Source organism: Indolivaga macrotermitis (assembly GCF_900128985.1).
In the GTDB taxonomy this organism is placed as follows: domain Bacteria; phylum Bacteroidota; class Bacteroidia; order Bacteroidales; family Dysgonomonadaceae; genus Dysgonomonas_A; species Dysgonomonas_A macrotermitis.
Genome location: NZ_FQUC01000006.1, coordinates 1 through 115,343, shown reverse-complemented (window position 1 = coordinate 115,343; position 115,343 = coordinate 1). Strand labels below are relative to the sequence as shown.

92 protein-coding genes, 1 tRNA gene and 1 riboswitch (1 of these 94 running past the window's edge) are annotated in these 115,343 nt (G+C 37.3%); of the genes, 35 read left to right on the top strand and 58 right to left on the bottom strand.

Translation table 11 applies throughout. From position 1 onward, the window contains the following. Window positions 1-306 carry the 5' portion of a peptidase T gene (gene pepT, locus BUC12_RS09805; RefSeq protein WP_062180260.1) on the bottom strand. It extends 927 nt beyond the left edge of the window, so 306 of the gene's 1,233 nt are visible here — the first part of the coding sequence; it begins with the start codon at window positions 304-306; its stop codon lies off the left edge, out of view. 284 nt (window positions 307-590) lie between these two features. Here pepT and BUC12_RS09795 point away from each other — a divergent pair. Continuing rightward, a tRNA-Thr gene (locus BUC12_RS09795) sits at window positions 591-664 on the top strand. Window positions 665-717: 53 nt separating this feature from the next. Here BUC12_RS09795 and BUC12_RS09790 read toward each other — a convergent pair. The 4 genes from BUC12_RS09790 to pyrB all read right to left on the bottom strand — a co-directional run bounded on the left by BUC12_RS09790 (window position 718) and on the right by pyrB (window position 3,813). After that, the gene (locus BUC12_RS09790) at window positions 718-1,251 is read right to left on the bottom strand and encodes a GNAT family N-acetyltransferase (protein WP_062180264.1); all 534 of its coding nucleotides are present in this window, start codon (window positions 1,249-1,251) and stop codon (window positions 718-720) included. A gap of 241 nt (window positions 1,252-1,492) precedes the next feature. After that, window positions 1,493-2,101 (bottom strand): hypothetical protein, encoded by a 609-nt coding sequence (locus BUC12_RS09780; protein ID WP_139262042.1) that lies wholly within the window; start codon window positions 2,099-2,101, stop codon window positions 1,493-1,495. Between the two features lie 310 nt (window positions 2,102-2,411). Further along, entirely contained in the window at window positions 2,412-2,873 is a 462-nt protein-coding gene (gene pyrI, locus BUC12_RS09775; RefSeq protein WP_062180273.1) for an aspartate carbamoyltransferase regulatory subunit, read from the bottom strand. A 22-nt stretch (window positions 2,874-2,895) separates the two neighbouring features. Next, window positions 2,896-3,813, bottom strand: a complete 918-nt coding sequence (gene pyrB, locus BUC12_RS09770) for an aspartate carbamoyltransferase (protein WP_062180276.1) — start codon at window positions 3,811-3,813, stop codon at window positions 2,896-2,898. Between the two features lie 347 nt (window positions 3,814-4,160). Between pyrB and tsaB the strand changes: the two genes are divergently transcribed. The 5 genes from tsaB (at window position 4,161) to BUC12_RS09745 (ending at window position 8,954) form a co-directional block, all read left to right on the top strand. Continuing rightward, a complete protein-coding gene (gene tsaB / locus BUC12_RS09765; RefSeq protein WP_062180279.1) occupies window positions 4,161-4,856 on the top strand; it encodes a tRNA (adenosine(37)-N6)-threonylcarbamoyltransferase complex dimerization subunit type 1 TsaB in 696 nt (231 codons plus the stop codon). A 132-nt stretch (window positions 4,857-4,988) separates the two neighbouring features. Beyond that, the gene (locus BUC12_RS09760) at window positions 4,989-5,183 is read left to right on the top strand and encodes a CDGSH iron-sulfur domain-containing protein (RefSeq protein ID WP_062180284.1); all 195 of its coding nucleotides are present in this window, start codon (window positions 4,989-4,991) and stop codon (window positions 5,181-5,183) included. 198 nt (window positions 5,184-5,381) lie between these two features. Continuing rightward, the gene (locus BUC12_RS09755; RefSeq protein WP_062180288.1) at window positions 5,382-6,632 is read left to right on the top strand and encodes a PLP-dependent transferase; all 1,251 of its coding nucleotides are present in this window, start codon (window positions 5,382-5,384) and stop codon (window positions 6,630-6,632) included. An 86-nt stretch (window positions 6,633-6,718) separates the two neighbouring features. After that, a complete protein-coding gene (locus BUC12_RS09750) occupies window positions 6,719-7,702 on the top strand; it encodes a DUF4349 domain-containing protein (protein ID WP_082141911.1) in 984 nt (327 codons plus the stop codon). A gap of 166 nt (window positions 7,703-7,868) precedes the next feature. Then, the gene (locus BUC12_RS09745; RefSeq protein ID WP_062180295.1) at window positions 7,869-8,954 is read left to right on the top strand and encodes a linear amide C-N hydrolase; all 1,086 of its coding nucleotides are present in this window, start codon (window positions 7,869-7,871) and stop codon (window positions 8,952-8,954) included. 123 nt (window positions 8,955-9,077) lie between these two features. On the opposite strand, the gene BUC12_RS09740 is transcribed toward BUC12_RS09745, so the two are convergent. Beyond that, complete coding sequence (locus tag BUC12_RS09740) at window positions 9,078-9,719, bottom strand: rhomboid family intramembrane serine protease (protein WP_062180298.1); 642 nt, start codon at window positions 9,717-9,719, stop codon at window positions 9,078-9,080. Window positions 9,720-9,922: 203 nt separating this feature from the next. Next, window positions 9,923-10,127: riboswitch (cobalamin riboswitch) on the top strand. A 168-nt stretch (window positions 10,128-10,295) separates the two neighbouring features. Here BUC12_RS09740 and BUC12_RS09735 point away from each other — a divergent pair. From BUC12_RS09735 to BUC12_RS09725, 3 genes are read left to right on the top strand one after another with little or no spacing between them, the layout of a single operon-like run. Then, a complete protein-coding gene (locus BUC12_RS09735; RefSeq protein WP_062180301.1) occupies window positions 10,296-11,078 on the top strand; it encodes a threonine/serine exporter family protein in 783 nt (260 codons plus the stop codon). 3 nt (window positions 11,079-11,081) lie between these two features. Further along, complete coding sequence (locus tag BUC12_RS09730) at window positions 11,082-11,585, top strand: threonine/serine exporter family protein (RefSeq protein ID WP_062180304.1); 504 nt, start codon at window positions 11,082-11,084, stop codon at window positions 11,583-11,585. A gap of 56 nt (window positions 11,586-11,641) precedes the next feature. Then, window positions 11,642-11,857, top strand: a complete 216-nt coding sequence (locus BUC12_RS09725) for a cysteine-rich CWC family protein (protein WP_062180307.1) — start codon at window positions 11,642-11,644, stop codon at window positions 11,855-11,857. Here BUC12_RS09725 and BUC12_RS09720 read toward each other — a convergent pair. From BUC12_RS09720 to BUC12_RS09685, 8 genes are all read right to left on the bottom strand, one after another. Next, window positions 11,854-12,927 (bottom strand): AMP-binding protein, encoded by a 1,074-nt coding sequence (locus tag BUC12_RS09720; RefSeq protein ID WP_062180309.1) that lies wholly within the window; start codon window positions 12,925-12,927, stop codon window positions 11,854-11,856. The two genes, BUC12_RS09725 and BUC12_RS09720, sit on opposite strands and share 4 nt — an antisense overlap. Before the next feature lie 2 nt (window positions 12,928-12,929). After that, window positions 12,930-13,985 (bottom strand): o-succinylbenzoate synthase, encoded by a 1,056-nt coding sequence (locus tag BUC12_RS09715; RefSeq protein WP_062180311.1) that lies wholly within the window; start codon window positions 13,983-13,985, stop codon window positions 12,930-12,932. Window positions 13,986-13,987: 2 nt separating this feature from the next. Next, a complete protein-coding gene (gene menB, locus BUC12_RS09710; protein WP_062180312.1) occupies window positions 13,988-14,812 on the bottom strand; it encodes a 1,4-dihydroxy-2-naphthoyl-CoA synthase in 825 nt (274 codons plus the stop codon). Window positions 14,813-14,826: 14 nt separating this feature from the next. After that, on the bottom strand, window positions 14,827-16,500 hold the full coding sequence (menD, locus tag BUC12_RS09705; protein WP_062180313.1) for a 2-succinyl-5-enolpyruvyl-6-hydroxy-3-cyclohexene-1-carboxylic-acid synthase: 1,674 nt from the start codon (window positions 16,498-16,500) through the stop codon (window positions 14,827-14,829). Window positions 16,501-16,503: 3 nt separating this feature from the next. After that, complete coding sequence (locus tag BUC12_RS09700) at window positions 16,504-17,622, bottom strand: isochorismate synthase (RefSeq protein ID WP_062180314.1); 1,119 nt, start codon at window positions 17,620-17,622, stop codon at window positions 16,504-16,506. A 187-nt stretch (window positions 17,623-17,809) separates the two neighbouring features. After that, a complete protein-coding gene (locus BUC12_RS09695) occupies window positions 17,810-19,867 on the bottom strand; it encodes a M13 family metallopeptidase (protein WP_062180315.1) in 2,058 nt (685 codons plus the stop codon). 11 nt (window positions 19,868-19,878) lie between these two features. Further along, window positions 19,879-20,838 carry an acyltransferase family protein gene (locus BUC12_RS20460; RefSeq protein ID WP_062180321.1) on the bottom strand — a complete coding sequence of 320 codons (960 nt, stop codon included), beginning with the start codon at window positions 20,836-20,838 and terminating at the stop codon, window positions 19,879-19,881. A 13-nt stretch (window positions 20,839-20,851) separates the two neighbouring features. Further along, window positions 20,852-21,805, bottom strand: coding sequence for an N-acetylornithine carbamoyltransferase (locus BUC12_RS09685; RefSeq protein WP_062180323.1), 954 nt, complete (start codon window positions 21,803-21,805; stop codon window positions 20,852-20,854). A gap of 467 nt (window positions 21,806-22,272) precedes the next feature. On the opposite strand from BUC12_RS09685, the gene BUC12_RS09680 reads away from it, so the two are divergent. Both BUC12_RS09680 and BUC12_RS09675 read left to right on the top strand, forming a co-directional pair. Next, window positions 22,273-24,225: an ABC-F family ATP-binding cassette domain-containing protein gene (locus tag BUC12_RS09680; RefSeq protein WP_062180325.1), complete on the top strand. Its 1,953-nt coding sequence runs from the start codon at window positions 22,273-22,275 to the stop codon at window positions 24,223-24,225. A gap of 108 nt (window positions 24,226-24,333) precedes the next feature. Continuing rightward, window positions 24,334-26,274 carry an AsmA family protein gene (locus BUC12_RS09675; RefSeq protein WP_062180334.1) on the top strand — a complete coding sequence of 647 codons (1,941 nt, stop codon included), beginning with the start codon at window positions 24,334-24,336 and terminating at the stop codon, window positions 26,272-26,274. Between the two features lie 59 nt (window positions 26,275-26,333). On the opposite strand, the gene BUC12_RS09670 is transcribed toward BUC12_RS09675, so the two are convergent. Further along, the gene (locus BUC12_RS09670; protein WP_062180336.1) at window positions 26,334-27,419 is read right to left on the bottom strand and encodes a hypothetical protein; all 1,086 of its coding nucleotides are present in this window, start codon (window positions 27,417-27,419) and stop codon (window positions 26,334-26,336) included. 298 nt (window positions 27,420-27,717) lie between these two features. On the opposite strand from BUC12_RS09670, the gene BUC12_RS09665 reads away from it, so the two are divergent. After that, window positions 27,718-30,486, top strand: coding sequence for a leucine-rich repeat domain-containing protein (locus tag BUC12_RS09665; protein ID WP_221407222.1), 2,769 nt, complete (start codon window positions 27,718-27,720; stop codon window positions 30,484-30,486). 71 nt (window positions 30,487-30,557) lie between these two features. Here the strand turns inward: BUC12_RS09665 and der are convergent, their stop codons facing one another. The 5 genes from der to BUC12_RS09640 all read right to left on the bottom strand — a co-directional run bounded on the left by der (window position 30,558) and on the right by BUC12_RS09640 (window position 34,994). Beyond that, window positions 30,558-31,880, bottom strand: a complete 1,323-nt coding sequence (gene der, locus BUC12_RS09660; RefSeq protein WP_062183555.1) for a ribosome biogenesis GTPase Der — start codon at window positions 31,878-31,880, stop codon at window positions 30,558-30,560. Between the two features lie 293 nt (window positions 31,881-32,173). Next, the gene (locus BUC12_RS09655; RefSeq protein ID WP_062183553.1) at window positions 32,174-32,719 is read right to left on the bottom strand and encodes a 2-oxoacid:acceptor oxidoreductase family protein; all 546 of its coding nucleotides are present in this window, start codon (window positions 32,717-32,719) and stop codon (window positions 32,174-32,176) included. Window positions 32,720-32,750: 31 nt separating this feature from the next. Next, window positions 32,751-33,509, bottom strand: a complete 759-nt coding sequence (locus BUC12_RS09650; protein ID WP_062183549.1) for a thiamine pyrophosphate-dependent enzyme — start codon at window positions 33,507-33,509, stop codon at window positions 32,751-32,753. A gap of 38 nt (window positions 33,510-33,547) precedes the next feature. Beyond that, complete coding sequence (locus BUC12_RS09645; RefSeq protein WP_062183546.1) at window positions 33,548-34,630, bottom strand: 3-methyl-2-oxobutanoate dehydrogenase subunit VorB; 1,083 nt, start codon at window positions 34,628-34,630, stop codon at window positions 33,548-33,550. 115 nt (window positions 34,631-34,745) lie between these two features. Then, window positions 34,746-34,994, bottom strand: coding sequence for a 4Fe-4S dicluster domain-containing protein (locus BUC12_RS09640; RefSeq protein WP_062183543.1), 249 nt, complete (start codon window positions 34,992-34,994; stop codon window positions 34,746-34,748). A gap of 486 nt (window positions 34,995-35,480) precedes the next feature. Here BUC12_RS09640 and BUC12_RS09635 point away from each other — a divergent pair, with 486 nt between their 5' ends. From BUC12_RS09635 to BUC12_RS09620, 4 genes are all read left to right on the top strand, one after another. Then, a complete protein-coding gene (locus BUC12_RS09635; protein ID WP_062183539.1) occupies window positions 35,481-37,880 on the top strand; it encodes a TonB-dependent receptor in 2,400 nt (799 codons plus the stop codon). A gap of 225 nt (window positions 37,881-38,105) precedes the next feature. Then, window positions 38,106-39,830: a single-stranded-DNA-specific exonuclease RecJ gene (gene recJ / locus BUC12_RS09630; protein WP_062183536.1), complete on the top strand. Its 1,725-nt coding sequence runs from the start codon at window positions 38,106-38,108 to the stop codon at window positions 39,828-39,830. 20 nt (window positions 39,831-39,850) lie between these two features. Continuing rightward, on the top strand, window positions 39,851-40,663 hold the full coding sequence (locus BUC12_RS09625) for an MBL fold metallo-hydrolase (protein WP_082141941.1): 813 nt from the start codon (window positions 39,851-39,853) through the stop codon (window positions 40,661-40,663). 143 nt (window positions 40,664-40,806) lie between these two features. After that, the gene (locus tag BUC12_RS09620; RefSeq protein ID WP_062183533.1) at window positions 40,807-42,720 is read left to right on the top strand and encodes a RecQ family ATP-dependent DNA helicase; all 1,914 of its coding nucleotides are present in this window, start codon (window positions 40,807-40,809) and stop codon (window positions 42,718-42,720) included. A gap of 60 nt (window positions 42,721-42,780) precedes the next feature. Here the strand turns inward: BUC12_RS09620 and BUC12_RS09615 are convergent, their stop codons facing one another. Then, a complete protein-coding gene (locus BUC12_RS09615; RefSeq protein ID WP_062183526.1) occupies window positions 42,781-43,188 on the bottom strand; it encodes a DUF3836 domain-containing protein in 408 nt (135 codons plus the stop codon). A gap of 493 nt (window positions 43,189-43,681) precedes the next feature. Here BUC12_RS09615 and BUC12_RS09610 point away from each other — a divergent pair, with 493 nt between their 5' ends. Continuing rightward, window positions 43,682-44,284: a nitroreductase family protein gene (locus tag BUC12_RS09610; RefSeq protein WP_062183523.1), complete on the top strand. Its 603-nt coding sequence runs from the start codon at window positions 43,682-43,684 to the stop codon at window positions 44,282-44,284. Window positions 44,285-44,345: 61 nt separating this feature from the next. On the opposite strand, the gene gldG is transcribed toward BUC12_RS09610, so the two are convergent. After that, complete coding sequence (gene gldG, locus BUC12_RS09605) at window positions 44,346-46,745, bottom strand: gliding motility-associated ABC transporter substrate-binding protein GldG (protein WP_062183522.1); 2,400 nt, start codon at window positions 46,743-46,745, stop codon at window positions 44,346-44,348. 258 nt (window positions 46,746-47,003) lie between these two features. On the opposite strand from gldG, the gene BUC12_RS09600 reads away from it, so the two are divergent. Then, on the top strand, window positions 47,004-48,338 hold the full coding sequence (locus BUC12_RS09600; RefSeq protein ID WP_139262041.1) for a hypothetical protein: 1,335 nt from the start codon (window positions 47,004-47,006) through the stop codon (window positions 48,336-48,338). A 65-nt stretch (window positions 48,339-48,403) separates the two neighbouring features. Next, window positions 48,404-48,826: a large-conductance mechanosensitive channel protein MscL gene (gene mscL / locus BUC12_RS09595; RefSeq protein WP_062183518.1), complete on the top strand. Its 423-nt coding sequence runs from the start codon at window positions 48,404-48,406 to the stop codon at window positions 48,824-48,826. Window positions 48,827-48,892: 66 nt separating this feature from the next. Here the strand turns inward: mscL and BUC12_RS20455 are convergent, their stop codons facing one another. From BUC12_RS20455 to BUC12_RS20450, 3 genes are all read right to left on the bottom strand, one after another. Then, window positions 48,893-49,810: an acyltransferase family protein gene (locus BUC12_RS20455; RefSeq protein ID WP_369402092.1), complete on the bottom strand. Its 918-nt coding sequence runs from the start codon at window positions 49,808-49,810 to the stop codon at window positions 48,893-48,895. 100 nt (window positions 49,811-49,910) lie between these two features. Next, window positions 49,911-51,116, bottom strand: coding sequence for a pyridoxal phosphate-dependent aminotransferase (locus BUC12_RS09585; RefSeq protein ID WP_062183513.1), 1,206 nt, complete (start codon window positions 51,114-51,116; stop codon window positions 49,911-49,913). Between the two features lie 61 nt (window positions 51,117-51,177). Beyond that, window positions 51,178-52,131 (bottom strand): acyltransferase family protein, encoded by a 954-nt coding sequence (locus BUC12_RS20450; protein WP_369402091.1) that lies wholly within the window; start codon window positions 52,129-52,131, stop codon window positions 51,178-51,180. A 352-nt stretch (window positions 52,132-52,483) separates the two neighbouring features. On the opposite strand from BUC12_RS20450, the gene BUC12_RS09575 reads away from it, so the two are divergent. Further along, a complete protein-coding gene (locus BUC12_RS09575) occupies window positions 52,484-53,065 on the top strand; it encodes a hypothetical protein (protein WP_062183508.1) in 582 nt (193 codons plus the stop codon). 76 nt (window positions 53,066-53,141) lie between these two features. Here the strand turns inward: BUC12_RS09575 and rpsA are convergent, their stop codons facing one another. Then, a complete protein-coding gene (rpsA, locus tag BUC12_RS09570) occupies window positions 53,142-54,941 on the bottom strand; it encodes a 30S ribosomal protein S1 (protein ID WP_062183505.1) in 1,800 nt (599 codons plus the stop codon). 547 nt (window positions 54,942-55,488) lie between these two features. Between rpsA and BUC12_RS09565 the strand changes: the two genes are divergently transcribed. After that, window positions 55,489-56,802 carry a rhamnogalacturonidase gene (locus BUC12_RS09565; RefSeq protein WP_062183501.1) on the top strand — a complete coding sequence of 438 codons (1,314 nt, stop codon included), beginning with the start codon at window positions 55,489-55,491 and terminating at the stop codon, window positions 56,800-56,802. 184 nt (window positions 56,803-56,986) lie between these two features. Here BUC12_RS09565 and BUC12_RS09560 read toward each other — a convergent pair whose 3' ends face one another. Together BUC12_RS09560 and rho are read right to left on the bottom strand one after the other, a co-directional pair. Then, a complete protein-coding gene (locus BUC12_RS09560) occupies window positions 56,987-57,928 on the bottom strand; it encodes a cation diffusion facilitator family transporter (protein WP_062183498.1) in 942 nt (313 codons plus the stop codon). Window positions 57,929-58,030: 102 nt separating this feature from the next. Then, the gene (gene rho, locus BUC12_RS09555) at window positions 58,031-59,917 is read right to left on the bottom strand and encodes a transcription termination factor Rho (protein ID WP_062183495.1); all 1,887 of its coding nucleotides are present in this window, start codon (window positions 59,915-59,917) and stop codon (window positions 58,031-58,033) included. 268 nt (window positions 59,918-60,185) lie between these two features. On the opposite strand from rho, the gene BUC12_RS09550 reads away from it, so the two are divergent. After that, complete coding sequence (locus BUC12_RS09550; protein WP_062183493.1) at window positions 60,186-61,547, top strand: tetratricopeptide repeat protein; 1,362 nt, start codon at window positions 60,186-60,188, stop codon at window positions 61,545-61,547. Here the strand turns inward: BUC12_RS09550 and tilS are convergent. From tilS to BUC12_RS09530, 4 genes are all read right to left on the bottom strand, one after another. Continuing rightward, window positions 61,524-62,843: a tRNA lysidine(34) synthetase TilS gene (gene tilS, locus BUC12_RS09545; RefSeq protein ID WP_062183490.1), complete on the bottom strand. Its 1,320-nt coding sequence runs from the start codon at window positions 62,841-62,843 to the stop codon at window positions 61,524-61,526. The genes BUC12_RS09550 and tilS overlap by 24 nt on opposite strands. A gap of 15 nt (window positions 62,844-62,858) precedes the next feature. Next, entirely contained in the window at window positions 62,859-64,046 is a 1,188-nt protein-coding gene (locus tag BUC12_RS09540) for a class I SAM-dependent methyltransferase (protein WP_062183487.1), read from the bottom strand. Beyond that, a complete protein-coding gene (locus BUC12_RS09535; protein WP_439645625.1) occupies window positions 64,043-68,488 on the bottom strand; it encodes a translocation/assembly module TamB domain-containing protein in 4,446 nt (1,481 codons plus the stop codon). Before BUC12_RS09535 ends, BUC12_RS09540 begins: the two co-directional genes overlap by 4 nt. Before the next feature lie 135 nt (window positions 68,489-68,623). Further along, window positions 68,624-69,898 carry a M64 family metallopeptidase gene (locus BUC12_RS09530; protein ID WP_062183481.1) on the bottom strand — a complete coding sequence of 425 codons (1,275 nt, stop codon included), beginning with the start codon at window positions 69,896-69,898 and terminating at the stop codon, window positions 68,624-68,626. A 147-nt stretch (window positions 69,899-70,045) separates the two neighbouring features. Here BUC12_RS09530 and BUC12_RS09525 point away from each other — a divergent pair, with 147 nt between their 5' ends. After that, complete coding sequence (locus tag BUC12_RS09525; protein WP_062183478.1) at window positions 70,046-71,107, top strand: tetratricopeptide repeat protein; 1,062 nt, start codon at window positions 70,046-70,048, stop codon at window positions 71,105-71,107. A 53-nt stretch (window positions 71,108-71,160) separates the two neighbouring features. Here BUC12_RS09525 and BUC12_RS09520 read toward each other — a convergent pair whose 3' ends face one another. Beyond that, a complete protein-coding gene (locus BUC12_RS09520; protein WP_062183475.1) occupies window positions 71,161-72,891 on the bottom strand; it encodes a phosphoenolpyruvate carboxykinase (ATP) in 1,731 nt (576 codons plus the stop codon). Window positions 72,892-73,129: 238 nt separating this feature from the next. Between BUC12_RS09520 and BUC12_RS09515 the strand changes: the two genes are divergently transcribed. Further along, a complete protein-coding gene (locus tag BUC12_RS09515) occupies window positions 73,130-74,179 on the top strand; it encodes a class I fructose-bisphosphate aldolase (RefSeq protein ID WP_062183472.1) in 1,050 nt (349 codons plus the stop codon). 109 nt (window positions 74,180-74,288) lie between these two features. Here BUC12_RS09515 and BUC12_RS09510 read toward each other — a convergent pair whose 3' ends face one another. From BUC12_RS09510 to porT, 4 genes are all read right to left on the bottom strand, one after another. Further along, the gene (locus BUC12_RS09510) at window positions 74,289-74,969 is read right to left on the bottom strand and encodes a murein L,D-transpeptidase catalytic domain family protein (protein WP_062183469.1); all 681 of its coding nucleotides are present in this window, start codon (window positions 74,967-74,969) and stop codon (window positions 74,289-74,291) included. Window positions 74,970-75,072: 103 nt separating this feature from the next. Next, complete coding sequence (locus tag BUC12_RS09505; RefSeq protein WP_062183466.1) at window positions 75,073-76,086, bottom strand: L,D-transpeptidase; 1,014 nt, start codon at window positions 76,084-76,086, stop codon at window positions 75,073-75,075. A 209-nt stretch (window positions 76,087-76,295) separates the two neighbouring features. Beyond that, window positions 76,296-76,622, bottom strand: coding sequence for an immunity protein Imm33 domain-containing protein (locus tag BUC12_RS09500; protein WP_062183463.1), 327 nt, complete (start codon window positions 76,620-76,622; stop codon window positions 76,296-76,298). A 17-nt stretch (window positions 76,623-76,639) separates the two neighbouring features. Then, the gene (gene porT / locus BUC12_RS09495) at window positions 76,640-77,356 is read right to left on the bottom strand and encodes a type IX secretion/gliding motility protein PorT/SprT (RefSeq protein WP_082141940.1); all 717 of its coding nucleotides are present in this window, start codon (window positions 77,354-77,356) and stop codon (window positions 76,640-76,642) included. 323 nt (window positions 77,357-77,679) lie between these two features. Here porT and BUC12_RS09490 point away from each other — a divergent pair, with 323 nt between their 5' ends. The 3 genes from BUC12_RS09490 to BUC12_RS09480 all read left to right on the top strand — a co-directional run bounded on the left by BUC12_RS09490 (window position 77,680) and on the right by BUC12_RS09480 (window position 79,811). Then, a complete protein-coding gene (locus tag BUC12_RS09490; RefSeq protein WP_062183460.1) occupies window positions 77,680-77,847 on the top strand; it encodes a DUF362 domain-containing protein in 168 nt (55 codons plus the stop codon). An 83-nt stretch (window positions 77,848-77,930) separates the two neighbouring features. Further along, a complete protein-coding gene (locus tag BUC12_RS09485) occupies window positions 77,931-78,557 on the top strand; it encodes a nitroreductase family protein (RefSeq protein WP_062183457.1) in 627 nt (208 codons plus the stop codon). Window positions 78,558-78,650: 93 nt separating this feature from the next. Then, entirely contained in the window at window positions 78,651-79,811 is a 1,161-nt protein-coding gene (locus BUC12_RS09480) for a glycosyltransferase (RefSeq protein ID WP_062183454.1), read from the top strand. Here the strand turns inward: BUC12_RS09480 and nth are convergent. The 4 genes from nth to BUC12_RS09460 form a co-directional block, all read right to left on the bottom strand. Further along, entirely contained in the window at window positions 79,808-80,488 is a 681-nt protein-coding gene (nth, locus tag BUC12_RS09475; protein ID WP_062183451.1) for an endonuclease III, read from the bottom strand. The two genes, BUC12_RS09480 and nth, sit on opposite strands and share 4 nt — an antisense overlap. A gap of 111 nt (window positions 80,489-80,599) precedes the next feature. Next, window positions 80,600-82,717 carry a peptidylprolyl isomerase gene (locus BUC12_RS09470; RefSeq protein WP_062183449.1) on the bottom strand — a complete coding sequence of 706 codons (2,118 nt, stop codon included), beginning with the start codon at window positions 82,715-82,717 and terminating at the stop codon, window positions 80,600-80,602. Between the two features lie 159 nt (window positions 82,718-82,876). Continuing rightward, window positions 82,877-83,500: an LPS export ABC transporter periplasmic protein LptC gene (lptC, locus tag BUC12_RS09465; RefSeq protein ID WP_070808624.1), complete on the bottom strand. Its 624-nt coding sequence runs from the start codon at window positions 83,498-83,500 to the stop codon at window positions 82,877-82,879. A 28-nt stretch (window positions 83,501-83,528) separates the two neighbouring features. Then, entirely contained in the window at window positions 83,529-84,836 is a 1,308-nt protein-coding gene (locus BUC12_RS09460; RefSeq protein ID WP_062183446.1) for a hypothetical protein, read from the bottom strand. A 365-nt stretch (window positions 84,837-85,201) separates the two neighbouring features. Between BUC12_RS09460 and BUC12_RS09455 the strand changes: the two genes are divergently transcribed. Continuing rightward, window positions 85,202-85,804 carry an archaeosortase/exosortase family protein gene (locus BUC12_RS09455; protein WP_244893471.1) on the top strand — a complete coding sequence of 201 codons (603 nt, stop codon included), beginning with the start codon at window positions 85,202-85,204 and terminating at the stop codon, window positions 85,802-85,804. 31 nt (window positions 85,805-85,835) lie between these two features. Here BUC12_RS09455 and BUC12_RS09450 read toward each other — a convergent pair whose 3' ends face one another. The 4 genes from BUC12_RS09450 to BUC12_RS09435 all read right to left on the bottom strand — a co-directional run bounded on the left by BUC12_RS09450 (window position 85,836) and on the right by BUC12_RS09435 (window position 90,426). After that, a complete protein-coding gene (locus BUC12_RS09450) occupies window positions 85,836-87,002 on the bottom strand; it encodes a glycosyltransferase (RefSeq protein WP_062183440.1) in 1,167 nt (388 codons plus the stop codon). 91 nt (window positions 87,003-87,093) lie between these two features. Continuing rightward, window positions 87,094-88,251: a diaminopimelate decarboxylase gene (lysA, locus tag BUC12_RS09445; protein ID WP_062183437.1), complete on the bottom strand. Its 1,158-nt coding sequence runs from the start codon at window positions 88,249-88,251 to the stop codon at window positions 87,094-87,096. Window positions 88,252-88,273: 22 nt separating this feature from the next. Next, window positions 88,274-89,584: an aspartate kinase gene (locus tag BUC12_RS09440; protein WP_062183433.1), complete on the bottom strand. Its 1,311-nt coding sequence runs from the start codon at window positions 89,582-89,584 to the stop codon at window positions 88,274-88,276. Window positions 89,585-90,060: 476 nt separating this feature from the next. Beyond that, entirely contained in the window at window positions 90,061-90,426 is a 366-nt protein-coding gene (locus BUC12_RS09435) for a DMT family protein (RefSeq protein ID WP_062183430.1), read from the bottom strand. A 174-nt stretch (window positions 90,427-90,600) separates the two neighbouring features. On the opposite strand from BUC12_RS09435, the gene BUC12_RS09430 reads away from it, so the two are divergent. The 3 genes from BUC12_RS09430 to BUC12_RS09420 all read left to right on the top strand — a co-directional run bounded on the left by BUC12_RS09430 (window position 90,601) and on the right by BUC12_RS09420 (window position 99,546). After that, window positions 90,601-92,217 carry an ABC-F family ATP-binding cassette domain-containing protein gene (locus BUC12_RS09430; protein ID WP_062183427.1) on the top strand — a complete coding sequence of 539 codons (1,617 nt, stop codon included), beginning with the start codon at window positions 90,601-90,603 and terminating at the stop codon, window positions 92,215-92,217. A gap of 123 nt (window positions 92,218-92,340) precedes the next feature. Next, complete coding sequence (locus tag BUC12_RS09425) at window positions 92,341-93,594, top strand: type IX secretion system plug protein (protein WP_062183424.1); 1,254 nt, start codon at window positions 92,341-92,343, stop codon at window positions 93,592-93,594. Window positions 93,595-93,681: 87 nt separating this feature from the next. After that, on the top strand, window positions 93,682-99,546 hold the full coding sequence (locus BUC12_RS09420; protein ID WP_070808623.1) for an alpha-2-macroglobulin family protein: 5,865 nt from the start codon (window positions 93,682-93,684) through the stop codon (window positions 99,544-99,546). Between the two features lie 153 nt (window positions 99,547-99,699). Here BUC12_RS09420 and aroB read toward each other — a convergent pair whose 3' ends face one another. The 13 genes from aroB to BUC12_RS09355 form a co-directional block, all read right to left on the bottom strand. Then, complete coding sequence (aroB, locus tag BUC12_RS09415; protein WP_062183418.1) at window positions 99,700-100,758, bottom strand: 3-dehydroquinate synthase; 1,059 nt, start codon at window positions 100,756-100,758, stop codon at window positions 99,700-99,702. Window positions 100,759-100,770: 12 nt separating this feature from the next. Then, window positions 100,771-101,742 carry a methionyl-tRNA formyltransferase gene (gene fmt, locus BUC12_RS09410; RefSeq protein WP_062183415.1) on the bottom strand — a complete coding sequence of 324 codons (972 nt, stop codon included), beginning with the start codon at window positions 101,740-101,742 and terminating at the stop codon, window positions 100,771-100,773. Between the two features lie 27 nt (window positions 101,743-101,769). Further along, window positions 101,770-103,560: a chloride channel protein gene (locus BUC12_RS09405; protein WP_062183412.1), complete on the bottom strand. Its 1,791-nt coding sequence runs from the start codon at window positions 103,558-103,560 to the stop codon at window positions 101,770-101,772. A gap of 95 nt (window positions 103,561-103,655) precedes the next feature. Continuing rightward, window positions 103,656-104,228, bottom strand: a complete 573-nt coding sequence (locus BUC12_RS09400) for a pentapeptide repeat-containing protein (protein WP_062183409.1) — start codon at window positions 104,226-104,228, stop codon at window positions 103,656-103,658. A 5-nt stretch (window positions 104,229-104,233) separates the two neighbouring features. Beyond that, window positions 104,234-104,800 (bottom strand): L-threonylcarbamoyladenylate synthase, encoded by a 567-nt coding sequence (locus BUC12_RS09395; protein ID WP_062183406.1) that lies wholly within the window; start codon window positions 104,798-104,800, stop codon window positions 104,234-104,236. After that, window positions 104,797-105,303, bottom strand: a complete 507-nt coding sequence (locus BUC12_RS09390) for a GNAT family N-acetyltransferase (protein WP_236689409.1) — start codon at window positions 105,301-105,303, stop codon at window positions 104,797-104,799. The genes BUC12_RS09395 and BUC12_RS09390 overlap by 4 nt, the downstream gene beginning before the upstream one ends. A gap of 10 nt (window positions 105,304-105,313) precedes the next feature. After that, complete coding sequence (locus tag BUC12_RS09385; RefSeq protein ID WP_087880273.1) at window positions 105,314-106,348, bottom strand: glycosyltransferase family 2 protein; 1,035 nt, start codon at window positions 106,346-106,348, stop codon at window positions 105,314-105,316. 96 nt (window positions 106,349-106,444) lie between these two features. Beyond that, window positions 106,445-106,897: a BT0820 family HAD-type phosphatase gene (locus BUC12_RS09380; protein ID WP_062183396.1), complete on the bottom strand. Its 453-nt coding sequence runs from the start codon at window positions 106,895-106,897 to the stop codon at window positions 106,445-106,447. Then, on the bottom strand, window positions 106,894-107,322 hold the full coding sequence (locus BUC12_RS09375) for a hypothetical protein (RefSeq protein WP_062183393.1): 429 nt from the start codon (window positions 107,320-107,322) through the stop codon (window positions 106,894-106,896). Before BUC12_RS09375 ends, BUC12_RS09380 begins: the two co-directional genes overlap by 4 nt. Window positions 107,323-107,326: 4 nt before the next feature. Beyond that, the gene (recR, locus tag BUC12_RS09370; RefSeq protein WP_062183390.1) at window positions 107,327-107,950 is read right to left on the bottom strand and encodes a recombination mediator RecR; all 624 of its coding nucleotides are present in this window, start codon (window positions 107,948-107,950) and stop codon (window positions 107,327-107,329) included. 98 nt (window positions 107,951-108,048) lie between these two features. Next, window positions 108,049-109,266 carry an HD domain-containing protein gene (locus tag BUC12_RS09365; protein WP_062183388.1) on the bottom strand — a complete coding sequence of 406 codons (1,218 nt, stop codon included), beginning with the start codon at window positions 109,264-109,266 and terminating at the stop codon, window positions 108,049-108,051. A 75-nt stretch (window positions 109,267-109,341) separates the two neighbouring features. Further along, window positions 109,342-109,839 carry a hypothetical protein gene (locus BUC12_RS09360; protein ID WP_062183385.1) on the bottom strand — a complete coding sequence of 166 codons (498 nt, stop codon included), beginning with the start codon at window positions 109,837-109,839 and terminating at the stop codon, window positions 109,342-109,344. A gap of 40 nt (window positions 109,840-109,879) precedes the next feature. Next, window positions 109,880-110,344 carry a hypothetical protein gene (locus BUC12_RS09355; RefSeq protein WP_062183382.1) on the bottom strand — a complete coding sequence of 155 codons (465 nt, stop codon included), beginning with the start codon at window positions 110,342-110,344 and terminating at the stop codon, window positions 109,880-109,882. A gap of 250 nt (window positions 110,345-110,594) precedes the next feature. Here BUC12_RS09355 and porE point away from each other — a divergent pair, with 250 nt between their 5' ends. From porE to BUC12_RS09335, 4 genes are all read left to right on the top strand, one after another. After that, window positions 110,595-112,607, top strand: a complete 2,013-nt coding sequence (gene porE, locus BUC12_RS09350; RefSeq protein ID WP_062183379.1) for a PorE family type IX secretion system protein — start codon at window positions 110,595-110,597, stop codon at window positions 112,605-112,607. 10 nt (window positions 112,608-112,617) lie between these two features. Beyond that, on the top strand, window positions 112,618-113,517 hold the full coding sequence (gene porD / locus BUC12_RS09345) for a type IX secretion system protein PorD (RefSeq protein ID WP_062183376.1): 900 nt from the start codon (window positions 112,618-112,620) through the stop codon (window positions 113,515-113,517). Window positions 113,518-113,590: 73 nt separating this feature from the next. Beyond that, entirely contained in the window at window positions 113,591-113,956 is a 366-nt protein-coding gene (locus BUC12_RS09340; protein WP_062183373.1) for a BlaI/MecI/CopY family transcriptional regulator, read from the top strand. A gap of 17 nt (window positions 113,957-113,973) precedes the next feature. Beyond that, entirely contained in the window at window positions 113,974-115,233 is a 1,260-nt protein-coding gene (locus BUC12_RS09335; protein ID WP_062183371.1) for a M56 family metallopeptidase, read from the top strand. Window positions 115,234-115,343 lie beyond the last annotated feature (110 nt).

Below are 115,343 nucleotides of genomic sequence, written 5' to 3'. Positions count from 1 at the left end.
AATGTCTTTTCCGTCGTATGAATTTACTATACGGGGCTTTACATTTTTACCTGTAAGGTCGGGGCTGGTGTCCATATGAGCAACAAAGCCGATGGTCGGTATCTGCTTATCTGTGTTTGCTGGCAGAGTCGCCATTACATAACCGTTGTTATCTAAAGTGACCCCAGTTAACCCTAATTCAATAAGCTCTTTTTTCAGCTCCTCGGCTAAAACTAATTGTCCCGGAGTACTAGGTGTAGTATGTGTTTCGGTATTTGATTCGGTATCAAACTGAACATATTTAATAAATCGGTCTACGACATTCATTGTATTTAATTATTTTTTGATAAAAAATGTATGGGTAGTTTCGATCGGAAAGAAATATAACTATTTGCTTTTAAAATCGTTATTCTACTCATGTTTTACTATGAACAAAGATAGTAAAATGGAAGTAAACGAAAAAGTTTGTTTTCGATTTTGGATATTAAAAAAAATATCTACCTTTGTGCCCGGGTAAGTCCTATACGGTCAGCTCCCGATTAATCCCCCAGGGTTTGATCGCAGCAAGGGTAGTTGGTTGTAGCGGCGCGATATAGTAAGCTTACCCACTTGCCTCTTTAGCTCAGTTGGCCAGAGCACGTGATTTGTAATCTCGGGGTCGTTGGTTCGAATCCGACAAGAGGCTCAAAAGAAAAGGAACTAAATTTTTAGTTCCTTTTCTTTTTGTCGTAATTTTCATCAGCAATGCTCGTTCCTTAAAAGCGAATACATTATAATATCGAAATACTGTTCGTTCCAGAACATCCACTGTCGTAATACTCCTTCTTTGGTGAAATGTAGTTTTTGAAGAACTTGCTCAGATGCTGTATTTCCAACCATAATTTCAGCCTCGATTCTGTTTATTTCAAGATTTTCAAAGCCGAAACCAATGACCTTGTTCAATGCTTCTGAAATATAACCCTTGTTCCAATATGCCTGCTGCAGGTCGTAGCCTATCTGTGCCTTGTGTTTGTATGTATAGTTATTGAAGCCTATTGTACCTATAATATTCCGGCTGCCTTTTAAGGCAATTCCCCATCTGATAGCTAATTTTTCTTCGAAACGGGTTCTATACCAGTCGATAAACTTTTGTCCGTCTGTCAGGCTTTTATAAGGTAACAGATTGTAATACCTTACCACTTCTTTGTTACTGAACAGGGTATATAGATCTTTGAGGTGGTCTTCATTGATTTCAACTAAATCAAGCCTATCTGTTTCTAATCTTGGGAACACAATTTGCAGGGTATATTATTTGTTGTTATTATCTCTTTTTTCTTTATAATACTTCATCAGGTAATACGACGAGAAGGATAATACAACGAATGTACATGCACGTATATAGTGGTTTATATTGTATCTGTCTATAATAATCAGTATGATATTAAGAAAAATACATGTTGTGGATACTATAAATAGGGCTATACTGAATTTGTACATTCGTTATATGTTGTTTTTTGAGTTCGGTCAATAAATATTATTTCTCTAATTCAGCAATGATGCAATCCGATTTGACTTCTATCTTGCTTTTAGGGTAAAGCTCGTGGATGTATGTTGTTACGCCATTAATTGTAGGATAGTCGCGTTCCCCTATAAATAACCGTGCATCGTCGATCAATATAACGTGTTCTATACCTGTTGAACATATTGCTTTCAGTTCTTCCCATATAGGACAATCCTTATCTCCTCTGGCTGTGGTACCTCCTGCATAGTGCCCATCGAGCCAGAATATCGCCCTGTCGGTAATTTCGTGAACAAGAGTCGACATTATTTTCCCACTATCACCTTGTATAAGGTGGATATGCGGTTTCTTTTTGAATCTTTTATACGATTGCTTATACAGTTCCTTACTTAGTTCGATGGTATAGATCTTCTCGAAATTATCTTGTTGCGCCCATACCATGTCACCGAGATATGTTCCGGATTCTACCAGAATAGAAAGATTATGCTTTTGCTTATATTCCGATACCAATTCTTCTTTAATAATGTGAGGAACGGGAACTGGTTGTCCCTGTTTTATCCACTCTTTTCTCTTGCTTTTATTTTGAGCCGATTTGTACATTTTTTGCACAAACCGAGGGAGCATATCTAGGTAATGTTTCGATAATGACATAGTTAATCTAAAAAATAAATATTGAAGATTGAAAAAAATGAGAGCCTGATTTATTTTATTAAGGTTTCAGATGTTTTTATTAATTTTGTGAGCAAAAGAATAATAGGGCGTTATGATTACTCCCAATATATTATCCAATACTTACAGTTACTTAATATATAAGTTTTGCAGATGATCTGAAAAATGTATATACTACTTCAGGTTTTCACTATTCGTTATGTATACCAAAGATACAGAAAAAAGTTTCATGTGGTCAAATAAAACTTTTCAGAATATCTTCTTTTTATTTTAAAATAATCTCTTCCTTCTCTATTTTCAGGTCGCAGTAATGACAATTGAGAATTACATGACTATTATCTATCACTCTGAAACGTGTTTTCATTGGTTCGTTATTGGTTATGCATTTAGGGTTATTACATTTTACGATACCTACTATTGTTTGGGGCAGGCTGACTCTCTTTTTCTCTACAACCCTATAATCTCTGATAATATTGAGTACGACATTGGGCGCTATTAAGGCGATACGGTTAATCACACTTTCTTCGAAAAACATATCTGCTATTTTGATAATGCCTTTGGTTCCCATTTTTTTACTCTCCAGATTATTTCCTATAGTTATAGGGTGGGGCAGGTTTTCGAGATTGAGTAATGATACAACTTTAAAAACCTGATCGGATGGGATATGGTCGATAGCAGTACCATTGCAAAGGGCAGCTACTTGTAGTTCTTTTCTTTTTTCGGACATGGCTTTTCTTTTTTAGTTTGTATTATTCGACATTTATACCTAAAGCATCACAAATAACTGCTTGACGGGCGAATACTCCGTTCTTAGCCTGTTCGAAGTAATAGGCTTTCGGACTGTCGTCAACATCTTGCTGAATCTCGTTGACGCGAGGTAACGGATGCAGTATACGAAGATTTTCACGGGAATTTTCGAGCATGTCTTTACGGAGGATATATACATTTTTTACTTTCTCGTATTCCATCAGGTCAGTAAAGCGTTCACGTTGAACACGGGTCATGTATAGAATATCTGTTTTGTTGATAATCTCCGGTGAAAAGTCGGCTGTTTCTTCGTATTTGATATTGCGCTTTTCGCAGAATAACTTGTATTGTTCAGGCAATTTCAACTCGTCCGGAGCTACAAACCGGAATGTAGGATTGAAGTGCGACATTCCTATAATCAGGGAATGAACTGTACGCCCATATTTGAGGTCTCCCACAATAGTTATGTTCAGGTTATCCAGCTTTCCCTGAGTTTTCATTATCGAATATATATCGAGCATAGTTTGCGTGGGGTGCTGGTTGGCTCCGTCTCCTGCGTTAATTATAGGAGTAGAAGTTAGTTCCGAAGCATACCGGGCAGCGCCTTCGAGGTGATGACGCATAATAATCATATCTGCATAGTTACATACCATTGCTATAGTGTCTTTAAGCGTTTCGCCTTTGGTAGAACTGGTTGTCGAAGCATCTGAGAAGCCGATAATACGTCCGCCCAAACGGTTTACCGCAGTTTCGAAACTGAGGCGGGTACGGGTCGATGGTTCGAAGAACAAGGTGGCGCAAACTTTACCTTCCAATAAGCGGCGGTTGGGATTCTCATCAAATTTCTTGGCAAGGTCGAGTATTCTGATAATGTCTTCCTTGCTGTAATCGGTGATAGAGACCAAGCTTTTATTTTTCATAAGCGGAATGTATTAAGTAACTGTAAGTATTTATAATGAGATCCTTCGGTTTTTTTTTACAAAAAAAACCTCGAAAACAACAATGCTTCGAGGTGTATTTATAACGAACAAAAAAGGCTGAGTTTAAAAATGTTGATTGTAAACTCAAATCATAAAAATATGAATGGTGGTTTTTGTTCATATTTATTCAGTATAATTCGAAAGACAAATATATTAATTTTTAATTGAGCAATTTGCTTTTTTAGAGAAAAAAGATTAACAAAATGCTTTATCTTTTTGTGTTTGCAATGATATTTTTTACTTATGAAAAGTAGTACCTTTGTGCCGTTAAATTTTTTTTCAATTATATGTCTTGTATATTAAATATAGAAACAGCAACTAATGTATGTTCTGTTGCTGTTTCAAACAATGGAAGTATCCTCTTCAAGAAGGAAAATACGACAGGGCCTTCTCATGCAGCCCTTTTGGGGGTATTTGTAGCACAAGCTCTGGAATCGGTTCGTGAAAATAAATTGAAACTGGATGCGGTTGCGGTGAGTTGCGGTCCCGGGTCTTATACCGGATTACGTATTGGCGTATCGGAAGCAAAAGGGTTATGTTATGGGCTAGGTATACCTCTTATTGCTGTAAAAAGCCTTGAGGTAATGGCTAAAAAGATATTGGAGACGTCTTCGGATATAAATGACACAACATTACTTTGTCCGATGATTGATGCCCGTCGGATGGAGGTATACGCGGCAGTTTATGATAAAAAACTAAATGTAGTCCGGGATACGGCTGCTGATATTGTCGACGGTAATTCATATCACGAATATTTGAAAGATCACAAAGTTTTGTTCTTTGGAAATGGTGCAGATAAATGTAAGGATACTTTACTGAATTCAAATGCCATATTTATAGAGGGTATTTATCCGTCAGCTGTTTTTATGACAGCTTTGTCGGAACAAGCTTTCGAAAAAGGAGATTTTGTAGATGTAGCGTATTTCGAACCTTTCTATCTGAAAGATTTTGTTGCTACTGTTCCGAAGAAAAATATATTATAAGGTCTCAGTCCTTTTATTGCTTGGGTAGGGAATGTATCTTTGAATACCTCCGTTACTTAAAAAAGGAGTGTTTTTGTTAACTTTTACTGTCTTGTGATGTTATAATACTGATCAACTTAAAAACATTACATTATGGAAAGTAACGATTCATTACTTAAAATCAAAGTAATCCCTAACGCACCTTTATTAGTAGAAGGAACTGTAGAATTAACTCTGGCAGACGGTTCTACTGTAGTGAAAACCAATCCGCACTTGTGTCGTTGCGGAGCATCTCACAACAAACCCTTTTGTGATGGTAGTCATGCCAAGATAGGCTTTAAGGATTGACTTTATTGAAAAAAGAACAGGCAGGCAAATAACTCACCAAATACGTAAAGTTGTTTGCCTGTCTTTTTTGCGTCTTTTTATATCGCTTTTTTTGCAGTAAATAGTCAGGTATTTTATTAATTTTGTAATAATTCTGTCAGATATTGGTGTTATCATACAATAAAGAGATTTTACGAATTTTAATTTAGGAATTGTATAATGGAAATAGAAGATTGTCAGAGCGAAGGTTTCGCAACACGTATTATTACTACGCAATTTGGTCGTAAAGATGCACACGGTGCAATCAGTTTACCGGTATATCGTAATGCAGCATTTGAATTTGAGACGGCAGAAGCTATAGCTGACGCTTTTCAGAATAAAGTTACCGCTCATACATATACACGAATATCCAACCCTTCGGTAGAAATGCTTGAGAGAAAGATTAAGTCGGCATCAGGTGCCGAAACTGTGATGTCTGTGGCTTCGGGTATGGCGGCAATTTCGAATACTTTCATGACAATAGCTTATGCCGGATGTAATATCGTGACTTCACCCCATCTTTTTGGCAATACATTTTCTTTGTTCAAATTTACTTTAGCCGAATTCGGAGTTGAAGTTCGTTTTGTCGATACCGATAATCTGGACGAAATAGAATCTGCTTTAGATGAAAATACATGTGCCTTTTTCTGTGAATTGATAACTAATCCGCACATGGAAGTTGCAGATCTTCCTGAAATATCCAAAATATTAAAAGCTAAAAATATTCCGATGATTGTTGATTCTACTATCGTTCCGTGGTGTAGTTTCAATGCCCGGAAAGCAGGTGCTGATATTGAACTTGTTTCTTCTACAAAATATATTTCGGGAGGAGCCACAAGTGTAGGCGGAGCTATACTTGATTACGGAACTTTCGACTGGTCGAAGAATAAAAAGTTAAGTAAACTTTCGTCAGTAGACGGAAATCAGCGTTTTACATTTAAACTAAGACGCGAGATTGCCCGTAACTTTGGTGCTTGTATGGATTCAGAGACAGCATCGTTGCAGTCGTTAGGTATGGAAACTCTGCAAATACGGTTCGAGCATATGGCTGCTTCGGCTTATGAGTTGGCTCAGTTCTTATCTGAAAATGAAAAGGTCGTAAAGGTCGGTTATACAAAATTGAACAGTTCGCCGTACAAAACTGTGTCGGATAAATTATTTGTGGGAAATCCGGGAGCTATGCTAACTTTCTGTTTAGCTACTAAAGAAGATTGTTACCACTTTATGAACAAATTGCAGATTATCCGCCGTGCTACCAATTTGTTCGATAATAAAACATTGATTATACATCCTGAATCCACTATTTACGGGACATTTACTCAGGAAATGAAAGAGGTAATGGGTATTGAGGATAATTTACTTCGTCTGTCTGTAGGGTTGGAAAATGTGGAAGACCTGAAAAAAGATATATTACAAGCTTTAGGCAAATAAGATTGTTTTCAAATAATATTATTTAAATTGTGGAATATTTCTTAAGAGTTACTCTATAAAAGTACAATCAAAGTAAATATTCTATTATGAAAAAACAACACGTAATAATTGCAGCAGTTTTTTTAATGCTGGCTTCTTGTTCACAGAATAGTAAATATGCACAAGAAGATAAATCTGAGAGTATTAGTGATCTTCGGATCGAGGAAGACATTCAATCCGAAGCAGCATCTGCTGCAGTAAGTGGAGAGGCGAATAGTAAAGAATCTCAGAATTCACCTGCTCAGGATTATACTTCTTCTGCGGCTGCTATTGAGGGGAAAGCTTTTGGTAACAGAAGATTTGTCCGTACCTCTGAAATGAAGTTTAAAGTAGACGATGTAATTAGTTCTACTTACCGTGTCGAGGAAATAGCTGTCCAATCCGGAGGTTTTGTTGTAAAATCGGAAATACGGAATACCGCAGAACATTTCAATACGATCAAGATAAGTGCAGATTCTGCTAAGCTGGTTACTTACTATACACTGGAGTCTCTTTTGCAATTCAGAGTACCCAGCTATGCTTTAGATTCGGCACTGAAAGCTATTGCTCCTTTAGTTGGAAAAATGGATTACCGTATTGTGGAGGCTAAAGAAATGTCTTTGTCGTTACTGGCCAATAAACTGTCTCAACAAAGGGAGGCTGGATATAGTAAACGTGTGGAAAATGCCGTGGATAACAGAAAAGCAAAGCTCGATGATGTTGTGGATGCCGAAGGTAATAGGAAAGAATCCCAACGGTCGGCGGATGAAGCATATTTGGCTAACTTATCATTGGAAGATCGCATCGAATTCAGTACCGTATCTATACGGATGTATCAGAAAGAAGTTTCTAAAACTGAATATGTAGCTATTGCTAAAGAAGATGTACAGTATGAGCCTCCGTTTACAGAAAAACTGATAGATGCGTTTGGTTTTGGTTGGAGTATGTTATGTGGATTGATTTTATTCTTAGCTAATCTATGGGTGTTTATTTTATTTATTATAATTGGGTTTGTGGGATACCGTCAGTATAAGAAAAGGAAAACCAATTAATATTTTTTTGATTATAAGTAGATTATTGGATTCGAAAGAAATCTATTCTGTCTTATTTGAATAAAATAGTGGGTATCATGGGGATAATTAACTGATTGCTGAACTTATTTTTCTTGCTATTTGTTAATTGTGCATGTATTGTTAGTTAATCATAAAAAGAATAAACATGAAACCAAAACTACCTGCTATGATGTTGCTGGCTATTGCCGCTTCATTTATTAATCCATTACCTTCCAAATCATGTACGGGTATTACTTTGAAAAGTAAAGATCAAACTACCATTGTAGCACGTACCATAGAATGGGGAGGAAGTAATCTGAATAGCCAGTATGTTGTTATACCCAGAGGGCATACTCAACAATCGTACATTCCCGGAGGAATTGGTGGTATGTCTTTTACTGCCCGTTATGGGTATGTGGGACTGGCTGTCGAACAAAAAGATTTTGTAGCTGAAGGATTAAATGAAGTGGGGCTTTCGGCCGGATTGTTTTATTTCCCCAATTATGGAAAATATGAAGACTATGATGTTGCAAAAAAAGAAAAGAGTATAGCCGATTTACAACTTGTTTCTTGGTTGTTAGGTGAATGCAAAACAGTAGGCGAAGTAAAAGAAGCTGTTAAAAAAGTATCTGTTATAAGTATAGATCCACGTGCTTCGACTATCCATTGGCGATTCACTGATACGTCGGGGCAGCAACTCGTACTCGAGATCATAGATGGTGTTCCTGTGTTTTATGAAAATAAACTGGGGGTGCTTGCAAATTCTCCGGGTTTTGAGTGGCATATGACCAATCTTAATAATTATGTGAATCTTTTTACCGGTACGGCTTCAGCTAAATATATAGGAAACACCGAATTAAAGTCTTTCGGCGCAGGAAGTGGCTTTTTAGGTATGCCGGGAGATATAACTTCTCCCTCCCGTTTTGTCCGTGCAGCTTTTTACCAGACATCAGCACCTCAACAAGATACAGCTCTGAGTACTGTACTTCAATGTTTTCAAATATTAAATAGTTTTGATATACCGGTAGGGATAGAGTTTCCGATAGGGCAAGTGCCCTCAGATATACCAAGTGCCACACAATGGACTTCGGCTACTGATATGGAACATCGTATCATTTATTTCCGCACCATGTACAACAGCACTATCAGGAGTATCGATCTGAATACTATTGATTTTTCGAATGTTACATACAGAGCAATACCAATGGATATTGCAATACAGCAACCTATAGATATAATAAATATAAATTAAGCAGTGGTTAATTGGAATCTCTCTTTTTATATGATCGTTGGTATATTCGCTTAAAAGAAAATCTGAACATATATTTATAAATAAAAAAGGTAGACTTGTAAAAGTCTACCTTTTCATTTTATTTTACTTCTCTTTATAAGCCAGATACCCCAACCAGATAAGCGGTAATACTATCAAGCCGATGTAAATTGTGTTATATTGCAAGGTTGCCGGATATAAGATAATTGCTATAATCAACCCGATCGCTGCTCCGCCCAAGTGAGCGGCATGACCGATATTACCTAATGAACTTCTCATTCCGTAAACCGAATATGCCAGATATCCAATACCGAATAACCAGCCCGGAATGGGAATCGGGATTGGCATAATCATCATGGTCATTTGAGGATATATGGCTATTGCTGCAAATATAATACCCGAAACACCACCCGAAGCTCCAACAGCGGTATAAGTAGAATCGCGACGAAACATCCATAAAGTAAGCAAATTACCACCTAATACAGCCGCAAAATAAATAATGAGATATGTAACATTATTAAACTGATGGATTATTATATCGGAAAAGAAATATAGCGCCAGCATATTGAAAAACAGGTGCATGAAATCGCCATGCAGAAATGCCGATGTAAGAAGCCTGTCTACTTGTTTCATTTCCTGAATACCATATGTGCTGAATAGATATCTGGAAAAGAAACGTCTATCATTAAATCCGATAATACTAACAATACATGTTATTGCTATGAGAGCCAGTGCGATAAAACTCATTTAGATAATGGGTATAATTTATACATTTTATTATTCAGCCAAACCTTTGTAATAAATAGATTACATTCAATACCAGATGTAGCTTATAAGCGTACAAAAGTATCAAAATATTTCATATCGGACTATTCTGTTCAGATAACATTTGAGGGCATTGTTAATAAAAAGTTTTCCGGATCGAACAACTTTTCAGATTTTTTGTTAGATATTTGTACCAAGTTATTGGTGTCATTTTTCCGATTCCTCGGAACTATGATGAAAAGGGAATCAGGTGTAAATCCTGAACAGACCCGCTGCTGTAAACTCCGTTATTTGAGTTTCGGGCAATACCCAATGCCACTTTTTGTATAAAAGGGAAGGCCGCCTGAAATGGGAGTAAGTCAGAAAACCTGCCAATGATAATGTATGATTCTGTTTTTCGAGGAATAAAAACAGATCGCTGGAAATTAATTTCTATTGTGCTTAATCGGTTCGAAGTATCAGCTTGTATTATAAGTTGTGCTCGTTGGCTACATTCGGAAGAATAAGGTCTTGTTTGAAGCATTGTGGAAATTGTCTCGTTCTAAATATTTATAATAAATGAAAATTGATATGGAAATATCAGCCAGGCGTTTGGCTTATTCTGTATTGGAAGTTGCTACATTACTTCTCGAATCGGGGGCTCATTGTGAACGGATTAGTCGCAATGTCACCCGGATAGCGGATACTTATGGTTTTAAAGTTGAAATGCTGTTGACGTTTACAGCTATATCGGTCACTGTAATCGATGTGGATGATGAGGCAAATACTGTAACTATTAATCGAAGGGTAAAACATCATGGCGCCCATTTTGGAATATTGACTGATACGAGTGTCCTTACATGGGAGTTTCTGGAGCAGAAAAAGGATTTATCGGGGCTGGAAAATCAACTTCATGAATTGCGCGTATTGGCAAAATATCCTGTATGGAGAGTCCGTTTCTTTATAGGTATTGCTTGTGGTTGCCTTTGTTTGCTCGCCGGTGGTGATTGGATAAATGGCTTATTTGCATTTGTAGCTTCATTTATAGGGCTGGCTGTCCGGCAGGAAATGGTGAGCCGCCGTTTTAACTTAATGATTGCCATTGTATTTTCTTCATTTATAACTACAACGATCTCAGGTATTGATACTGTATTAAACTGGGGACAATTCCCGGAAATAGGAGTGGCTACCGCTGTTTTATTTTTGATTCCCGGGGTACCGTTAATAAACTGTATTATCGATCTGATCGAAGGATATATACCGGTTGCGATTGCCAGAGGTGCTTTCGGTGGATTTATTCTTTTATGTATTGCAGTTGGAATGTTCTTAAGTATGAATTTGATAGGAATAAGTAATTTTTGATGTATGTTGATAGATATTCTGAAAGATATAGCATTAAGCTTTTTTGTGGCATTTGGCTTTGCTCTGTTATTCGAAACTCCTAAAAGGGCTTTGTGGGTAGCAGGTGTTCTCGGAGGATTAGGGCATTGTATTCGCTATGTGATGCTACAATACGATTTTGGTCTGATAGCTTCTACTTTATCGGGGGCACTTTTTATTGGCTTAGCCGGTATATATTGTGCGCACCGGATTCACACCCCTCCTGTAGTTTATACTTTACCTGCTTGTATTACAATGATTCCCGGTTTGTATGCTTATAGGACTATGCTTGGCTGTATCCGGATTTATGAAGAAGGAACCGGGTATACTTACCCTGTTTTACTGCAAGATACGGTATATAATTTTATTCTGACATCGTCTCTATTATTTTGCCTGGCTATAGGCATCTGTGTAGTAGCGCTTTTTTTTCGTAAGAAAAGTGTCAAGGGCATAAAGCAAATAAGAGATTTAGGAGTAAAACTGTTTTGATGAAGACTTTTTGTTTTGAGAGACTAATATATATTTATTAATTAAAATTGGAAATTATGAAAAAAATATGTCCACGCTGTTCTAACAGCTTTGTGTGTCGCGAAGACCGTACAGATTTGTGCAGTTGCACCCGTGTTTATCTGATTTCAGGTGTACGTGATTATGTGAAGGAGAATTATGAAAGCTGCCTGTGCCCTTCGTGTCTGAAAGAGACAAGTGCCAGTTTCCACTCATTTGGGGTTAATCCTAAATATCTGACAAATAACCGTTAATAGGCTTTTAGGATTAGTTCTTTGAGTTTAGCCCTGCTGATCTTTCCGTTTTCGGTTAAAGGTATGGTATCAACACTAATAATCTTTTTAGGAGTAGAATATGGGGGAAGTGTATTAGCTATCACAGATTCATCGATATCAAAGCTTCCCTCTATTACTAATACAACTATTTCGCCAAACTTGGGGTCGGGTAGGGATGAGATTGCAAAACTTACAGGAATTATCTGTTTGAGTTGTTTCTCCACTTCTTCAATCTGTATTTTGATACCCCCGCTGTTGATAATGTTATCTTTGCGTCCGATAATACGGAAGCTGCCATCATCGAGAAGTTCGGCTATATCATTGGTATGTAGCTTTTCGGGATTAACCAGAGGAGCATCTATGATAAGGGTATTATCGTCAGACAAGGATAATGATACAGACTCGAAAGGGAAGTATCTGTCAGAAGCATTTGCTCCGTTAAGTTTGCGTAGAGCGATATGAGACAGAGTCTCTGTCATACCATAAGTTGAGTAAACATTGTTAGGAAAACTATGTATTGCTGTGGCAATATTCGGATCAATAGCGCCTCCTCCTATAATCAGGTGCTTGATATTTGAAAGCCGCTCTTTTTCGATTTCGTCCTGCAGGCTATTGTAGATTTGGAGAGGAACCATAGCTGCAAAATCATATGGGATGTCTGTTTGTTTTAGCGGATTACCCGATGGAGGTATTATATGTAGGTTCAATCCGGCAATTAAAGAACGGACAACCACCATTTTGGCGCCGATATATTTTAAGTCCATACATAACAAAGCCGTGTCGCCTTTTTCTAAGCCGAGAAAAGAGCAAGTTAAACGGGCACTTTGCATCATTCGATCTTTTTCGATAAGTATTTCCTTGGGAATACCTGTTGAGCCGGATGTTTGTACAGATAGTGTCGGGCTGTCGGAAAACCATTCATGCAGAAATGTGTATAAGCTGCGACGGAATAGTTTATCTCCACTATCCGGTATTTTTCCGAAGTCTTTACCTGAATAGGTTTTGCCTTCGATGGCTATGGTTTGTTTATTCCTGTCAAATTCGTACATACTTATAATAGGTTTTCTTTTGTAAAGAATTTTCCATTCGGGTTATACCATAAGCAATCGCCTCTTATCTCCAACGGCATTTCTATATTATTGGTATATAATGCACCTGTGCCTAATCCCTGAGGTAGTGGATTGTTTAATGTGGAACACCATTGGGCAATAGCATTCAAACCAATATTGGACTCTAATGCAGAGGTTACCCACCAGTCGATATCCTTCGAGTCAGCCAGGTTTATCCACTCCATAGATCCGCTTATACCTCCATGTAAGGTTGGCTTCAATATAATATATTGGGGTCTTATTTCTTCTAACAGCTGTTTTTTCAGTTCAGGCGTATTTATGCCGATTAATTCTTCGTCGAGGGCAATTGGTAAAGGTGTATTTTGAGTCAGTGTTCTCATATGTTTCCATTGTCCGGTTTTGATCGGTTGCTCTATCGAATGAAGATCTAACTCTGCCAGACGTTTTAGTTTATACAGCGCATCTTCGGGTGTGAAACCTCCATTTGCATCTACACGTAAAGTAATGTCTTCTGCTGAGAAATGTTTACGGATATGTTTCAATAATTTCAATTCATCCTCAAAGTTGATAGCTCCTATCTTTAGCTTAATGCAACGGAAACCTTGTTGCATTTTAACTTCTATCTGTTCAAGCATATAGTCGAATTCGCCCATCCAGATTAGGCCATTGATAGGTATACCTGTTTCTCCTTTGGCGAAAGTCGTATTCCAAAGCTGAAAACTGTTCTGCTGATAATGTAGCATAGCCGTTTCCAATCCGAAAAGGATAGATGGATAAGGTCGGAGTGCTTCTATATCCAGTTGCCCTTCTTGCGACAATTTTTGACAAAAGCTGCTAAGTGTTTGTTCATAATTGTCATTATAATCACAACTTAGATCAAATAGAGGAGCACATTCCCCGATGCCCCAGAGATCAGGATTATCGGGCGATGATACAATAACATACCATATTTTATGATCTACATAAACGCCCCGCGAAGTACCGGCAGGGCGTTTAAATTGTAAGGTATAGGGTACTATCTGTACTTTTAGTTTCACGATCAGGGAAATTTAGGATATTTCTTGAAATCGGGCTTCCGTTTTTCTAAGAATGCGTGTTTACCTTCCTGCGCTTCGTCAGTCAGATAATATAGTAAAGTGGCATTACCGGCCAGTTCCTGTATTCCGGCTTGTCCGTCTAATTCTGCGTTCAAGCCCATTTTGATCATACGTAAGGCCATGGGGCTGTGTTGCATCATCTCGTGTGCCCATTTAACAGTCTCGTCTTCTAGCTGGTCAAAAGGAACAACTGTATTGACAAGACCCATATCTAATGCTTCCTGAGCTGAGTATTGGCGGCAAAGGAACCATATTTCGCGGGCTTTCTTTTGTCCTACAATACGTGCCAGATAAGAAGATCCGAATCCGGCATCGAAGCTGCCGACACGAGGTCCTGTTTGACCGAATATAGCATTGTCGGATGCAATTGAGATATCGCATACTACCTGTAACACATGTCCGCCTCCGATAGCATATCCATTAACCATCGCAATTACAGGCTTAGGCATCGAGCGGATCAGCTTTTGTACTTCCAGTACTTGTAAACGGGGTACACCGTCTTTACCGATATATCCTCCTTTTCCTTTTACATTCTGATCGCCTCCTGAGCAGAATGCTTTATCTCCGGCACCTGTCAGCACAATTACATAGATATCCTGATCTTCGTGGCAGATTCGTAAAGCATCGGCTATCTCCATCGTTGTGGTGGGAGTAAAAGCATTGCGGTAACGTGGACGGTTTATTGTAATACGTCCTATTCCTTCGAAGTAATCAAAGAGGATTTCTTCGTATTCTTTAATGGTTTCCCATTTTCTTTCTGTAGCCATATTCTTCGTTTTAATTAATTTATTCTCTGTTTCTGGTTGTGAAAGTATTCCTGAAATGTCTTTTTACAGGTTTCCATGTCAACAATTACTTCAAGGATAATAGACTGCTTCGATGATTCAGCCATAAAAGAAGAGAATTGTGACTTTAATTCTTCTTTACCTTTTGCAGACAGGTATCCGATCCCTGCTGCTACAGCCCAATCTTTGGCATTTGTGGAGTGCTCAGCCGCGACATATTCATTTAATGACGCTGACTTGTTTAGGCCTGGTAATAAATGAAAAATTCCACCTCCTCCATTATTTACTAATAAGATACGGAGATTGTGTATATGCTTTATATTCCAAAGGGCATTCAGTCCGTAGAAAAAGCTGAGGTCGCCAATTATCAGGTATACAGGATCGGGGTGTACAGATGCAAAGCCTATAACGGAGGGTAGGGTACTTTCTATTCCGTTTACACCTCTGTTTGAATATATCCTGATGGATTTGTCTATTTGAAATAGTTGTGCATTGCGAACAGCCGAACTGTTAGCTAAGTGCAAAACAGAATTAGGAGGCAATGTTTTTAGGAATTGTTTGGTGGCCCATATGTCTGTGTAAGGAATATCGTCAGATGGTTCTTCGATTCGATTTGTTGAATCTTTCCATAGATGATAGAAGTTAGAGCTTTCGGTTTCATAGCTGCTTTGAGCTAATTCTGAAAGGAAAGTAATAGAGTCTGCTTCAATCAAATCAGTTAATGACTGGAACAGATCGGTTATTTCTCCTGATTCGGTTAATAGCCAATGTTCTTTGGGTTTGAATTGCCTGAAAAAGTGTTTCAACCTTTTTGATATTATATGTCCGCCTAAAGTAATGAGAAGATCAGGACGATACGTCTCTTTAGCTTCTTCCGGTAGGCTGTATAGCAGGGTGTCAAAGTTTGAAATGAAATCGGACGATGTACAATTGGATATATGTTCAGTTAGTATAACACAACCATATTTATCTGTTAATGTTTCTAAGGTTTTGAGTAACTCTTGAGAGTAAAACATTTGTCCGATAAGGATAATCCGCTTAGGTAATGCATTCCATTTTTCAATGAAAGGCTTGATTTTTACTGTTTTTAGGGGTCTTGATGGATGTATCTTACGGACTTCAGGCAAGTTCTTCTCGCTATAGTCAAAAAGAGGTTCGCCCAATGGTATATTTATTTGAACAGGACCGGGTGCGTTTGATGTACAAGTAATAAGAGCCTCGTTTATCAAGCGATTACAGTACCATTCGTCTGTCTCGTTCTTAATTTCGGGAAGATTGACGGCTTTCTTAACTAAGGATCCGAAGACTCCGGGTTGAGGTAAAGTTTGCCCGTCCATTTGCCCGATCCATTCCGGCGAACGGTCGGCCGAAATAACGATCAATGGCAGTTGCTGATAGTATGCTTCACTAACAGCTGGTGCATAATTGAGTAATGCCGAACCTGATGTGCAACAAATTGCTACCGGTTCCAGAGTGGCTTGTATGATTCCAAGGGCATAAAATGCAGCGTTACGCTCATCGACTATTATATGACAATTGAAATACGGTTCTTGTGTAAATGTTTGCATCAATGGAGCATTGCGGGAGCCGGGCGAAAGCACAATTTGCTTTATACCATATGCTTTAAGCAATGCTACTGTCTGCAATATATTCTTTTTAGTCGAAAACATATATTATAAGTTTTCTATGATTGATAAAATAGTTTGTAGTTTGTTCTCGGTTTCTTTCCATTCCGAAAAGAGGTCGGATGATGGAAGAATACCCCCTCCTGCATATAACCTGAGAGTATTACCTGTGACTTGCATACAACGGAGATTGACATACAAATCGGTTTGGTCACCGGGATCTAATAAACCGAGAAATCCCGAATAGTAACTACGGGGATACCCTTCGTTGTCGAGGATAAAGCGGAATGCTTCATCTTTAGGGAATCCGTTTACAGCCGGGCTCGGATGCAATAATTGTAATATATCACCGAGATTTTCGGGTTTATCTAATTCAAACGAAAACTCACTTCTGAGGTGTAGTAAGTCTCCGGCTTGTATAGTTTCCGCTTCTTTATTGGTAGCCTGTATTCCTGCCTTCTGTAGCTGTTGTTGCATGTAGTCTGCAACAATCTGTTGTTCGAGCTTATTCTTGTTATCCCAAATAACAGGTTCATCAGCCGATTTTACCTTCTGTGTTCCGGCTAAAGCATCGGTTTGCCATTTACCGTCTTTCCCTGATATTAGTTTCTCAGGTGAACAACCTAACCATGTGCCCGAAACAGGGGTATGACATAGATATACAAAGTTATTAGGATACTTTACACATGCTTTGTGGAAGGATGCCCCTGGTGAGAAATGCTCTCCTCTCTCTATATCGAATGTTCGCGAAAGTACGAGTTTTGAAGATGTTCCTGATTCTAGCTCTTCCTGAAAAGCTTCGTATACTTTTTGATATCTGTTGAAAGAGTTACTATCATGTTGTACTATTGGAGACAGGCCGGCTACTTTAGGTCTTGACTGTAGATTCAATGAACTGATATAATCGAAAATTGCATCTTTACTATTTAGCACCACATCAGGTGAAATAAGCAGGATAGGGCAGCTTCCCGAAATGTTATACGGAGCTATTACAAACCCTTTCTTTGAATTGAGCTGATCGAGCTGATTAAAAGAGTAACTGTCTTCCGACTTTTGCAATATCAGATTAATATTATCTGCGTAAGGTAATCTGAATAGAGCAAAATGTATGTTATTATCAATTAGAGAATCAAAAATATGATACTCTGAATGTTTATTAAATTCCATTATTATTGCTTGAATCTTACTTTTTGATGTTTTGTATATACGCCAAAAATCACGCTAATTTAGTGTTTATTCCTCTGAAAACATCTCTTTTTAACTAAAAAATAGATTGCCGATATTACCTTGATATAAAGAAAGAACAGACTGAAATATTTCAGCCTGTTCTCTTATTTATAATCGGATCGCTTAATTACCAGATAGAAACCCGTTTTTCTTTAGGAATAAACAATGAGTCTGCTTCTGTGATGTTGAAGGCTTGATACCAAGGTTCAACATGAGGCAAAGCTCCGTCTACACGCCATTTGCCTAAAGCATGCGGATCTATTTTGGTAAGACGTGTAATCTCTGCATCTCTGATATTTCCGGCCCATAGGTTAGCATAAGAAAGGAAGAAACGTTGTTGAGGTGTGAACCCATCTATCTTTTCTGTTGATTGACCATCTTTAGTTTTCATAAATGCATAGTAAGACACTTGTAATCCTCCCTGGTCTGCTATGTTTTCACCAAGAGTGAATTTACCGTTAGCATGGAGGTCGCCCAATACTTTGATATTGTCAAAGAAATCAGATAATACTTTAGTTCTTTCTTCGAATTTCTTAGCATCGTCAGCAGTCCACCAATCGGTCATATTTCCGTTTTTATCGTATTTACGGCCTTGATCGTCAAATCCGTGAGTCATTTCGTGTCCGATAACTACACCGATAGCTCCATAGTTGATAGCATCATCACCATTCATGTAGAAGAAAGGAGGTTGAAGAATACCGGCAGGGAAACAAATCTCGTTAGTAGTAGGATTGTAATAAGCATTCACTGTCTGAGGAGACATCAACCATTCGGCACGGTCAACAGGTTTGCCAAGTTTTCCTAACATAAAATTGAACTCGTATTCTGAAGCGCGGACAATGTTTGCCCAATAGCTGTCTTCTTTAATTTCTAGAGAAGAGATATCTCTCCACTTGTCAGGATAACCGATCTTAACGATAAATGTACCTAATTTTTCCTGAGCTTTAGCCTTTGTTTCTTTGCTCATCCATTCAAGGTTGTTGATACGTTCGCTTAACGATTCCTGCAGACCTTTTACAAGGTTAAGCATACGCTCCTTAGCTTTAGGAGGGAAGTATTTTTCTACATACATTTGTCCGACTTCTTCACCCAACGCATCATTGATGGTATTCACTGTGCGTTTCCAGCGAGGCTGAATTACTTTGCTTCCGCTAAGTTGTTTGCCATAGAATTCGAAGTTTGCATTTACAAATTTGTCATCAAGATATTTGGCTGAGGCATTTATCAGGTTCCATGACAGATATGCTTTCGAATCTTCAACAGGTGTACTCTGTATCAGTTTTACAGCGGCAGCTATAGGTTCGATCTGAGAAACGTTCAACTCTTTCATATCCTTTGCTCCTATAGAGGTAAAGAATAAGTCCCAATTGAATTTCGCAACCGAATCGTTCAGGCTGCTAACCTGCATTTTGTGGTAGTTTAGTTCGGGGATACGGGTTTTTTCTTTTTCGAAATGAGCTTTAGCCAATGCTGTTTCAATCTTCATTACCGATTCGGAAGCGGCCTTTGCAGCATCCGCAGTGTATCCGGCGTATTCGAACTGAGTCTGGATAAGTTTGATGTACCCTTCACGCAAAGCTTTAGATGTAGCATCTGTAGCGATGTAGTATTCGCGTTCGCCAAGTCCAAGTCCGCTTTGATAGATGTGGGCGATATTCATCGAGCTGTTCATATCATCGGCTCCTACATAGAATCCGAAGAATGGAGCTGACGTATAGTGTCTGAGTTTACCGGTCAAAGTTATAATATCATCTACTGTTTTAGCAGCTGCAATAGTAGCCAATTGGTCTTTGATAGGAGAAGCTCCGTCTTTGTTAAGCTTTACGCTGTCCATACCGGCCTTGTACAGGTCTCCGATCTTTTGAGGAGTAGTACCGTTTTTGTGCTCGGTTTTACCTAATTCTTCAATAAGGTCTTTGATCTGTTTCTGGTTATTTTCGCGTAGCTGGTCAAATGATCCGTAACGAGAATATTCGTCAGGTATAGGATTGGCATCTGCCCATCCGCCGGTTGCATAACGGAAAAAACTGGAACCCGGATTAGCTGTAGTATCCAGATTGTTTAAATCGAGACCTTTTTCCACAACAATTTCCTCCTGTGCTTTTGCTTTTTGCTTGCAGCCTACTATCGTCACTGACGTTGCTGTAAGTAATGCTAATGGTAAATAATAGTGTAACTTTTTCATATTTTGTTTTGCTAAAAAAAGATTTTTATATTTTTATTGATTTTCATAAGAATACAAGACAGGCATAATGTGAATAATAATATAATCGGTATCTGGAAAATATTATCAACGTGTCCCGGAAAGAGCCTGACCAAGGTAAGTATTACGCCATGGCTATAAAATATAGTCGGGGCTAAATCTTTAATAAAGTCATTGTACTGCATCGTGTAATGACTTCTTTTGATAAAGAATAATATAACGCAAGGCGATAGTATAATTAAAGAAATGTATATATCTACCGAATATCCTTTCAGAAAAGAAAAGTACGCTTCTAACAAAAGTAGAAAGAAAGCACAGAGTGAAATTATTAGTAAATACTTTGATTTGAATTTCAGTAAAATACTCTCTTTCTTTCTAATTAATATTCCGAGATAGATAAAAGGAACCCCAATAAATAAAGCATTTCTTGATGCGAATTTGCCGATATCAAGTATGTATTTATTCTGTATCCAATATCCGGCACAGAACAAGAATAATGATAAAAAGATTATGGATTTTGTTTTTTCGGATGGAATGAGTTTTTCCAATACAAATATTATAATAAGAGCTTCAATCAAGGCCAAGATATACCACAAATGTTCGAATCCGATGATAATGCTTTTGATGATAGGTACTATTGATGCTGAAGATGTTTCAAAAGAGCCCAAAGAGGCATATAATGATAAATAGATAAGTATCCAGATAATATATATTTTGAGTAAAAAGGTGCAATGTTCTTTTAATAATATGCTGTTAATTAGTTTCTTGCCTAAGAAATAACCATTGAGTATAAAAAAACAAGGAACAGCAATACGCGCAATACCTTCAGTTACTTCCCAACTGATAATATTGAGTATATAAACATCGCTTTTAACCAGTGGCTTAAGGTGTATTAATACCACTAATATACTTAGAACTACCTTTAAATAATCTAATGAAATATTTCTTTTCATGAGAGAATTTACCTTATAAGTTTTCCAGTATTCGTTTGATAACCGTTTGTGCCGAGATTTCGCGATTAGCAGCTTCGGGAATTACAATTGACTGGGGGCTCTCGATAACTTCGTCTGTTACAATCATATTGCGTCGTACAGGCAGGCAATGCATAAAGTAAGCATTATTTGTAAGAGCCATCTTTTCGGTCGAAATAGTCCATGCCCTGTCTTTGCTTAGTATTTTCCCATAGTTCGGATCAGTATATGCAGCCCAGTTTTTAGCATATACAAAATCTGCCCCAGCTAAAGCTTTGTCCTGATCGTATTCGATTTTTGCCCCTCTGACAAATTGGGAGCCCAATTCGTAACCTTCGGGATGTGTTATAACAAAATCAACATCGGCTTCGTTCATAAAGTCAGCAAAAGAATTAGGAACAGCCTGTGGTAATGCCTTTGGATGCGGAGCCCATGTTAACACCACTTTAGGACGTTCGGTCTTTTTGTATTCCTCAATAGTGATAAGGTCGGCAAAAGCCTGTAAAGGATGTCCTGTAGCAGCTTCCATACTGAATACGGGTTTTCCTGAATATTTGATAAACTGGTTGAGTATCTTTTCTTCGTAGTCGTCTTGCTTGTTTTCGAATTGAGCAAAAGCCCGTACTCCGATAATATCACAATAACAACCCATTACCGGAATGGCTTCGAGAAGATGCTCCGTCTTATCGCCATCCATAATTACACCACGTTCTGTCTCCAGTTTCCACGCACCCTGATTAATATCGAGTACTATGGTGTTCATGCCTAAGTTCATTCCTGCTTTTTGAGTACTGAGGCGTGTGCGTAGACTAGAGTTGAAGAAGACCATCAATAAAGTCTTGTTTTCTCCCAGATGCTTGTAAGCGTATCTGTTTTTCTTGATCTCAAGGGCTTCTTTTACAGCAGCTTTCAGGTCTCCCAGATCTTTAACGTTGGTGTAAGTTTTCATCTTAATATACTTTCTTAAATTTAAGGTCTTAGACCTTTTTGTTGTTATAATAAGCAAATTGCACTATTTGCATCAATTCAAAGAATACTATATATGCTTATTAATAAATTTATAATAAATGAAACAAATATTCAAAGATAGAAAGAAATTAAAATAGTATATCAGAAAATACAGGCTTTTATTAACTTAATATCACATTGTTCGTTTTTTGATATCCTTTGTGCGGTAACAGAAAGGTGACAAAAAAGTGACACCTGTGTTTACTTTGTCACTTTTTTAACTGCTTCTAAATTAGACTGTAAAATGTCAGAAAGTGACAAAGGTGTACAAAAAACATCATTTTTATCATATTTTATTTTTGAATCTCTCACTACTATTTATTTAATAGATAAAACCAGCAGTATCTCATTCATATAACAGGAGCAAAAAATAAAATCGTACTTTTGTATGATTAAAATATAACAGAAGTGATTTCAGTAGAAGGATTAACAGTAGAATTTAGCGGGCGTCCGCTATTTGATAATATATCATTTGTGGTCAATAAAAAAGATCGCATAGCCCTTGTTGGGAAAAATGGGGCAGGTAAATCTACTATGCTCAAAATATTCGCAGGAATACAGGAACCGACTAAGGGAAATATCTCATACCCTAAAGATTTGACAATAGGTTATTTGCCGCAGCATATGACCCTGACTGAAGGAAATACTGTGTTGGAGGAAGCCTCTTTGGCTTTTGACCATGTGCAGCAGCTCGAGTCGGAACTCGAATCTGTGAACCAACAGCTGACTGAACGTACTGATTACGAATCCAAAGAATATCACGATCTGATCGATCGGTCGGCATATCTGAATGAGCAATTCCTGATGTCGGGCGGAGGTAATTTTCTGGCCGAGGTAGAGCGTACTCTAATTGGGTTGGGTTTTAAGCGTATTGATTTCGACCGTCCTACCAGTGAGTTTAGCGGAGGGTGGCGTATGCGTATAGAGCTGGCGAAACTCTTATTGCGCCGTCCGGATGTATTATTGCTCGATGAGCCCACTAACCATTTGGACATAGAATCGATTCAATGGCTCGAAAACTTTTTGGCGACTCGTGCCAATGCTGTTATTCTGGTATCGCACGACCGCGCATTTCTTGATGCTGTAACTATTCGTACTATAGAAATAGTATTGGGTAAAACATATGACTATAAGGTAAGCTATTCGAAATATGTAGAGTTGCGAAAAGAACGGCGCGAACAGCAAATAAGAGCTTATGAGAATCAGCAAAAACAGATTCAGGATACAGAAGATTTTATAGAACGTTTTCGTTACAAGGCAACCAAAGCTGTACAAGTACAATCTAGAATAAAGCAGCTGGAAAAAATAGAACGGTTGGAGATTGATGAGGAGGATAATTCTTCGTTGCGTTTAAAATTTCCACCTGCTCCACGTTCGGGTTCATATCCGGTTATAGCAGAAAATGTCGAAAAATCATACGGAGCCCATCTTATCTTCAAAGATGTAACATTGACTATCAATAGGGGGGATAAAGTAGCCTTTGTGGGTAAAAACGGAGAGGGTAAGTCTACGTTGGTCAAATGTATTATGGGAGAGACCGATTTCAAAGGAAAACTGGAGTTGGGGCACAATGTGAAGATCGGGTATTTTGCTCAGAATCAGGCTTCGTTGTTAGACGAGAGTAAGACTGTTTTCGAAACTATCGATTATGTTGCAACTGGCGATATCCGTACCAAAATACGGGATATTCTGGGAGCCTTTATGTTTGGCGGCGAGGCTTCCGATAAAAAGGTGAAGGTGCTGTCGGGAGGAGAACGCAGCCGTTTGGCTATGATTCGCTTGTTGCTCGAACCTGTGAATTTATTGATACTCGATGAGCCGACTAATCACCTCGATATGAGATCGAAAGATGTATTGAAGGAGGCGATCAAGGAGTTTGACGGAACGGTGATTGTAGTATCACACGACCGTGAATTTCTGGATGGTTTGGTTGATAAGGTTTATGAGTTTGGCAATCAGCAGGTAAAAGAGCACTTGTGTGGAATTTATGAATTCTTGCAAAAGAAAAAAATGGATACTTTACAGGAATTGGAGATGCCTGTGGCGAACAAGGTAGAGGATGCTCCAAAAACAGAGACGAAAGCTGTTCAATCCGAAAATAAATTGTCATACGAAGAACGAAAGGAGCTAGGCCGGCTTATAAAACGTCAGGAAAAATCAATATCGGAAACAGAATCTAAAATAGAAAAACTGGAAGAAGAGAAAGCTTCTCTCGAAGAAATTTTAGCTACTCCCGATGGAGCCGCAGACACATCTTTGTTCGAAAAGCATGGAAAACTAACAAAAGATATTGAGAACGAGATGAGTACATGGGAACTCCTGACTATGGAACTCGAAGAACTGAAGGATAAAATAAGTTGAAACTGTTTTATTTCATACTATATTAAATAGAGAGGTAAGTTTTGTCTTTAGATCAAAGTTTACCTTTTATATTATAAGGTATTTTAGTTGTTTTAAATACAACGCATAATGAAGAAGAGTATAAAAAGAGGGTTGATTATTGGCGGAAGTGTTTTTGTTGCATTTCTGATTGCTTTATTAATAGTTCCTTTTCTGTTCGAGGGAAAGATTAGAGAATCTGTAATAGAAACGGCAAATCGTAAATTGAATGCTGAATTACATATTGAAAACTTGGGAATCAGCTTGTTTTCTAATTTTCCCAATATAACACTTTCCCTTGAAGACGTTGTTTTAAGTGGAATAAATGATTTTGAAGGAGATACTTTGATTAAAGCAAAGGCTGTAGATGTAGTTTTTTCTGCCAAAGGACTATTGAAGGGTAACTATACTGTATCTGGCATCAGAGTAGATAAAGGAGAAGTGTATGCTCTTTCTTTAGAAGATGGACGAAACAATTGGGATATTATAAAAACAGATACAGTTGTTGACTCGGTTCCGGTTGAAGATGTAACTTCATCTCATAAAGGAGGCTTTAACCTAGAACTTCGGAAAGTCTCTTTTTCCGAATGTAAACTGGTTTACGAAGACAGAGCCCGAAATCTGAACATATCATTCACCGGTTGTGACGGAAATATGTCCGGTGAAGTGTCGAACCCTGCTACAGAATTGAAATCGAAAGTGAATATAAATGAGATATTTTTTACAAAACATGGAATATCTTATCTGTCGGATATAAAAGGCTATGCCGAAACTTCTGTTAGTATAGATACAGAGAAAAAAGTATTAACTATACTCGAAAATTATATCCGTTTGAATGATTTGGAAGTCTCTATTGGAGGTACTGTCTCTTTACGTGAGAATAATGCGGCAGAGTTAGATTTAAGACTGGAAACTCTGAAGTCAGATACTCCATTCAAAAATTTATTGTCTGTTATTCCATCTTTTTATTCCAATGGCTTCAATGAAATAGCGACTGAAGGAAAGGCTTCAATACAAGCGTCAGTAAATGGTTTACTGCAAAACGGACATCATCCTGCTTTTGACTTTAGGGTATTGATAGAAGATGCTATGTTCCGGTATCCGTCATTACCGTCATCGGTAGATGATATTAACCTTGTTGCGGATATAAGAAGCAATGGTGATTCGTCAAATAATACAATTATAGATATAAGTAAATTAGAGTTTTCGATGGGAGGGAAGCCCTTCTCTGTCGTATTGAATATTGATAATACAGACTTTATAGCCAAATCGAAGGGTGTTATTAACCTTGCTGATATAAGGGATGTGTATCCATTGGATAAAGATATTCAGTTAAGAGGAAAACTTACGGTTGATCTTTCGGCTATGGATAAAAAGCTGGATCAGAGCCTTTCGGCTCAGGGATTCGTGAAAGCAGATAGTATATCTTATAAGAAGAAAGAAAGCCATGAGATATTAATAAATGGAGCGGAGTTAAGGCTTCTTCCACAGCCTAAGTCTATTATAAAGGGGAATCTTTATCTAAAATCGGATCGTTTTAATATAAGTAATGCCTCAGGGAGTCTTTATATAAATACCGATTTTTCTACAGATAGATTGATAAGTGATGATATTTCTCAGGTATTATCATCGTTGAATGCCACAGGTTTTGTGCAATCAGATGAAATAAAAGTTCATGATGTGGAGTTTCTGGACGATTTGTCGAGAGCCTTGAAAACAAACCTGTTGAAATCGCCTTCGGTTAAAGATCTAAATATCCGGTTTTCGGTAAAAGAAGGAAAAATATTAACTAAACCTTTCGTTATTAATCTGAATCAGATTGGCAGTCTGAGTCTGCAAGAAGGGAGTGTTAATCTAGAAGGAAATAGGTCTATTAATTATAAAGGAACCTTGTCTTTACCCCAAAGCCATATTAATAATGTGTCTTTAACGGTAAAGGGGACACTGGATAATCCTCAGATATCGGTTGATACGAAAAGTATTATAGGTAATATTGCGAATGGATTATTTAACTCTTCAAAGAAAAAGTAATAAAAAAAACAGGAGGAAATTATCCAACTTCCTCCTGTTCTTGCATAACTATTTTTGATTTAATGAGGAAGGCTCTTAGCTAGAGTTACCATTTGTGGTACAGTCATATCGGGGTTAGCTCCTTCGATAATATACTGAACATAAAACCCTCTAAGTGCACCATTAGGTAATTCGGTATATCCGTTTGGTGGCGATGTGTTCAGACCTAGTTTTACAATATCAGACTGAGCTTGGTCAATATATAAACGATATCCAAGTTCTGCATTTGTAAGCTTTCTACACCATCGGATAGACATCCAATGCCAGCTTTTTACAGTATCAAACTTTATATAATCATCTATTGTGACTCTTCCGTTCCAGGTTAGGATAACAGCAGCCTGTAAAAAACCATAAAAATCGCCGGTAGCAACATTGAATATCTCATAATCATCCTGATTATGGTTATGCTCTAATTTCCATTGTTGATCTCCATTGAAACGTGCACCACCTGGCATTAGGTTAAAACCGAATTTATTAGTATTTGTACTAGTGAACCAGTATGTATAATTATTTATAGCGGCAGGGTTGCTTCCTGGTTTGCAAGCTAACGCAGTTCTTACGCTATTCTCAGATCCATTTCCGCACATAGCGAAGAGTTGGGCTACTTCGGCATTGGAGGGAGATCCCCAGAGGCCGGCAGTTATAAGATTGCCGTCTTCTGTTATTTGGTAGTTATTCCGGTTACCTTCAATATATTCATAGTCAATCCGGTCATAGTAAGGTCCGAAATACTTATTGATATTTTGAATTGAAACATTATATTTCGAAGGGTTTAATCTGTATCTGGTGAGAGCCAAATCTATCTGGCTTCGGGACATGGCTTGTCCGGAATAATGATTAATATTGGAATCCATCCAATAATATTCCCCGATCTTTACTGCATAGTAGTATGCTGTTGTGCTTAGTCTTGGGTCAAAGAATTTGACAACAACTTTCCCTGCAACAGAAGGGAGAGGGTTTGGTTCTGTTGGAGTAGCTGGATCTGTGGGATCGGTTGGATCAGTAGGATTAGTTGGAATTTCTATTCCAGAATAATCGTCATCACTACTACATGACATAACACACATTGCCGAAATGATCAGCAATAATAATACTTTAATTTTCACGGTGTTGTTTTTTGTTATTTCCTAATATATCTGCGACAAAGATAGTAAATTTTACTATACAATGTCTTTCTGTATTATTAGACGTGTTTTTAACGCAATATGGAAATCAGTCTATGAGATACTCTCAAAGGTTGTGCGATTGAATTTTCAAGAATATTTATCATATCTTGTGGCGGATTTATGTAAAAATTTTATCTATATAGTGAATTAAAGATGATTTTTCATGAGTCCTTATTTATAAACAAAACTTTCTTACAAAATGAAAAACAAACTTTATTATTTGTTACTCAGTATTTTTATGAGTATTTCGTTAACACAGGCTCAGGTAGCACGAACTGTGGATGTAACTACCCCCGGAACATTAGGTTCTTTGTTAGGCGATGATTTATCGAAGGTGACAGACCTAATTATTACCGGTACTATTAATGCAGCTGACTTTACATCGATGAAAAGCATGACTGCTTTAAAAGTCTTGGATATGGGAGGAGCTACCATTGATAATGGTATGATACCTGCTTCTGCTTTTCAAGGGAGAAGGGTTGATAAGATTATTCTTCCGGAATCATTAATTACAATAGGGAGCTATGCTTTTAAAAATATTCAGAGTCCTTCCTTGGATTTCAGTAGATGTAATCAACTGACGACAATCGATGCTTACGCTTTTCAGAGTTCATCCATTATCTCGGGTATTGATTTAAGCTATTGTAGTTCATTAACAACCATTGGTTCTTTGGCCTTCGAATATGTTACAAGCCATGTTATTTTACCCGATAATATGATAAATCTGAGCAATGGATCATTTCAGGGTTTCTGTGGGACAGTCGATTTACCTGCAAAGTTGGAGACTATAGGTAGTAATGCGTTTCAGGGAGCCAAACTTCCCGAAGGTTTATCTTTACCTGCGTCATTAAAGAGTTTAGGTAACCAAGCTTTTAAAAATATTCAGAGTCCTTCTTTAGACTTCAGCAGATGCAATCAACTGACCACGATCAATGCTTACACTTTTCAGAGTTCATCCATTATCTCGGGTATTGATTTAAGTTATTGTAGTTCATTAACAACCATTGGTTCTTTGGCCTTCGAATATGTTACAAGCCATGTTATTTTACCCGATAATATGATAAATCTGAGCAATGGATCATTTCAGGGTTTCTGTGGGACAGTCGATTTACCTGCAAAGTTGGTGACTATAGGTAACGATGTGTTTCGAGATGCTAAAGTATTAAGTATTAATTTACCTCAATTAGTGGATAATATAGGTAATTATGCATTTTATAATTGTACTTTACTAACTTCATTGACATCACTTAATCCGACTCCACCGACATTGGGAACAGATGTTTTCTATGGTGTTAATAAAACCGCTTGTACTTTATATGTACCTAAAGAATCGATATCCTTATATTCAGCTACTGCCCAATGGAAAGATTTTCTATCAATACAACAGGAAATTAAGCCGATTCCACAAACAATCAAACTGTATTACACAGAAGACGGAGGCACTACAATTTTAGATGAATATCAGGGTGTACGTATTGGAGAATATTACTGGATGGACAGCAATTTCCGCAATCCAACAGATATTGATGTTACCAAATCGCAGATAGACTATGCTCATGATACTTACGGAATGTTTGATAAGCAATCTACAGCACCCGACAGTCGTACTTATTGGGATTATTTAGGGGCACAAATGGGAATTACAAATCCAAGTGAATCTGATATAACAACAAAATTATTGCCGGAATTCCAGAAATATTACGGAACATATTATACGATGAATCGTGACCGTATAAACAAGTTGAGTTATGTGCGTCGTTTTGGTTCTTTGAAAGAAGTCGTAAATAATGAATTGAGGGGAGAGGATGTAATAACTCATTATTGGGATGGAATCCGTTCTATAGTACAATCAAAATACTGGGATTTGCCTACTGCAGCAGATATATTGCAGTTGATCGCCATGTGTGGACACGGAACTATGCCCGAAGTACGTCAGTTCTTATCTTATAAAGAAAATGAGGTTCCGGTATCTTTTGTAGCACCCGGTTTTGACTGGTTCTATCCAAATGCGGCAAATTTCGGAACTTCAACTTATCCGTCTGATACATTTGATCCGACTAATACAAATAAATATGGAATGAATATAGTACCAGGAGGATTTCGTTGGGGGGTAACTCAGTCTAGTCTGAGAGTAAAAACCGAGCAAGGGTTTACTACTCTGTATAATGTTCCGGCGGATGAATTGGTGGGAGCAGGTTTGGATCAGGCACTGGCATTACCTATCATAGATAAGAATAAAGATGCAATGAATATTGAATCGCGAATCTTTACTTCTTTCCAATTAGGAGACCATCCTGTTATTTCTTATGGAGAATATGCTTCGTCAGATGCTATTCCTATGCGTTGGTGTAGAGCATTAACCGACGAAGAGTTAGGATATAAACTGTATATTAATCAGAATATGACTGGTGAAAATTATGCAGCGTCTCCTATGGTTATTTATGCGGCTATGATCGGATTTCAATATACGAACAGAGAACGTTCTGGCGAAGAAGTATTATTGGAAAAGGTAAGAAACGGAGTTATCAATAAGGATGATATCTCGATAATAAAATTAGGTTTGGACGAAGTAGCACCAGAAGGTTATGTAGAATTACCCCGGGGATATATCAGAGGATTCTATGTCCAATATATCTTGGATAATGCAAGTCCACGAAAAACACTATCAGATATAATTGACATAGCTTTGATCAATCCTTCTGTCTGGATTAAGCAGGTTTCTTCGGCGGCGACCAGTGACGAAAATGTTGAAGCGAGAACATTAGTACAGGATGCTAATGAAGCAACATCAATCTCGATTTACCCGAATCCGGTGACAGATGTGTTGTACATCAATTCGGGTTCGCAGATAGACGCAGTCAATATTTATACAGTAAATGGACAACTTGTACTAGCTCAGAAACACATAGGTTCATCGGTGGATGTATCGCATCTGTCATCCGGAGTATATGTTTTGAAAGTGTTGTCAAACGGAAAGGAATCGGTTCATAAGATTATGAAAAAATAATATAAGAACGATTAATATGTAAAAAAGCAGGATTTGTTAATCCTGCTTTTTTATTTTATGACGCACAAAAATTATTTTTCCCTGATAATAATATTAATAGGAGTACCCGAAAGATTCCAATGGTCACGAATACGGTTTTCGAGGAAACGCTTATACGGATCTTTTATCCATTGAGGTAAGTTACAGAAAAATACAAAAGTCGGAACCTGTGTATTAGGTAACTGTGTAATGTATTTGATTTTTATATATTTACCTTTATTAGAGGGCGGTGGTGTACGTTCGATAATAGGTAAAAGAAGCTCATTCAGTTTATGAGTAGGTATTCTTACCTTTTTGTGATTATAGACTTCTTTAGCTGTTTCCAGAACTTTCAGTATTCGTTGCTTGGTTAGTGCCGAAGCGAAAACAATAGGGAAGTCGGTAAACGGAGCTAAACGGTTGCGGATAGCTTCTTCGAAAGTTTTAATTACTACTTGTTCTTTATTCTCTACCAGATCCCATTTATTTACACAAACAACCAAACCTTTCCGGTTCTTTTGAATAATAGAAAAGATATTTAAGTCCTGACTCTCGATACCCTGTGTTGCATCAAGCATAAGCACGCACACATCCGAATTCTCGATTGCCTTGATAGAACGGATGACGGAGTAATATTCTAAGTCTTCGATAACCTTTCCTTTTTTACGGATACCGGCTGTATCTACCAAATAGAAGTCCATGCTGAATTTATCGAATCTGGTGTATATCGAGTCACGAGTGGTTCCTGCTATGTTGGTAACTATATTACGTTCTTCACCGATCAGGGCATTTACGAACGAAGACTTTCCTGCATTAGGGCGACCTACGATCGCTATACGAGGTACGTTTTCTTCAAAAGCTTCAAATTCAGCTTCTTCCTTTTTAGGGAATTTGGCTATTATTTCATCCAAAAGATCTCCTGTTCCTGCACCGTTGATAGCAGATATATTCATTGGATCGCCAAGTCCGAATGTATAAAACTCAGCAGATAACGAATGTACGTTGAAATTATCGGCTTTGTTAGATACCAGTATGATTGGTTTCTTAGCTCTTCTCAATATTCCGGCCACACCTAAATCCAAGTCGGTAACACCGTTCATTATATCAACAACGAAAAGTATTACATCTGCTTCCTGAATAGCTATTGCTACTTGCTTATTGATTTCTTCTTCGAAGATATCATCAGAATTTACAACCCATCCACCTGTATCAACAAGCGAAAATTCTTTTCCACCCCATTCAACTATTCCGTATTGTCTGTCGCGAGTCGTACCCGAAGTTTCGTCGACAATTGCTTGACGGGTTTGTGTCAAACGATTGAATAACGTCGATTTTCCCACATTAGGGCGTCCGACTATCGCTACTAAATTTCCCATAAATTCTTAAACTCTAATAAATGTAAGTATGTATCTATCTTATTACTGTGTAAAGATCAAAAGCTCAGCCGGCTTTAATTAACAGAAATCATTTAATGATACATTTTTAATGTATAAAAGGTTATTGTTGTTTTACTTACAAAACCAATAAAAAGGTCTGAGACCTTAGATTTTTTGCAAAGTTACACATTTTTATCGGTTTATGCTTTTCCCGACTGTAGTTTGCTTAAAAAAATGCAGACCGGAACGGAATTACCGAACCGGCCTGTATTATGCTTTGATTGAGGGCCTGTCTATTTTATTTCTTCAACAATTTCCATTCCGGTAATAATTGCTTTTTCGTTCATCGGCAAGAGTCCGTGATGTCTGACAGGAAGGGTCTTTTTCAAGCCCATCATTACATGCTCCAGATCTACTATTGGCTTAACCTTCAGAAGCCCGCCTAATACAATCATATTGAATGCTTTTTGATTTTGCATTTCTGTGGCTTTGGCCATTGCATCTACTTTATAAATCGATATATCTTTACGTGTAGGAGGACGGTGTATACCATCGGGATCGTATAATAAAATTCCTCCCGGCTTTACTTGCGATTCGAATTTCTCTAATGATGGCTGATTGAGAATGATAGCAATATCGTATTCACTTACAATAGGTGAACTGATAACGTTATCGCTCAATATTACTGTTACATTGGAAGTACCGCCACGCTGCTCGGGGCCGTACGAAGGAAACCACGAAACCTCTTTTCCTTCCATTAATCCCGAATATGCGAGTATTTTACCCATCGACAAAACTCCTTGTCCTCCAAATCCGGCTATAATTATTTCGTTTACCATTTTATTCTTTTCTGTAAGATAAAATTAGATATTAAATGTCTTTTAAATCACCAATCGGATACACAGGAAACATATTGTCTACCATCCAGTCATTAGCTCCGGCAGGAGTCATTTTCCATCCTGCATTACAGGTCGAAACTATTTCTACAATAGACGTTCCTTTGCCATCCAGTGAATTTTGGAAGGCTTTGGCAATCATTCTTTTCGCTTTTTTTACGGCAGGGGCTGTATGTACACTTTGACGTGTAGCAAAACATACACCTTCGAGCTGGGCGAGAAGATCTGTAATTTTTAGAGGGTAACCATTTTCATATGTGTCGCGCCCGTTAGGTGTTGTGGACGTTTTCATTTTAGACAATGTTGTTGGAGCCATCTGGCCACCGGTCATACCATATATACCATTGTTGATAAATATAATAGCTATATTTTCGCCCCGGTTTGCAGCATGTATTGTTTCAGCTGTTCCAATTGCGGCTAAGTCTCCGTCTCCTTGATAGGTGAATACCATTTTGTCAGGACAAAGGCGTTTTATAGCAGTGGCTACTGCAGGAGCACGTCCATGGGCAGCTTCCTGCCAGTCGATATCCACATAATCATATGCAAATACTGCACAACCTACGGGAGCTATGGCTATCGTTTTTTCACGCAGTCCCATCTCGTCAATAATTTCCGCAATGAGTTTATGTACAACACCATGCGAACATCCCGGACAGTAATGCATCTGATTGTCATTCATCAGTTCGGGTTTGGCATACACCAAATTTTTAGGATCTACTATACTGGTGTTCATATATTGATATTCTTAAATGTGATTGAATTCTGAATAGTTTATTTTATTAGTTTTTGTTTCAATGCCGAAACAACTTCGAACGGTGTAGGAATGATTCCTCCCAGACGCCCAAAATGCTCTACAGGAACTTTTCCGTTTACGGCAAGGCGTACGTCTTCGACCATTTGTCCGGCATTGAACTCAACAGTCAGTATACCTTTTACCTTAGAAGCATATTGATTAATGATATCGGAAGGGTAGGGCCAGAGCGTAATCGGGCGGATAATACCTACCTTGATACCTTCGGCTTTCGCTAATTCTGCTGCTTTTTGACTGATACGGGCAGCAGACCCGAATGCAACGATCAGGTAATCCATGTCGTCACAATCTATTTCCTGATAACGTATTTCCGATTCCTCTATCTTTCTGTATTTCTCTTGTAAGTTGATATTGATGCGTTCCATTGCGTGCGCATCCAGTTCGAGAGTTGTAATAATGTTGGGTTTACGATCCGGAGTTTTTCCGAGGGTAGCCCATGGGCATTGTTTTCTGATTTCTTCTTCGGTGCGTCTTCTCCTGAATTCGGGTAGTTTTACCTTTTCCATCATTTGACCTATAACACCGTCGGTAAGAATCATTACGGGTGTCGAATGCTTAAATGCCAGTTCGAAACCTAATCCGACGAAGTCGGACATCTCTTGTACCGATGCAGGAGCCAGGGTTACCATTTTATAATCGCCATGTCCTCCGCCTTTTACGGTCTGAAAATAGTCGGATTGCGATGGCTGTATAGTTCCCAGTCCGGGTCCTCCACGCATTACGTTGATAACGAGGCAAGGAAGACTTCCTGCAGCGAGATACGACAGTCCTTCCTGCATAAGGCTTAGTCCGGGGCTGGACGATGATGTCATCACCGCTTTGCCACATCCGGCGCCACCATATACCATATTGATAGATGCGGTTTCACTTTCGGCCTGTAGCACAACCATTCCTGTTGTTTTCCAGGGAGCTTCGGCCATCAGGGTTTCTAATATTTCGGATTGTGGGGTGATCGGATAACCGAAATATCCGTCGACACCTAATCTGATAGCGGCATGAGCAACAGCTTCATTGCCTTTCATTAAATATATTTCTTCAGACATAATGTAACATTGATCGTTTTTTACAAAAGACAGAACTATATCGAAAGACTTACGATATGATTATTCGTTAATCAGACAACTAAGATACTGCCTAAAAATAAAAAGATACAACAAATTATTTTGCTGTATCAGTGGTTATATTTTTTTGTTTGTATATCGTCAGACAGGCATCGGGGCAAACATATCCACAATTGGCGCATCCGATACAAGCATCTTCGTTCTTCATATATACGTAATGGTAGCCTTTTTGGTTTACCTCCCGCGGTTGTAGTTCTAAAACATCACAAGGACAGGATACTACGCATAAGTCACAGCCTTTGCAGCGTTCTACATCGACCACTACTGTTCCTTTAACTTTAGCCATTTCTTAATTTAAGTGATAGTTGTCAAATTAAATCAGGTCTCAGAATTATAAATATGTACTATTGTTTAATGAGTACCTTTTAGATTTTCCTATATCTATGTGTGCAAAGTTAAATTAATAATATTGCATTTCGGGTTTATTCGATCATAAAGTTCTTAACAGAATGTTAACGAATCTTTTATGAATAGACTTAAACTCCAATCATATAGGAGGTTTGGCTATAGATATTTGATTTGGATGTCGGAGAAATATTCCGGAATGAAGTTTCTTTTATCCCGGATATATGATACTAATATATTTTTTACCTGAAGTTTCATCATAAAATTGACATGAAAATATTCAAAATATAGATTAACTTTGTGAACTTAGGGTATTTTTACCTAAATACATGTTATATAACACTGTTGAATATTTATAGTTCATCATTGATGATGTTAATAATAAGGACGGCTAGATAGGGAAAATCTAATTTCATAATCTGAATAGATGACAGCAAAACAAATTTTATATATATTTTTATTTCTGTTCGCAACGGTATCTTTAGCTACAGCACAACAAGCTAAGATAAGTGGAACTGTGACAAATTTCGATAATAAGCCGGTTGATTTTGTGAGGGTATCGATCAAAGGTTCCATATCAGGCGATTTTACCAATGGACAGGGAAAGTATCAGATAACAGTGCCTATGGGAGATTCTATTACTCTCGAATTTTCATCTTTGGGCTATCAGAAAGCAGAACGGAAAATAGAGAAAGTTTCCGGCAATATGGTTGTAAATATCATGCTTCGCGAAAAGGTGCTGGAAGAAGTAACTGTCACCGGTTCTCAGGCGCAGACTAATACAATGGGGAAGATAGAATTGGGTAACTCTAATCTGTTGACCGATCCTTCTATCGAAGCTCGTATATCGATGGAAAGCGGGGTTAGTAAAACCAATGAATTGAGTAATCAGTATTCGGTACGGGGTGGTAATTACGATGAAAATCTGGTGTATGTGAATGGGATTGAAATTTACAGACCCTTGCTGATCAGGTCGGCACAACAGGAAGGTCTTAGCTTTTTGAATCCGAGTATGACTAAAGATGTGAAATTTTCTACCGGAGGTTTTGATGCTTCTTATGGAGACAAGATGTCTTCGGTTCTTGATATTACCTACAAACAACCTACCGAATTTGAGGCAATGGTTTCTGGAAGCTTATTGGGAGCCAACGCATATATCGGAAGTTCAACCGGAAGATTTTCTCAAATTACAGGATTCAGGTATAAAACGACTAAAAATTTATTAGGCACTACTGATACGGAAGCGGAATACGATCCCGAATTTATAGATGCTCAAACATATATGACATTCAAGATAGCACCGAAATGGGAAGTAAGCTTTCTCGGAAACTTATCAAGTAATGTCTTTAAATTTACTCCACAAAGCAGAGAAACCAAATACGGATCGATGAGTGATTCGAAAAACTTCAAAGTATATTTTGATGGTTGGGAGCACGATAAGTTCCTTACTTATTTCGGGGCTTTGAGCCTGAAAGGCAAGCTGACCGAAAATTTGGAATTAGGATTCTCGGGTTCTGCATTCTCTACCCGGGAGTATGAACGATACGATATCTCCGGCGAATATCAGCTAACGGATGCCGGACTCGAGTCGGGTGGGGTCGAAGATCAGAATGGAAGCCTGCTGGCAATAGGCTCATATTTGGAGCATGCCCGTAATAAACTGAATGCTGATGTATCAACGCTTAGCCATTCGGGTTCATTTAAGTTTAATAATCACGATATAAAATGGGGTTTTACTTTTCAAAAGGAAAAGATCGAAGATAAAATCAAAGAATGGACAGTCCGTGACTCTGCCGGATATTCAATCCCCAATGTACCGAATTTGGTTAGTGTTTACACAAATCAGAGAGGCGATAATTCGATTAACTCTAACCGGTATTCCGGATATGTGCAAGATACCTATCGCTTTACTGCGGGCGAAAGCCTTTTCTATCTTAATGCCGGAGTCCGTTTCAGTCATTGGACTTTTAATAAAGAAACGATAATAAGCCCCCGCGCTTCACTGGCGTATGTTCCCAGTAGTTCGTTCGTGCTGCGTTTCGCAACAGGTTTGTATTATCAGGCACCTTTTTATAAGGAATATCAACGGATAGTAACTACTGACGGCAATTCGGTGATAGAACTCAATAAAGATATCAAGTCTCAGAAATCTTTACAGTTTGTACTGGGAGGAGACTATAAATTTACGGCAGCAGATCGCCCCTTTAAGTTTACAAGCGAGGTATATTATAAACATTTGACGGATTTGGTTCCATACACAGTTGATAATGTGAAAATTCGATATTCCGGTGAGAATTCGGGAAAAGGGTATGCAATGGGGTTGGATATGAAGCTTTTCGGGGAGTTTATCAAAGGGACTGATAGCTGGATAAGTCTTTCGTTAATGAAAACACAGCAGGAAGTTGATGGTATAAAAGCACCGTTGCCTACAGATCAGGGATATAATTTGTCGTTCTTTTTCAGGGATTATTTTCCCGGTATCGAACGGCTGACAATGAATCTGAGTGCAAGTCTTTCCCAAGGATTACCTCAAACGCCTCCAAATTCAGGATTTATCAGTTCCGATGTATTCCGTACTCCGGCTTACAAGAGAGTTGATATCGGTTTTGCATGGCAGGTTCTGGGTGAAAGCTTCGATATAAGGAACAGAAGCGCATTCTGCGGATCGTTCAAAAATATATGGTTAGGTGCAGATATATTTAATCTATTTGATATCAAAAATACTAATTCGTATTATTGGATAAATGACGTTTTTAACCAGCAATATGCTGTACCGAACTATTTGACTGGACGTCAGATAAATTTCAAAATTGTAGCGGAGTTTTAACTCTTACAGATCGGGTATTTATATATTCTTATCTGCCAACTTTTTGAAATTTTTCTTCAATAAAAACTTCTGCAATCTGTCTGTTGTTATATATTAAGTACTATCTTTACGTATTATACTTCTTGGTAAGCATATGAAAAGTGACTTGCTTTGGAATGCTTTGAGATAGAAGTTTCGGAGGTCGATCGAATCTCCCCGCGACAGGAAAAGAAAAACAAATATATAATGATTTACAGATGGAATTACGAACCATTAACACCCAGAGATACAGAACGGAAAGATGAACTAGCTAAACAGATGAATTTACACCCTGCTCTATGCCAATTGCTGATACAGCGTGGTATAGATACTGTAGATGAAGCTGATAGATTCTTTCATCCGAACTTGAAAAATCTTCATGATCCTTTTTTACTGCCCGATATGGATAAAGCGGTGAAAAGGATAGAAAAAGCTTTGGGACAGAAAGAGCGTATCTTGGTATATGGTGATTATGATGTGGATGGTACAACGGCAGTTGCGTTAGTCTACAAGTTTTTAAGAAAATTCACAACAAACCTCGATTATTATATTCCTGACAGATATGATGAGGGATATGGTATTTCGGAGCAGGGGATTGACTACGCATCGAGTACCGATGTAAAGTTGATTGTTGCACTCGATTGTGGAATAAAATCGATTGAAAAGGTCGAATATGCCAAAAGCAAAGGGATAGATTTTATAATATGTGATCATCATATGCCAGATGAAACATTGCCCGATGCTGTGGCTGTTGTAGATGCGAAACGATCGGATTCCGTTTATCCTTACGAGCATCTTTCGGGTTGTGGGGTAGGTTTTAAGCTGGCGCAGGCATTAGCTCAAAACAATAAGATTGATTTTAGCGAATTATTAGACTTATTGGATTTAGTTGCTTTAAGTATAGCATCTGATATTGTCCCTTTGACGGGAGAGAATCGGGTGTTAACTCATTTTGGACTTAAACAATTGAATAATAATCCCAGTATGGGATTGAAAGGAATAATCGATATATGCGGTTTAAGCCATAAGGCAATAACAGTGAGCGATATAGTGTTCAAAATAGGTCCACGCATTAATGCTTCGGGCAGGATGATGAACGGAAAAGAGGCTGTAGATCTGCTTTTGGCAAATTCATCGCAAGATGCACGGGTTAAAAGTGAAAATATAGACCATTACAACGATAACCGTCGCGAACTTGATAAGCGTATAACTGACGAAGCAACAGGATTTATAGAATCTTCGTTAGAAATTGGTAAAGTGAACAGTATCGTTATTTATAACGAAAACTGGCACAAGGGTGTAATAGGTATTGTTGCTTCACGAATTACGGAAAAATATTATAGGCCGGCTGTAGTACTCACTAAGTCGAATGACCTGATCACAGGATCGGCACGGTCGGTAATGGGCTTTGATGTATATAAGGCAATAGAGGCATGTAAAGATATTCTTGAAAACTTTGGCGGGCATACATATGCAGCAGGACTCTCTTTGAAAGAAGAAAATCTACCCGAGTTTAAAAGGCGTTTCGAAGCTATGTCAGTTGAGTTGATTGCTCCCGAAATGATGTGTCCGCAGATAGATATTGATGCAGAACTGACATTTAAAGATATAGACGCTAAATTTGTTTCGGATTTGAATAAATTTGCGCCTTTCGGCCCCGAGAACCTGAATCCTGTTTTTGTAACCCGCAATGTAAGCGATTATGGAACCAGTAAACTGGTCGGAAAAGACCATCTGCATATCAAACTCGATATGTTTGATGCTACCAGCAGTGCATTGATTCATGGTATTGCATTCAGACAAAGCGATAATTACCAGTTGGTAAAAACCGATATGTTCGATGTATGTTATACTCTCGAGCAGAATATTCATAATGGAAAGACCAATACCCAGCTTTATATAAAAGATATTGATAAAGGACAATTTACTTAATTAATTTAAATTGAAGATAAATGAAAATAACGACAACATTTATACTTGCCGCTCTATTCGCAACATCTGTTTTTATGGCTTGTTCGACTGATAAAAAGAATGAAACAAATAGTAATGCTTCAACATATTTGGATACTATGGCAAAAGAGGAAGCACCTATAATTAGTACTGATACATATATTACAGATAACGGTGAATTGAATGTATCATTGTTGGGGCATGCTTCGCTTGTGTTAACATATAAAGGCAAAATTATACATGTCGATCCCTATTCGGAAGTTGCCGATTATTCGGTTCAACCTAAGGCAGATTTGATATTGTTGACTCACGAACATTTCGATCATCTGGATACGGCGGCAATCAATAAAATAAAAAAAGCGGATACTCACTTTATATCATCTAAGGTTGTGAAAGACATTCTTGGACATGGTGAGGCTATTAATAACGGAGGTAAAACTGTTTTCGATAGTATAGCAATAGAGGCTGTACCTGCTTACAATATTGTAAATAAAAATCCGGAAGGAGAATATTATCACCCTAAAGGAAGAGGTAACGGATATGTGCTTACTATAGGAGGCAAAAAAGTGTATATTGCCGGTGATACAGAAAATATTCCGGAAATGGACAATCTAAAAGATATATATATCGCTTTTCTTCCAAAGAATTTGCCATATACTATGACAGACGACATGTTTGTAGATGCAGCAACGAGGGTTAAACCCGTGTATCTGTATCCATATCATTTTTCGGACTTTAATGATAAGAATATCGAGAAGGCACTGAAAGATACAGATATTAAAATTCTGGTGCGCCCGATGTCTAGTAAGGAATAAGAGAAGTCACTCTATTGTTGTTGTTTTAAAGCAAAGTAAGTATTTAACAATATGTTTTCGGAGCATAACGGATTATTCTTGTTTTACTTACAAAACCAGTAAAAAGGTCTGAGACCTTAATATACTCCAGAGATAATATCGAAGTGGATATTTTTCATCAAATACTTTATCAATATTGGGGGTATGATCGCTTTCGTCCTTTACAGGAAGATATAATAAAGTCGGTCTATACAGGCAAAGATACTTTGGGGCTAATGCCTACCGGAGGAGGGAAATCTATCACTTTTCAGGTACCGGCGTTAGCTCTTGATGGATTATGCCTGGTAATAACACCTCTTATAGCCTTGATGAAAGATCAGGTTGATAATCTGAAGAGTAAAGGAATAAAGGCTTTGGCTATTTATTCGGGTATGACTCATAACGAGATTATAACGACTCTGGAGAATGCGATACTCGGCGATTACAAATTTCTTTATATCTCACCCGAACGTCTTGGAACAAGATTATTCCAGACAAAGTTGAAAGACATGCATATCTGCATGCTGGCGGTGGATGAGGCGCATTGTATCTCTCAGTGGGGATACGATTTCCGTCCTTCGTATATGAATATTGCTACAGTAAGGGAACAGTTGCCCGGTGTGCCTGTCTTAGCATTAACGGCAACAGCTACACCTGAAGTTATTGACGATATACAGGATACTCTCGGATTTAAAGAAAAGAATGTTTTCAGGAAAAGCTTCGAGCGGAAGAATTTGGCCTATATTGTCCGTTATACCGACAATAAGTTGGCCTCACTTATACAAATTCTTTCTAAAACGCAAGGTTCTGCTATAGTTTATGTGCGTAGCCGTTTAAGGACAAAAGAAATATCGGCAGATCTCGAAAAAAATGGATTTTCTTCGGCTTATTATCATGCGGGTTTGCCCTCGTATGAGAAAACATTGAGGCAAAATGCTTGGAAAAATAATGAATGTAGAGTAATAGTATCTACTAATGCTTTCGGGATGGGGATAGATAAGCCCGATGTAAGGCTTGTGGTGCATATGGATCTTCCCAATTCAATCGAGGAATATTATCAGGAAGCAGGCCGGGCAGGCCGGGATGAGCAGAAAGCCTATGCTATAATCCTTTACAATAAAACAGACAGTACAAAGCTTAAGAAACGTATCGCAGATGAATATCCCGAAAGAGATTTTGTGGTGAATGTGTATGAAACATTGGCCTATTTTTTTCAGATAGCGGAAGGTTCTGGTTTGGATATGGTTTATGACTTTAACCTGCATCTGTTTTGTGCGACTTACAAATTCCCCATTTTGCCGACACATAATGCTCTGAAAATATTGGATCTGGCTGGCTATATCGAATATACGGATGAAGCGGATAATAAATCGAGGCTTATTTTCTCTGTATATCGGGATGAGTTGTATAAATATGATTTTGATAGGGATTACGAACTTTTGATAAATATCATCTTACGTTTATATACAGGCCTTTTTGCCGACTATGTAAATATAAATGAAGGAGAGATTGGTATACATCTGCAAAAAAGCCGGAAAGAAGTATACGAAATGCTTAAGGTATTGAGTAAAAGAAGAATTATAGATTATATTCCATTTAAAAAAACTCCTTTTATTGTTTATACGCAATCCCGTTTGTCGCTCAAGTATATTGTTATACCCAAAAGTGTATATGAGGTAAGAAAAGAACGGTTTACAAAGCGTATATCGGGAATCATAGACTATGTAGAACATACCGGAGTCTGCCGGAGCAGGATGTTATTGTCTTATTTTGGCGAAAAGAATAGTTCTGATTGCGGATATTGTGATGTTTGTTTGTCTAAAAACGATTCGGGTGTCACTAACTATATATTTGAAGAAATTACGAATTCAATAAATTCATTATTAACCGAATCACAAAGTTTAGCTGTCGATGATATAATTGATACACTTTCAGGTTATTCAAAAGATCACATACTGAGAGTGATACGCTTTCAGTCAGATAGAGGTATTTATTCTATGTCAGACGGAGGATTGACTATCAGTAATAAAAAAAACTAGGTCTACTTCACAGCAGACCTAGCCTATTTATATAATTAAGTGAAATTTAAAGTAGCTTACTTATTTAGCAGATAAATTTTCCTCGTTTTGGGTATAAGATATGTGTTGAGCTTCTCCCCAATTTCTAGTTTTTTCATTCCAAGAATGGCGTGTCACACTCGCAACTGTTGCACCATTGTATGTATAATCCATTTTATCAACCGGCGACCAGTTCTTTTCAACGGAATTCCAAATGTATGTAACTTTTGATACACACAGACCTTGTTCGTTCATTGTATTTACTTTCTTTTTGAAAGGTATTAGATTTTCACTTTTACCATCCCCTTTAAAGTAAGTAGTTGATACTACATTGTCTTGTTTTTCTACGTTATGATAGAGTAAAGCGTCAGAGTCTGCTTTCACTACCAAAGAATTAGTTACAAATAAAAATAATGCAACAATAACTGAAGTAAAAACATTTGCTTTCATAATGTCATATATTTAAATTGTTGAACTTATGTTTTGTTATTATTATGATGTAAAAGTAGGTGAAATTTCGATATGTTCATAGCAAAATGTAAGTAAAATTGAAAAACATGCTATTAAACATATTGGTAGATATCTCTGTAGTCTTATCGTAGCTGATATTTTAATATTTTAATATTGTTTGTTTTGTGTAATATGCTGTTATTTAGTGTTATATGTGATTGTTTTGTCTGGGGATGGTGAGGTGGTGTGAAATATTATTTTGATATATTAATCAATTTTATTTAGTTTTTCATAGCGTATATGTGACTAAATGATATTGTATCTCTGGTGGATAGGTAATCGTCGTAATGTCTATTTGCTAATCTAAAGGGCGTTTTGTTTATTTAGGAGATAATAAAATGCTACAAGTTTGTTTTTTCTTATATTTGTGATAGAAGAAAAGAATCATTTTTCTATTACTGGATATACTAATATTTTACAAAACAAATTAAACATGGCAAATAGTTTTAGAGAGGCGATGAAACATCGTCGTAGTTATTATTCGTTGACAAATTCATCATTAATTTCTGATAAAGAGATACAAGAGATTATAGAATTTGTTGTTTCAAATGCACCATCAGCATTTAATTCTCAGTCGACACGCGTTGTTTTATTGTTGGGTGATCATCATAAGAAATTGTGGGATATAGTAAAAGGTGTGCTGAAAGCTAAAATATCCGCAGATGCTTTTCAGAAGACTGAAGCTAAAATAGACGGATCTTTTGCCTCTGGTTATGGAACAATTTTATTTTTCGAAGATCAGTCGGTGGTAGAAGGCTTGCAAAAGGCATTTCCTTCATATAGCGATAATTTTCCCGGATGGTCTGTTCAGACATCGGCTATTCATCAGTTCTCTGTCTGGTCATTGTTAGAAGATGCTGGTTTTGGAGCTTCTTTACAGCATTATAATCCTATTATAGATGATGAGGTTGCCAAAGAATGGAACGTGTCTAAGAACTGGAAGCTAATTGCGCAAATGCCATTCGGTGTACCTGCAGATAAGCCCGGAGAAAAGGAAGTATCCCCATTAAAAGATCGTATTTTAGTATTCAAATAAAGTAATATCGGAGAAAAAATAATCAGAAAAGAATCTTACTTATTTAAGTAGGGTTCTTTTTTTATTTACTGTATTTCCTTTTTCTGTAAAGAGAGATTGTGCCAATTACTGTTAGTATCAGTATTACGGGTATACCGATGTTTAAGAATACATATTTATTCCGGTTAGTATATATTAGCTGCTTATCCAACAAATTCATTTGACGGGATTTGTTTCTCAATTCCATCCAGTTGTCATCATTTGCTAACCAGTTGACAGTATTTACAATAAAATCTCTGTTTCCGAATAGTTTACCTGTCAGCTGATCATACCCCATTGGTTGTACTTGCATACCTTCGTTTCCCGATTCGATCCCGTTTCTGATAATATCTGATGATGAAGCTATAACCATTTTGGTATTTTTGCTTTTTTCCAATATCCGGGTTGGTGCAGGAACAATATCTTCGGGTATGAGCCTGTTTGTAAAAGCAGATGAAAAACTTCCTTCTAACGAAAGCGCTACCGGTATGTATGATGTCTCGAAATATTTAGGGTCGGATTCGATCTTTTGGGTATCGAAGTCTATCATTTCAGGAACTCTTACAATATGGCTCCGGTTGGCGGTAGTCAGCAATACTTTTGGTATAATACCATTCGACTTATTTGTCAGGCTTATACTGCTGACAAACGAAGCTTTTACTTCTGCTATATCTTTTGTTATAGTATGATCATTGGAAGGCAATAGAATGGGGGAGTAGTACCATGGAAGCGCAGTGTACTGTGAACCGTCGTCCGAAGTAACCGGTATGCTTGTACAAAGGGCATCTTGTACGAAATCAGAGTTTATTCTGATGCCATATGTGAAAAGTAAATCGTCCAGATTTGTTTCATTTTTAATACTAGGCGATTGCCCCTTCTCTGTCAGGTCTTTGTAAGATATATTGGCTCCGTCGATAAGCCAAAGTATTCGCCCGCCCTGCATTAAGTACTGATCCAAAATAAATTTTTCGGTTTCGCTGTACTGTTCCTTTGGACCTGCGATTATAATGACTTTAAAATTATTAAGGACAGCAATATCATTGGTTATCTGTCCGCGGTTTACATTGTAGTATTTTGCTAAGGCATCTTCTGCATCATATACATAGGCTCTGGGGAGTTCTCCATGCCCTTCGATAAATGCAATGTGCTGCTCATTCTTATTTAGTAATAGCCGGATAGCATCAACAAACTGAAACTCCAGAGCTTCAATAGATGTGTTCAGATTCTCTTCGGCACTGTTTCCCGGAATATTTTTCAGTAGACTGACAGGCAGAGTATCCTGACCGTGAATAACCTGTGCATATGGATATATAAGGCGTTGGCTTACTTTTCCATCACGGTCGGCTTCATTGAGTTGAATTGCCGGCATGGACAGGTTTGCCATATATTCATGCAGTTTATTTTTCGGGATATCTAATGTCAGAGGATTTATTACTGAAACAGATAGATGATTATCAGCTTTTTCATTTAGGTTTTCGAGTAGTTCGAGAGTTGAAGTTTGTAACCGGGAAAAACCATAGTTGATGTCACCGGAGAGGTATATATTTATTTGTATATCAGGGTCTTTTACTTGTGGTAAATGGTGCATTAATTGTTCTGTATATGCACTGAGTGTATACCGTTTGTCTTTGGTCAAATCGAATCGTGCTGTTAAGAATGAAATACTGAGTATGATAATGAAACAAGAGATTCCTGTTATGCAGATAGGTAATATCCGTTTTTTAGGATTAATGTATAATATAATAAATGAGAATAGGATGATAATATATCCTGCAATCAGTATAATGTCGTTTAAGTAGATGATACCCTTTTGCATCCGGTCTAAATGATATGAAAGAGAGAGGTTCAGGAGTACTGTTTTCGCACTTACATCATTAAATAAGCTGCTAAGTAATTCACACCCATAGAAAAGAAAAAAATTTAAAAGAATAGCTATAACAAATGCTACAATCTGGTTTTTACTGAGAGATGAAGCAAAAATGCCTGATATTATAAATAAGGCTGATATTATAAATAAAGAAAAGTAGGTAACAATGGCAATTCGTAAGTCTATATTGCCAATAGGATTACCTAATGTATACAATGTATAGATGTACACTGTGGTTGTAAGTAATACAAGTGCAATAAATAGGAATGATGCTATCCATTTGCTTAGTATAATCTGATATGGATAAATCGGGCGGGAGTAAAGGTGTGCGAGTGTTTTGTTTCGCTTTTCTTCAGAAACAAGCCTCATTGTAAGAGCCGGAGTCAATATCAAGAGAAGAAATGCTGCTACTTTGTAAAAGGGATTTAATACAGCATAACCAGTATCTAGAATATTATAGTTACCGGGAAAAAACCAAAGAATCAATCCACATGCCAATAAGAAAACCAGAGCAAATACGAGACCTATGCTGGAGCAAATGATAGAAATCAGCTCTTTTTTTAGTAATGTTTTCATACTTGCGATATCATAAAACAGAAATGAGATTTCAAATGTAGTTCAAAAGTACTGATTTTCGAGTTAAAGCTGAAAAGAAAATCGACTGAAGGTACTCATCAAATAAGCAACTGTAACTAATTAATGATATATCTAAAAACAGTAATAACTTATAGTGTCCTGCACTTATTAAAACAATAAATAGGTCTGAGACCTTAATTCTTTTACCTTTATATATAAAATTACTTTTATCTTTGTAAGAGAGAGGAATTAAAATTTATGACAGTACACAAATATTTGAAAATAGGGATTGTTGGGCTTTTTGTCATATTGATTCTGGTCATTGGGATAATCATGCTTCGAAGATTGAGTCATGATAAACAGGTCTTTGGAGAAGATTTGTATATGTATATTCCGCAAGAGACACCGGCTTTGATACAGATAAATAAGGCCAAAGATGCAGACTTTTTCGGTCATCTGTTCCCTGAATTAGATAAAGTACTTGTTGCAATAAAGTCAAAAATAACATATCCACTTCTGATAGTAAAAGATGAGTCTCCTTATATAGTAACCCGGGTTACTTTTGAACAAGAGAAACTGATTAAAACAGTTTTGGACAAAGATCTATTTGGCGCTTTTCCTCCTAAAAAGAGAGTATATAAGGGAGTTAATATCTTTTTTTATCCATCTGTAAATAATGATTTCTTTGTATGCATGTTTTATAATGGAATTTTTGCAGGTGGGTTCAATTACAATTTTCTTGAAAAGATTATAGATACAGATAGTACTAATAGTATTCTCAATCATAAGGATATCAACGATCTGATAAAGGAGATGAATACCAACTATTCTGCTAATATGATCTTTAGATCGGATTCTGGTTTTCAGGCATTTAATGCAGCTGTTGAAAATCAAAGACTTCAGCTTTCCGGGTATATAAATAGTGATAGCATAGATTCTATCTGGGAGTGTAGTAATAAGCATAATGATTCGGTATCTGTTGATTGCTCGATATTTCCTGATCCATTATTATCATATAGTATCAACTATAAGGAAAGTTCTTTATCTAAAGACTTTGTCTGCTTTTTCGATCCCCCTTTATACGGGTTTTGTATCGATACAGTGAAACGGGCTCCGATATATGTCTTGAAATACAATACAGACAGGTTTGATATTTTTGAAAAGCTAAATCGTTTGGAACTTAGTTATATTCAACGAAAATTAAGCACCAAAGACATTGTTTTAAATAGGCAACATATTTATACTACATCGGTTAATCTCGCTAAAGAGGTTTTTGGTAAAGATATTCCAGTGGTTCTTACCTTTAATAAAGGATATCTGATCTTTACTACTAACCGGGATGTACTGATCGACTATCTGAAAGTTATAGATAACTCTCAAAAAAACTATGCCGAAGATAATGAGCTTAAAAATGAGATCGGTGACGAAGATTTTACTGTACAGTCATTTTACCATATAAATGATTTATCACAAGTTGGCAATGATGTCCATCTGGGATATTTATCCTTATTTAAGTATAGTTTCAAAACGGCTTCGATCACTAATACACGGATAGCCGATCGTCAGAAAGTAGATATCATTTTAAACAATTAGTAATAAAAGGTGTTATACAAACATTAGCAAAATTCAGTATACACAATAAATTAAAACTCTGTATTATGTCAATTTTTCAAGAACTTAAAGCCTTTATGATGAGAGGTAATGTTGTCGATATGGCTGTCGGTGTTATCATCGGTGGTGCATTTGGGCAAATAGTAACCTCTTTCGTCAATGATGTGGTAATGCCTCCGATTGGAGTTTTGCTTAATGGGGTAAATTTTACTGATCTGAAATTTGTAATCAAGGAAGCGTCTATTGATGCTGCAGGTAAAGAACTTCCAGCTGTAAGCTTGAATTATGGTAACTTTATTCAGATGGTTATTAATTTTGTTATTATCTCTACTGTTATTTTCTTTGCGATTAAGGGTATGAATAAACTCCAAAATAAGAAAGCAGAGGAACCTGCACCTCCGGCTGCGCCTAGTAATGAAGAAGTGCTACTTACCGAAATTAGAGATTTGTTGAGAAACCAGAGTAAATAATAGATAATAAAAAAGGTTACTGATATTCAGTAACCTTTTTTATTATCTATTTCGAGAGTGTTATTATTATGTCGGTTCCTTTGTCTGGGAGCTCCACTTATCAATATATTTATAAATCCAGTTTTGTATTAAATAAGAAACTCCTAATGTTATAGCTAGTGCTAGTATACATAAAATTGTTTTGGAGATATGGAGACTTGATTCTAATATTAAATATATCCTTTCATTAGTTAAATATATAGGCAAACTGTATAGCCCTAAAAAAGACAAGAATGGATACTTATATGACGAGAGAAGATTTAGAAGTTGAGAAATAATAAGAGTAAGAGGGAATGTTGTGAAAATAAGGCAATATCTGATAAAACGCCCATCTAATAAAGAGCCGATCTGGCTCGAATTTATGGCAATACCTATACATAATATACCTAACATTAAGGCTCCGCAAATGGCTATGCTTTGGATTTTGGATAACCTTACTTTCTGTTTGATTAAGAAACCAATATAAATACCCAAAAAGTAGTTTGGAAACCGGGTTATAGCTTCAGTCAAAAAGTTCGGGAAAAGTATACTTAATATTATAATAGAAATACAAGCTAAACAGACATTACGGAACATCGTTTTATTCGATGTGATCTTCAGAAAGATTGGAGTAATGAAGTACATTAAACAGATAGCTGGTATGAACCAGGGTGTATAATACTCATTACCTTTTGGAAACCAAAAATCTACTGTTGTCAGCACATAAAAAATAGAATTAACCGGATAGTGCAGACTATATATTAAATAGATTTGGATAACCAAAGAGATTGGTATATAAAGGGAAAAAATCCTGAGAAGCCTTTTCTTTAAAAAATCTTTGGTTGATGGATTTTTTGTCCACGAAAAGTATATACCAAGACCTGATACAAGAAAAAATATGTCAACACCACTAAAACCCATCCATTTTATCTCACTTATCAGAGGAACGTAGAAAACCAAAGGCATGTGATAAATTACAATCCATAACATAGCAAAACCCATTAACTGGGTTCTGTATTTACTTATAAGAGTGAGATCTAAGTACATTAGATGATTGGGGTTTTATTTAAGCTTTTTTCTGTTCTTTATTATAAGTTTCCAATGCTTTTTCTAAAACAGTAAGAGCACATCCTAAATCGTCTTTATTTAGAATATAAGCGATTCTAACTTCGTTTTTACCTAATCCGGGAGATGTATAGAATCCCGAGGCTGGAGCAAGGAATATAGTTTGACCTTCGTATTCGAAATCAGACAAACACCATTCACAGAACTTATCTGCATCATCTACCGGTAGCCGGGCAACAGTATAGAATGCACCCATAGGAATAGGTGAATATACACCGGGTATTTGGTTCAACCGGTCAATTAAGAACTTTCTGCGTTCGACATATTCTTCATATGTATCACGGAGGTAATCAGCATCAGCGTCAAGTGATGCTTCTGCTACGATTTGCCCGATTAGAGGAGGACTTAAACGTGCCTGGCAAAACTTCATGACGGCTTTCCGTAATTCCTTATTCTTCGTAATTAGGGCGCCAATTCTGATGCCACATTCACTATAACGTTTCGACACAGAGTCAATGAGAACAACATTATCTTCAATTCCAACCAGATGGCAAGCAGAGATGTACGGCGAACCTGTATAAATGAATTCCCTGTAAACTTCGTCAGAGAATAAATATAGATCATACTTTTGTACCAAGTGCTTAATTTGGTTCATCTCAGCACGGGAATATAAATAACCGGTCGGATTATTAGGGTTACATATCATAATTCCTTTAGTCCGTTCATTGATCAGAGCTTCAAATTTTTCTATTGGAGGAAGAGCAAAACCTTCTTCTATACTTGATGAGACAGCGCGTATTTTAGCTCCTGCAGAAATAGCAAACGCCATATAATTCGCATAGGCCGGCTCCGGAACGATTATTTCATCTCCGGGATTTAGGCATGCTAAAAACGCGAAAAGTACAGCTTCTGATCCTCCTGTAGTGATGATGATATCATCGGCGGATACATTGATATTGTATTTTGCATAATAGCCAACTAATTTTTCGCGATATGAACGATAGCCGTCACTTGGGCTATATTCTAATATAGTCCTGTCCAAATTATGAATGGCATCTATACCGGCTTGTGGAGTCGGTAGATCCGGCTGTCCTATATTCAGATGATAAACCTTCAGGCCTCTTGCTTTAGCAGAGTCTGATAAAGGAGCCAATTTCCTTATTGGAGAATTTGGCATTTCTATTCCGCGTTCAGATATTAGTGGCATATGTCTTAATTATTGAACAAATATAATGAATAAAGAGATACTTTTAGATATTGACCTTTATCTAAATTAATTTAGCTCTTTGTGCTTTCCTGTATTTGGCTATTATATTATCGCTAGCTCTTTGCCAGAAAATAGCTAAAGTTAGAGTTAATATTGTGATTATGATATTGGCTATCCACAAACTATTGATTTCATGATAGCATATGAAAATCAATTTTTCGTGAATAATATAGATGCAAAGGCTATATTTCCCAAAGAGGCTAACTAAACTAAGATGCGGATCTAACATCTGAAAAATCTTGGAAAAGATTATGCATAGAAATGGAGTAATAGAACTTGCCGCAACAAATATTATCGACTTTGAATAAAAGATATGTCTTATTTGTTCAGGAAACGGATATAATAGTATCATTAATCCGAAGATAAAGAATAGAAAACAGGCAGATGTTTCCAGATAGTTTAATTGCTTCTTTTTAGTAATTTGATATCCTATATATATTCCCAGAAAATATATAGGGATACGAGATATCATAAGTAGCAGGTATATATATTGGGTATAATATAAATTTATCAAGCAATATGTAATCAAGGTAATGATTATTATAACCCAAAAACCTTTGACGATATTTTTAGAGAAAATACTAAAAAAAGGAGGTGTGATCAAGTATAGGAATAAAATGAAGGGAATGTACCAATTGGTAATCAAAGGATCAAATATCTCAAATATATAAGCTAAAGATGATATGCTCCATATGAAGCTCGATATTTTATAGTTGTAAAATATAATACCAATTACAGCGAATAATATTGCTAATGATATATATGATGGTAATATACGTAGTATTCGCTTTTGATAAAAGTGTTTATAAGAAGGTTCTTTTTGCCACGAATAATATATCCCTATTCCGGAGAGGAAAACAAATACATCTACGCCTGCATAGCCAATACTCTTTATGCTTGTTATAATTGGTATTGTTATACTTATTTTTGTATGAAATAGCATAATCCATATCATAGCAGCCCCCATCAATTGAGTTCTGTACTTACTGATAAGACTAAGATCGAAATGCATCAAATTATTTTATGGTATATTATTATTGTCTGATTAATAGCTAGAAATTTGATATTCTGTTGCTTTAGCTTACAAAAGGGTTTAACGGAATAAATAATCCTATCTTTCGTAATTTTCCAATCGTTGCAAATATACAAAAAGTAAAGGGTTTCGTTTCTGCTTGTGTTATTTTTCATTGTAAATTCGATTTTAGCGTTACGGCTGTTTATTACTAGAAGTAATAAACAACAAAACTTTTAACTTAATATGTTTGTTTAACCTTTGTTTGTCAGAGTAAACCCATATAAAAGAAAGTATGAAAATTTCCGATAGTGTATTAAAATATTTTTTGTATATCTCTTTAGTTTTAATTGGAGTTGTTGTTGGAATTGCAATACGGCATTATTATAATTTACCAATTGCTGAAGCTATTAATATAGTAGATCTGGCGACTCTGGTTGTTACTGTATTTCTGGCGGTATATATTCCGGAAGTATTAGACCAAAAGCTTCAGGTAAAACGGGATAAAAAAGACTTAATCGAAAAGAGGGTAGAGGAGTTGCAGGCTTTGTACCGAAAGATTAATCTGATCGTACAGAATGAGGAGAAAATGGTTTCTCGAGACTTCCTTATAATCAGAAATACGCTGGATGTACTTCAGCACAAGCTCGATACTATTGTTACATTACTCACTTATTCAAACCTCCATGTTTCATTTGCTTCAGATATTGCAAAGATAAAGGAGCTGACAGAAAAGCATAAGAGGTTGCTTTATTCAGACAGGATGGAGGATGAAGGATTTTCTTATTCGGAAACTGTAGAGAAAGAAGAAGAATTACTATATAATAAAATTGACCAGACTACTTCATTATTGGTATTTAAGCTTAGCGATGCCTGAGAAAGGTAGATATATCATAAAATAAAAAGACCGCTATGTTTTATAGCGGTCTTTTTTATAATATAAGAAATGATTCTTATTTAGCGTCTCCAGAAAGTTTATCTCTCAATGCTGCAAGTTCTTCGATATCACCAAGGGTAGTTTTTTCTGCCGATGTTGATGTGATTTGTGCAGGCTCATCTTTCTTAGAAGCTTTTCTTGAGGATCTCTTTTCAGAAGCATCGCTTCCGCCTTTTTCTTCTTCATATACTTTGCTGTGAGAAACGATGATTCTCTTAGAATCTTTATTGAATTCGATAACTCTGAATTCAAGTTTATCATCTACCTGAGCTTGAGTTCCGTCTTCTTTCACCAAGTGTTTAGGAGTAGCAAAACCTTCAACACCATAAGGAAGAGAAATTACAGCACCTTTGTCAACTAGTTCAACAACTGTTCCTTCGTGGATCGAACCTACTGTAAAGATAGTTTCAAATACATCCCAAGGATTTTCTTCCAATTGTTTGTGACCTAGGCTTAAACGACGGTTTTCTTTATCGATCTCTAAAACTTGTACCTGAATATCAGCACCGATCTGAGTGATTTCACTTGGGTGTTTGATTTTCTTAGTCCAAGAAAGGTCTGAGATATGGATCAATCCATCTACACCTTCTTCGATTTCAGCAAATACTCCGAAGTTAGTAAAGTTACGTACTTTAGCAGTATGTTGGCTTCCAACCGGATATTTTTGTTCGATATTTTCCCATGGATCTGGTTTCAATTGTTTGATACCAAGAGACATTTTGCGTTCTTCGCGGTCCAGAGTCAAAACAACAGCTTCTACTTCGTCGCCCACTTTCATGAAGTCCTGAGCGCTGCGTAGATGTTGAGTCCAGCTCATTTCTGATACGTGGATAAGACCTTCTACACCCGGAGCGATTTCGATGAATGCACCGTAATCAGCCATTACAACTACTCTACCTTTCACTTTGTCACCAACTTTAAGGTTAGCGTCAAGAGCATCCCATGGATGAGGAGTAAGTTGTTTTAGACCAAGAGCGATACGTTTTTTGTCATCATCGAAGTCAAGGATAACCACGTTGATTTTTTCATCCAATTTAACCACTTCTTCAGGATGTTGAACACGTCCCCAAGAAAGGTCTGTAATGTGGATAAGACCATCTACGCCACCAAGGTCGATAAATACACCGTATGAAGTGATGTTTTTAACTGTTCCTTCAAGAACCTGACCTTTTTCAAGTTTAGAGATGATGTCTTTTTTCTGTTGTTCAAGTTCAGCTTCGATAAGAGCTTTGTGCGAAACAACAACGTTTTTGAATTCGTGGTTGATTTTAACAACTTTGAATTCCATAGTTTTGTCAACGAATACGTCGTAATCACGGATTGGTTTAACGTCGATTTGAGATCCCGGAAGGAATGCCTCAATACCGAATACGTCAACAATCATACCGCCTTTAGTACGGCATTTGATGTATCCTTTGATAATTTCATCTTTTTCAAGAGCTTCATTAACACGTTCCCAAGAACGAGAAGCACGTGCTTTTTTGTGAGAAAGGATAAGCTGACCTTTTTTGTCTTCCTGGCTTTCGATGTATACTTCTACTTCGTCACCAATTTTCAGATCAGGGTTGTAACGGAATTCATTCATAGAAACAACACCGTCTGATTTGTAACCGATGTTAACAACCACTTCGCGTTTGTTCATCGATGTTACTTTACCCATTACCACTTCTTTATCATTGATTTTGTTCAATGACTGGTCATAGGTTTCTACTAATTCTTCTTTACTTTTAGTAGAAAAGCTTTCGCCTTGTTCGTAGGCATCCCAGTCGAAATTATCAACCGGTTGTACATTTTTTAATTTGTCAGATTCAATCATCTATTCGAGATCTGAGTCCAGCTCTGATCAGTAACTTTAAATGGTTTAACTTAAAAATAGTGCTCTAAAAGCGGTGCAAAGATATATGTTTTTTTTGACAATTCAATGGTTTATAGGCTTTTTTGTTATTACCGGACTTACTAAACAGAGTGACACAATAGCGTGTACTCCCGTGTCACCTTCGTGTATAATCTGTCACTTTGTATGTGTTTGAAAAACAGTGTGTAATGTGAAATAAAGTGACAAAGGTGACAAAAGTGACACGTTTTTTGATCTTTTATATATGTATATATCATATCAGGTCCCGATTGGTTTACTTATAGATAAAAATTGAGAAAAAAGAATCTGTTGTGTCGCGAGTGTAAGTTGTTTATTATTAGGTGAATGCCTGATTTTCGGGTAATATAAGTCAAATACTCCCCCTTGTTATCAGGTAAAAGTCCATGCCTTTGTACATTATAACATGTATATAATAAATAAAATAAAATAGTTTTGTATTCTGAACTAGGCTAACTGTATTGTATCACAAAAACTAAGATAAAACAACATGAAATTATTAACTTTATTATTTGCTGTGGCTCTCAGCCTACATGTGTCTGCACAAGAGTTATTTCCGGATGGAACTCCTATTCCCGATTGGTTTAGGCAGAATGAAATCCCGGAAGTTTGCACTCTGGGTAAGACTTTCCGGATAACAGATTATGGTGTATCTCAGGACAGTTCGGTTTTACAAACTGAGAAAATACAAGCTGTTATAGAAAAAGCCTCTCAAGAGGGAGGTGGGGTGATAGTTATCCCTCAGGGTACATATCTTAGCGGGTCGCTTTTCTTCAAACCCAATACGCATCTGCATCTCGAAAAAGGAGCTGTGTTGAAGGGTAGTGATGATATAAGTGATTTTGCAATTGTACCAACCCGGATGGAAGGACAAAGTCTCGATTATTTTGCAGCTTTGGTAAATGCTGACGGGGTTAACGGATTTACGATTACCGGAGAGGGTACTATTAACGGTAACGGATTACGTTACTGGAAAGCCTTTTGGTTGCGTCGCAAGTTTAATCCTAAGTGTACTAATATGGATGAAATGCGTCCCCGCTTAGTTTATATTTCCAATAGTAAAGATGTGCTTTTGTCGGGCGTAAGGCTGATCAATTCTCCTTTCTGGACTACACACCTTTATAAGTGCGAAAATGTGAAGCTTCTGAATCTCTATATTTATTCGCCTTACGCACCTGTTAAGGCTCCTAGTTCCGATGCTATAGATATCGATGTATGTACAAATGTGATTGTAAAGAATTGCTATTTGTCTGTAAATGATGATGCTGTTGCATTAAAAGGAGGAAAAGGACCGTTGGCGGATAAAGATGCAAATAACGGAGGAAATAAAAATATTATTATTGAAGATTCTACATTCGGGTTCTGTCATAGTGCACTGACTTGCGGTAGCGAATCTATTCATAACCGGAATATAATACTCAGGCGCATTAAAGTTGAAAAAGCACAGCGGTTACTTTGGCTGAAGATGAGGCCCGATACTCCTCAGAATTATGAGTATATTCTGGTGGAAGATATAACCGGTAGTGCCAACAGTCTATTGTATATTAAGCCATGGACGCAGTTTTTTGATATGAAAGGACATACCGAAATGCCTATGTCATATTCGAACCATGTTACGATGCGCAATATTAAATTTGAATGTGGAGTTCTGTTCGATGTAAATAATTCGGATCAGTATAAATTATCCAATTTCACATTCGAGAATTTTGATATAACTGCAACCAAAAAATCAGAAATCAATACAGATTATATTCAAGACTTTAAATTAAAAAATATACAGGTAAATGGTAAAAAGGTGTTTTAGTCTCGCCGATCTCTGTTAAAGTAAACCCCGAAGAGTTAAATTCTTCGGGGTTTATTATTGTATATATGTCTATCTATCGGTTTCTGAGGGAGTATTGATTAATAGCCAAAAGTAAAAATCGTTTTTAACTACTGACCCGTATTATTTATATCTACTAAGAGAGCAGGCAAAAAGAGCAAAAACCTTAATGCCCCATATCACAGGTGTGTACACAGGTCTGAAAATTATGTCCTTCCATTTGTACTGTAATATGTGTGATTCCGGTTTCTTTTTTGATTGCTTCAGTAACCTTTGTCAGAAGAACATCCCTGTCTATACCATCGGATACAGCCAGATGGGTTGTAAGAGATTGGAACTCCTGTGTAATCATCCAGATATGTAAGTCGTGTATATCAATAACTCCTTCTATCGATTTTATTGATTGGATAACATGTTCTGTATCGATGTTCGAAGGTTTACTTTCCATCAGGATATTAACCGAATCTTTGAGTATATGCCAGCCACTGTACAGTACAAGAACCGATACTATCATACTGGCAATAGGGTCGGCTATGTACCATCCGAAAAAGATTATTAACAGAGCTGCTATTATGGCACCGACCGAGCCTAATAAATCTCCGATAACATGCATAAACGCACTTTTTACGTTCAGGTTTTCTTTTGTTTCTCCACGGGATAGTATCCAGGCTACTATAATGTTGATAATTAATCCTATTGTAGAGATGATGATCATACCTTTACCAATAACATCGGGTGGAGATGATAATCTCATTATGGCTTCGTACAATATGTATATAGACAGAACCACCAGAGCTATACCGTTGAGCAATGCCGCCAGTATCTCGAATCTTTTATAACCATAAGTTTTGTCGACGGTTGCTGCCCTCTGACCGAATATTAAAGCTGCGAGGCTCAATCCCAGAGCAACAGAGTCCGATAGCATGTGTCCGGCATCGGAGAGTAATGCAAGGCTGTTGGTAAGGATACCGCCGATAAATTCGACCACCATAAAACCTGCTATAAGGCAGAAACTTATAGTCAGTGCTTTTTTGTTTGCGTTATGAGCATGGGAATGTCCGTGGCTGTGCCCGTCTCCATGATATTCGTGCGTATGATTATGTGACATAAATTCAAACCTTTAAAGGATGTGCATACAAAGAAAAGAAGGATCATTGTAAAAAACAACGATCCTTCTTTTTATTTAATATAGGTTTTCTATAAAACCGGATTAATCATTCATCGAAATCAAAAATTCTTCGTTGTTGATTGTCTTTTTCAATCTGTTTTCAAGGAACTGCATTGCCTCTACCGAATTCATATCCGACAAGAAGTTGCGAAGTACCCACATGCGGCTAAGCGTATCTTTGTCGAGAAGCAGATCGTCGCGACGGGTGCTCGAAGATATGATATCCACAGCCGGGAATACTCGTTTGTTAGACAATTTACGGTCTAACTGAAGCTCCATATTACCAGTACCTTTGAATTCTTCGAAGATAACATCATCCATTTTAGAACCGGTTTCGGTAAGGGCTGTTGCTATAATTGTCAGAGAACCTCCGTTTTCGATATTACGGGCCGCACCAAAAAAACGTTTGGGTTTGTGCAGGGCATTGGCGTCCACACCTCCGGTCAATACTTTACCCGATGCAGGTTGTACTGTATTGTATGCACGTGCCAGACGGGTAATAGAGTCTAGCAGGATAACTACATCGTGACCACATTCGACCATACGTTTGGCTTTGTTCAGAACAATTTCGGCGATTTTTACATGACGGTCAGCCGGCTCATCAAAAGTTGAAGCTATAACCTCTGCATTAACACTGCGTTCCATATCGGTAACCTCTTCAGGACGCTCATCGATAAGAAGTACAATCATATATACTTCCGGATGGTTGTTAGCTATTGCATTCGCAATATCTTTCAATAATGTGGTTTTACCGGTTTTAGGTTGAGCCACGATTAGTCCGCGTTGTCCTTTTCCGATAGGGGAGAACAGGTCTACCACACGGCACGAAAAATTATCATTACGTCCGTTTGTTAATCTGAACTTTTCATTCGGGAAAAGGGGTTTCAGGTGATCGAATGGTACACGATCCCTCACTTCATCAGGACTGCGGCCATTGATTTTATCTACTTTAACAAGCGGAAAGAATTTTTCTCCTTCTTTCGGTGGACGGATAGGCCCTTCTACAATATCTCCGGTTTTAAGTCCGAATAAACGGATTTGTGATTGGGAGATGTATATATCGTCCGGCGATGACATATAGTTATAGTCGGAAGAACGTAGGAAACCATAACCTTCCTGCATAATTTCTAATACACCTGTAGCCGAAAGTATACCGTCGAATTCGAAAGGCTTTTCCTGTACTTGGGGTGTATTATTAGTATTATTGTTCGAAGTATTATTGTTGTTATTGTTGGTTTGTGGTTTTTGGATCAGGCCTTGTATAGTATTATTATTATTACTATTGTTATTATTGTTAACCTGAGCGCTTGGTTTTGGAGCCGGATCGCCAGTCTCCAGTACATCCGATTCAACTTCGAGAGTAGTAAGAGGCGCTAATGCGGGTACTTCTGCCTTAGGTTCGTTTACTCTCGGTTTGTTTGACTTAAACACAAGTTGTGTCGGCTTTTGAACCTGAGGTTTGTTAGCTGGTTCCGGATTGTTCTCTTTAGGAGTATTTTCCTTTGTAACCTGAGGTTTAACAGGATTCTCTTCCGCAGCCTTTTGTTGAACAGGCTTATTAGTAGCAACAGGTTTTTCGTCTTTTGCTTTTGCTTTTTCGGGCTGTTGTACTATTGTTTCGGGTTGATTTACCCTGGCAGCTTCTACTTTGGGTGCAGGGTTGCTGTTTTTAGATTTAGGTTGGGCGGCCAGTTTGTTATTTTTCTTATCCGCTCTCTCCGGCTTTTTCTTATCCGAAGCCTGACTTTCGGCTTTGTAGCTTTCTGAATTTTTGTTTTTAGCTTCAATAATGGCCTGTTCATCCAGAATCTTATAAATAAGCTCGTCTTTTTTATAAGCGTCCGGACGTTTTATTCCTAATTCCTTAGCCAAGACCCTAAGTTCAGTAGTGAGCTTTTCGTTAAGCTCAAGAATGTTATATATACGCATGTATATCTATAATGTTTTGTTATTTATATTTTTTGGTATGACACAGAGCAGATTTACTCTATTATAGTTTTTGATGCAAATAAACCGGATACAATTGAAAATGTTTCTTGAAATACAAGATAATAACTGTAGTCTGTTCTTAATAGTGATACAAAATTAGCAAAGTTTTTTCTAAAAACAATTTTTTGCCAAAATATTTGATATTGTTATTTTTTATATTTGATAATTGTGGTTTAATTCGTAGATTTACTAAAAAATAGTAGATTGTATGCGTAAAATACTTTTGATTATAGTTTTAGCAGGTAATGTATTGACAGGCCTATACGGACAGGAAAGTGAAAAGACTGTAGATTATTATGTCGAAAACTATCAATTCCAAAAAGCTTTGGATGAGATATCGAAATATCCTGACTCGAAAGAGTTAAATCTTAAAAGGGTAATTTGTTACAAGGCTTTGAATAGATATTCGGAGGCTATACATGTTTTATCTCGGTTAGAGACCGATTATCCCGATGATAAGCATATCAAGATAGAGCTTGCCCGGTGCTATCAGGCATTGTCCGATTGGGATAAAAGTTTGTTATATTATAATATATTGGTAGAAAAAGATTCTGTTAATATATATTATAGGATACAACGGGCCGATTTATTAATGAAACAGGAGCGGTTTGTGGATGCCTTATCCGAATACAACCATTTAATAAACAACTATGGAGTCGATAATATGTTAAGCCGGTCTGCATTATGCTACGAAAGACTAAATAATCAGGATAGCGCAAAAGTGTATTATGCAAAAGCATGGGGTAGGGATTCTTCGGACGTTTTTTCGGTTTCGAGCCTCATTAATTTAAATATCAAAACAGGAAAACAAACATTCAAGGATGCAATACAACTATCTGAACTTTATGTTAAACGGGATTCGACAAATAAGCAGGTAAACGTCTTGAATGCACTAAGCTATTATGCAGCAGATGCATATGAAGAGGCTGTAACCCGCTTCAGTAGATGTTATTCATCCGGAGATAGTTCCCTTGTTGTTCTGAGAAGCTTGGGGCTGTCGTACTATTCGCTGGGAGACAGGGATAATTCGTATTATTTTTTACAAAAAGCATATAAAAAAGATTCTACCAATATCAATGTTTTATACGCTTTAGGTGTCACTGCAAATGAGAAGCAAAACTATCGCTTAGGTACAGAATGTTTTGAAACGCTGATTGAACGTGTAATTCCTGCCGATTTCACCTTATATCAATATTACCGGAATCTGGCAATTGCATATGAGGGTCAGAAAAAGTACCAGCAAGCAGTAGACAATTATAGGAAAGCTGTGGAGTATGCAAATGATAACCAACGGATGTACCTGTATTATACTATTGTATCGATTTATGATGTTGACTTGAAACTACCTCAAGAGTCATTAGAGTATTACGGATTATATAAACAATCCTTGCAATCTTATTATGAAGGATTATTCAGTAAAGAGCAAACTAAAGAAATTCAGCAGGAAATAAATATAACAAAAACTAAGTTAGATGCCTTGGATAAACACATCGCACGTTTGAAGAAATCACTGGGGTTGGCTGATAACAAAAAGAAAGTAATAGTATCAACGGTGCAAATCAATCTTTAATACTTCTATAGTTTTGTCGGTAATTTTGAACCGGTCGTCGGCTCGTTCTCCTATTATCCAAACTATATCATCGACCGAACATAACAACCATATGTTTTCTTTTTCTATCAGGCTGAATTTCCGGTCTGTAAAGTAGTCACTGACTTTTTTACGCCCTTTCATTCCGAACGGAACAAACTTATCTCCTTTTTTCCATTTACGGATGATAAGCGGAAAAGCCAGCTTACCTTTATCCAGATATACAGTATCGGGATTACGTTCTATCTCAAGATTTTTTTGCTTGCGGAACGATTCTAATGAAAGCTTGACAGGCTCTACTGTTTCCGTTTCATTTTCAAATAAGGTGTATATCCGGTTTGTCTTATTTGCCAGAGAGCCGATAATAAAAGTGTTACGGTCTTTTACAACCTCATAATTAGCCGAATAAAAAACTTTACCCGACTGACCGTTTATAGATTCGTATATATTATCTACAGTTGGGGCATTAAAGCCTAAGGGAAATAGTATCTCGAACAATATTGTTTTGGGTTCGACCTGCTCTTGCAGTATATCTATATTTATAACATTATTTGAAAGAACAGCCTTCTTTGCCTTTTCTATATACGATAAATATATTTTTTCGGTTTGAGCCAGATTTTCGGAAGTCCTGCCTATCGCCTGTATAACTGAGGGATTGATCGTTTGAAGCAATGGTAAGACATTTAACCTGATCTTATTACGGGTGTAAATATCTTCTTTATTGGTACTGTCTTCAACGAATGGAAGCCCTTTGTTGTCCAGATATTTTAATATATCCTCCCTATAGATGCAAAGTAACGGGCGGATTATATTCCCATTGATAGGAGCAATTCCTGTAAGTCCCCGTACACCAGTTCCTCTGATAAGGTTTATCAATACTGTTTCGACCGAGTCATTCTGATGATGAGCTACGGCTATTTTTTCTGCTTTATATTTTTTTCTTATTTTCTCGAACCACGCGTACCGGAGTTCACGTGCTGCCATTTCCAAAGAAATAGACTCTTCTTTTATGTATTTCTTAGTATTGAAACTAGCCGATACGTATTGCACATTGTATTGGGTACACATTTTCTCCACAAAATATTCGTCACGATACGACTCCTGGTCACGCAGGTGAAAATTGCAGTGTGCGACAATACATTCATATCCCAGATTATAAAGAATGTCCAATAGGGCAATAGAATCTGCTCCGCCACTTACACCAATTATCACCTTGGCTCCGTTGCTTAATAGATTATTGTCCTGAATGTATTTCTTAACTTTTGAGGTGGTTTGCATATTTAACCTGAAAACTTACTGGTATATGACCTTTTCACACAAAATTAGCACTTTTTTTTCATTGACAAGGGTTGTCGCAAATATATAGTCATCACCTCCTTCTTTGAGCTTAGTCTGTTTTCGTATCTCTGCGACTGAGAAAGGGTAGTTACGCGTACTTATATTTGCCTGTGGCATAGAAAGGTATTGCTTGCATTCTTTCTTGTTGGGAGCCAGAGTCTTTTTAACTCTGAAATGCCTTCCCGGAAAACTTTCGATATAGGTATCCGATGTATATAAGTGGCTGTTGATATGTAACTTCTGAATATTGAACCGTTCTGAAATTAATTTAAAACATCCGGCTTTCAGCATTGAGGCATTCGGTTCATACAGATATTCTTTAACTGTATCTGTGTATGTTGCCGTAGCTTGCGGCTCTTCGCTTTTCTTATAGATAAAACTATCGGTGCAATTGCCGGATATATTAATACAGTGCAACTGTGTTTCTTTGGGTTTCTGTTCTTTTATAAAAAGGAGTTCTTTACATTCGTTATTGACACTGATTATATGTACATCGGTAACATTAGTCAGCGACTGTAAAGCCAGAGTAATATCAAGCATTGGCGATAGCTTGATTATTGTTTGTTTACCTTTTTGATTTAACAGATCGTCTATTTCAATCAAATTAGGTGTACAATCTTCAATCAGTACCGTTTTTCGCCCCGAATTACTTCTACGGGCAGGATCGATATAGATAGTATCCCATATTCTGTTAACTGATTCTATATATTTAACTCCGTTATTGTTGATAACAGTGATTTGGGGCAAGTCTAATACTTTGAAATTAGCTTCCGCCAGTTTGCACAATTGTTCCTGTATTTCTACATAAGCAGCAGAGTTTTTGCCGCGTGCCATAAATGAAATATCTACACCTAGTCCGCCGGTAAGGTCGATAACATTATCGCCTGTAGCAAGCGTAGCTTTGTATTCGGCAGTAGACTGTGACGAGCATTGTTCCATCGAAAGATGAACCGGATATACTATATCTTTATGAGTATACCAAAGAGGGAGCTTATATCTGGCTGTTTGCCTGCCTGCTATCTGCTGAATAGCAACCTGCATATCAACCTGGGGATATGAGTGGGCTTTTAGAGCCAGAGCCCTGATGTCATCATTCTCGTGTTCATCGATAAACTGTTTGGTTTCGGGTGAGATATCAATCATTTTTTCATTTTCACAATGTCGTGTACACTCGGTATGGAATCGCTGCGGAGTGTATCTTTCTGGACTTTCTTCGGACGGGCAAATAATTCTCTCAGGCTGTCGAAGTCTTTTTTGTACAGAATACCTATTCCCTGGGTCTGGACTCCGTTTCCTCCGTTACTGCCGACATAATAATATTTTTCGTTGTAGTGGTTGTATGCTTTCAACCGCCATGTGCCCACTCTGTTGAGAAGTACTTCTATATCTATATCTCCGATAAAGGCATCCTGGGTCATAGGATTGTCGCGGTATCCGAAATTACCGTTAAAGAGTACGCGGTCGTTAAGTAAACGGCTTGATAGTAATAGTTCTACCTCGGTACTCGAGAATTCCGAGTCGCTGGTACGTATGTTCGTTCCTATCTGCCAGCGGTCGTCTATCTGGCTTAAGATTTTACTTAGTTGGGCTGAGAGCGTAGCAGAAGCTACAGCTGCAAGGTCTGATGTCTTTTGCTCTGTTACCGCATAGTTTGGGGTATAGAATTTAGACAGAAGCAACAGATAAACAATCTGCCTGTTTATCATATCTTCGGTACTCATCAGGCTCTTTACCTGACGTTGTACTTCGGGGTCTGCCGAAGGAAGTTCTATATCTAACTTAACGTTTGGTCTGCGTAAGGCTCCGGTAATATTCAGTAAACAGTTAACCGGAACACTGGCTTGCCCCGTAGTGCGTGCCAGATTTTGATCAAGGTCATTAAGATTGGCAATAACCCTGTAGATAGCTGTAATATCTATATTTGCCTGAAATGGATCGCCTCTGAACTGAACGCTGCTACCATCCTGTATGGTAAATTTGCGCTCCATGATCTTTTGGAAAGTAAAGTTGTACGAACCTTTATTGATCATGTAAGTACCGTATAACATTGGTTCTTTATTTGTACCCCATGTAAATTGCAATGCTCCACTACCTGAGCCTCGCAGACGGTCGCCTCCAACGGGGTCCATAAGGACTTCGACTGTTGCGTCGGGGGTTGCATCAATATAGAAGTCCATATTAATTTCCATTTCCGAATCGGTTTGTATCCGGCTCAGTTTAAATTTATCTTCTTTATTCTCAAGAGAATCGCTGGGGGATTCTTTCGTTTTATATTTAACAAACGAATATTCTTCTACCGTTTCCTCCATAAAGTTCATGTAAATATTCGTATTGCTGTTGGTACGCATGTTTCCATTTATGTCGACAACCCTTTCGTCTCCTTTAATAACCCCTGTTCCTGATCCGAAAAGGGTTCCGTAAATCATCGGATTCTGTTTTTCGGGAGCATTGTAAAGCATAAAGTTATCGCCTTTCAGGTCGACATAGTACATAAAGTTAGTGAAATAATCGTGTACCACCCTGCCGCTTATTAGAGCAGTGTTGCCATGTATATCATGAAAAGCAACATCACTAAAGTAGATCAGGTCTTTCTTCATGTGAATGGTGTCGGTAAATGTGTAGTAGGTATTTAAGAAATTAATACCCAAGCCTCCATTTTCGATAAAGGCTGTACCTTCTACTGTCACATTTGAGAAGTTTCCGGAGAGGCGCACGTCACCATGTCCTACTCCCTGAATATTATTGAACAAGGTTGCCACGTACTTGTTGAGGAATGCGATATTTACTTCTTCCGAATCGAAATCGATAGATAGCTCTTGCGAAATAGGATTGATATAGCCATCTATTTTGGTTATTTTATTATTCTGATTGGTGATAGAGCCAACCATGTTTACAATTTTTGTCTCATTGTCCAGACCACTGTTTAAACTTAAGTGTCCGAGTACTGTATTGTTGAAGGCAAAATCGTCGACCTCCAGATTAACTTTGGCATAAGGTTGTCCGTCTATGGTTGATACTGCTAATTGCCCACTAGCCGAACCTCCGAATTCCAGAGCGCTTATAGCCAGTGTTTTAAAAACGTAATCCAGATTTATATTCTGAAGTTTAACAAGCAGTACCTCGTCTTTGTCTTTGGTCGAAAAGGTTCCGTCAATACCTAACCTTTGATCGTTTTCGGTACTGTTTATTACGAAATTGGATACATCAACTTTGTCTGGTACTATTCGTATATGAGAATCTCCAATATTCCAAAGAGTATTATTTAAAACGAGTTCTCCTGCTTTGAAATGTATATCGGTCTGTAAAAATTTGTTGTCAGGTCTCGAAAAAGTAAATGAATTAGATAATTCACCTTTTAGCCGGCTCTCATCCTTGTTCAGGAATAAAGTGTGTACATCAATAACGTCATGACTGATCGTAAGATCAGAAGAGAGATTATTCAATGTCTGGTTTTTGGTGACGAATGTTCCGGATATATTTGATTTTATATCATCGGCATTGTTCTCTACGAGAAAATATCCCGATTGAATTTTGCCGCCGCCTGCCGCTAATGACGGTAAAAAAGCTTCGAGCTTGAATCGTTCGATATTGTTATTATAATATCCGGTAATTTTAGATGGGCTGAAAATTGTTACCGGAAGTTTAAATATACTGCTGACGGCTTCGGTGTTATTGATGATAAACTCGAATGTCAGATTGTTTTCTTTTATTTTATGTCTGGGATTCTCCTTGTAGTTGATAAGTGATGGTAGGTATGAATTCAGGGAGCGTTTTACACTTTCGGCGATAGTCGAAAAAGAATATGCCCCTTTGATCTCTCCGTTTATAATATCCGACTGAATGGTTAAACTGCGTTGGGTGTCTTCTCCTGAAGCTTGTATAATAAAATTATCCATTTCTAACCGCTTGTCAGGTTGCAGGAAACGGATGGAGTCTGCCTTGATATAACCTTGAATGTCGTCAATCGACTTCCCTGTAAAATTGGCATCAATAACGAGGCTCAGATATGACTCCTTGTACTTATCGCTGAGGTTCAGTTTATCGAAACGTACATTTTTTAATCTGGCATCGAAGTTCAGTTCCGGATCTTTTTTCGATAAATCAAATAATCCGTTGATATTGAATATACCATTTTCATCATCAAGAGCTACACCTCCGTTTATACGAAGCCCATCGTATTGCCCATCCAGCTTTATATCGTGGTATGTATATTTTTTGTATGTGAATTTGCTGATGGTGCCGTCTACATCTCCTTTGAGATGGCCTTTGTTGGGCTTGTTTACATTAACGGACAGATCGAACGAAATATCATCCAAGTCTTTATTTTTTAGTAATTCTCCCAGTTGGAAGTCTACGGTGTGAACTTTCCCTTTGAAGTAAGATGCAGTATGTTCGTCAGGATTGAAGCCGAAATCGAGGAGAGCGGTAACAGTACCCGGCTGGGTTGAGATATTACCGATAGCATTCAGTTTTTTGAGATAACCCGATATATTACCATTAAAGGATATATTACCTAATTGATTGAGTATTGCCGGTAGTTCTTTTTTTGTTTCAGAAAAATTATTGATAATCTTCGATACTCCTTGTTCCGAAACGGTTAACTTATTTACATAGCCTGATATCCATAACTTCTCTTTGTCTCTGAAATTATTAAGAGCACCTTCTGCCGATAGGTGTAATTGATCTCCATAGTCCAGAGTGAGGTTCGATACTTTTATACTGTCTAAAGTTCCTTCTATGTCGGTTTTAAATAATATTCTGTCTTCGAAGTATTTAAATGCCGGGACTAGAGGTGCGATATCCTTGAGCGCGATATACGAAGGTGCTATTTTCAAGTCAAATACAGCACGGTCTATTATGCTTTTGGCGGATATTGAATCAGAATAGTTGATTTCGCACTTGTCAAACTGAAGCATCGATTTAGGCAGGCTCAGTTTAAACCCTTTTACAAACAAACGGTCATTTTGAGTAATAACACGTACGATCAGATTATCTATTTTCAGTCCGCTTTTATCTTCGAGTTGAAGTTTTTTTACCTCGAGATTTAAAGAGTCCGGTTCAAGGGATTTCAGTGCGAATTTAGCATTCAGGTTTTTAACATCGATATGATTTGCATCGAATTTATCTGTCATAACGGGTTTGTCCTTAATATCGTATCTGAAGTGCCCGTTGTCTATATTAATCGAATTTATTTCGACCTGGATTTTAGCATTGTTACTTTCCTGTTTTGGTTTGAAGGCATCAATAATAAATTGAATATTCAACGGCGCTTGTGCACTGTCTTTAGCCAGATTCACCTCAAAATCAGAAAGCCGTGCCGCATTAAATACCAATTGTTTATTTAAAAGAGGAAGCAGGTTAAAGTCTGCATAAATCTTTTCAGCCCTCAGTATTGTGCTATCGTTACGATCGTTTAGATAGACGCCATTTAATTGGATAATATTAAATGGCTGAATGTATAAAGACTCGATATCGAGATTAGTTTGCAGTTTGTTTCTCAGTTCGGCTACTATACGCTCTTTGATATAGTTCTGTACCCATGGCATATTAAGTAAGCCGTAGACAAGTAATACTAGTCCTAATATAATGCCTAATGTGCTGAGAAATATATATTTAAATTTTTTGATAAGCTATTAATGTTAGTTTAAGCAAAATTATAAAAAGCTGGCCGTATTTGCCGAACATTTTCAACAATTATTTTATAATAATGCATAAAAGCCTTATTCTATATAATACTGTATTAGCCGTTCTATGGATGCCTGACAAACCGGACAGAATTCGTGGTATGAGTTTGTTCTCATCCGGCAATCAAAAGCAGGTCTGTATATTCCTTTGGAAGAATATCCGCCACCTTCGAAGACACCGACGGGATAATTATCCTTTTCAGAAACCGGGGTAGGGACAGGTGTACCTGATGGTAGCAGGCTTGCCCACTTTGACGAAAAGTCTTTTAGGGTTGTAATATTCTGTTCCCAAGGTTCTACATCGTGCGAATAGGTTTGATCGAGTGCATCGCTATCATAGAAATATTCGTCGGCCAGTCCTGCGAAACTATGTCCGAATTCGTGCACAACGACAGGCTTGAAGTCGGGATGCCCTGTAGTTGTCAGTGTATAAGCATTATAAATTCCTCCGCCTCCATAAGTATCGGTATTGGCCAGAATGATAATATGCTCGTATGGTATGCCTGCTAAAGCATCGTGTATATCTTTAACCTTGCCTGTAGTCAGATAACGGTTTGAATAGAATGTGTCGAAATGAGAACTAAATGCAGTCTCCATCCAAGCATTGTCTCGGGGAATGCTGACTCCGCTCTCTTTCGATTCGCTTTGTACTGCATAGACATTGAACCTGTCTTTGTACTTATTGAAGGGTGAGTATGAAAATATCTGCCTGACTGTTTCTTCTGCGTATTTCATAAATTCGGGCATTTCGTCCTTTGTATATCCTTCGGCAAGTATGGCTATATTAATGGATTTCTGATTGTCAGACGCTTTATGTATCAGCAAGTAAGGGGTGATATTTTTATAGCCTTTTTTATGTATCAGTATATCATCCGGATCTATGATGTGACTTATAAGAAGCCGGTTGTGATATTCTTTGTCAATAAGGTTTATTTCAACCTTGATTTTAGCTTTAGGAAAAGGAATCAGAAAAACGTTTTCGAAACTTCGGCTTACCATTTCAGCTTCGGGAGTTGTCAGCCATTCCTGAAAAAGGCTGCTGAACGTATTTATATAAATGCATTGATTTGTTGCCAGATCATATACTTTAATGTTTCCGTTTCCTTGCAGAAGTGGGGTTGACAGGTTATGCCTTCGTCCGGCCCATTGGGGTAGTTCGTTTAACTGATCCAGAGCTACAGATTGAGATTGTACATTGCCTGCGAAAATATAATCGAGCCGGAGGGTCTTGTTTATAAAAAAGCTATCGAAATTCTGTCCGGAAACAGAAATATGTATAAGCAGTAGGATGAGAACCGGTAGTTTCTTCATGTAGATGATAACGTAATATAATATAGTAAAGATACAAAAAACACTATTGATTATTATTATAACAAATTAAATATGGAGTTTGATTTATGAAATCTGACTATATTTAGACTCTATACAGGGTAAAGTCTAACTAAAACACATTATACTATGAAAAGGCTACTGTTGACTTCGGCAATTTTTTCCTTTTTTCTTATCGGTTCTTTTGCACAGCAACAAATCGATCTGAAACTGGATAGCATAGTTCGTCAGGGAATATCTTTGCACGATCAGGGGTTGTACAACGAGGCTATTAAAACCTATAAAGAAGCTTTAAAGATAGATAAAAAATCTTCGTTGGTAAATTATGAAATAGCTTATTCTTATTTCAGTCTGGGAGATTACAAAAAGGCGGTTGATTATTCTGACAAAGTTTTATCATTTAATAATGGATCTGAGATTGGAGCTTATATTATCAAAGGTTCATCTCTGGATTATATGGATAAATCCTCTCAGGCTATAGATGTTTTTGGTGAAGGTATAGAGAAGTTTAAGGATAATTATCTGCTGTATTTTAATAGGGCTTTGGTATATAATAAAATACAGGAATATAAAAAAGCTGAGGCTGATCTGGAAAAAACAATTGCATTAAAAAGAGATCATGCAACAAGCCATTTACAATTGGGTTATACTTCTCTTGCTCAAAATGAAAGGGCTAAAGGTTTAATGAGTTTGTATTTCTTCTTGTTTCTTGAAAATAAAGGAACCAGAGCCCAAAATGCTTATAGTCTATTGAGCCAGACAATCGAAAGCTTTGTACAAAAGAATGATTCTAAACCGGGAAACTTTGATATATTATTAAACAGTAGCCAGCTTGACTCAGATTTTAGCTCAATAGAAATAATGTTGCCATTATTGCAGGCTGCAAATATTGCTGTATCGAATGGTTCTTTGTCTGCAAATAGTGGTAAATCTAAATCTGTAAGTTTCTCAGAATCTTTTTTGAGTATGATTGCCGATTTGGAGCAGTTGAATAAACCGGATATATGGTGGGATTTTTATATTCCTTTCTTTAAAAAATTATCCGAAGCCGGATTGTTAGAAGTTTATTGTCACTATATTATGGCCGAAATGGATACCGATTCGGCAAAGTGGTTAGAAGAAAATGAAGATAAAGTAGATAAATTTGCCGATTGGTTTGCTTTAAATCGTACCACCTTTGGTTTTTATTGACATAAAAAAAGGATTACCGGTCTCGGGTAATCCTTTTTCTTAGTATATTAATTTCAATTATTTATCAAAGAGAATAGTTCTTCGGCAGCTTCACGGGGACCGTCTTTACTGCGTCCGTCGATGGCCAGAGATGTATGTATTTCTCCGATTTGCACACCATTATCTTTCATGTCTTTGAAGTACTGACGAACCAATACTTCTGTTTCGGCACGCTCTTGAACAGGTCCGAAAGGATTTGCAAAGTAAGACTTCACCAGTCCTTTTTCAGTTGTTGTACCTTTAGCCTTACGTGCACCGTCTTCAAATACCTGAATAGCTTTGTCGAGGTCGGTATAGAAAGAAATCTTCTTATCAGTATCTTCGTAGTTATTAGCGTAAAGCATAATATCCACTTTATAACCTTTAGAGATTACTTCGTATGTCGAAATAGGTATTGTTACACGTGCATTGATTTTGTCAGGATTGCTGTAGATACCTCTGTCTAACTGCTCGTAAGCGTAGGCCGGATCTAAGTCGTCGATACGGACAAATGCTCCGATCTCGGTTCCGTATCCTTTGATTGACCCGTCTTCCTCTTTTTTCAGGAATCCCATGTCATCAAATATAACGCGCATATGGCGTATATAACTCTCGTTAAGCGTACGGAATGCTTCCAGACTTTCTGATTTTCCGGCTCCACTGTCTCCCATAATGATAATGTTCGACTCTTTTCCGTTCTTAAGAACGATATTAACCATTGCTCCGTGAATAGGTAAACGGTTGTTTTCTATTTGTTTAACATTGTGAAGTGTTAATAACATCTTCTTCATGTATCCGAAATAATCGATATCGTCGCAATAGTTGGCATAGCCGATTAGGATATCGTTTTTCTTGTCTTTATAATAGAACGTACGTTTTTCTTCTTCTCCGTCAGGATATCCGAATACATAAATAATATCCGGTTTTTTACCGATATATTCGCTTTCTTTAGCAAGTTCGAAAAGGTTAGATAAGCCTATTCCCTGAGCCATAAAGTCTTTGTGGAAATATACAAAAGTAAGCATAACCCCAACTTTAGCCGGAAATACGTACCAATCGTCTTCATTCAGGATAATATTCTCCAGCGGATTTTGCTGGTGTTCCTGAAATATACCATCACGTGTATTACGTTTTGTGTAAGTGATAAATGGCGGGCGTATAACCACTGTACTAATAAATGGTATAGGAGTCAGCCCTTTATATTCGATAGGACAGTTCCAGTTCACATCATTCAGAGTCAATGAAGCTGTAGCTCCGACTGTTGTCTGACGATATACTCTTTGCTCAAAACCGTTTACAGTTTCCTGTATGCGGCGTGCTGTAGTAAGTACAAGGTCGTTGAACAAATCGTTTGCCTGAATAAACCGGACATTCTGTAAACCTTCTCCCAAACGAGTGTTGCGGACAATAGAGTATCTTTCGAGATTTTTCCAGTATTGAAGAAGTAGTTCTATTAATTCAATAAATAAGTCTTTATCTTCAAAAAAAGCAGTGTATTTATTATCAACCTCAATGACTTCTTCGATCTTGAATACTGTCAGTAATTTGAATGATTCTATAAGTGATTCTACTAAATCTTCATCAGTCTTAAAACTTTTGATATAGTGATCGTAAATTATAGGATCGTCTTTTTTTATTTTTTTTATAAAAGCTTCTACTACGCGTTTAAAACCATAACTACTAAGTAATTTTTGTTTGGTATCGCAATATTTCAGTGTGAAATTAATCATCGCTCTACCGCGCGATAGTGTAAATTCATGTAGCATATTTTTCTTACTCTTTGATTGTTATTACTGGTTATTTATTAGCTTTTTGTTTTTCGAGGCTAGCAAAGATAACAAAAAAATAAATAACAGGGTTTGCCGTACTCCTTTATCCATTCTGGTTATTGTTAAATAATCTTAGATTTTAACAACTATTATTTTAATTTAAAAACTATCTCGAAATGCTTTATGTTCTATATAAATACAGATTGAATACACTTTTAAACATAAATATTTGATTATGAAAATTGAACAAATTTTAGGAGATTCGGCGTCTTACCTTTTAGGACACACATGTAAAACTATCGATAAATCATTGATTCATGCCCCTAATCCGTCTATCATTGAAGATGTATGGGTCGATTCCGACCGTAATATTCAAACACTGAACAGTTACAGGGCTTTGTTGAATCATGGCCGATTGGCCGATACCGGATTTATCTCTATTTTGCCGGTCGATCAGGGTATAGAACATACAGCAGGATCTTCGTTTGCTCCTAATCCTGTTTATTTCGATTCAGAGAATATAGTAAAGCTGGCAATAGAAGGAGGGTGTAATGCTGTAGCTTCTACTTTCGGGGTATTGAGCTCGGTCGCACGTAAGTATGCCCACAAAATACCGTTTGTTGTGAAACTGAATCACAATGAGTTATTGTCATATCCAAATACCTACGATCAGGTTTTATTCGGCACAGTAAAAGAAGCCTGGAATATGGGTGCTGTGGCAGTGGGTGCAACTATTTATTTTGGTTCGGCAGAGAGCCGCAGGCAATTAGTCGAAATAGCCAAAGCTTTTGAGTATGCCCATGAGTTGGGTATGGTAACTATCCTTTGGTGTTATCTGCGTAACTCGGGATTTACAAAAGATGGTGTGGATTATTCAGCGGCAGCCGATCTCACAGGACAGGCAAACCACTTGGGTGTAACAATAAAAGCAGATATAGTAAAACAGAAATTACCGACTAATAATGGTGGTTTTACTGCTATTAAGTTCGGAAAAACCGATCCTAAAATGTATTCTGAGTTGACAACAGACCATCCGATCGATCTTTGCCGTTATCAGGTAGCTAACGGATATATGGGGCGCGTCGGACTTATCAATTCGGGAGGTGAATCTCATGGTGCATCGGATTTGAAAGATGCCGTTTCTACAGCCGTAATAAATAAACGCGCAGGTGGAATGGGTTTGATTTGTGGTCGTAAAGCTTTTCAAAAACCAATGAAAGAAGGGGTTGAACTTCTTAATGCTATTCAGGATGTATATCTAGATAAAAGTATTACCTTAGCGTAAATAGAATTTTTTTGATTAAAATAACGAAAAAGGGGCTTGTTGGAAATACAAGCCCCTTTTGTTTTATTATTGAAGGATAGAATTAAGTAACAATAAGTATTTAATAATATCACATTGTAAGAACAGTACTTTTCTTTCTGTAATTGTCATTATCAGCATAGATGAATAGTAAACTACCATCTTTGATCGTGTTGATAATCGGACGAGACAGGTTTTCCGGTACAGCCGGACAGCCGAAACTGCGGCCTAAGCGACCACTTTTAATAACAGAAGGATTGGAATATGCTGCTCCGTGTACGACAATCGCCCTCTGTTTTGCATGGTCATTGATACCTTTTTCCAAACCATTAAGGATTAGTGAATATCCGTTCTTTCCCTGATAGGTATTTTCTGTAATATAAAATCCCAGCGAGCTTTGGAGAGAGTTGTTCTCATTAGAAAAAGAAGTGGCGTATTTTTCTCCGCTATTTTTACCGTGAGCAACCAGTGAAGAATAAAGAATCTTCTTTGTTGACAGATCTAAAACGAAGAGACGGTCTTGGGTTGAGGGTTTTGTAAAGTCTATCAACGTAATGATACTTTTCTTTACATCTTTTATTTTTTTGTATCCCGTATAAGCTTCTTCAAATGCTTTATACTCAATCAGGTCTTGTAATTGCATATCGGAATATAGTTGATAACATTCCGAAACGTTGTTATTGTTTTCTTTTATATCGGGTGTTTTACTGACTACATTAGCTCCGCTTATCGGAATGATAAAGAAAAGCAGATAGATAAATATTCTTTGCATGGAGTTATTTCTTACTTAAAATGTTGACTGCGTGCAAAGTTAGCTCTTTTTTATTAATGAAAAAGTTAATTATATAGCAACGAATATTAAAAAAGCAGGGACTTTAATCAATCACAAAAACTAAAGTAGCAAGGGTAGGAGCCCATCCATAAACAAATTTAGCATGTGAGGTAGCGTTTCTTACACACATATGTGAGCGTGGAGTAGTACCTAATGATGCACTGTATTCGATCATTTGGGTTCCGGGTGCATTAACGGGAATGCCGTGTATATATGCTCCATTAGTAAATCGGCTGGCATAAGGAGCAAATCCACCAACTTCGGATGACCCGTCTACAAGATAGATCATTTTTGCTTTTTTCTCTTGAAGAATAAATATTCCGGTAGGTGTTTCCTGCATATGAGGGGGATTATGGCGTCCTGTAGTGGCCGGATTCATGCTTCGTACTAGCCAGGCAGTATCAGTTCTCTCCAGAGTTGTAATATTCTGATTTGTAACGTCCACGAATATCGCATTATTAAATATGACAGTATCGCTTAACTGTTTTACATATTTTTTTGGTACCAGCCATTCACCGGCAAGACTTATTGTCGTTATTTTGTCAAATGTACCTTCTTCCTTAATATACCTGACGAGCCAGCCATCACGCCCGTAAAATTCAGCCTGAGTAGAGTCGTTAATCGAAAATAGCGGAACAGACTGGTATCTTTCTACTCCTAGCGAGTCTGCTATACGGGTATATGCGTTACGTTTGTAATTTTTGACGAGGGGTGCTTCTCCATTCAGGTTCTTATAGTTCTGTAAAACAGCCCATGACGATGATTCATTGTGTATCGAATCTACAAAAGCCAGTCCTTTTCGTATTTTATCCCATTGGAAAACTCTTGTAGTGTCTTTATAAGGGTATGTATCCTCTAAAGTATGCTCGTCGTATAATAATGCTTTTTCTATTTTAATACTTGCAGGGTCTATTGATTTCGGTTTCTCATCCTCTACTATGGTTTTTACCGTGTCTTGCACTTCCTGCACAATTGCAGCAGGCTTCTCATTACAAGAGGTAACGGAAAATAAAACAGAGAAAAGAGTAATTAACAGAATGTGATTTTTTATAGTCATGTTATAATTTACTATTACTTAAAAATAAGCATCATTGTTAATAACAGTAGTATGTTTGTAATTGTTTAATCCGGTATGTACAGTATAAATATAAGTATATAAAATAGAATTAACAAACGAAAAATATTTTGAGATTTACTGTTAAAAAAAGCCGGCTTAGTTTAGCCGGCTTTCAAGGGAATATAAATATGGATTTATCTTTTGCTCATTTAATCAATAGGAATATATGCCTTCTTCTCGTCATCCCATTCGAATTCTGATCCTCTGCGGGAACCGAGAACCGGTTTTAATTCGGGTTTCCATTCGGCTATTTCCGACAGGTCTTTTGTTATAGTATTATCAGGATTATCCAAATAATCATCATCTTCATCTCCAAAAATAAAACGCCAGCCACTGTCAATTTTAAGTTCGGTGTTTTCCCGGTAACAATATCCAACCGAATTGTTATCCCATGCGCGCTTTGTAACAAACGCATATTTCTGCATATCCGTAAGCTCCTTTATTGAAGGATCATCCCAGTTCTCGTCTTCGTGCATATGAAGTTATATTTAATTTATTCGAAATTGAAGGTTAATGTTATCATTCTGGACTTTCCGGATGATAATGCATTCGTAAATACCAATAAATCTTTGTCTGTAATATCAGGACGGTCTTTTACAATCAAATCTCTTAATCCGAAAGAGAAACGGAGTTCAGGACTAAGTTTGAAAAGAGGAAAATACAGGTTACATCCTAAGCCGATATCAATACCATAATCGACATTCTTTAATTTGATGACGGGCGCTTTTGAGTTTCCGATCTGGGTGTTCACATAACCTCCGGCCAATACATATGGGCGGATATTATTGAACCGCTCCGAACTGAACCTCATATGTATAGGAAATGACAGGTAATTGGTTTTGATCGAAGCTTCGAAATCATTCCGTAAACCGTTCTCTTCTTTGAATAAAAACCGTTTTTCTCCAAAATGAAGGGAGGGAACGAATCGTAGATTCATATACTGGTTTATATATCTGTCGGCAATAATACCTACACTAAAACCGAGAGAATAAGAAGGAATTTCGGAAAACCATACTGAATTGTCTTCATTTACATACCCCGTATGAGAAAGTATGAGATCTTGGGCATTGACTCCCACAGTAAAACCTAGGTGGAATACTTTCTGATCGGCAAAGGGCTGATTCTTAGGTTTACGCAGTTGTGCCTGAATATGACTTGTACAGGATAATACAGTCAGAATAAGCAGTATATATATTTTGATATGTTTCAAGCCTGTTTTGTTTTTAGAATCTGTAAAAATAAAGATAAAATATCAATAAAGCGGTTATCCCTGTCCTTTTTAAGAAATAAAAGAAAAGAGCAATGTTCAGGTTGGGATTCTTTCAGTAATTGAGACAAATAAGTTGTCTATCTTACTTTTTCTGAATTTTTTATGTAATTGTATTTTAGTTTTTTACCCCTCGAAATGCAATCTCTGATTGACAAAATTAATTATTTATTGGCATTATCTAACACAAATATGTTTGCATAGTGCGAAAAACAATTTATCTTTGTTACGTCATATAAGTTAGTATTAATATAAAAATAAGAGTCATGGCTTACGTTATTAGTGAAGACTGTATTGCATGTGGAACTTGCATCGATGAGTGTCCGGTAAATGCAATTGCAGAAGGTGAAATCTATGTAATTGATCCTGATACTTGTACAGACTGTGGTACTTGTGCGGATGTATGTCCTACAAGTGCAATTAGTCCGGCATAATATCGGATTAGCAAAAAGTATAAGGTTGGGCTGCATTTTTGTAGCCCTTTTTTATTTCATATAAATCAAAGAATATATAAGCTATGAGTTTAAATGAAGATTTGCAGTGGCGATATGCCTGTAAACGGATGAACGGAACAGTTGTTCCTGATGAAGACCTAAACCGGATATTGGAAGCTATACGTTTGGCGCCTACCTCTATGGGGATGCAGTTGTTTAAAGTATTTGTTATAAAAGACCGGACGCTATTAGATAAGATTCATAAGGAAGCCGCCCCCCGTCAGTTAATGATCAATGGCTGTTCACATTTACTGGTTTTTGCAGCTTATTCAAAATTGACATCAAAAGATATGGATGACTATATCCAACGATTAGGGGTAACCCGTAATATATCAGGTGAACAACTGGAAGAATACCGTGTGAAATGGAATTCTTTGCTCGATATTCCCGAAGATGAGGTATTCGAATGGACTGCCCGTCAAACTTATATAACTATGGGATACGCTACTCTGGCTGCAGCTTCCCTGAAAATAGACTCTACGCCTGTCGAGGGTGCAGACTTTGATACAATAGATCAGATATTAGATATGAAAAGTCAGAATCTGAAATCTACATTACTACTTCCTTTGGGTTACAGGGATGAGAAAGAAGACCGTTTAGCCGGAGCTCCCAAAGTAAGGAAGGATGCGAAAGAGTTATTTATATTTTGATTGTTGAAAGCTTCCGGATGATTATCATTTGATTGTCTATCTTATTATTTTGTAGTATTATTGTATAAGAAAATAGAAAAGGAAAGAGATATTATGTCCCAAAAACGGATTATCATATTTAATGACTGTTTCTTTATGGGAGGAACAGAAATCTTGCTGGTTAACCTATTAAATCATCTTGCTGAAAAAGGATGTGATGTAACATTGCTGTTACCCAATCCGTCAGAAAAAGATGTTTTACTGAAAAGAGTATCCGGCAAGGTTCCTGTGAAATATTTATTTCCAATAGAGTTGAAAGGATTTAAAAAGTTATTTTATAAGAATCTGCTGGTCTTTTTTCCCCGCTTATATACCCGTTTAGTCGGTTTCGAAGAAAAAGATTACGATTTACTGGTCTGCTTTAAAGACTGTTTTCATTCGATAATGTTTAGCCGGATGAAGTTGTCTAAGATATTATGGATTCAGAATCAACCTTTTCCGAGGGATTATACAAGCCATTCCCTAAAAGAATGGTTCGGTTATTCGTTAAATCGTTTTCAGATACAAAGAATGAACCGTTCTTTTGATAAGTTTGACCAAATAATTTGTGTTTCGGAAGCTTGTCGTGACGGTTATATTAATATATATCACCACGGTGTCCAGAAAAGGGAACTTAGAGTGTTATACAATGCACTGGATTTATCGGGCATTGAAAAGAAGGCCGAAGAATATATTGAAAAATCGGATTTCGCAGGACTTAAATTTATAATTGTAATTCGATTGTCTTATGAAAAAACTGTTGATCGTGTAATTTACGCAGCAGATAAACTAAGAGCGGAAGGTTATGAGTTTAGAGTCACTATTTTAGGAGACGGAATGGAATTTGAAAATCTTCAAAAACTGATTGTAGATTATAAACTTGAAAATTGGATTACAATGTTGGGACGTGTTGATAATCCATTTCCTTACATGAAATCGGCAGATTGGTTTTTATGTCCTTCGTCGCGAGAAAGTTTTGCCCTGACCCTTATTGAGTCCATAACTTTAGGTACTCCGGTTGTTACAACCAAATGTGGAGGACCGGAAGATGTTGTAGGACAAGGTAAATATGGAATACTAACCGAGAATAGTACAGACGGAGTGTATACCGGAATGAAAAAGGTTATGGATGACCCTTCTCTTTTACCTTATTTTCTATCAAAGAAAGAAGAATGTCTGAGCCGTTTTAATTATAAAGAATGGTTGGCCGAGGTCGATTCTATACTCGGTGTTTAATCCTTATCTGCTGTTGTATCTTTCTTGATAGATTTTACCCCGTTTATCTTCATATAATATTGGCACCATTGCCTAATTCCGCACTCATCGCATTTAGGGCTTCTCGCTGTGCAGACATATCTGCCATGAAGTATCAGCCAGTGGTGTGCAATTGACAATAGGCGTGACGGTATATATTTGACAAGCTCACGTTCTGTTTCGAGAGGAGTTTTCGAATTAGTTGTCAGTCCTATCCGGTTTGATACCCTGAACACATGGGTGTCAACTGCCATAGCCGGTTTGTCGAAAGCTACGGAGAGCATTACATTGGCTGTTTTTCGCCCGACACCGGGTATAGACTCCAGTTCTTCCATTGTGTCCGGAACTTTACCTCCAAAATCCGATATTAGCTTTTTAGCCATACCCAAGAGGTTCTTTGCCTTATTGTTGGGATAAGAAACACTCTTTATATATTCATATATTTCGTCTACGGACACTTCTGCCATAACTTCAGGGGTAGGGAAGGCTTCGAACAGTGGCGGGGTTATCATATTAACTCTTTTGTCCGTACATTGTGCCGAAAGGATAACCGCAATAAGTAGATGGAAGTGATTATCATATCGTAATTCTGTAACGGCTATAGGGACATTTGTTTCAAACCAATTAATGACGTGTTCGTATCTTTCCTTTTTTTTCATTCTGATAAAAGTGTAAAGCTTTATACAAAAATAAGTAATATCCTCTTAAAAGCAAAAGAGAATACCGGATTCGATATTCTCTTCTGTAGTATGTTTTAGTATTCTCTGTAATTAGAAGAATTCTATTCTGTTGTCTTTTACAGCCATCTTTTCTTTTAATACCTGCATAGCCTGAGACATCACACGATACATGTTTTGACTATTTGCTGTTTGTTTGAAAGATTCGATATTGAAGTCTTTACTTTGGTCTGTTTTATTTAAAACTGTAAGAACTAGAACTCCGTTATCTCCTTTGACAGGGCCTTCCATCTTATTAACTTGTCCAACTTCGGCATAAACATTTAATGCTGATTCACGGCCTATTCCCATGATATTCGGTGTGTTGAAAGTAACAAACTTAACAGTATCTACTTTCGAACCAAGTGATTGGGCATAATCACCCAGAGTTGTCAGGTTTTTAGCTTTCAGATCAGTTATCATCTTCTCTGCTTTCTTATCTCTTACAAGTTCAGACTTCAATACATCTTTAACTTCGGAAACAGGCAGGTAGCCTGCATCTATCTTAGAGTTAATTACTGCTACGATTTTGTAGTCAGACAGGTCGAATTTTTTGATAGAGCCAACCTTTTCATGGAAAGCCCAAGATATAACTTGTCTTGACCCGTTTATTTGTGCAATATTAGGATATGCTCCACTAATTACTGTATTAGGTACAACATTGTAACCTTTGTCCTGAGCCGCTTTTACAAAATTACTTGCATTTCCGTTTTGAGCTACAAATTCGTTCATTTCATTATCCAAACCAGCCAGAGTTTGATCACTCACCGTTACCGGTATCTGAATCAGGGCTAATTTGTACTTAGTAATAGGTTGAGTTTTTTCCTCAATTTTGATTATTTGTATTTGACCTTGAAGATTCAATTTTGTGATTTCTCCGGTTGGAGTTTTGAATGCGGCATCAACAAATTCTTTACCTGCGCTAGCTAATTGTGGCTCTGTTACCCAACCAACTTCGCCTCCGTTCGATTGAGGGAATATTTCGTTTGCAACTGTCGCAAAATCTTTACCTTGTTTGATAACATTGATGATACTATCTGCTTTAGCTGCAGCAGCAAGTTTATCAGCGCCTTCAGGAACAATGATCATTCTCATTTTCACTGAATCAGGAGCAGCGGTACGGTCTATCAGTTTGTAAATGCGATATGCATCATTATCACGGATCGGACCATATATATCACCATTTGAGGCTGTTTTAGCAAACTGGGCTTCCTCTTGTGACAGATTTTTTTCTGAGAAATAAATATCCTGATAAGGAACTTCCGAATAGTCTGCTACCACAAGAGCCGGATTTTCTGAACTTGCTAATTTCTCACGGGCAGTGTTCGCTTCTTTTTCTATCGCAGCATAGTCTGCATCACTTGGAACAATTTGTTTAGTGAAATAAGAGATTTTTCTTAATTCATCTTGTGTTTTGAAATTGTTCTTACGTTCATTGTATAGTTTCTCGATTTCTTTATCTGTAACAGAAACAGTTGAATCGGGAACCGAAGAATATCTGTTTATAACATATGCAATATCAGAAGTTGCTTTTGTAGCCTCGCTGTTTGCTTTAGCTTCGATATCATTAGTGATAACAGCGTTAGCGATCAACGAATTGTATTTTTCTTCTAAGCGTTGATATTTGATCATGCCTCTGATAGTTTCCCATACAGATTTCAGACCTTCTAATTGAGCTTGTTGTTCCAGAGGTACACTTTTTATATCAGTATTAACCAATGACAGGAACTGATTCAGAGCCTGTACACTGAACTGACCTGTTTGTGGGTCTACGAACAGAGGTATTTGACGTAACATCGGTGAAGGGTTAGCTCCCGAAATCATATCGGTGAGTTCTTCGTCAGTTACACTTAAACCGATTTTTTCGGCTTCTTTGTCGAGCATCATTTCTTTTACCATTTGCTCGTAAACAAACTCTCTTATTTGTGAGGAAGTATTCTCATCGAGTGAGGTTTGTCCGCTGATCATCTTTTGGAATGTCTCAAAATTTGTGATCCTTTCATGGTAAGCTCCTGTTGAAACAATATCTCCATCCACGACAAATGCTTTGTCTTTCTGTGTGCGGATTAATGATGTTATTTCGCCCCAAGGTAAAACGAAGGCTAATAATCCAACGGCAATTACTCCGACTAAAAGTCCGGACTTGTTTCTAATTTTTTGTAATACAGCCATTTAAAATGAACGATTAATTTATTATATTATTATTTATTTATTCTCCAATATTTTAGCGAGCGAAGATAATCATTTTAGCTTTAATTTTTGCTCAAATCTGCAAAAATATCTATAGATGTAAGATTTCGGTAATCAATATCTTTCTGATGTCCAAAAAGGTTATTGAGTATCCTGTGCTTGTTGAGCTTCACTGGTTTCATTAACAAAGACATTTGTATCGTGAGGCTTGAAAATACGGTATTGGGTCATACTCATGTTAGACTCAAACCCTATACCTTTCAGCATTAGTTTTTCGGGCCTGTTTATTTCGATGTATTTATCTGAGTAAACTTTCTGTAGTCTTTCGTCCCAGAATAATTCTTCGGTACTAAAAGTTTCATCTTTTGTATTTCTGATAAAAACATGACCTTTCAGCCGCCACAGTCTGCGTTGTGTAAAGTTCCACGCAGTGTCTGCTTTCAATGTAGCTAAAGTCTGATATGTAGAGTCAAATCTTTCAACATATAATCCTTTAGGAAAATACCAGTGTGGGTCTTTAGATGTATCGAAAATCTGCCAGTCCTTGGTTAAGACTTTGTACCTGATTATTCCGGAATCGGAAATAAACATGGTAACACTGTCATCGTGAATCGCAGGCATCGTCTCACGGTCAAGAGGTTGGTCTACAAGTTCTTGCTTTTCATTACCACACGATGTTACGAAATACAACATTAGGATACCTGCAATAAGTATCCTAATGGCTATAATAGATTGTCTTTGCTTTTTCTGTCTGGTGAGAAGCATTTGATAAAGTCTATAATCGTTTCAGGTTTTATCTGAATTTGTTTTTCATGAACCATAAATCGTTCAGGCAAAGCCCTACAGATATACCAAAGTATTGTTCTTTAATAAGGTTTGATTTGTCCGGCGAAATATTAGTATATTCAAAATTTAGATTGATATACGAGGTGCGTCTTGTATATGGATCCAATAATGGAAATCCGAACCCAACGGTTGCACCATATTCTTTATAGCCTGAAACAGAACCGTCACTGGACTGTACATTCATATAGGAGTTGGCATAGTTGAGACCTCCTCTGAATTTCATTCTTTTCAAGAAACTTCTGTCTCTGGGATCTATACAATATTCAATACCTCCGTTAAATTTCCATCGGTTGTTGAATCTTTCTTTACTATCCATCTGATCCTCCATATATTCCGAGTAGCGAACCTTTTCCCAATTCTGGTAAGTAACATCCGCTCCAATAACCAGATTGCTTTTGTGGCTCCAAGTGAATCCTAAGCCGAAAGTATTTGGTAGGTCCGTTGGTGCAAGGTTACCGGTATAAGACGCCGTGTCGCTTTCAAGAAGCGTTCCGGAAGAACTTCCGATACTATGGATGGCATTTATTTTGCCTGAAGATTTTATCTTAGGAGAGAAAACTGCTCCTAATATCAGGCGGTCTTCTTTGTTAAGAGGTAGAGCATATTGAATACCAAAGTCAAATTTCAGCATGTTTACTGTTAACTTATGGTATGAATTTTCCTGATTGGCGTCTGATACATTTTGTACAGTTAGCGATCTTGTATAAGTCGTATTTCCGAAAATGTATGAAATATTGGCTCCAACCGATAAGTTTTGAATGGGAGAGTATGCCAGTCCTCCATAAAGTTGGCTGATATTACCCGAACCTTCAAACACCTTTTTAGTTGAAACGGATCCTGTACTTTCTACAGTCCCGAATGAGTATCCGACAGACGAGTAGGGGAGTATACCTAAACTCATTCCGAATTTTTTCGCTAATGGAAATTGCATTGCAATATAATCCAGACCTCCGTTGTCGTCGTTTTGTTTGTAACTACCTTCACTTAATCTGGATTTATTATAGGAAACGCCTATGTCGAAGAGGAAAGTCAAGGAATCAACTCCTGCATAAGAAGCCGGATTACCGGGGTTCGAATTCAAGCCTTGTACACCATAACTGATACCACCCATCCCTTTGGATGCTCCTACTGCTTGCCCTTCTAACACACCGTATCCATAGCGACTGTACGGAGAGTTTGTATTTTGTCCCTGTATCGGAGCGATACAGACAATACATAGACTAGTCGCAAATAATAGTTTTTTATATTTCTGCATTAGTATGAAAATAAATTCAATGATGAATTTTAAAGATTATCTTTAGTTTGCAAATGTATTATTTTTTAGTTGAGATTTCAGTGCCTTTTTACCTCCAATACTGATTTTATTGCAAAATTTGCATATCTTAACTATAAGTTAGAAATGTAAGTGCCGCTGAGATTATAATAGGTTGTACTGGTTTTCGGTATATATAGTTTATTGCTCTAAAATCTTCTAATACAACAGAATTTAGTATCTTTGTATACTATTATTCACCCATATATAATTGGTAAATGCCATCTCTAATCCGACAATTATTAAAAAAAATAGAGCCTTTCAAGGGGATTTTATATTTCCTTGCCTTGTTTCTCTTTTTTGAATTTTTGTGGAAATTATGTGTACACGAAGGAGCTGACGAAAGCCAGTTACTTATTCTTGGGCGTGATTTTACAGATACGATTTATCCGATATGCCGGATTACGGCAGACTTTACTTATTGGCTGATACATGATCTGTTCGGATACCACAATTATAATATTGATGGATTATTGATATACTTTGATAATTCGTTAAAGATGAAAATTGTATGGGGTTGTACAGGGGTGAAGCAAATGCTGTTGTTTACCTTTATAATAGTTTGTTATTTTGGCCCGTGGAAAAAGAAGTTGTATTTCATACCCATATCATTGTTAATTTTAGCTTCGATTAATATATTCCGGTTGGTAATAACTTCATTTGTAATTAAGGATGGATTTCCGGAGTGGTTTATACCTGTGAACGAATCGATGAAAGGTTTAACATGGGATGGTTCTCCTAAAATGTACTGGGAATTCTATCGCGACTGGTATTATTTCTTTCACGATGGCATATTCAAATGGGTATATTACGATGGAGTTATGTTTTTGTTGTGGCTTTATTGGCACGAGAAGTTTAATCTTCCATACCAAAAGAATAAATTGGAAACTCAAAAAGGACTCGAAATATGAGTCCTTTTTTAGTTTAGATATATTGGTGTCTTTATTTTCTTTTGCGTTTTCTGCTTCTGGCCATCGATACAAATCCCGAATTGATATATGGTTGAAGCAGCTCGAGCATAGGTAGCGACAATCTGTATTTAGGTGTTTCAAAATGCTCGGTGATTTTATTCAGAGTTATTACCTGAGTAATGTATCTGATCAGGAATAATAATACAGATGCTCCTAAATACGCCCACAATAGAGATATTGCGCTATATGCGATTCCTCCTAAAGTCAGTATATAAAAAAGATATCGTGTAGTTGTTTCTGTAGAAAAGAAACTTCCTGTGAATTTAGAAAAATGATATTCACCGCGATAATACGATGTTTTTATTTCTCTCCATTGATTATAGCTTTGCAGTTCGGTAGATACATATCCGTTTTTGTCTAGTATAACAACAGTGTTATTTGTATCCATTATCTGATTTACAAAAATAAGCTCGGCATTATTGTAGTTTAATGAAGCAGAAAAACCTTTATTATCGAAAAATAATTGTTTTCGATAGGCAATATTACGGTAAGTTCCGGCAAATGGCCTGTGTTTGATGGCCGATGACAGATATTGTAAGGAGAATATCAAATTGTCGAAAACAGCAATGTTAGCCCATGATTGATCTTTTCTCTTAAAACGGCTATAGCCCAGCGCTATTTGTTTATCTTCGTTCAGTGGAGCTACCATCGTTCTGATCCACTGGTTGTTTACAGGTATAGAGTCTGCTTCTGTAAACAGTAGGATGTCTTTGCGTGCTGCTTTGATCCCAATAGTGAGAGGTAATACTTTATTCCTGACATCTTCATCGTTGTCCGGTATTGGCGAAAAAGTACTATATAGGTTCGAGTATTCTCTCTTTAGCTTTTTGAGAAGAAATTCGGTTTCGTCGGTTGCGCCTTCATTCACGACGATTACTTCAAAATTAGGATAATCCTGATTTAGAATTTCCGGAAGGCATTTTTCGAGATTCTGAGATTCGTCTTTTCCTATTATTATTACCGATACAGATGGTGTGTTCGGGTGGAGTCCGTTATCCTTATTATTATTGTAATAGGTCAACGGCTTTTTGTAATATGCCAGATAAAAATATATCTGGATAGCTAATAAGACCAATAGGACTAATAATATTATTATTCCTACCAAATCATAAGTGAAAGATGATATAAACTGTTCCATCTGACAAAAAAGTGTACTTTCCTTATAAATATATGAGAAAGTCAAGATATTAGACCTTGACTTTCTCCTTTATTATAGTTGATATGTTGTTTTATAATTTATCAGAAAAATAGGCTTTAGGTATTTCCCTGCAATTATATTGCGAAGCCATAATCTCTCCGTAAGCACCTGCTGAACGAAGTGCTACCAGATCGCCCCGTTTTGTGCCGTTCAATTCATAATCCTTAACAAAACTGTCTGACGATTCACAGATAGGTCCTACCACATCGTATTTTTCGATGGGCAGATCCGAAGATATATTCTCTACTTTGTGATATGCCTGATATAAAGCTGGACGAATAAGGTCTGTCATACCGGCATCCAGAATAACGAATTTTTTGCTGTCGCCTTCTTTAACGTATGTAACCCGCGAAATCAACGCTCCGCACTGAGCAACAATTGAACGACCTAATTCGAAATGAACCATCTGATCTTTTCTAAGTTCGAGGTTCTTGTGGAATAACTCAAAGTATGCTTCAAATGGAGGAACCGGATTTGCGTTCGGGTCATCATAATCGATACCTAAGCCGCCTCCGACATTGATATTCTTTAGTTGTATACCCTTGGCTTCGCATTGGTTTTGAAGTTCGTTGATACGTTCGCAAAGAGGTTCGAATGTTTCTACTTCCGTGATTTGAGATCCTATATGGAAATGCAGGCCTATCAGTTCGATGTTTTGTAGTGTTTTGATTTTATCAAATACTTTATCGAGTGATGACATACTGAATCCGAATTTATTCTCATTCAATCCGGTAGTAATATATTCGTGTGTATGAGCGTCTACATTAGGGTTTATACGGATCGCAACCGAAACTTTCTTGCCTTTTTTCTCTGCCAGTTCATTGATTACTTCCAACTCGGGAAGTGATTCTACATTAAAACAGAAAATATTATAGTCGATTCCCAGATTGATTTCTTTATCGGTCTTGCCTACTCCGGCAAATACTATCTTAGAACAAGGGAATCCGGCGCTTATGGCCGCTTTTACTTCGTTTCCGCTAACACAGTCTGCTCCGAATCCGGCAGCAGCGATCAGCTGAAGTATTTTATGGTTAGCATTGGCTTTTACTGCATAATGTTGGTGATAACCGTATTTGTGGGTCAACTCTTTGACAATACTTAAAGTTTTCTTCAAAAGATCGATATCGTAATAATAGAACGGGGTTTCGATACCTTTGAAGCTTTCTACAGGAAATGTACCTTTTGTCATTATTGGGGTTTATTTTGAGTTTTTAGAATATATGATTGCTAAGGGAACTTAATGCCCTTTCTTTGTCTTCTTCTTTTACTATTAATGAGATGTTGCAGCTACTGCCACCGAATGATATCATTCTTACAGGTATGTCTTTTACAGCATCAAGAACCTTCGACTCAAGCCCTGCATTTTTCCACTCCAGATCACCTACAGCCGAGATAATTGTCATAGACTTGTCTACAGTTACGATACCTAGTTTTTTCAGGTCATCAGTTATTTCTGTCAGAAATTTAGGATTGTCGATAGTTATTGATACTCCCACTTCCGAAGTGGTAAGCATATCTATAGAGGTAAGATGCTTTTCGAACACTTCGCACACCTTTCTTAAAAAACCGTGAGCCAGTAGCATACGGCTCGACTTTATATTGATAACGGTAATACCGTCTTTTGCTGCAATAGCTTTAATCTTTCCGGCTTCGGTTTCGTTTGAGATCAGTGTTCCTTTAGCCTCAGGATGGTATATATTCAACAATTTAACCGGAATATTTGCCATCTTTGCCGGTAAGATACATATTGGATGTAATATCTTGGTACCGAAATAAGCTAACTCAGCGGCTTCGTCAAAATTTAGCTGGTGTACAGTTTGAGTATTAGCCAGTAGTTGCGAATTATTGCCGTACAAAGCATCAAAGCTTGTCCATATCTGAATCTCCTGTGCTTGTATAGCTGCTCCGACTAAAGATGCAGTATAGTCACTTCCTCCAAAGTGAAAATTATCAACTTCGCCATAAGCATTTGTGCAAATATAACCCTGTGTAACATATACTTCAGCCGAAGATTTCTCTTTTAACAGCTTGTTTAACTGATCACTGATAAAATTGAGATCGGGTTCGTTTTTCTTGTCGATGCGAATGAAATCCAGAGCTGATATCTCCTGTGTTTCGATGTTTCTTTCTTTAAGGATCAACGAAAAGAGCCCGCTACTCAGTATTTCACCTTGGGCTAATACTATTTTTTCTTCAAAAAGAGTAAATAAGTCTTTAGTGAAAGATCGTATATAATTCAATCTCTCTTTAAGAAAAGATGTAGCTTCTGCTTTTATCTCAGAAGAGCGGAATGATTGTTCGATCTTAGTCAGATACTCTTTTTCCAGAGTATTAATAGTTTCATTTGCTCCTTCGGGATTCTTTTTATATAAGTAGTCCGAAATTTCATCAAGCAAGGCTGTTGTACCGGCAATGGCTGATAATATAACTATACATTTGCGGTTTTCGCTTACTATATTTGCTACAATATTTAACCTTTCCGGGGTATCTATGGCTGTAGAACCGAATTTCAGAACTTTCATTTTTTGTAAAAGTATAAGTGAATACTAAACAGTGGGTTATTGCATTCGTGTATTTTAAGGAGATATGAATTTATTATTCCTGAAAACCAAGATGAATGCCAGTAACTGAAAATGGAAACAAAAATACAAAAAAATCTTTAATCATATGGCTGTCTGATAATAAAAGAGCCTTTTGTGAACATACGGATTATTTGGAGTATAGAATTGGCGTCGAAGGTGACAGATACGTGACATTTAGGTGACACTTGTGTCACCTTTGTCACCCTTTTGTACTCTTGCTATATGTCTGATATATTGCGCAGTATACTTGTGGATAGTACTGAAAGGTGACAAGTGAGACAAATATTTCATAAAAAAATAATTTGCTGTTTCTATTGTATAGCTCATAATGCTGTTTGTGCTAAAGGTAAAGTTGTAACTCATTTCCTTATAGATAAAATGGGAGCATTATAATACTTATTCAACCCATATAACTTCTATTTCAGAAATACCAGATATACGGCAGCTACCATAAAACAAAAGGCTACTATATGATTCCATTTTACGGCTTCGCCGAAAGCAAACGAACTGAATACCACAAAAACGGTGAGTGTAATAACCTCCTGAATGATTTTTAGTTGAATAAGAGAGAACGGTCCTCCGTTTTGCTGAAACCCTATCCGGTTGGCCGGAACCTGAAAACAGTATTCGAAGAAAGCAATTCCCCAGCTAAATAAAATTACCCCGATAAGAGGAAGCGATGCGAACCACGAAAATTCTTTCATCTTAAGGTGTCCATACCAGGCAAATGTCATAAAAACATTGGATGCAATAAGCAATAATATAGTATATACTCCGGTCATTTTATTTTTTTTGCCGCAAAGGTAACTTCTATATTTAAACTTTGAGAGCCTATAATAAATATTTTCGCTAAAATTTAAACAGACTCTAAGTGGATCATATTTATTAGAGAGTTGTGATTCTCTGTAAAATATCTACCTTTGCAGCTCATTTATAGAAGAAAGAAAAGAAAATTCATGTTAATAGTTGAGAGTCTTAAGGTTGAGATCGGAGGGAAGAACCTCTTTGATAATATAAACTTCATAATAAATCCCAAAGACAGGATTGCCTTGGTAGGGAAGAACGGCGCAGGAAAAAGCACTATGCTGAAAATTCTGGCAGGGGTTAATAAAAATTACAAAGGTACTGTTACCGGGCCTGATGGGATGACGGTAGGGTATCTTCCTCAGGTGATAAAGGTCTCCGATGAACGGACAGTAAGAGAAGAAGCCTCCCTTGCTTTTTCTCATATATTTGATTTGCAGGAGAAGATTGAGGATATGAACCGGCAGCTCGAGACCCGTACGGATTATGAGTCTGATGATTATGCAAAACTGATAGATGACTTTACCCATGCACATGAGCGTTTAGCTAACATCGAAGATACGAATTTCGACGGAGAGGTCGAAAAGACTTTACTGGGACTGGGTTTTAAGCGCACAGACTTCGACCGTCCTACGAGTGAATTCAGTGGAGGATGGCGTATGCGTATAGAACTGGCAAAACTTTTGCTTCGCAAACCCGATGTGATGCTATTGGATGAGCCTACCAATCACTTGGATATTGAATCCATAGGATGGTTAGAGGATTTTATAACCACTCAGGCTAATGCCGTAGTACTTATTTCGCATGACCGGGCATTTATAGATGCAGTTACCAATCGCACTATTGAGCTGACACTGGGTAAGATATACGATTATAAAGTAAACTATTCGAAATATGTAGAATTGCGCGAAGAGCGCCGCCAGCAACAAATCCATGCATGGGAAGCTCAACAAAAGCAAATACAGGAAATTGAAGAATTTATAGAACGTTTCAGGGCACAGGCGGCGAAAGCAACCCTTGTGCAGAGCCGTGTAAGACAGCTCGAAAAAATGGAACGTGTTGAGATAGACGAAGAAGACCGTACATCGGTCCGCATCAAGTTTCAGCCTGCGACCCGTTCGGGTAACTATCCGCTTACGGTAGATATGGTTACTAAAAAATACGATGATTATTTAGTATTTGAGAATGCTAATCTGATGATCGAGCGCGGAGAAAAGATTGCCTTGGCCGGAAAAAATGGAGAAGGTAAGTCGACTTTCGTAAAGTGTATTATGGGCGAAACCCCTTATACGGGAACAATGATGCTCGGACATAATGTATCTGTCGGTTATTTTGCCCAAAATCAGGCAGACCTTCTGGATGAAGATTTAACAGTGTTCGAAACGATTGACAGGGTAGCGGAAGGTGATATCCGCACTCAGATCCGCAATATACTTGGAGCATTTATGTTCAATAGGGATGATTCGGATAAAAAGGTAAAGGTGCTCTCCGGAGGTGAGCGTACACGTTTGGCAATGATCAAATTATTACTGGAACCCGTGAACCTGCTTATTCTCGATGAACCGACTAACCATTTGGATTTGAAAACAAAAGAAGTGCTTAAGAATGCAATTCTGGACTATGACGGAACGGTGATACTGGTATCACACGACCGTGATTTTCTGGACGGTTTAGTTACTAAAGTGTTTGAATTCTCAGATAAAAAGGTACGTGAACATATTGGAGGTATTAAGGATTTCTTGGCGAAGAAAAGAGCTTTGTCTTCATAATACATAAAAGAAATATATAAAATAGTAAAAGGATATCGCTGTATAGGGGTATCCTTTTTTGTACAGTAAAGCTTCTAAAACAATAAAATATGTACCTTAGTGGTATCAATTGAAGAATATATTATGATGAAAACGATATATATATTTATTCTATTACTATTGTTTCAACTACAATTGAATGCACAAACATACAGAACGCAATCTTTAGTAAAAGAAGCTCAGACCATTCAGGTTAATGCAATGGGAAATTGGGCCAGCTTACCTGCTATTGATTTGTCGGGAGATAACTATGTACGTATTAACTTCGATTTACTGGGACAAGAGTCCCTGAGGCCGTTGCGCTACAGGATTATCAGTTGTGATGCGGACTGGCAAAAGTCGAGACTTTTAGATATAGAGTATTTGGAAGGCTTTAACGATTTACCGATAGAAGATTATGCCCAGTCTGTAAACACAACTATAGATTATACTAATTACAATCTGGAGATACCGAATGACCGTCAGCGTATCAAATTATCAGGAAACTATGCAATAGAAGTATACGACGAAGATGAGCCGCAGAAAATTTTACTTACGGCCTGTTTTTCGCTGTTCGATTCTAAAGTGAAAATAGATGGAAGTGTTTCATCCAATACAGACATAGATGTAAATAAAGAGCATCAACAAGTATCTTTTACAATAAATACGAACAACTTACAGATACGAGATCCGTTTTCGGACCTTAAGATAGTAGTTCGTCAAAATAATAGGATCGATAATCAACGTACCCAAATCAAGCCGACTTATATACAAGGTACTAATTTGATCTATGAACATAACCGGGATTTGATATTTGAAGCCGGTAATGAGTATCGCCGTTTCGAAACAGTGAGTTACCGCTACAATGGTTTGCATGTGGAGTCGACAGAATTTGTCCGTCCGTATTACAATTCGTATATAGCTCCAGACAAAGAGAGGTCGGGGAAACGTTATGTATATGATCAGGATCAGAATGGACGGTTTTTGATCAGAAATGCCGAAGCCAGAGGCGACTCGGATACAGAGGCTGATTACTTTACAACTTATTTTAACCTGATGATGGATGAACCCATACTTGAACCTGTTTATCTGAATGGAAGCTTTACAAACAATACTTTTGACAATAGCTATAAGATGAAGTATGATATTGAAAACAAAAAGTATATAGCCGCTGTTTTACTGAAACAAGGCGCATATAATTATCAATATCTGGTGAAAAGAGGCGATGTATATACTCCGGCTCTGATTGAAGGTAATTATTTTGAAACGCAGAATGAATATACGATATATGTTTATTATAGGGCTGTTGGATCCTTTGCCGATCAATTAGTCGGTCTATTGTTAATATCCGGAAAGTAAAGTTGTAAAATCTTAAATCCGGATATCCTTTTTATGGAATACTAATAACATCCGTATCTACTACGCAAAAGTATAAATAGAGAAATTATGAAAAGACAATTGTTTTTAGGCTTGTTAATCTTCCTCACGATAGGAATATTCGCACAAACTAACCAACCTCGAAAAGAAATGAACAGATATGAGACCCGATGGAATGAAATTGCTGGTTTTGAAAAAGACGATTTGCCAAAATCTGCTCTGGGTGTAGCAAATCAAATACTGAAAAGTGCAACCTCGGAACAAAATATTCCTCAGACAATCAAAGCCCTGATATATATAAATAAATATCAGGTCGCTATTGATGGGGAAAATAATACCCGCATTTTTTCGGACATAGACAGTCTTATTAATGTTTCGAAAAAAGCAGAAGAAAAAGCTCTCCTTCATTCGATGATTGCTGAGCTTTATCTTAATTACTACGATGTTGTCAGATGGACAATAAACAGCCGTACTGATCTTTCCGGATATGTGCCTGCTGATATGCGTGAATGGACGCAGAATATATTCAAGGAAAAAGCAGTTGAACATCTGCGTGCATCGCTGACAAGTGAAGTGGAGTTGGTGAAAGTGCAGGTTGATTCGTATGGGGATATACTTATCGAAGGCAAAGATTCCCGACGGGTCTATCCTACATTGTTCGACTTTCTGGTAAAGAGGGCAGTTGACCAGTCTAAGCGTTTAAATAACTCTTACAGAGGTAATCAATCGACTTCTTTTACAAAAGCTTTGTCCGGAAAGAATATTAAAATAGCAGATTTGGCACTGCCTACATCGGATTTTGTCAAACTTGATTTCTCGGGAGAAGATGAATTGCTGACACTTGATTTTTATACACAGGCTTTGCGTTCTTTCTCCAATAGAAAGATGAATGAAGCTGTCGTATATACAGAGATTGACCGGAATAGTTATTTAATGAATACAGTCGGTTCATACGGAGATAAATATGCTTTACCTTTCTTGCTAGACTTGGAAAAGAAGAATACTGCCTACGAATACGATATAGATGTAATAAAAGCTTTGACAGACCAGTTGCAGCGAAACTTTAAAACAGAGGAAGAAAAGAATGAAAATCTGAAACAAGTCTATGATTGGTGTCAGCTAGGTATAAGCAGATACGCGAATTCGGATAGAATAGGGCTTTTGAAGGATGTATTAAATAATATCGAATCTTCTTATGCAAGAATCGAAGGAGCGGCAATATATCACCCTGATACAAAGAATAAGGCTTTAACTATTTATTACCGGAACTTAAAATCAGTGACGATAAAAGTTGTAGATAAAAAGACGAAGGAGACTGTAAAAGCTGAAACTATTGCATTAACGCCAAAAACAACTTACTCGGAAGAAAAACAAGAAGTAACGCTCGATCTGTCACGTCTTGGTAGTTATGAGTTGGCATTGTCTTTCGATAAGCCTGTTTCAAATAGTAATAGCAATAACAAAAAGTACGAATTTGGTATTTCCCGTTTAGCTAATTTCAATCGTCGGTTGTCGTCTAACAAATATGAGTTTTATGTAGTAGACCGTATATCAGGTGCACCTGTAAGCGGGGCAACTATTAACATAAGAAAACTTGGTGCAAAAAATGAGTATACTGTAGTGGATCAGGTACAGACCGATGCAAAAGGATTTGCAACTTATGACCTGACACAAGTTTACGATCCTCAGAAAGGGAATATTTATCAATATACCTATACAGTTAGTAAAGGAGACGATGTACAAGATAAATTTACAAACTTCAGCTATTCGTACGAATTTGCTTCTGCCGAAACTCCGGAAGGAGGGCAGATCGTAAATATATTCACAGATAGGAGTATTTATCGTCCGGGACAAACGGTCTATTTTAAAGCGATATCCCTTATTCAGGGAGCCGATAAAAAATATTCGGTAAATAAGAATAAGCAAAGTAAGGTTACTCTTTATAATGTAAATAATCAGGTTATAGCAGAAAAGAACCTTAGATCGAATGACTTTGGTTCTATATCCGGTGAATTTATTTTACCACAGGGAGGTCTTACAGGTCAATATTATATCGAAGTGGACAATAATTCCAGCTATTTTAGAGTAGAAGAGTATAAACGTCCGACATTTGAAATAACTTTCGATAAAATAGAAAAAGCTTATGCTTTTGGTGATAAAGTAACTTTGGTCGGACATGCCGAGAACTTTTCAGGGGTAAAGTTACAGGGAGCGGAAGTTTCGTATACAGTTAACCAGATTCCATATATGAGATGGTGGTACGGAAGCGGAAATGAAGTTATCGAAAACAGTTCAGTTACAACAAAAGAAGATGGTTCGTTCGAAATAACCTTTACTGTTCCCAAGCCCGAAACTACAGGCAACCGGATATTTGGCGGTTTCATATATAATTATCAGATAGAGGCTTCGGTTACCGATCAGAACGGTGAAACACAGTCAGGTGTAGCATCTTTTGTAGTAGGAGATGTTTCACTCCAATTATATGCGAATATACCTTATAGTTTAGATAAGGCATCTACTGAAAAGATTGTTGTTAAATCTACAAACCTGAATGGACAGGATGTTTCCGTAACAGGTAAATATACGATATACAGCCTGTTGCCAAATGATAGTATAAAAGCCGAAATAAAGAAAGGCGAATTTACATCAGAGTCGACTGATATTATGGAAGTGATCCGCACTTTACCTTCGGCTAAATATAAGTTGACCTTTTCGGCCAAAGATGATAAAGGCAGGGAAGTAAATGGAGATAATACATTTGTTTTATACTCTTATAACGATACCCGCCCTCCGGTAGAATCTAATGAATGGCTGGTTACCCGGAAGAGAATATTTGGTCCGGGACAAAATGCAGAAGTCGCTTTAGGCATTTCGGCGACCGATATTACTGTTCTTTATGAAATTCTGAATAAGAACAAGGTATTTGAAAGAAAACAGATAAAGTTTAGCAATAAGGTTGAAAAATTCAGTATTCCTTACAAAGCGGAATATGGTGACGGGGTAACAGTATCATTTACTTATATAGTAAATGAGAAGCCTTACAACTTACGGGTAGATTTGGTAAAAGAAGAATCGGTTAAAGACCTGAAACTTAAAATGGAGGTCTTTAGAGATAAACTACGTCCCGGACAAAAAGAAGAATGGCGTATCTCGGTAAAAGACAACCAAGGAAAACCGGCTTTGACTGAGTTACTGGCATCGATGTATGACAGTTCTCTGGATAAGTTATCATCCCCTAATGTATGGAACTTTGTTTCGGAAACATATAAAGGATATTATACAGACTTCATGTTCCAAAGAGACGCGACATTTAATCCCGAAGCAAACTATATTTATTTTGACAGGTCTAAAAGTTCGACTATAAAGTCTTTGTCTTTCGATAGGCTTGACTGGTTTGGCTTTAACTTCTATAACTCGAATAATGGCTCTATAAGGATACGGGGCATGAGTTCAGCTACACCGGCTCCTGCTCCGATGATGGCTAAGAATAGTGCAGTGACAGATGCATTGTATGGTACTCTTGGTTCAGGATCCGTTGTATTGGCTGAGTCGGCAGTTGTGGCTTATGATGAAAGTAGTCCCCAACAAGCTGGAGGAGTACAACCTACAGTTCAGGTGCGGAGTAATTTTAATGAAACGGCTTTCTTTTATCCTCAGTTACGGACCGATGAAAACGGAGAAACAATTATTTCATTTACTGTGCCCGAATCTAACACGTCATGGAAATTCAGGGCATTAGCATATGACAAGGATTTAAATAGTGGAACATTAGAAGCTTTAGCCGTTTCCCGTAAAGAATTGATGGTGACACCTAATATACCCCGGTTTATGCGTCAGGGAGACAAGGCTTCTATCTCTACGAAGATATCCAATCTTTCGGAGCAAGTGATAAGCGGTAAGGTTCGACTTGAGTTCTTTGATCCATTAACAGAGCAAATCAAAAATGTTCCATTGACGAATCAATATCAGGACTTTTCACTAGAAAAAGACGCTTCGGGTTCGGTTACATGGACATTTAATGTTCCGGAGGATATCGATATGCTTGGATGCCGCATAATTGCAGAGAGCGGGTCTTTCAGCGATGGAGAACAGCATGCAGTACCGGTATTATCGAACAGGATGCTGGTCACAGAGAGTATGACTATGTATTTGAACGGAGGCCAGACAAAGGATTTTGTATTTGATAAGCTTGTCAATAACAAGTCGAACAGCCTTACTAATTATCGCCTGACACTCGAATATACGGGTAATCCGGCATGGTATGCTGTTCAGACATTGCCCGTATTGAGCAATCCGACTAATGAGAATGCTGTAAACTGGTTTGCCAGTTATTATGTGAATACATTGGGAAGTTATATAATGCACCAATATCCTAAGGTTGCGAATATGATCACTGCATGGAAGAGACAAGGTGCAGACAAAGAGTCAATGATCTCGAACCTGATGAAAAACGAGGAGTTGAAAACTGTATTATTAGAAGAAACCCCGTGGGTATTGGATGCAAAGAACGAGACTGAACAGATGGAACGTCTATCGTTGCTTTTGGATATGAATAATACAACAAACCAAACTCAACAGGCAATTTCTAAACTGAAAGAATTACAGATGGAAGATGGAGGCTGGAGTTGGTATAAGGGTATGCAGTCCAATAGGAGTATGACCCAATATATATTATATGGATTCTCTCAATTAGTGCATTTGAATGCTGTACAGTATGGTGAGGAAGAACGAATAATGCAGATGAGTGCGATTAAGTATATAGATAAGCAAATATTAGATGATTTCACGACTTTAAAAAAATATGACAAGGATTGGAAAAAATTGTCGAGTATATCAATTAATCAATTAGAATATGTGTATGTACGCTCATTCTATCGTGATATACCAATAGATCAGCAGACGCGTGAGGCTGAAAGATTTTATACTTCTGTTGCCGAAAAAAGCTGGACAGATATGAACTTATATCAACGTTCATTATTAGCAGTTTTGGCTATTCGGAACGGGAATAAGGTTCTAAATCAGAAAATCATGAAATCGGTTCGCGAACATGCCACAATATCCGATGAAATGGGAATGTTCTGGGCTAATAACAACAGCAAGGTATTTATGAACCAGTCGGCTGTCACTGTCCATACATTCTTGATGGAAGCATTCAAAGAATCGGGTTCTCAGGCTTCAGAACTTGATTTGATGAAGCAATGGCTGCTTAAGCAAAAGCAAACCCAACTATGGGAATCTACCCATGCAACAATTGACGCTGTATATGCCTTATTAAGTACCGGTAGCGATTGGTTCACTACTTCATCCGAATCGGTTATAAAGCTAAATAATACTGTAATAGATAGCAAGAATAATCAGCTTGGTTCTGATTATATAAAAGAATCATGGGGTGCTTCTGAAATATCATCCGGTATGGGTAAAGTTAATATTTCTAAAGCAGGGAATGGTCCGGCTTGGGGAGCAATGTATTGGCAATATTACGAGGACTTGAATAAGATAAACCAACAGGCAGGTGAGTTAAATGTCTCTAAAACATTATTTGTTGAGGAGTCTACTGCAAATGGTAAAGCTCTGAAAGAAGTAAATGATAATAATCCACTGAAAGTAGGAGATAAAGTAATAGTGCGTCTGATCGTTAAGGTAGACAGGGATATGGAGTTTGTTCAATTGAAAGATATGCGAGCTTCGTGTTTCGAACCGGTTGAGACTTTGTCCGGTATTCAGTGGCAGAATGCTACTTACTATTACAGGTCTACAAAAGATGCTTCGACTAATTTCTATTTCGACCATTTGGCTAAAGGTGCTTATGTATTTGAATATCCTGTGTATGTAAACAGGGTGGGCGAGTACAGCAATGGTATAACTACTGTGCAGTGTATGTATGCTCCTGAATTTGTAGCGCATACAGCCGGATTCAAAGTGATTGTGAAATAAGTGAGAATATTAAAAATAGAAAAAGAAAGCCTGACAAATTATTGTCAGGCTTTCTTTTTAGTTATATAATAGTGTTTATACATATGATATATGTATCCTATAGAAAAGGAATATATCTAGTAATAGTATAAAACTAGTTTTCTATATATCTGTTTACATACCTAAGGACTCTCTGAGAAAATCAATAGACTCGAAAATCTCGTCTTTAGTTGCTGTTTGGTTCAGAGATAGTTTTCCTATATCTTCTAATAAGGTAAAATTGATCCGTTCGGCACTTTCATTTTTCTTGTCGTGCTTCATTAACTCATATAATGCTTCATACTCATCACACGAGAATGGAAATAATCCGTAATTCTCCCTTACAAATATTAAAGTCTGGCGAAGTTTGTCTTTAGGAAAACCACATTTTTTGTGGGATAAGTATAGTTCACAGATGGTGCCCCAAGCTACAGCAAAACCGTGTTGAATGGGTTTTCCCATTGTGTAAGATAAGCTTTCGAAAGCGTGGCCGATGGTATGTCCCAGATTGAGAGCCTTCCGTATGTTCTTTTCAAAAGGATCTTGTTCTACTATATTTTCTTTTACAGCAACAGATTCTACTACCAGCTCTTTGAGAATAGTATAGTCTATATTATTTGTATCGAAAGTCAGAAGTTTAGCCCAGACAGATTCATTCGAAATAAGTCCGTGTTTAATCATCTCGGCATATCCCGATATGAAATTGGCATGGTCTAGTGTTTTGAAAAATTCAGAGTCGATCAATACTGTTTCTGCAGGAGCAAATGCTCCGACTTCGTTTTTCAAACCATCGAAGTTGATTCCTGTTTTCCCCCCTACAGCGGCATCTACAGCTCCAAGTAAGGTGGTTGGAATATTTACGCTCTTAATACCGCGTTTAAAGGTTGCGGCAGCAAAGCCTCCGATATCGGTGATCATACCTCCCCCTAAGCTGATTAAAAGTGAATGGCGGGTTGCTCCGTTCTGAGAAAGATAAGACCATATTGAAGCAAGGCTTTCTATGTTTTTATTATCGTCTCCTGCTTTGATCTCTATTTTTCCGGCCGATTGTATTTCTTCCAGATCTTCGATAAGAGGCAGGCATAGCTTTTCGGAGTTGCTGTCGGTCAGAATAAATAGTTTATCGTGATGTAAATGAGCCAGTATGTTTTTTAAATCGGCTTTGAGGTCAGATGATTTTATTACTTTTTGCATAGTTGAGTATACTTATTTCATTATGCTTTGTTCGGCAAACTTGTATCCGCGAAGCAAGTCTTCGATGTTCATTGCTTTTTTTCCAGGCAATTGCAATTGGGTGATATGGATAGTACCATCGGTACAGCTTACTGACAGAAATGTTTTATTATCGGTAGTTATAGTACCGATTGGTAAAAGAGTCTTTGTTTTATCTATTGTTGCTGAGTAGATCTTTACAGTTACCGGTTCTTTATCCGGTGAGTATAATTCTGTCCAGGCTACAGGATACGGAGACAATCCTCTGATATGGTTATATATTCTCTCTACAGATTGAGTCCAATCTATACGGCATGTATCTTTGAATATCTTAGGAGCCGGTTTCAGATCATTCTCGTTTTTAACGAACTGATCTTGAGGTATGGCGTCTATTTTGTCATCCAATAGGAGATCAACAGTCTTTTTTACAAGCTGTGCGCCCATTACCATCAGTTCGTCATGTATTTTCCCTACATTATCATCCGGTCCGATAGGCAACTTTTCTTGCTGGATTATTTTACCTGTGTCTATCTCATGTGTCAGGAAAAATGTGGTTGCTCCTGTTTCGGCATCTCCATTCATTATTGCCCAATTGATGGGCGCAGCTCCGCGGTATTGAGGGAGTAGGGATGCATGCAGGTTAAATGTCCCCATGGGAGGCATATCCCAGACAACCTCTGGTAACATACGGAATGCAACTACTATCTGTAAATCAGCTTTCCATGCCTTTAATTCTGTAAGGAATGACTCATCCTTAAGTTTTTCCGGTTGTAATATGGGCAAATTCTGTTTTAACGCATACTCCTTTACTGCTGAATACTGAATTTTATGCCCCCTTCCGGAAGGTTTATCAGGCATTGTAATTACGCCGACAACATTATATTTGTTTTCGACAAGTACACGCAAACTTTCGACAGCAAAGTCGGGTGTACCCATGAATACTATTCTTAAGTTCTCTTTATTCATTCTATATGTGAAAATTTAGAATAAAAATTATTCCGTTTCGGAGAAGTTATCAACTAATACTTTCCGGTAATTGTTCAGAATGCTTGATTTAGATACAAATCCCAGATATTTGCCGTTTTCGTCTACCACAGGGAGATTCCATGCTTTTGTCTGATCGAATAACCGCATGATTTTTTCCATTTGCATATTCACGTTAATAACTCCCGGAGGTGATACCATAAAGCGTGGAACTTTAAAACGGTCGTAGAGTTCGGGACGGAACATAATGTTTCTGATATTATCTATAAGAACTATTCCCATAAGTTGTCCGTTATCGTTAACTACCGGGAAAACATTCCGCGACGATTGTGTTATTACTTTAACGACATCGCCCAAAGTCATATCGGGTTTTACAACCTGAAAATTTTCTTCTAATAACGATTTCAGGTTCATCAGCGTTAAAACGGCTTTATCTTTATGATGTGTAATCAATTCGCCTTTCTTAGCGAGACGCATAGCATAAATACTATGAGGCTCGAATATTTTGATTGTTGCAAACGATATAGTCGATACCATCAATAATGGCAATAGTAATTCATAGCCACCTGTTAATTCGGCAATGAGGAATGTTCCTGTAAGCGGAGCATGCATAACTCCTGCCATAACTCCAGCCATGCCCATTAATGCAAAATTCTCGTGAGGCAGGAATGGCGATAAATGAGAGCGATTCAATACGTATGCAAACGCAAAACCGGCAATACAGCCAAGAAATAATGAAGGCGCAAAGATACCACCCGTACCTCCGGCCCCGTTTGTGGCACTTGATGCGAATACTTTGAATATAAGTAATGATCCCAGAAGCCAGACTATACCCCAGTTAGTACCCCGGAGAGGATAAAATAAGCTACCGTCCATAATGGAGTCCGACCCGTTAATACCTTTTAGAAGCAGATTGATCGTATTATAGCCTTCGCCATAAAGTGGAGGAAATAGGAATATCAGGATACTTAATATACTTCCTCCTAATACGAATTTCTGCCAATAATTTAGCTTCCTGAAAACATTTTCAGTGGCATTCATTGCCCGGGTGAAGTACAGGGAAACCAACCCACAGAATACTCCCAGCACGATTACATAAGGAATACGTTCCAGTAAAAACGCTTCGGCATGTGCAAACTGAAACATGGCACCACTGCCCGATACTACATAGGTAAATGTAGCGGCGGTGACTGATGTTACCAGAAGGGGTAATATGGTGGTCATTGTAAGGTCGAGAAGTAATACTTCAATAACAAATACCAATCCTGCGATAGGAGCTTTGAAGATACCGGCAACAGCTCCTGCTGCACCGCATCCGATCAGAAGCATAAGATAGCGTTGCTCGATCTTGAAGAAACGTCCCAGATTTGAACCTATGGCAGAGCCGGTCAATACAATAGGAGCCTCGGCTCCGACAGAACCCCCGAATCCGATCGTTACCGAACTGGCTATAATAGAAGTATACATATTGTGCGCACGGATGTAACTTTTCCGTTGTGATATAGCATACAGAATTTTGGTTACCCCGTGGCTTATATCATCCCTTACTATGTATTTAACAAACAGGCCGGCAATAAGTATCCCGATTACCGGATAGATCAGGTACATGTAATTTACATTTGCAATACTGAAATTATCAGTTAGCAAATGTTGGATGAAATGAATCAGTGATTTCAGTACCAGTGCCGCTATAGCAGTTAACAGACCTACTAGAAAACTCAGGAAAACAATAAAGTGTTGTTCCCGGATATGCCTGTTTTTCCAGGTAAGAAACCTGGTTAAAACTGTGTTTTGTCCCATACATATAAAAAATGAACCTCAAATTTACAATAATGGAAAGGAATACGAAAATATTTAGTATGTCAAATTGTACCTATTTTATGTAATTCCTGAGTTTAGACAATATGTATCCCGAATTCATAGAGGAGCCCTTTGACATTGTGTTCGGAGAATATCGCTTTTTTGAGATTGTTTTGTGTCGGGCTTATTATAAAATTAAAAGCTGTAGACAAGTTTGCCTCTTTTAAATTAGTGTGGCTGAAACGTGCATCGTGTAAGTCTGTATTCAGGAAATTCGATTTTTGCAGATTGCTCCCGGTCAAATCTACGCCTTTCATTGAAGTGTCTTTAAAGGTTACCCCCTGCATCTTAAGATTTTCGAATGAACAGAAGTCGAGGATGCAGTTGTAAAAATTAGCCTCGAAAAGAAAACCTGTGCATTTACTAAAGTCCACACCCATGATTTTGCAATCTTTGAATATGACATTGTTTAGTTGTACATTCTGTAATTTGCTCATCGATAATTCGCATCCGGAGAATGTACTGTTCGTGAAATTTAGATTCGACAGATCTCTTTCGAATAAATTACATTTATCGAATGTGCATTCTATAAAATCGCTGCCATATTCAGGTTTCTCCGGAAAATCCCCTTGTCCGATAATCTGGTCTTCGAATAAGATGTTGCTCATTTGTGTTATTCTCTGATTATTTTTATTTCGCCGTTATTGCTTAGTTTTATAATGCTTGATGGTTTCGATTTTGATCTGTCTTCCTGTCGATACTGTACTATATAGTCTACACCGTTTTTAATAACGTCGGATACTTCCGAAAAATTAGCCGGAGAAGGTTCTCCACTGACATTTGCCGAAGTGGATACCAGTGCTTTGCGGAAGCGTCTGCATAATTCCTGCGAGAATTTCTCTTCTGTTACACGTATAGCAATACTTCCGTCTTCGGCTATAAGATTTGATGCCAGATTTCGGGCTTTATCATATATGATGGTCAAAGGTTTGTCTACGGAAGCATCTATCAGGTCTATGGCTAGTGATGGTACTTCGGACAAATAGTAATCGAGTTTTACCGGATTATCTATTAAGATGATCAAGGCTTTACTGTCGGCTCGTTTTTTTAATTCATACACTTTTTGTACTGCAGCCTCGTTGGTTGCGTCACAGCCGATACCCCAGATAGTATCGGTAGGGTATAAAATAAGCCCTCCGGAAGCCATTACTTCTGTGGCTTTTTGTATATCTTCTCTCATTGTTTTAATGTACTGAATAATTGGTATATATATACATCTTTGTATTTGTTGTCACAAAAGATCCATTCTTTTAATAATCCCGATTGTTTATAACCTGATTTCTCAAAAAGCCGAAGGCTCTTGTCGTTATTAGCCGCTATATAAGCATATAACTGGTTGATACGGAGAAAACCGAATACATATTCCCTGACAAGCTCCAATGCTTCGGTTGCATAGTTGTGTTGTCTGTACTCGTTATCGATCAGTATGCCTATACCCGCTTTTGAATGATGAAAGTCGAAATCATAGATATCCACAGTGCCTATAACAATGTTATCTTGCTTTAGTTCTATCATTAACCTTAACTGTTTAGCCTGAAATATATCTGTGCGTTGGGTTTCGGCTATATATTCCCTTAAGGCTAGTTTGGAGTAAGGTGTAAGGGTATTGCCATGTATCCATAACCGGGTGTCATTTTCCCATTTATAGAGTATAGATAAGTCTTCGGGTTCCAAAGCTCTCATCTTTATTATATCATTCTCGAGGAGCATCGTCTGGTATGTATGAAGTTGTATTTGTTCCTATTATTTGTCGGGTATATGGCGAGTAGATCAGGAATTGAGTCCGGTTATCGCTTATATTCTCCATTTGTTGTATTATTTGCTCAAAAGACATAGTAGAGCAATCAAATGTTTTTGTTTGTTTGATAATATTTTCAGTCTTCCTTTTTTGTTTCGAAAATAATAATTTCAGTTTAATGGCAGATGAAATAACAGAAGAAAATATAGGGTTCGAATTTGGATAATGCTTTTTATAAAATATCAACATTGCATTATAAAAGGCATTTATATATTCCGGATTGTTTTTATCAGTACTTTCTCCTTTGTAATGAAGGATTGTTTCAGGCAGGTAATAGTTTTTATATCCGGACTCCGATATTCTATATGAGAGGTCGATATCTTCTCCATACATGAAGAATGCTTCGTCAAACAATCCCGCTTTTTCGAGTGCATTATACCGTATCATCATAAATGCTCCGGCAAGGATTGGTACCCGATGGATAGAGTTTTTATCCAGATAAAGCAGGTTATATTTACCGAACAAGGTTGATTTCGGAAAGACTGATTGTAATCCGGATATTTTACAAAAAGATACCCATGGGGTAGGGATTCCCCTTTTTGATTCCGGAAGAAAGCGTCCTTGTCCGTTTATCATTTTCACTCCGGCAGCACCGGCGTCAGGAGTTTGCTCGAAAAAATGTATTACATTTTTCAATACGTTTTCGCCCAGTACCGTATCAGGATTCAATGTAAGAATATATTCCCCTTTAGCTTGCCGGATACCTTGATTATTAGCTTTGGCAAATCCCGGATTATTGTGGTTCCCGATAAAATGTATAAACGATTGTGTAAAGCGGGGTTTAAGATATGAGAGAGAATCGTCGGTCGAATTATTGTCTACTATTATAATTTCGTAGGCAAAATCTATGTCTGATTTGAGAATCGAACATAAACACTGTTCCAGAAAGTATTTTACATTGTAATTGACAATGATTATCGACAATTTCATTTCCAAAAGTATCTTTTTGAAAAAGCAAGCAGCTGTAGGAATTTTACAAACTGCTTGCATTGTGTGGTTTTATTTAGATAATAGATTTGCCTGTTTTTAATACCCGTCGCGTTCGAACATCTCGCCGAGCCTGATAAAGAAATTCTTCTTACGTCTGCTCCTTTGCTGATTTTCTCCGGCTGACATTATCTGGTCAAAAGAAAACTCTCCTCTTTCGGCAGCCTTTACCGCATTGTATATAACACCCCAATCCGGGAGGCCTCCTATGCTTCGGTCATCGATATATAATTCGGCATTGAGTTTACGGGGTGCCTGAATAGGATCTTCTTCAGGGTAATTTTTATTTGCAGCGTAGAAGACCAATCCCTTTTTTGCACAATAATCTATGGCTTCTTGTAAAAGAGGGCCGCTACGTACAGTCCACATCAACAATACATGTCCGTCTTTTTGCATACGCAATAGTGTCTCTATTGCAAAAGGAATAGGACGGCCAATTTTCGGATATTCATGTTCCACGATAGTTCCGTCAAAGTCTACAGCTATAATCATGCTTGGTCAATATATTTAGTTTCGTTTTCAAAATGTTTTTTATTCGGGGCGCATAAGAACATTGCAAATATAGTAATGATCGACAAATAGATAAAGTTTTTTATGCCAGTAAAACTGAAACATAACATGTTGAACATATATATTGCGAATACAGCGCCTAGCCTGATATAATATTTTGTTATGTATTTTTTTACTGCGATTGTTAAATTTTCCCTGTCCGGATTCTTTAACTTGGGGTGCAACAGTCTTAATGCTCCGTATATCCCTGCTAATGTAATTATTATGGCCCATCTTTCGAGAATCGGATTCTCTGCTATAGTTATATACTTGGTTGTATATAAGAAATTATAGATAAGCCCGCAAACAGAAACTATTACACACAGAAAGTATATAATCCGGGATACTTTGAATGTTTTATCCAGCATTTGGTTACAGGTTAAATGATTCGTTAAACAACGTTCTGTTAATAATCGAACGGCCTAAAGTTACTTCATCGGCATATTCTATTTCGTCTCCTATAGAAATACCTCTTGCTATCATCGATATTTTGACATTAAATGGCGCCAGTTTTTTGTATATATAAAAGTTGGTAGTGTCTCCTTCCATCGTTGTGCTAAGGGCTAAGATTATCTCGTTAATGCCTCCTTGCGAAACCCGTTGCACCAATGAGTCTATCTGAAGGTCATTAGGTCCGATACCGTCTATGGGAGATATAATGCCTCCCAGTACGTGGTACAAACCTTTGAATTGAGATGTATTCTCTATGGCCATTACCTCTTTGATATTCTCTACCACACATACAGTAGATTTGTCCCTTGATAAGTTTGCACAGATAGGACAAATATCATCATCGGATATATTGTAGCACGATTTGCAATATTTTACATCTTGCTTTAATGTAAGAATTGCCGAAGAAAAGGATTCTACGCTTCTTATATCTTGGCGCAACATGTGGAGAACCAGTCTAAGAGCTGTTTTTCGTCCTATTCCGGGTAATTTGGCAAATTCGTTAACGGCTTCTTCCAATAAAACCGATGGATATTTTTGTATCATGCAGAAATAACTAATCTTCTCAATAAAGGATTACAAATATAGTTATAATTAAAGTAAACCAACGATTAGGTGAATTGCCTTAATTATATTTAAGAATCTCAGATTTTAAGATATGCGAAATAATATTTCTCCGCTTTTTTAGATAGTAATTGTACATTAAGCAGGTCAGATACAGTCGATATATTCTCTATATGCTCATCATTGAAGAGAATATCTATACTATTTCCGTTTTCGTTGTAAACATCGGTTGAGATAGTTCGCGAAGCGACAAAATATTTAGAGTCTTCTTCTGTCAGATTCCATTTTACGATGTATTTCTGCATATAGTTTTTAATATATGATTCCGAAACAGGTTCATTGTGCATTTCTATCTTGAAGAGTCCCCGGTTAACAAATGAATTGCTTAAAGTGGATAATATCATATCATCCGAGTTAGTCCATTCTTTTAAAGAGCACCATATATCGGAATCATCGAGACTAATAAACCGGTCGATAGCATCGCCATTGAAATTATCTTTGCCGATATTATTTTTCAGAAAATATTTTAAAGATGGAGATGCAAAGAGGTCAATTCCTTTATTTACGAGCTCTTTAGCCCGCCGTAGCGCATTGATTAAGGTCGTTTCGGCAGCTATAGCTGTTTTATGATGGTATACCTGCCAGTACATTAACCGCCTTGATAACAGAAAATTCTCTATAGAGAAAATCCCTTTGGCTTCAATTACCAGTTTGTTGTCTCTTACATCAAGTATCTGTATGATGCGCTCCGAACCTATATTGCCTTCGTTCACTCCTGTGAAAAAACAATCGCGGCGGAGGTAATCCAATCTGTCAACATCTACCTGTCCACTTACCAGTTCATGCAGAAATGTTTTCGGATATTCATTTCTAAATATGGCTATACATATATCCAGTTGCCCGTTTAGCTGCTCATTGATGCGCTGCATCAGTTTCAGTGATATTTCTTCGTGATGTATGCCTTCTACTATTGTGTGTTCCAGTACATGCGAAAACGGGCCATGACCAACATCGTGTAATAAGATACAGGCTAATGCTCCGTTCATTTCTTCTTCGGTTATTTCATTGCCTTTTGCCCGTAAGCTCATTATTACTTGTTGCATCAGGTGCATCGCGCCCAGTGTATGATGGAATCTGGTGTGCTGTGCTCCAGGATATGCGAACGAAGCCATACCCAGTTGTTTGATGCGGTTGAGCCGTTGAACATAAGGATGCTTTATAATAGTCTCAACAAACTCGTTGGGTATGGTTATGAATCCAAATACAGGGTCGTTTATTACTTGTTTACTTTTACTCACTGATGATTATATTAAAAAAAACACAGACCACCATTTGAGTGATCTGTGTTCAAAGGTATTATATTTTACCGAGATTTATCTTAGTACAAAGTTGTTATCTTTAGCAAAAGCTTTTTGGGCATTTTGCATGTCTTTTAATTTAGCCATGCTTACATCATAGCTGGCGTCGATCAATTTGTCTATGTTGTTGAATTCATCTTCAGTTGTTTGGTCTGTAATCTTAGCATATTCATCTGTAATTGTAGTAGTATATGCTATCAGAGACTCTATGTAAGCGATAGTTGAAGCCTGAAATTCATCAGAACCTTTAGCAAGTTCCATCGTTTTGATTTTCTCAATGTCACTTTTCAAACTGTCTACAGTTGTAGTGCCTAACGTTTTTAGTGTAGTAGTATACTCATCCAAATCTTCGATAGCATCTATTTTGCTGTTTAGCGAAAGAATACGGTTATCTGCTACTTCTGAATAATGTACTAATTTATCGTTATATTTTACAGGATCAACACCCCCGCAAGAAGATACAATTAAAGCTACTATAAGTAAAGTGAATGAGAGTAATAAATTTTTTTTCATTTTTTGAGTATTGTTTATAATTAAAGAATATAAGAATAAGTTATTGATTCATTGATTTTTTTAGTTCAAGCCTGTATTTATAGCGTAATTGTTCTGCCTGATTAATTTCTTTCGAAACATTTTCATCCATTTTTTTAGCCGTCTCAATACTTGTAGTATCATTTATAGATGCGTATGTATTTTCGGCTATAACTATTTTCTGCAATGCCTGGATGTAATTAATAGAACTGGTACGCAAATCTTCATTTGGTGGATCAATCTCCAGATTTTTCAGGTCATTCAGTTTGAGATTAGTAGAATCTACAGCTCCTTTAGATAATATTTTTATATAATCTGTTTTCTTATTCTCTAAAGCTAAATAAACGGCACTATCGTATTTGTCGACAATAGATTCGGCTTCATCAACAATAGTAACGACAGCCTCGTACGAATTATTTTGTTCCTTGGGTTTACAAGACACTATAGCGCCTGCTATGAGCAGGTAACATAAAAGCTGTTTATTCATGTTCAAATTCTGTTTGATTGACAAATATATATAATAAATATGAATTTATAAAAGTTATGCAGGGGTTAGGAGGTTAGGATTTATGTATTTTTCTTGAAAAAAAGCAAAACTTAAATATCAAATAAGTTATATTTATACCTTTGTATTTAATATAAGTAGAGGTAAGCATTTTGGGTTAGTTGTATTTAACCGATTATTTGTTGCTTTTACCTTATCAAGAAAGTAAAGAAAGTCTGAGACTTAATTATTCATGATTTTGAAATTTATAAAAGAATCGAATTTGAAATTCAGTCATTATTTATCCGTTTTGATACTATTGGTTTGCGGAGGGATATTTTTTAACTCATGTAAGCAGGTAAAACTGGCTGATGCTGACCGTCGTTTCAAAAATGGAGAATATTTTGAAGCAGCGGGCATGTACCGGAAAGTCTACCGGAAGATACCTCCTAAAAATAAGGATCTGAGAGGTGTCGTTGCTTTCCGCATGGCCGAAAGTTACCGGTTATCGAATAATGTAGTTTCTGCTAATGCTGCGTATGTAAATGCATTAAGATTTAATCAGGCTGATACAGCGATCAGGTTACAATATGCCCGGACATTGCATAAAGCGGGTAACTATCCGCAGGCAGCGGAGCAATATAAAGCATATCTTAAGCCCAATCCCGATAATAAATTTGCCCAGAATGGACTGTTAGGTGTTGATAATGCACCTGAAATGAAAGATAATCCTACAAAATACACCGTTAAAAAGATGGATGTATTCAATTCCCGCAGAGGAGAATTCAGTCCCATGTTGTTGCCTCCCGACTATGATCTGATATACATCACGACTAATCGGGATGACGTTCAGGGTGAAGCCAAAAGCACGATAACGGGAGTATATAATAATGATATTTTTGTTGCACGGAAAGATGAAACAGGTAAATGGATGAAGCCCGAAACTGCAGGAGCGGTAAATACAGAGCAAGACGAAGGTACTCCTACTTTTTCAGCAAGCGGTAATCTGATGTTTTATACTTATTGCGATGAGGATCCTGATCATCCGACTAATGCGGCCATATACAAATCGCGTCGTGCCGATGGTTCTTGGGGAAAAGGTGAACGGCTGGCTTTTCCTACCGATACTGCATATATGTATGCACATCCGGCATTGAGTCCCGATGGGTATTCGTTATTTTTTGTGTCGGATATGCCTGGTGGATATGGAGGTAAGGATATCTGGCGTGCTGCTATGTTTGGAGAAGAAGTGAGCTATGTAGAGAATCTGGGGCCCGATATAAATACAGCGGGAGATGAGATGTTTCCGTATGTGAGAAATGATTCTACATTGTACTTTTCGTCTGACGGGCATCCCGGATTAGGAGGTCTGGATATTTTCAAGGCGGCTTATGATAAAAAAACGAAACGTTGGTCAGTTAATAATATGGGAGTTCCGATAAACTCTCAGGGCGATGATTTCGGAATGACTTTCGATAAAGATACTGAGTCCGGTTTTTTCAGTTCTAACAGGGGAGAAGCCAGAGGCTCTGATCATATCTACTCTTTTGAATATCCGGTTGTGAAAGTTTCTCTGGAAGGATTTATTGTGGATAAGGACGATGAGTTTGTGCCTAATGCGACTATTCGTGTTGTTGGAAATGACGGAACTAATGAGAAGTTCAATGGCAAGCCGGATGGCACATACCGTTTTCAGGTTAAAAGAGGTGTCACCTATGTCCTTTTGGCAAGTGCGGAAGGTTACCTCAATTCGAAAATGGATTTGAGAACTGTAGTGGAGGAAAAAGATTCCCTTTATTATGTAGATTTTGTTCTCTATTCAATAAATAAACCTGCTGTATTGGAAAACATATTTTATGATTTTGATAAGGCTGCTCTTAGAGACGAATCGAAGAAGGAATTAGATGACTTGATAGAGTTATTGGAGTTAAACCCTAATGTAACCATTGAGTTATCGGCTCATACAGACCGTAAAGGTTCGAATGAATATAATGAGTGCTTATCGCAGCGTAGGGCTCAATCGGTGGTTGATTATCTTATCGCCCATCGTATAGAGAAAGACCGTCTGACTGTTGCCGGATACGGTAAGCGTCAACCTAAAGTCGTAACAAAAGGCATTGCTAAAAAATATGATTTTCTGAAAGAAGGAGATATTTTAAATGAACAGTTTGTTTTGGCTTTACCACCCGAACAGCAGGAAATAGCAGATCAGATAAACCGGAGGACTGAATTTAAAGTATTATCCACTACGTATAATTTACGCTAATATTGATTCTATGCAAAAGATATATTGGATATTAGTTATGATATTTGGTTTTGGGGCTATTTTACAGGCTCAGGAATTGAATGTTAAGTTGACTATCAATAGCGATCAGATTCAAACAACAGATAAAAGCGTGTTTGAGCAGATGCAGGAAAACCTCAATCAGTTAGTTAATACGAGAAAATGGACTAACTCGAAATTCTCGACGAATGAATTGATTCAGGGAACAATATTGATCACTCTAAAACAGTTTAATCCGGATGATAATACTTATAAAGGAGAAATCCAGCTAACAAGTACCCGCCCGGTTTATAACTCTACGTATAATACCCCGATGTGTAATTTTAGGGATGCCGAATTTGACTTTACATATATAAGGGGAGAGAGCCTTGAATTCTCAGAAAATAATTTGACGAATAATCTTGTGGCAACTGTTGCCTTTTATGTTTATGTACTAATCGGTTTTGACTTTGACTCCTACAGTTTGAATGGCGGTAAATCGTATTTTGAGAAAGCTTTGGCTATAGCCAACTCTTCACAAACATTAAGTGCTACAGGATGGGTTCCGTTTGGTAATACCCGTAACAGGTATGCTTTAGCATTGGCATTAACGGAAGAGAGTTCTTCGGCTTTCCATTCCTTATGGTATAATTACCATCGCAAGGGTTTAGATGAAATGGCTGATAATGAGGTAAGAGGTAGAATCGGGGTCGTAAAATCCGTTAGTGATTTACAGTCGATCTATAAGGCACGTCCTTCGTCAGTTCTTTTGACTTTCTTTGGTGATACTAAGTTAACCGAATTACTGGATATTTATACATCTGCTACTTCGGAAGAGAAAGATGAGGCATATAAAATATTGTCAGAGATTTACCCTACGCGTAAATCGTTTCTCAGCAAATTGAAAAAATAAGATAGATTTATTTGAATTAATAAAATGTTATTTATATATTTACTAAAAAATAGTAGTTTTACGAAATTGAAATATGGAAAAATTAACCAATCAGGAAGAATCTGTAATGCTGCATATATGGGCATTAAAAGAATGTGTAGTTAAAGATATTGTAAATGAAATGGATGACCCCAAACCTCCATATACAACAGTAGCATCTATTGTACGTAATCTGGAGCAGAAAGGGTATCTGAATACTAAAAAGTATGGTAATGTAAAGGTTTATTCTCCAAAAATAAATGAGGATGACTATAAGAAGACATTTATGTCGGGAGTTGTAAAGAATTATTTTGCTAATTCATATAAGGAACTGGTTTCTTTCTTTGCCAAGGAAGAAAAAATATCTTCTTCGGATTTGGAAGAAATAATGAAAATGATAGAAAAAGGTAAGGGCAAGTAAATGAAAAAACGAATACCATGGAAAACGAATATCTTAATTATTTATTGAAAGTATCTGTATCGTTAGGTGTATTTTCTTTAATATACTTATGTCTTTTTCGTTCGGATACATTAAGTTGGCTACGTAGATTTTTACTATTGTTTATCCTTTTGTTTTCAGCTATTTATCCTTTCTGTCAGTTCGGTATTGCTCCGGATAACACTTCCCGGGTATATCAGGGATGGCTTTCTCAAATTGTTGTTAATGCATCACCATCCGGAGAAGAAGTGCCTTCTTTAAATTCGATAGGTATATCCGAAGTGTTGCTGATTGTAATGTTGATAGGAAGTTTATTTCTGTTATTCCGTTTTTTTACCCAAATATTCGGTATTGTGCATTTGGTTCGTAGTGGTAAGATTACTAAAAAAGATAACTATACATTGATAAGTATATCAGAAAATATAACTCCTTTTTCGTTTTTTAATTTTCTATTTATCAGTGATCAAAAAACTACGCAGGCAGACTTGGACTTAATGATAAAACATGAGGTAGCGCATGCAAAACAGTACCATTCAATTGATGTACTGATAAGTGAATTGTTTTGTATTGTTTTTTGGTGGAATCCGGTAGTCTGGTTATTACGAAGGGAAATAAAAGTGAATTTGGAATATCTTGCCGATACCAGTGTGATCGATACCGGAGCAGATGTTCGGGAATACCAGTATTTGTTATTGAAAACTATAAAGAATAATGCTAGCATATATATAATTAACGAATTTAATGTATCACAACTAAAAAAACGTATTACTATGATTAATAAATGTACGACGTCGAAGTTTGTATCGATAAAGTATTTGTTACTGATACCTTTAATGGGTGTTTTGCTTATAGCAAATACAGATGCAAAAGAAAGTGTGGATGTTCAGGCTACTCTAATCTCTAATGATAATTTAGTTCAGGATGATGAGAAAATATATAAGGTTATAGATAAGATGCCTATATATCCCGGAGGGGTTGATGAGATGATGAAATTTATAGGACAAAATCTCAAATATCCTTCAAGCGCAATAAAAGATAATGTTGAGGGACGGATTGTCTTACGTTTTGTTGTCTCTAAAACAGGTAAGGTCTCCGATGTTGAAGTTATCCGTTCATTAAGTGAAGATTGCGACGCAGAAGCAGTGCGCGTAGTAAATATGATGCCTGACTGGACGCCCGGGGAACAGGGAGGAAAAAAGGTAAGCGTATATTATACATTGCCGATTCAGTATGCTTTGCAGAAGAAAACTGCAAAATAAAAAAAGCCGGAGAATTGAAGTGAACCCTAAAAGTTAGACAAACTTTTAGGGTTTATTTTATGGAAAAGAAGAAGCGTAACAAGTTTAGTATCGAAGATCGGGAGCGAGCC

What these genes read in the sequence shown, in the direction of transcription:
- BUC12_RS09780 (WP_139262042.1), bottom strand. Translation starts at nt 2,101, where the DNA reads ATGCTCCCTCGGTTTGTGCAAAAAATGTACAAATCGGCTCAAAATAAA.
- pyrI (WP_062180273.1), bottom strand. Translation starts at nt 2,873, where the DNA reads ATGTCCGAAAAAAGAAAAGAACTACAAGTAGCTGCCCTTTGCAATGGT.
- pyrB (WP_062180276.1), bottom strand. Translation starts at nt 3,813, where the DNA reads ATGAAAAATAAAAGCTTGGTCTCTATCACCGATTACAGCAAGGAAGAC.
- tsaB (WP_062180279.1), top strand. Translation starts at nt 4,161, where the DNA reads ATGTCTTGTATATTAAATATAGAAACAGCAACTAATGTATGTTCTGTT.
- BUC12_RS09760 (WP_062180284.1), top strand. Translation starts at nt 4,989, where the DNA reads ATGGAAAGTAACGATTCATTACTTAAAATCAAAGTAATCCCTAACGCA.
- BUC12_RS09755 (WP_062180288.1), top strand. Translation starts at nt 5,382, where the DNA reads ATGGAAATAGAAGATTGTCAGAGCGAAGGTTTCGCAACACGTATTATT.
- BUC12_RS09750 (WP_082141911.1), top strand. Translation starts at nt 6,719, where the DNA reads ATGAAAAAACAACACGTAATAATTGCAGCAGTTTTTTTAATGCTGGCT.
- BUC12_RS09745 (WP_062180295.1), top strand. Translation starts at nt 7,869, where the DNA reads ATGAAACCAAAACTACCTGCTATGATGTTGCTGGCTATTGCCGCTTCA.
- BUC12_RS09740 (WP_062180298.1), bottom strand. Translation starts at nt 9,719, where the DNA reads ATGAGTTTTATCGCACTGGCTCTCATAGCAATAACATGTATTGTTAGT.
- BUC12_RS09735 (WP_062180301.1), top strand. Translation starts at nt 10,296, where the DNA reads ATGAAAATTGATATGGAAATATCAGCCAGGCGTTTGGCTTATTCTGTA.
- BUC12_RS09730 (WP_062180304.1), top strand. Translation starts at nt 11,082, where the DNA reads ATGTTGATAGATATTCTGAAAGATATAGCATTAAGCTTTTTTGTGGCA.
- BUC12_RS09725 (WP_062180307.1), top strand. Translation starts at nt 11,642, where the DNA reads ATGAAAAAAATATGTCCACGCTGTTCTAACAGCTTTGTGTGTCGCGAA.
- BUC12_RS09720 (WP_062180309.1), bottom strand. Translation starts at nt 12,927, where the DNA reads ATGTACGAATTTGACAGGAATAAACAAACCATAGCCATCGAAGGCAAA.
- menB (WP_062180312.1), bottom strand. Translation starts at nt 14,812, where the DNA reads ATGGCTACAGAAAGAAAATGGGAAACCATTAAAGAATACGAAGAAATC.
- menD (WP_062180313.1), bottom strand. Translation starts at nt 16,500, where the DNA reads ATGTTTTCGACTAAAAAGAATATATTGCAGACAGTAGCATTGCTTAAA.
- BUC12_RS09700 (WP_062180314.1), bottom strand. Translation starts at nt 17,622, where the DNA reads ATGGAATTTAATAAACATTCAGAGTATCATATTTTTGATTCTCTAATT.
- BUC12_RS09695 (WP_062180315.1), bottom strand. Translation starts at nt 19,867, where the DNA reads ATGAAAAAGTTACACTATTATTTACCATTAGCATTACTTACAGCAACG.
- BUC12_RS20460 (WP_062180321.1), bottom strand. Translation starts at nt 20,838, where the DNA reads ATGAAAAGAAATATTTCATTAGATTATTTAAAGGTAGTTCTAAGTATA.
- BUC12_RS09685 (WP_062180323.1), bottom strand. Translation starts at nt 21,805, where the DNA reads ATGAAAACTTACACCAACGTTAAAGATCTGGGAGACCTGAAAGCTGCT.
- BUC12_RS09675 (WP_062180334.1), top strand. Translation starts at nt 24,334, where the DNA reads ATGAAGAAGAGTATAAAAAGAGGGTTGATTATTGGCGGAAGTGTTTTT.
- BUC12_RS09665 (WP_221407222.1), top strand. Translation starts at nt 27,718, where the DNA reads ATGAGTATTTCGTTAACACAGGCTCAGGTAGCACGAACTGTGGATGTA.
- der (WP_062183555.1), bottom strand. Translation starts at nt 31,880, where the DNA reads ATGGGAAATTTAGTAGCGATAGTCGGACGCCCTAATGTGGGAAAATCG.
- BUC12_RS09655 (WP_062183553.1), bottom strand. Translation starts at nt 32,719, where the DNA reads ATGGTAAACGAAATAATTATAGCCGGATTTGGAGGACAAGGAGTTTTG.
- BUC12_RS09650 (WP_062183549.1), bottom strand. Translation starts at nt 33,509, where the DNA reads ATGAACACCAGTATAGTAGATCCTAAAAATTTGGTGTATGCCAAACCC.
- BUC12_RS09645 (WP_062183546.1), bottom strand. Translation starts at nt 34,630, where the DNA reads ATGTCTGAAGAAATATATTTAATGAAAGGCAATGAAGCTGTTGCTCAT.
- BUC12_RS09640 (WP_062183543.1), bottom strand. Translation starts at nt 34,994, where the DNA reads ATGGCTAAAGTTAAAGGAACAGTAGTGGTCGATGTAGAACGCTGCAAA.
- BUC12_RS09635 (WP_062183539.1), top strand. Translation starts at nt 35,481, where the DNA reads ATGACAGCAAAACAAATTTTATATATATTTTTATTTCTGTTCGCAACG.
- recJ (WP_062183536.1), top strand. Translation starts at nt 38,106, where the DNA reads ATGATTTACAGATGGAATTACGAACCATTAACACCCAGAGATACAGAA.
- BUC12_RS09625 (WP_082141941.1), top strand. Translation starts at nt 39,851, where the DNA reads ATGAAAATAACGACAACATTTATACTTGCCGCTCTATTCGCAACATCT.
- BUC12_RS09615 (WP_062183526.1), bottom strand. Translation starts at nt 43,188, where the DNA reads ATGAAAGCAAATGTTTTTACTTCAGTTATTGTTGCATTATTTTTATTT.
- BUC12_RS09610 (WP_062183523.1), top strand. Translation starts at nt 43,682, where the DNA reads ATGGCAAATAGTTTTAGAGAGGCGATGAAACATCGTCGTAGTTATTAT.
- gldG (WP_062183522.1), bottom strand. Translation starts at nt 46,745, where the DNA reads ATGAAAACATTACTAAAAAAAGAGCTGATTTCTATCATTTGCTCCAGC.
- BUC12_RS09600 (WP_139262041.1), top strand. Translation starts at nt 47,004, where the DNA reads ATGACAGTACACAAATATTTGAAAATAGGGATTGTTGGGCTTTTTGTC.
- mscL (WP_062183518.1), top strand. Translation starts at nt 48,404, where the DNA reads ATGTCAATTTTTCAAGAACTTAAAGCCTTTATGATGAGAGGTAATGTT.
- BUC12_RS20455 (WP_369402092.1), bottom strand. Translation starts at nt 49,810, where the DNA reads ATGCCTTTGGTTTTCTACGTTCCTCTGATAAGTGAGATAAAATGGATG.
- BUC12_RS09585 (WP_062183513.1), bottom strand. Translation starts at nt 51,116, where the DNA reads ATGCCACTAATATCTGAACGCGGAATAGAAATGCCAAATTCTCCAATA.
- BUC12_RS20450 (WP_369402091.1), bottom strand. Translation starts at nt 52,131, where the DNA reads ATGATATGGATTATGCTATTTCATACAAAAATAAGTATAACAATACCA.
- BUC12_RS09575 (WP_062183508.1), top strand. Translation starts at nt 52,484, where the DNA reads ATGAAAATTTCCGATAGTGTATTAAAATATTTTTTGTATATCTCTTTA.
- rpsA (WP_062183505.1), bottom strand. Translation starts at nt 54,941, where the DNA reads ATGATTGAATCTGACAAATTAAAAAATGTACAACCGGTTGATAATTTC.
- BUC12_RS09565 (WP_062183501.1), top strand. Translation starts at nt 55,489, where the DNA reads ATGAAATTATTAACTTTATTATTTGCTGTGGCTCTCAGCCTACATGTG.
- BUC12_RS09560 (WP_062183498.1), bottom strand. Translation starts at nt 57,928, where the DNA reads ATGTCACATAATCATACGCACGAATATCATGGAGACGGGCACAGCCAC.
- rho (WP_062183495.1), bottom strand. Translation starts at nt 59,917, where the DNA reads ATGCGTATATATAACATTCTTGAGCTTAACGAAAAGCTCACTACTGAA.
- BUC12_RS09550 (WP_062183493.1), top strand. Translation starts at nt 60,186, where the DNA reads ATGCGTAAAATACTTTTGATTATAGTTTTAGCAGGTAATGTATTGACA.
- tilS (WP_062183490.1), bottom strand. Translation starts at nt 62,843, where the DNA reads ATGCAAACCACCTCAAAAGTTAAGAAATACATTCAGGACAATAATCTA.
- BUC12_RS09540 (WP_062183487.1), bottom strand. Translation starts at nt 64,046, where the DNA reads ATGATTGATATCTCACCCGAAACCAAACAGTTTATCGATGAACACGAG.
- BUC12_RS09530 (WP_062183481.1), bottom strand. Translation starts at nt 69,898, where the DNA reads ATGAAGAAACTACCGGTTCTCATCCTACTGCTTATACATATTTCTGTT.
- BUC12_RS09525 (WP_062183478.1), top strand. Translation starts at nt 70,046, where the DNA reads ATGAAAAGGCTACTGTTGACTTCGGCAATTTTTTCCTTTTTTCTTATC.
- BUC12_RS09520 (WP_062183475.1), bottom strand. Translation starts at nt 72,891, where the DNA reads ATGCTACATGAATTTACACTATCGCGCGGTAGAGCGATGATTAATTTC.
- BUC12_RS09515 (WP_062183472.1), top strand. Translation starts at nt 73,130, where the DNA reads ATGAAAATTGAACAAATTTTAGGAGATTCGGCGTCTTACCTTTTAGGA.
- BUC12_RS09510 (WP_062183469.1), bottom strand. Translation starts at nt 74,969, where the DNA reads ATGCAAAGAATATTTATCTATCTGCTTTTCTTTATCATTCCGATAAGC.
- BUC12_RS09505 (WP_062183466.1), bottom strand. Translation starts at nt 76,086, where the DNA reads ATGACTATAAAAAATCACATTCTGTTAATTACTCTTTTCTCTGTTTTA.
- BUC12_RS09500 (WP_062183463.1), bottom strand. Translation starts at nt 76,622, where the DNA reads ATGCACGAAGACGAGAACTGGGATGATCCTTCAATAAAGGAGCTTACG.
- BUC12_RS09490 (WP_062183460.1), top strand. Translation starts at nt 77,680, where the DNA reads ATGGCTTACGTTATTAGTGAAGACTGTATTGCATGTGGAACTTGCATC.
- BUC12_RS09485 (WP_062183457.1), top strand. Translation starts at nt 77,931, where the DNA reads ATGAGTTTAAATGAAGATTTGCAGTGGCGATATGCCTGTAAACGGATG.
- BUC12_RS09480 (WP_062183454.1), top strand. Translation starts at nt 78,651, where the DNA reads ATGTCCCAAAAACGGATTATCATATTTAATGACTGTTTCTTTATGGGA.
- nth (WP_062183451.1), bottom strand. Translation starts at nt 80,488, where the DNA reads ATGAAAAAAAAGGAAAGATACGAACACGTCATTAATTGGTTTGAAACA.
- BUC12_RS09470 (WP_062183449.1), bottom strand. Translation starts at nt 82,717, where the DNA reads ATGGCTGTATTACAAAAAATTAGAAACAAGTCCGGACTTTTAGTCGGA.
- lptC (WP_070808624.1), bottom strand. Translation starts at nt 83,500, where the DNA reads ATGCTTCTCACCAGACAGAAAAAGCAAAGACAATCTATTATAGCCATT.
- BUC12_RS09460 (WP_062183446.1), bottom strand. Translation starts at nt 84,836, where the DNA reads ATGCAGAAATATAAAAAACTATTATTTGCGACTAGTCTATGTATTGTC.
- BUC12_RS09450 (WP_062183440.1), bottom strand. Translation starts at nt 87,002, where the DNA reads ATGGAACAGTTTATATCATCTTTCACTTATGATTTGGTAGGAATAATA.
- lysA (WP_062183437.1), bottom strand. Translation starts at nt 88,251, where the DNA reads ATGACAAAAGGTACATTTCCTGTAGAAAGCTTCAAAGGTATCGAAACC.
- BUC12_RS09440 (WP_062183433.1), bottom strand. Translation starts at nt 89,584, where the DNA reads ATGAAAGTTCTGAAATTCGGTTCTACAGCCATAGATACCCCGGAAAGG.
- BUC12_RS09435 (WP_062183430.1), bottom strand. Translation starts at nt 90,426, where the DNA reads ATGACCGGAGTATATACTATATTATTGCTTATTGCATCCAATGTTTTT.
- BUC12_RS09430 (WP_062183427.1), top strand. Translation starts at nt 90,601, where the DNA reads ATGTTAATAGTTGAGAGTCTTAAGGTTGAGATCGGAGGGAAGAACCTC.
- BUC12_RS09425 (WP_062183424.1), top strand. Translation starts at nt 92,341, where the DNA reads ATGATGAAAACGATATATATATTTATTCTATTACTATTGTTTCAACTA.
- BUC12_RS09420 (WP_070808623.1), top strand. Translation starts at nt 93,682, where the DNA reads ATGAAAAGACAATTGTTTTTAGGCTTGTTAATCTTCCTCACGATAGGA.
- aroB (WP_062183418.1), bottom strand. Translation starts at nt 100,758, where the DNA reads ATGCAAAAAGTAATAAAATCATCTGACCTCAAAGCCGATTTAAAAAAC.
- fmt (WP_062183415.1), bottom strand. Translation starts at nt 101,742, where the DNA reads ATGAATAAAGAGAACTTAAGAATAGTATTCATGGGTACACCCGACTTT.
- BUC12_RS09405 (WP_062183412.1), bottom strand. Translation starts at nt 103,560, where the DNA reads ATGGGACAAAACACAGTTTTAACCAGGTTTCTTACCTGGAAAAACAGG.
- BUC12_RS09400 (WP_062183409.1), bottom strand. Translation starts at nt 104,228, where the DNA reads ATGAGCAACATCTTATTCGAAGACCAGATTATCGGACAAGGGGATTTT.
- BUC12_RS09395 (WP_062183406.1), bottom strand. Translation starts at nt 104,800, where the DNA reads ATGAGAGAAGATATACAAAAAGCCACAGAAGTAATGGCTTCCGGAGGG.
- BUC12_RS09390 (WP_236689409.1), bottom strand. Translation starts at nt 105,303, where the DNA reads ATGAGAGCTTTGGAACCCGAAGACTTATCTATACTCTATAAATGGGAA.
- BUC12_RS09385 (WP_087880273.1), bottom strand. Translation starts at nt 106,348, where the DNA reads ATGAAATTGTCGATAATCATTGTCAATTACAATGTAAAATACTTTCTG.
- BUC12_RS09380 (WP_062183396.1), bottom strand. Translation starts at nt 106,897, where the DNA reads ATGATTATAGCTGTAGACTTTGACGGAACTATCGTGGAACATGAATAT.
- BUC12_RS09375 (WP_062183393.1), bottom strand. Translation starts at nt 107,322, where the DNA reads ATGCTGGATAAAACATTCAAAGTATCCCGGATTATATACTTTCTGTGT.
- recR (WP_062183390.1), bottom strand. Translation starts at nt 107,950, where the DNA reads ATGATACAAAAATATCCATCGGTTTTATTGGAAGAAGCCGTTAACGAA.
- BUC12_RS09360 (WP_062183385.1), bottom strand. Translation starts at nt 109,839, where the DNA reads ATGAAAAAAAATTTATTACTCTCATTCACTTTACTTATAGTAGCTTTA.
- BUC12_RS09355 (WP_062183382.1), bottom strand. Translation starts at nt 110,344, where the DNA reads ATGAATAAACAGCTTTTATGTTACCTGCTCATAGCAGGCGCTATAGTG.
- porE (WP_062183379.1), top strand. Translation starts at nt 110,595, where the DNA reads ATGATTTTGAAATTTATAAAAGAATCGAATTTGAAATTCAGTCATTAT.
- porD (WP_062183376.1), top strand. Translation starts at nt 112,618, where the DNA reads ATGCAAAAGATATATTGGATATTAGTTATGATATTTGGTTTTGGGGCT.
- BUC12_RS09340 (WP_062183373.1), top strand. Translation starts at nt 113,591, where the DNA reads ATGGAAAAATTAACCAATCAGGAAGAATCTGTAATGCTGCATATATGG.
- BUC12_RS09335 (WP_062183371.1), top strand. Translation starts at nt 113,974, where the DNA reads ATGGAAAACGAATATCTTAATTATTTATTGAAAGTATCTGTATCGTTA.